Consider the following 115,343-nt stretch of genomic DNA (forward strand, 5'->3'; position numbering starts at 1 on the left):
ACTAACAATTGGCTTTTGTCTTTCTGGTTACGGGCCTGCAAGGCTACCCGTGAAGAATCAGTGAGCACCGGTAACGCGATGGAGAATCTTCCCTGGGCATCGGTCTGGTCAAACAACGCTTTGCCCATGTTCTTCACGTCAAAAAGCGTGACGGTGGCATTGGGTTCCGGTTTCTTGTTGTACCGCGTTACCACACCGCTCACAGAAAGGCCTTGCTCCAACGGAGCCGCCAACGTAGGATATTTGTCCTGCATTATTTCCTTCCAGACAAACCTACGCCAGCCTTGGGTGAGCATAAGGTTATCCAACGCCTGCGCTACTTCGGGCTGGGAAGAAGAAAAGTAATACCCCGGGCTCTCAATATAGCCCTGCAAATCTGAAGAAAGCTGAAGGTAAGAAATGAGGTTACCACTGGTGGGGTCTGCGACAACTGCTTCCCCGTCGGTGACACCCAAAGAGAAATTACCCGCTACCGGGTTGCCCGCCACATCTTTCACCTGTAGCTGCATCGTTACTTTTTCACGGGGCTTGTAGGTAGGCTTATCGGTTGAAAGGGAGACTTGCAGTTGCGGGCCTTGGTTTACAAACAAAAGCCGTTCAGACAAAGGCTCACCTGCCTGGTTGAAAAGCGTAATCTGGGAAATACCGGTTGGAAACTTCTCCTTCGGGATGTCAACCTGAAAGATATCGCGGCTGGCAGGGCTGCTGGCTCCAAAAAACACCGTGCCGCGTGATTGGGCCACCACGTGCAGGCCTGTTGGCTTCCCGGCTCCGTCTGCGTACCCCACGGTATAGCATTTCACCCGTACCTGGTCTGGTTTAGAGTTATCTACCGTCATGACAACGCCTTTATCCTGGGCCTGAGGCAACGGATACACTACCTCTACTCCGTCTGCTCCTTTGATGCGTGCTTCATACCGATTGCCTTTCTGAGGCATGAACCCGGTGCGCCCCATCCCGAATTTAAGCGTGGAAAACTCCGCTACTTTGGTACCTGCTTGGTCATGGATGGTTCCTTTCACGTCTTTGCCCAGCCCTTGCGCATCTACGGCCTTAAACCCGATGTTATTCCAGAAGCCACTAATCAGGTTACCCCCTTCGGGGAAGAACTGCACATCTAGTTTATACTGGGCCAAAGGCACCATCATGCTTTTTATGATGGGGGCTTGCCCCTGCGCCTGTGCGAAAGCCAACTCCAACTGGGTATTTTTACGGGCTGCGCCATCTGGCACGAAGAACGTGAAGCTCGTTTTACCGTTGACATCTGTGGTGAGCTTTCGGCCTTTCGCTTTCTTTTCGCCTTGCTTCACACTATAGGTGAGGGGCAGTTGTTTGGCGGGTTCTGCTTTGGGGTTCAGGAGTTGCAATTGCACAGTCACCGAGTCCCCGTTACCGGCACGGTGGAAAGCAAAGTCGGCGGCAGGCGTTATCTCACTCTCCCGAGGGTTCCATATCTGTACATTCTGATGGAAGAAATAATCCTCCGGAAAATTCTGCATCCAGCTGGTATACGCCCGCAGGCGATAAAGCCCTTCCGGAATAGTGTCAGACAACGTAAAGTCTCCGGCTCCTTTGCCCTCCTTCATCTCCAAAGTCACCCGCTGAAAAATAGAATCCTGTGGAGTTACCAGTTCCACGTATAGCACCTTGCTCAAGGGACTGGGCGCATGGTCAGAGCTGTTCACCAGATACGCACTGAACCAGATATCTTCGCCGGCCGCGTAATACGGTTTGTCCAGGTGCAGGTACGCCTTCTCCTGCGGATAATTGCTTTCAAAATGCGTCACCTTCCCAATCAGCTTTTTCAGCATATCGGTTTCCTGCCACGCTTTGGGCCCGAAGGCTCCTAACCCAACTACTGCCACCAGCAGCAGGGCTACATAAATAAATTTTATTCGATGAAACATCAGAACTGGGGAGAGAAGAGGGTTTAAGACGAAGTTACCTGCCTTAAATATAAGTAATCCCCCTAAGAATTGCGCTACTGATATATAGTAATTCAACCCTCCTAAATCAGCGAAAAGCGACAACCTTCAGAACCTACTGTTCCTGGCAAGAAGATGAGATTGCGTAACAACTTAGCATTCCCAACAAGTCGATTCAAACCCCGGCAGAAGCGAGTTCCCGAAGAACCATGTAGCCATTTTCCGCAAAGCCGGATTTTTTACCGATTTTTGCAAAAACAACCCAAAAACGTACGGCATTTCTTACCCGTACTCTTCGCTATGGCACAACTTCCTTCTATATTATTACACGCAGGCAAAGAACATTCCCTCAAACGTTTCCATCCGTGGGTTTTCTCGGGGGCTATCAAGAAAGTGGAGGGCGATGTGCAGGAAGGCGACATTGTGGCCGTGTACACCAACCGGCGCGAGTTCCTGGGCATCGGGCACTTCCAACCGGGCTCCATAGCCGTCCGCATCTTCTCTTTTGAGGAAATTGAGCCCGATTACGCCTTCTGGAAGAGCCGCGTGCAGCGGGCCGTAGATTACCGCCGCGAGCAGGGCTTTCTTGACACCCCGGACACCAATGTATATCGTTTGGTCTTCGCCGAGGGCGATAACCTGCCCGGCCTCATCATTGACGTGTACGGCAATACCGCCGTGCTACAGGCGCACAACGTAGGAATGTTCCACGTGCGACAACACATTGCTCAGGCGCTCATGGAGGTGTATGCCGGAAAACTGACTGCCGTCTATGATAAAAGCGCCGAGACATTGCCGGGCAAAGGCCCGGAACAAGGTCAGAATGGCTACCTCATTGGCAATACGCCCGTGCCGCATGTGGTCACCGAGAATGGTAACAAGTTCTTAGTAGACTGGGTAACCGGCCAGAAAACCGGCTTCTTCATTGACCAACGCGAAAACCGTCAACTGCTGGCACACTATTCCAAAGGCAAAGCGGTCTTGAACACCTTCTGCTACACCGGCGGATTCTCTATCTACGCCCTTAATGCCGGTGCTACCACCGTTCACTCCGTGGATGTCTCCAAAAAAGCGATTGACCTCACCGACCAGAACGCCGCCCTCAACCACGGTCAGGATCGGCACGAAGCCTTCGCCGCCGATACCTTTGATTTCATGAAAGGCCGCGAAAACCAATATGACTTGATTGTACTGGACCCACCCGCCTTCGCGAAAAGCCAGAAAGTGCGCCACAATGCCCTTATGGGCTACAAACGCCTGAACGCCGAGGCCATCCAAAAGATAAAGCCCGGCGGTATCATTTTTACGTTCTCCTGCTCGGGCGTGGTAGACAAATACCTCTTTCAAAGCACCGTCATGGCCGCCGCCATTGAAGCTGGCCGCAACGTGAAAGTCATGCACCACCTCTCGCAACCCGCTGACCACCCCGTAAGCATCTTCCACCCGGAAGGTGAGTATTTGAAGGGTTTGGTGTTGTATGTGGAATAGGCTTGATAGTATCAGGTAGTGCGTATCAAGTAGCACGAGGTTGATTTTAGTCATTTAAATAAAGGGGAGTTTTGGAGCCATTTTCAGGAAAACAGCTCCAAAACTCCCCTTTATCTATGCAGAATACGTCATGCACTCTCACTCACGAACCGGCAACCGCTCCTCAAAGCTCTTAGTTTGCTCATCCCAGACGTAGACTTTGGGATGGCAGTATAAACAGTCATCATAAAAGCCTGTTGAATCTGGCGGGTTCACAATCAACATTCGGCTATCCACCTTGAAATTATAACCAAGCTCAGCAGTAGGCCCATCGTAGACTTTTCCCGTCCTTACATCTACAACTGCACTGGATTTACAAGGAGAGCCACATCCCCACCAAACAAAATTATAGTGTCCGGCAAAGTTTACTCCCTCTTCTTTGTAAGTCTCTGTGATGCGAGTTCTATACTCTTTAGCAGTAGGATTGCTGTTATAGTCAATTGGCGCAGGTTTATCCGTAAAGAAATCTACCACTTTGAAATCCGAAAAGCCTATGTAAGGCTCAAACTTTATAGCAGCATAGTCTATCCTTGATTTCTCTGATACTGTATCCCCAATTATCAAGACCGTCTCAGTAGAATAGATAGTGTCTGAAATATTACTCCTAGACTTTGTGAGCGAATCGGCTGAGTTGTTGATTACTACAGGAGCAACTTCACTTGCTGGTTTTTCCTCTTTCTTTGCTCCACAAGAAATCAAAAGCACAGCCAATAATACAAATAGCTTCAAAACTATTCTCTCCATCTCGCTCTTTAAGGCTTTTACAAGCTACCCAACGTAAACAGCCCTTCCACATTCTCCGGCTTCAGCGCCTCATCCAAACTCATTCTGATGCGCCATTCTTTGGGATAATGATTGTTCACGCGGTTCTGGAGTTTCTTGCCCCAACCCAAGGCTACTCCCTGGAACTGTACCAGCACCCAACCATTGGCTGAATTCTCCAAGGCAATGTCTTCGCGGTGGAGGTAGCGCAGGGCGGTAGTTAAATCAACTTCGGCGCGGGGGAAAGCATCTGCAGATAAGTGCTGCGACAAAGCGAGGGCAGGCAGTGGTTTGGCGTTGTTCTTCATGACCTCGGCCAGTTCAATGCCGCCGTAAACCACGCGCAGGTTCTCGTAAAGTTGCTCCAGTTCCAGCATCCAAGCGGCGGGTAGGGCACGAAGGATTTCTTTATGCTTCACCAATTCCCAGGCATTCGGTTCTTGCAGCCAATCCTGAACCAGTGCTTTTTCCTGCTTAGAGGCGGAGACTAGGTAGGGGCGTTTGCTTCTCTTGAAAGTGCGGGCGTCATCACCACCGGTTTTCCGGACGGCGGCCAGAAAGAAACCTTCGCCCTGGGTTTGGTGCGGGTAGAAGCGGTAGCCGTGCATGCCTTCCAGTTCGGTTTCGGTAACACCCCAGTCAGGTTGCAGTTGGAGTTGTATCGCTTCGGCGTGTTGTTGGCGGGCTAGCCAGGCCAGGTTCTCTTCGTTTTCCTCCAGGTTATAGGTACAGGTGCTGTAAATGAGCACACCGCCGGGTTTAAGCGCGTCCCACACATCCATCAAGATGCGTCGCTGCCGTTCACTACACAACTTCACGTTGGCCTCAGACCACTCGTTCATGGCATCAGGATCTTTGCGGAACATGCCTTCGCCCGAGCAAGGCGCATCTACCACCAACACGTCAAAGAAACCAGTGAGTTGACCAATATGGCTGGGGTCATTGTTGGAGACTACCACGTTGCCGCTGCCCCATTTCTGGATGTTCTCGGCCAGAATATTGGCTCTGGGTTTGATGACCTCATTGGCGACTAACAAACTTTCCGAGGAGAGGAGCGAGGCAATGTGGGTTGATTTTCCGCCGGGCGCGCCGCACAAATCCAGCACCGCCAAGGGTTGGCTTAAATCTATGCTTTGCCGAAGAGCCTGCTCCAAAAACATGGAACTGGCTTCCTGCACGTAATACGCGCCGCCGTGAAACATGGGGTCCAAAGTAAAGCTGGGCCGCACCGATAGATAAAATCCGGTTCCGGTCCAGGGCACTTGGGGCAAACCAGTGGGCAAGGGCATCTTGGCTTGATTCACCCGCACGCTAGTGGGCGAGGGCTGGGCCAACGCTTCCGCGAACGCGGCATAGGCATCACCTAACTGCGTCTGCATGCGGGTCTGGAAAGAAACGGGGAGTTCTAGGCTCATAACAGGAGTGCCCGGCAAAAGCCGAAGCTTCGGCAAAGATACGACTTCTGTTTGAGGGCTGTTTTCAGAAAAACACGCCTCAGACACATTAAAGTAGCAGAACAAATTAGAAACTACCTTTTGTCATTTTGGAAAGATCTTGTGGGCGAACTAGCAAAGCTTTGTTTAAACGTTACTACCGTTCGCCACCTAGATCCTTTCAGGATGACAGAGAGAGGGTATACTTATTTATGTCCGCTTACTTACTCCGCTGCCAGAATAGGTTCGCGGCGGGTGGTGATTTTAGCGGGCTTGCGCACGGTGCGGGTCTGGTACACCGGATTGTCTATAAAAGCCACCACTTTCAAGGTCAGATCCAGACCAGTAATGGTGCTGGGGTTCTCAAAACCTAAATACAGGTATCCATCGTCGGTTTTGGGGGTTTGGTTAGCCAGTACTTTGCCGTAGTCAGAAAGTACGTCCTGACCTTTGGCTACACCATAGGGTTTCCAGCCATCCTCGTCCTCGGTGAACAGGTAGGCGTTGTTCTTATTGAACAGGTAATAGCTGATGTACCCGCTGGACTTCACCTGCGGCAATTGCGGCAGCAAACCCAGCCCGAACGCCACTAACGGATTGCTTCCGGTCAGCAGGGCAGTGGCGCCTTTGGCCAACGTCTTGCCCGTTTCCTGCAACGCCTGCACTGATTCCTGCCCCACGCCTACCCAGTACACCCAATGTTTGGTATTGGCGGGCAACTTAAAACGTTCAGTACTGCGGTTATTGCTGGTAATGCTAGTGAGCGAAGACAGATGGAAGCTTTTGTCCATGACCGTTTCCGCTTTGAGGTCGTTTTTCACCAGCACTTTCTCGGTGGCGGTGGTCCAGGTGGTGTCTTGCACGGTGCGCCAGGCTACGTGGGTACTGAAATTCTGCGTGGCCGCGCTGCTCGGAATACGGGTAAGCGTGAAATGGCTTCGGGTACTCACCTCAGACAAACTCTGGAGAACAATGGTATACACCGATTTCTGCGGAATAGTGAGCTTCAGGTTGTTCAGCTTCTTGGTTTCTTCTGTGCTGTACAGCGGCGATTTAGAGAAATACTCCTGCACCGTCACTTTATAGTTAGTTTTAGACTTGTTTTCCAAATCCAGCACCAATACGTCGCCGGCCTGAAACGCATATTGCAGTTGGGTAGCCGGTTCTTTGGCGCCCGCTACCTGCACGTCCAAGTCGGCAATTTTGATGGCTTTCCCCGGTTGCGCCGAAACCATGAAAGAGAAACTTAAGAACAGCCCACCAAGAGCCACTGCAAACCTGAAAAGACTACACATACCGCACGTAAAAGCAAAACCTGATTTGGGCGCAATTTACGCAAATCGGCTCATAATCAATACCCTCCCAGCGGTTCTATCCACATTTTACGGGCGGTGGCTTGCGCCGAAAAACCGGTAATAGACTCGCGGTAGCGGCCTCTGAACTGAATAGCCACCTGCTGTCCGTTTTGCAGCTCGCTTAAGCTGATGCTTTTTCCGTTCATTCCTATAATCTGCGTAATGGGTGTCACCAACACCACTGCCCGGTTGAACCGAGAGTTCGCATCTGAAAATCCTTCCACCAGAATCAACATCTGGCCTTGGTTATATTCCCGCTGGGTAATGGTCCCGCGTATGTCTACCCGTTGCGGAGAGTACCGGATGATGGTATCCATCTCGGCAGCTTCACCAGTTCCTGTGGCGTTAGCAGTGGTATCAGTTCCAACAGGAGCCGTGGTCTGGCACGCTGTCATGTAAAATGCAAGTAAGGAAAAAAGCGTACCGGCAACTATGATTCTTATCTTCTTCATGGTCTTTCAGTTAAGGTAAAATCTATGAACGGAAAAGGAACCCGAATGGATGAACCTCAGAAAGCATCGGCTTTATTTTGGGGCTATTCCCATAAAATCAAGCTGTAAACGGACTATTTCTATGCTAAATTTGTTATCTCTGTAACCGCATTATTTACCGCCAAAGCACCATATATTAGCTTTTTCGCGGCGCGGAAATCATTCTTATGGCTAAAATCAGAACTTCATATTTCTGCCAGAGCTGCGGGGCGCAGTCGGCTAAATGGATTGGCCGCTGCCCGGCCTGTGGCGAGTGGAACACTTACGTAGAGGAAGTGGTGTCGCGCGAAGACGTGACGCCTACCACGGCCTGGAAAGTGGGCACCAGCAGCCAGCAGGTAGCCAGCAAACCCAAAGCCATTGGCGAGATCACCTACTCAGAGCAGGCCCGCATCACCACCGATGACGCCGAACTGAATCGTGTCTTGGGCGGCGGCATTGTGCCCGGCTCCATGGTCTTGATTGGCGGCGAACCCGGCATTGGGAAATCTACGCTCATGCTCCAGATTGCCCTGAGCTTGCGCAGCCAGCGCGTGCTCTACATCTCCGGCGAGGAAAGCGAACAACAAATCAAGATGCGCGCTGAACGGCTGGGCACCAAGCACCCTAACTGTTTCATCCTCACTGAAACCGGCACCCAAAACATCTTCAAGCAGATTGAACAACTTCAGCCCGATGTCCTGATTATTGACTCCATTCAGACGCTGCACTCGTCCTTTATTGAGAGCGGCGCGGGCAGCGTGGCGCAGGTGCGCGAGTGTACCGCCGAACTGCTCAAATTCGCGAAGGAGAGCGGCACGCCGGTGTTCCTCATCGGGCACATCACCAAGGAAGGCAACCTGGCCGGGCCGAAGATTCTGGAGCACATGGTAGACACGGTCTTGCAGTTTGAAGGCGACCGCCACATGACCTACCGCATTCTGCGCACCACCAAAAACCGGTTCGGAAGTACGTCTGAGCTGGGCATTTACGAGATGCTGGGCACGGGCCTGCGGGAAGTGAGCAACCCGTCTGAGATTCTGATTTCGCAGCGCGAAGAGGCGTTCAGCGGTATTACCATTGGCGGCACCATGGAAGGCAACCGTCCGTTGCTCATTGAGGTGCAAAGCCTGGTCACGCCTGCCACGTACGGTACGCCGCAACGCAGCACCACCGGCTTTGACGCCAAACGCCTGAACATGCTGTTGGCAGTACTGGAGAAGCGCGGTGGTTTCAAGTTGGGTACCCAAGACGTGTTCCTGAACATCGCCGGAGGCTTGAAAGTAGAAGACCCCGCCTTGGACTTAGCCATTTGCGCTGCGCTGCTTTCTTCCTTTGAAGACGTGGCCATTCCGCATACCACTTGTTTTGCCGCGGAGGTTGGCTTAGGGGGCGAGGTACGAGCCGTACACCGCATTGAACAGCGCATCTCCGAAGCCGAGAAATTGGGTTTTCAGGATATTTACATCTCTAAGTACAACAAGAAAGGAGTAGACTTAAGCCGCTTCAGTATCCGGATTCATGCAGCTAGCCGACTGGAAGAAGTCTTTAGTGGTTTATTTGGATAAAGTTTTTCTTTGAACTATTTTTATAGAATCTGTCGTTACGCAGCAATATTAGACCACAGATTTTATCTTATTCTATGTTCTTCCAGAAATACTCCACTTCTAAAAGCTTATGGGCTTCAGTTGCTTTCTGTCTGGCGCTCTGCTTTAGCACTTTTTCTACTTGCTGGGCACAGGCAAAAGTCACCCTTACCGGTAAAATAGAGAATGCCGTCAGTGACAGCGTACTGCTAGAATTATATACGGTGCCTGCGGCGTACTCCGGTGTTTCTTACACAGTCGCACTGGCCAAAAACGGTGAATTCACCCTTACCGCTTCGGTGGCAGAGCCCATGCTGGGCGAGTTGGTGCATGGTCCTGAGTCAATCATGCTGTTCCTGCAACCCGGCGACCAACTGGATGTACGCGCCGATGCCGAAGACATGGTGAGCAGCGTGAAACTGAAAGGCAAAGGGTTTGATGAGAACAATTTCCTGATTCAGTTTGAGCGTAAGTTTGAAGAAGAGGAAGATTACCAGGTCTTGCCAGAGAACATCCACAAGCGCGAAAAAGAGTTTTTGCTGTTTTTGGAAGAACGGAAACAAGACCAACTCAAGTTTTTGGACAAGTTCCTGAAAAGCACCCAGGTTTCAGAGGCGTTTAAAGGCTACGTGCAGGCCCAGATTGACTTCGGCTATGCCAATGACCGGCTCACCTATGCAGACGTGCGCAAGCGCGTGGGCGATTTGCCTCCCACGCTTTCGGCTAATTACTATGATTTCCTGAAACAGGTAAACCTGAACACTCCCGGCGCTATCAGAAACCAGGCGTACTTAGATTTCCTGAACAACTATTTCCAATACAGAGTCCTGCAGGAAAAGCCCGCCAGCTTGGAGCGTGACTATTACCCTATCATGTACAGCTTGGCCAAAAAAGAGCTGCAGGGCGCCTCGCGTGACATGATGTTGTCCCGTATTGTATCGCAAGCCATGCGGTTTGGGTACGTGCCAGACGCCGATGCCATGTACCTGGATTTTCAGAAAGAAGTGAAAGACGCCAATTACGTGTCTTTTATCAAAAACCAGTACAAACAGTTCAGGCGAGTAGGGTTAGGCAGCCCGGCCCCGGCGTTTACCCTTTTGTCCGCCACCGGCGAGAATGTTTCCCTGAGCAGTTTTAAAGACAAGATGGTGTACCTGGGTTTCTGGCGCACGCACTGCGGTATCTGCACCGTTGACCAGCAAGCCTACAAGTATTTCGCCGAGCAGTTAGCCGACAAAGGCATTGTGTTGGTGCAGGTGTCAGTAGGAGAGGACCTGCAGGCCTGGAAACAGAGCATGGCGCAAAAGAAACTGCCCGGTGTTCAGTTGTACGCGCCAGACTTGTCTGCCCAGATTCTGAAAGACTATGACGTGACCTCGTTCCCGGCGTATTTCCTGATTGCCCCAGACGGCACCATTATCAATACCAATGCCCGTAGGCCCGGCCACGCCGAAGGTGCCCGTGAGGTAGCCGCTTCCGTAGACCTCTACCGCAAGTCTGCCCGTAAGTAGCGCTTTTTGCGTACTTTTGGGAAAACAGGTTTAAATCTGAAGTCTGGGCCGCCCACATAAGCGGCCCAGATTTTACATTCGCGCAGCACCTTGACCCGAGGCACCTTACAAGACGGATTAAATTTGGCATCTAAGCTCACGCCGCGCCGCGCCTGGAACGCGCTGCAGGTGGTGAGCAGTTATGCGTTGGCCCGTCTTACCAAGAAGCCCCGGCACTGGGGCAGCCCGGTCAGTATTTCGTTTGAGCCCACCACGTCCTGCAACCTGCGTTGCCCGGAATGCCCCAGCGGTCTGCGGTCGTTCACGCGGCCTACGGGTATGCTGTCAGACAGCCTTTTCAAGCAGACCATTGACCAGTTGCACAACCGTTTGCTGTACCTGCTGTTCTACTTTCAGGGAGAACCGTACCTGCACCCCTCGTTTCTGGATTTGGTGAAGTATGCCTCTCAAAAAGGCCTGTACACCGCCACCTCTACCAACGCCCATTTCTTAACCGAAGACAATGCTCGCCGCACGGTAGAATCTGGCCTGGACCGGCTCATCATTTCTCTGGACGGTACCACCCAGGACGTGTACAAACAATACCGCGTAGGCGGAAAGTTGGACAAGGTACTGGAAGGCACCAAGCGGCTGGTGAAGTACAAACGCGAACTCAAGTCCAAAACGCCGTACCTTATTTTCCAGTTTCTGGTGGTGCGCCCCAATGAACACCAGATAGACGAAGCCAGACAATTGGCCAAAGAACTAGGCGTGGACGATGTCTGGTTCAAGACCGCGCAAATCTATGACTACGCCAATGGTTCGCCACTTATTCCTACTATAGACTATTATTCCCGTTATCAGGCGCAGCCCAACGGCACCTATTCGTTGAAGAATAAACTGATAGACGGCTGCTGGAAAATGTGGCACTCCTGCGTTATCACGTGGGATGGCCTAGTGGTGCCCTGCTGCTTTGACAAAGACGCGCATTACCGCTTGGGAAACCTGCAACAGCAGAATTTCAAGGAACTCTGGAAAAGCGACTCTTATAAGAAGTTCAGGGGTTCTCTCTTAAAAGGCCGCAGCCAGATAGAGATGTGCCGCAACTGCTCAGAAGGCACCAAGGTCTGGGGCTAACAGTTTCCGTTACTTTCTGTAGCTAGTTTAGCTGATCTTCCGTATGAGGGATTTAGCGTCTGGAACACTGTTCTTTGGCGTTGTTTCTGTGTTCTTCTATTCTCTTACCTGTGACTGATATAAACGAAGCGTTTCAACTCTTATGGCGCAAGCTTGAGATCTGGCTGAAGCAGATTGTGCTCATGCTGCCTAACCTGTTTCTAGCCATGGTGGTATTGGTGGTCACTTTCCTGGCCGCCCGGCTCCTGCGCCGCACCTCAGACAAATTACTCATCCGGTTCACACACAGCAGCGCTCTTAACAATCTGGTGGGTACTACGGTGTATGTGAGTATTCTTACGCTGGGTATTTTCTTCACCCTTAGTATTCTCAAGCTGGACAAGACGGTAACCACGTTATTGGCGGGTGCCGGTATCATCGGTTTGGCCTTAGGTTTTGCCTTTCAGGACATTGCCGCCAACTTCATCTCGGGGGTGATCATCGCATTCCGGAAGCCGTTTGTGGTAGGCGACGTGATAGACACTAATGACCATTTCGGGACCATTGAGCGGATTAACCTGCGCACCGTTGATATCAGAAGGCAAACCGGCGAGCTGGTGAAAGTGCCAAACCGGAAAGTCTTTGAGTCTGCCCTCACCAACTACTCCCACTACGGCATCAGGAGGATTGATTTAAAGGTGGGCGTTTCCTACGCCGAGGATCTGGAGCGCGTGCAGCAGGTGGTGAAGGAAGCCATGGTAGACATTCCCAACATGATCTCGGGGAAAGAGGTAGAGGTGGTGTATGAAGAGTTCGGCGACAGCAGCATCAACTTTCTGGTGCGTTATTGGATCAGTTACAAGCGCCAGACTGATTTTGTGTACGCCAAAAGCCACGCCATCATCAAAATCAAAAAAGCGTTTGACACGCACAACATTGAGATTCCATACCCTATCACCACGCTCAACTTTGGGGTGAAAGGCGGCAAAAACTTAGCTATAGAACTGAAGGAAGACTTGCCGCACCTGGGCAAGGGCAACTCCATGAAATTGGAAATTGCCCCAGACGAGGAAGCTTCCAAAGAAGAGCAAACAAAAGAGGCCGAAGAATAATCTTCGGCCTCTTTTGTTTTACTTGAATGACAGTCTCTAAGACGTTCTTAGCCATCTATCTTTTTGCCACGGTCTTCTACTAGCCGTAGGAAAGCGTCAATGTTTTGATCGGCGTAGGGGCCGTATGAGTTGGAGATAGTGCCTTTGGTGCCGTCGGTGCATTCCAGGGCGTAGAGAATGGCCATGTCGTCTGGGTTGGTTTCTCCTTCAAAACGGTAGAAATCCACTATTTTCACGTCTTCTACGCCGTAGCTTTTATCACCCTTCATGGTGGTGAGCAGGGCATCTTCGCCTACCCTGAAATCTTCGGTATACCCTTCTTTTCTTAGTTTCGCCTCTACTTTTACTTGGCTGGTGAGTTCTTCTTTATCTTGCATAACCTGTATTGTTAGATGGTTCCGGTATCTATTTAATGGTATCTGAACTATACGTAAAAACCGCGCCTGGTTGCCAGCTATATTCACATAAAATAATATTACCCCTTTCTCCAGACTGAGATTCAATTAGAAACAGTTGCCCAAACCCAACGTTTCCCGGCCGTTTTCTTGAAAAGAGGCAGGAAACAAACCGGCTTAAAAGCAAAGAGAGCCGCTTCCAGCAGAAGCGGCTCTCTTTGCTTTTAAGAAACATGACGTATTATTTATAGGCCTTCTTTGCCTCTATCTCGCGCTGAATCTTAGCCAAGTCAATGGTAGAGCAAGCGCCGCCACAACCTTTGTTGCAACCAGCCTCTTTGGTGAAAAAGCTCTTATAGCCCATCCGCAGCATATACCCAGCCGCTAAAAGAAAGACCAAAAAAATGATGATTTCCTGTACCATAACAGAAGCGTAACGCGGGCAAAGGTAGAAATAGTTTACTCTTACCGCAGGTTTTGCTGGTATAGCTTATGAAACTGGTTATTCCGTTTAGAGGCTGGTTTGAAGAAAAACAGCTAAAAACCGCAAGGCTACCTTTCTATTCCTTCCAGAACGGCTCTATGAGTTTCAGCATTTCCTGCTGCACGGTGGGGTTGTTGCTCACGCAGATCTGCCGCCCGAACACGTAGTCTTTGCCGCCTTTGAAGTCTGTTACCTGTCCGCCGGCTTCCTGCACCAGAAGGGCACCACCGGCCACGTCATAGGAGTTGATGTTGAACTCAAAGTACCCTTCACACTTCCCGGCAGCCACGTAGGCCAGGTCCAGGGCAGCGGAACCTAATCGGCGTACGCCGTGGCAGCTTTGCATAAAGGAGCCCATTACTTGCAGGTATTTCTGCATGAGGTCAAAGCTGTAGTAAGGGAAACCGGTAGAAATAAGGGAATCCGCTAAATTAGGCGCCTGGGAAACAGAAATCTTTCTTTCATTGCAGTAAGCGCCTCCGCCTTTGACGGCGTGGTAGCATTCATCGCGGGTAATGTCATAGACTACGCCAATCACCAGCGCATCATGCTGCATCAAAGCAATGCTCACGGAGTACACCGGCAGGCCGTGGATGAAGTTGGTGGTGCCGTCCAGCGGGTCAATGATCCAGTTGAACTCCTCTGCTAGGTCAGATTTGGTTTCTTCTTCGGTAATGAAACCTGCCTGGGGCAAGAACTTCTCCAGACCGGCCACCAACCGCTCTTCGGCTTCTTTGTCTACGTAGGAAACCAGGTTGTTCAGGCCTTTGTGCTCCAGTTTGGAGACATCAAAGTTGGAGGCTTCCTGCAAAATGAACTTGCCTACTTCTTTGGTGAGGGCAACCACCTGGTCGCGGAGAGATGAAAAATCAGTCATAGTTTTATAATAAGTATCCGCTGAGGCGGAACACGTATAGATTATCTTTTAGCGGCACGGCGGGTAAACCCGAGCACAAGGGCCAGCACAGCCAAGGCTATTGCGAGCCACTGGGTGCCATGCCCTATGAATTCGCCGTGGCGTGTATAGAACGTCTGCCCCTGGTTGAACCTCAATTGCCCGCGCAGGGCCGCCGGCACCCACCACCCCGATCTTTGGAGCAATTCGCCCTTCTGGTTAATGAACCCCGAGATACCCGTATTGGCTGAACGCGCCACGTCTCGTCTGGTTTCAATAGCCCGCAAAGAAGCGTAGGCCAAGTGCTGCTTGTACCCCGGGCTATCGCTCCACCAGGCATCATTGGTGATGATGAAGATAGCGTTGGCACCGTTGCGGATGTATTCACTCACGTACTCGCCGTAAATGGATTCATAGCAGACCACTGGCGCACCAGATAGCTGCGGATTCTGACTATGCTTGAAAACGGATCGGGTGTCTTGCGAGCCCATGTTTCCGGCAATGCCGCCCAGGTCAATGGAGAACATCTTCAGGGCTTTGAACATGCCCGGGTACGGGGTTTTCTCTACGCCTGGCACCAGCTTTGACTTATGATAGAACTCGTGCTGACCGGTTGGTTTGAAGTGCAAGGCCGCATTGTACACGTCATAATAGCCCACCTGCTCATGGAAACGCGCGGTACCACTGCGCTGGGTAGAATCTGGATACAAACGCGCCGAAGTGATGCCAGAGACCAGTTCCAGACCGGGATGCCGGGCCAGAAAATCGCGCAGGGCATAGCTCACAGGGCTCATCCCGAAGTTTTCTTCCCAGTTAATGCCGTTGCTGATGGAGGTTTCGGGCCAGAGCAAGAATTTGGTATTGGGCGTGATTTGCTGTTCTGACAGCGTAATCAGGCGGGCCAATTGCTGCTCAAACGGGATGTAGCCTTCGCCGCCCTCAAACTTTTCGCGGTACGGGTCTACGTTGGGTTGCACCACCACCACTTCGGCGGCATCGCCTTGCTCCTGGTACTGGCTGCCAATGAAGAAAGAAATGACCAAGGGCAACAGAAATGTGAGCGCGGGCGCGGCCCATTTACCCCAGTTTTTGGCCGGAGAAGTCAGCGCAAAGAACACCAGCAGGTTCACCACCCACACCCACAGCGAACCGCCCAGGTAGCCCGTGTATTCATACCATTGTACCCAACTGGGCAAAGACGCGAAGCCATTGCCTAACGTAAGCCAGGGCCAGCTTAAATCCCAGTTCAGGTGAAACTGCTCAAACGCAATCCAGTACACGGGCAAACTCAGATACCCAATGGTTTTTCCCGCCGCCCGTTTGGTCAGGAAGAACGCCACCATAGGCACGCTCATGAACAGCGCATTGAACACCACGGCCGCAATACCGCCGCCCAGCGTGGAGTAACTTACCCAATACGTGGTAAAGATGTTCCAGAGCAGCAGCAGCAGGTACGCGTGTTTGAAAAACGTACGGCCGCGCTTTGGTTCGGCTTTCGCCGAAATAGCCTTTTCCATCAACAGGAACGGCACCCAGCCTATAAACAAGAAAATAGCCAGTGGTTTCACCGGCCAACCCAACCACAACAAGAAGGCGCTCAGAAACGCCAACAGCGGGAGGTAAAAACGATTATTTGTTTCCCTGAACAACAATGACAAATTCTCCTTTGATTGCTTTAGTTGTGAACGTCTGCACCATCTCTTCCAGGGTGCCATTCAACGTTTCCTCAAATAGTTTACTTATTTCGCGGCTCACCGAGACCAGGCGCTCCGCCCCGAACACTTCTTTGAACTGCTCCAGCGTCTTGAGCACCCGGTGCGGCGACTCATAGAAGATCATAGTGCGTTCTTCCTGCGCCAGACTCTGCAACCGCGTCTGCCTTCCTTTCTTGATGGGCAGAAAACCTTCAAACGTGAACCTATCGGTACTGAAGCCAGATTTCACCAGCGCGGGCACAAAAGCAGTAGGGCCGGGCAGACACTCAATCTTAATGCCTTCCTGCACGCAGGCGCGCACCAACAGAAAACCGGGGTCAGAGATGCCGGGCGTACCAGCGTCTGAAACCATGGCCATTTTTTCGCCTTTCTTCAGACGCTCCACCAGGTGCGCCACGGCTTTGTGCTCGTTGTGCAGGTGGTGGCTGTGCATGCGCTTGTCAATACCCAGATGGTGCAGGAGTTTGCCGCTGGTGCGGGTATCTTCGGCGAGCACTACGTCTACTTCTTTCAAGATACGAATCGCCCGGAGGGTGATGTCCTCCAGGTTGCCTATGGGCGTAGGCACTAAATACAGTCTGGTTTCTTCTACGGGTTCGGCCATAGGTCAAAGATACTGATTATTTTAGTCCTGAGTTCTGAGTCGTGAGTTCTGAGTTGGTAGAACGTTTTAATGCTGTTTTAGAGAAAACTGGGCTGAATCAATTTTTAAGCCACTGATTGCAGCTTCTCGGAAGTAGGCCGATGTAGTCTTTTCAGGCTGATTTCTGAAAAACGGCTGCTAAACAGACGTCAGGCTTTGTACCGGTCTGCCAAGGCACTAATCCGTTGTGCCAGTACATGGTCTTTTTGGGTGACGGTATTGCCGGCGTCATGCGTGGTGAGCCGTATCTCCACGTTGTTGTAACTGTTGCTCCACCACGGGTGATGGTTCAGTTCCTCGGCCACCACGGCTACCTCGGTCATGAAGGCGAAGGCTTCTTTGAAGTCCCGGAACTGGAAGCGTTGGGTAAGTTGGTTTTCTTGTTCTGTCCACATAAGCAATAGCAGGAGGGAAGGGAAAGAGCAATCCTCCAGGATGCTCCTGGGTTTGCTGCGCCTCCGTGTTTGTACTCTGTTTTTGGTAAAACGATGCTGAAACGTAGCCCTTTCCCAACGCTCCCGTATTTCTTAGTCTTATTTCTCGGCTTTATCACAAGGAATTGCTGAAAATCGAAATAGAACTTAAGACAAACATAAACACCTAAAACTATGGCAACAGAATATCCGCAGGAAGTTCCAGACCAGCACCAAGACCACCAACCTGGCGATGAACATAAAATGAATCAGGAGCCTATTGTGATCAGGGAGAATTACAAAGGCAGCGAGAAACTGAAAGGCAAGAAAGCGCTCATTACCGGCGGCGACAGCGGCATTGGCCGGGCTGTGGCCGTGCATTTCGCCCGGGAGGGTGCCGATGTAGCCATTGTGTACCTGGATGAAGACAAAGACGCGAAAGATACCCAGCAAATGGTGGAGAAAGAAGGCCGCAAATGCGTGCTCATTCCCGGCGACTTGCGCGACGAAGCTTTCTGCAAAGAAGTGGTAGAGCGGGCAGTACAGGAACTAGGCGGCCTCAACATTCTGGTGAACAATGCCGCCGAACAGCACGAGCAGAATGACTTGCGCGCCATTACCTCAGACCAACTGGAGAAGACCTTCCGGACGAACATCTTCGCGTATTTCTTTGTGGCGCAGGCGGCCTTGAACCACTTGAAAGAAGGGGACTGCATCATCAATACCACTTCCATCACGTCGTACCGGGGCTCCAGCCACCTCATGGATTACGCTTCTACCAAAGGGGCCATTACCGCGTTTACGCGCTCGCTTTCGCAAAACCTGGCCGAAGGAGGCATCAGGGTAAACGCGGTCGCGCCTGGGCCTATCTGGACTCCTTTGATTCCAGCTACGTTGGAAAAAGTAGGCGATTTTGGGAAAGACCAGCCCATGGGCCGTTTGGGGCAGCCTTCTGAGGTAGCACCGGCGTATGTGTTTCTGGCTAGTGAAGACGCTTCTTACATTACGGGCCAGACCATTCACGTAAACGGCGGCGAACAGATAGGCGGATAAGGCTCAACCTTTCCACGTGGAAAACAGTAAAAAGGAGACACACAAACTAAACACGACCGCCTATGGCCACTGACAATAAAGACCACCCCAACGGGCACGACCGTCCGGTACGGGTGATAGACGATACCGCCACCAACATGGAAGACATGATGGCCGGACACATCATACCGGGCGCTGATCCGCCCAAGAATGAGGCCCAGCGCGGCGGTTTCGGAAACCGTGACGGCAAAGAAGGCTATGGCTCTGATTCTTCTGACGGACCAACCGGTGTAAGCGTCAACGAAGAGGCAGACAACAATGAGCCGCCCAAAGACAACATGCGCACCGACGGTGAAGGTAGAGGTACCTGATCCTGTTTTCCGCGTATTTTTTTGAATAAGTAGTTTAACCAGAAAAGGAGGAAGTATGCCCTATAAAAGCAAGAATACCAGCCATGACTCCAAATCGCAGAAAGGCCAGCCCACAGACGAAGGCATCAGCAAAGCCGGTATGAAAACCACTGGCGGCCCTGAAGAAATCCAGCGCAGCGAAGAGATAGCGGAAAGATTTCTGGATGCTAACGGCGATCCGGCCCCGGAAGCCATTACCCATCCAAACCGCAACCTCCACAAGCCAGACATCAACAAGCCTGGTTACGGTGGCACTTGATTTGGTTTTTCAACAGAAAAGAAAAAGCACCTTCTTTCCAGAAGGTGCTTTTTTATGTGCGTTTTAGGTAATTTGAGTAAAACTCCCTTCAAACAGACTTGCTTCTCCTTCACGCCTACCTATTTTCGCTTTTATGGCCCGCTACGCAATCTCAGATATACATGGCTGCCTGGTTACTTTCCAGAAAATGGTGGAAGAAATCATTCAGCTAAAGCCCCATGACCATTTATATTTATTAGGAGACTACATCAACAAAGGCCCTCAGAGTAAGGAAGTGCTAGAATACATCTTCTCGCTGCAACGCCAGGGCTTTCGCCTCTCCTGCCTGCGGGGTAACCATGATCAGTTGCTGCTAGACGCCATTGACAAAGGCGAACATACAGTTTGGCTTACCGAAGAAGACAAGCCGAAAACATTGGAAAACTTTGGGGTAACCCGCTTCGCAGACATTCCCACAGAATACATCACCTTTATCAGGTCTTTGCCGCTCCTAATGGTTTTGGAAGACTACGTACTGGTACACGCCGGACTGGATTTTACGCTCTCCAACCCGCTACTCACCAGCAACTACAACCTCCTGAACACAAAGCGCATGCAGCCCTCCCTTGCCAAACTTGGCGAACGAAGACTAGTTCATGGCCACCTTCCGCTTCCCAAAACCTCCATTGAAAAAGCAGTAGCCCAGAAAAGACCCGCCATTAACATTGATGCAGGTTGTGTCTATTATCAAAACCAAGAGTTTGGCAATCTCTGCGCCTTTAACTTAGACACCAGACAGCTTTATTGGCTGCCCAACCAAGACCGGCCGTACCCCATTAAAGTCAAAAACTAAGCCCTTGGCTGGCAACGCCTCCCATTTTCGGCCTCCTTTCCAGAAAACAGCCCTTAACTGTTCATAAAGCTTTCTCCTTGGCTTGCGTTTTTAAACCATTGGTTATTTGCTTCAATGGCAGTACTTTTGGGCACCCACTAACAGAACACAAATGCAACGCGATTCCCACATCTTTGATCTTATCCAGAAAGAGCATCAGCGCCAGCTGCACGGCATAGAACTTATTGCCTCTGAGAACTTCGTTTCTGACCAGGTAATGGAAGCCATGGGCAGTGTGCTCACCAACAAATATGCCGAAGGCCTCCCTTCCAAGCGCTACTACGGTGGCTGCGAAGTGGTGGACCAGTCGGAGCAATTAGCCATTGACCGCGCGAAGCAACTGTTTGGGGCCGAATGGGTGAACGTACAGCCGCACTCCGGTGCACAGGCCAATGCCGCCGTGATGCTGGCCGTCCTGAACCCCGGCGATAAAATTCTGGGATTTGACCTGTCACATGGCGGGCACTTAACGCATGGTTCTTTGGTGAACTTCTCCGGTAAGCTGTACCAGCCATCTTTCTATGGCGTGGAGCCCGAGACCGGCGAGATTGACTGGACCAAAGTACGCGAAGTAGCAGAGCGCGAGAAACCGAAATTGATCATCTGCGGGGCCTCGGCGTATTCCCGTGACTGGAACTACCAGGCCTTGCGCGAAGCTGCTGATGCAGTGGGTGCGTTGCTCTTAGCCGATATCTCACACCCGGCCGGTTTGATCGCCACCGGTCTGTTGAATGATCCTTTTGAGTACTGCCACATCGTGACCACCACTACCCACAAAACCCTGCGCGGGCCACGCGGCGGTATGATCATGATGCGGAAAGACTTCGAAAACCCATTCGGGCTGAAAACTCCTAAGGGCGAGTTGCGCATGATGTCTTCTTTGCTGGACAGCGGCGTTTTTCCGGGTACCCAGGGCGGACCATTGGAGCACGTGATCGCGGCCAAGGCGGTAGCGTTCTTTGAGGCGCTTTCGCCTTCCTATAAAGAATACACAGCCCAGGTGCAGCGTAACGCGCAGGTGTTGGCTAAATCTTTTGTAGACCGCGGATACAAAATCATCTCCTCGGGCACCGATAACCACCTGATGCTGATTGACCTCCGTTCCAAGGACCTTACCGGAAAACTGGCCGAGAACACGTTGATCAAGGCAGACATCACCATCAACAAGAACATGGTGCCGTTTGACGATAAATCTCCTTTTGTGACCTCCGGAATCCGAATCGGCTCCGCCGCCGTAACTACCCGTGGTCTGAAGGAACAGGACATGGACCGCATTGTGGACTACATTGACCGCGTGCTCATGAACCATGACAATGAAACCATCCTTTCTGACACCAGAAAAGAAATCAACAATTGGATGCAACAATTCCCGTTGTTCAGTTACTAAGTAATCAGACACAGGTAGCAAGATAGTAGACACAAGACTTTTCGCGGGGTTTCTGGAAAAACGGCCCATAAACCCCGCGAAATTTAGAGGGTTAACACTCCTGCCTATTTGTAAAACACTAAAATACCAATGGCACAACGTTCCGGAGAGGTGGCAGCGCACAGCGGAGAAGAGCATGAAATGACCTTTTTGGACCACCTGGAGATTCTCAGGTGGCATTTGATCCGTTCGGCCGTGGCCGTGGTGGTATTTACGGGTATTGCCATGGCCAATAAGGAGATTGTCTTCCATGACATTATCCTGGGTCCCTCGCGTACTGATTTTTTCACATACAGGACCCTCTGCGAGGTAGGCGCGGCCATTAATTCGCCGGGGTTATGCATCAATAAGCTGGATTTTACGCTGCAGAGCCGGGAGCTGTCTTCGCAGTTCACCATGCACTTGACCAGTTCCTTTGTGATTGGTTTGTTGCTGGGCTTTCCGTATCTGTTCTGGGAAATCTGGCGTTTTATCAAACCCGGTTTGTACCCCAATGAACGGGAGAACTCGCGCGGCGCGGTGTTCTTTGTGTCATTCCTGTTCCTGTTGGGCTCGCTGTTCGGGTATTTTATTGTATCGCCGCTCTCCATCAACTTTCTGGCCTCTTACCAGGTAGACCCTAGTATTGCCAATGAGTTCGACTTGTCGTCCTACATTTCCACACTGGTCACGCTGGTGTTGTCCTGCGGCATCATGTTTGAGTTGCCCATGATTGTGTACTTCCTGTCACGGGCGGGTATTCTGTCGCCGGAACTCATGCGCATTTATCGCAAGCATGCCATTGTGGTGATCGCCTTTGTAGCGGCCATCTTGTCGCCACCAGATGTGCTGAGTATGACGTTGATGGGCGTTCCGCTGCTATTGCTTTACGAGGTGAGTATCAACATCTCCTGGTGGGTACGCCGCCGCGATTTAGCCAAATTAAACGAACAAGCTACTTCTTAACGCTACTAAGATGAAAATAGCCCTGGGCGGCGACCACGCCGGATACCAATACAAAGGAATAGTCAAAGCACAACTAGAGGCACTGGGCCATGAGGTAAAAGACTTCGGGCCGTTTTCAGAGGCATCCGTTGACTATCCAGATTACGTGCATCCGCTGTCTTCAGCGGTAGAAAGCAAGGAATTTGAACTAGGCATTTTGCTCTGCGGCAGCGGAAATGGCGTCGCTATCACGGCCAACAAACACGCGGGAATCAGAGCGGCGTTGTGCTGGCAGAGAGAGCTGGCCGTATTGGCCCGTTCCCACAACAACGCCAACGTGCTGTGTATTCCGGCTAGGTTTGTGAGCGAAGAAGTAGCCGGAGAAATGGTAGAAGCGTTTCTAACCACTCCGTTTGAAGGTGGTCGTCACCAGACCCGGGTAGACAAGATTGCTTGCGCCTAAAGGCGCGAGTTCTGGGTCCTGAGTTAGGAAGAATGTAGGGGCACCTCTTGTGGGTGCCCTTTCTGTTTTGGGGCAGTTTTCAGAAAGATGGGTTAAAAACGTATTGACAGTTTTCCATTTCTAGTGATTCCCTCAATAACGGCGAGTACGTCTCATTCTGCAAAGGGCAACCATAAGGGATTGCACCTACCTATTGTCGTTGGAACAGGCATCTACAAGGTTTTAAGCCGAACATTAACGGGGATTCTCCTCCTCGGAGGGGTAGGGGTGGGTCACGGTTTCACGGCTATTTTTCAGAAACTACGCACGAATCACGCTTTGCTTTCTAAAGCTCTTTACCGCACCCGGCGGTAATACGGGCCATTCTCTACCTTTTCGTAGCGTTGGAAAACCAGGGGCAGTTTGTATTGCAGCTCGGGCATGAGGTTTTGCTGGTCTACAATGTAGGTGGGCGGGTCTTTGCGGAGGTCTTGCAGGATAGTGAAAAGCGAGTTATAGTGGTTCAACCGGCCAAAGTAAGGCCTGGCCAAATCCCAGCGCAGGTACGGTGAACCCAGGCTATTGTGTTGGTAATAGTTGAGGTCTGGTCCTAACACCAACATCCGCTGGCCTTCTACCTGCCGGTATTTGGGTAGATCCCGCACCTGCACCAATTCGGGCTGGATGCGGAGCGCCGGATACACCAAGTTCAACGGATTGTAGCGCACAGCCACCACCCCGGCAATTACCACCAGAAAAAGAAGCTCGGCAATCCAGAGGCGGCTGCCCCACCAACTGAAGAGGAAAATACCAAAGTAAGCGAGCAAAGGCAGCAGCAGAATTAATCCTTTTGCGGAGGCGTCATGACCGCTGATGAGCACCAGCACCACTACAATGATCCAGATGAGCATGAACTGTAAAAAGCGTGCCTGGTAGTTGGGTCCTAGGTTAACCAGCGGCAGACTCAGGAAGGAGAGCACCAGTATGCCCAAAGGCAGCGCCGCCACCGTAAATACTTGCCTTAGCGGCAGCCCGAACGCAAACGAGAACTGCCACGACCACGTTAAGCCCATTTCCAGAAAAGGCCCCAGTGAATTCTGATACAGAAAGTACGTAAGGACCACGGAAAACGGAAACACAAAACCCGTCAGCATTAACAGGGTACTCCTGAAAGCGCCCGAGGCGAAGTAAATCACGGCAAAGAAACCCAGCACCAGAAACCACACCAACGGCAGGTAACACAGAGCGGCCAGGCCCAGCATGAAACCAGCTTTGAAGAGACGCCCGGCATTGGCCGCTTCTTTGGAGATGGCCGTAAGGCTGGAGACCGCCAACAGCACAAACGTATGGCCCAGCAGCAACTGCGAGAGCACGTCCAGTTCAAAGAAGATACTGCCAAACAGCAGGTACAGCAACGCCGGCACAAACGACCGGAAAGGATGCACCTGATTTCGGTTAAAAATCTGGTTCAGCAGAAAGGCCTGGTAACCTAGCAGGCACATAGCCAGTAAGCGGTGCGCCAGGTAAGACCGGGGAACCAACATTTCCAGCAGCCAATAAACCGCCGCCGAAAGGGGACCAGTGGTATCATACACATCCTGGTAAAGCGTAAAACCCTGGTGCAGGCGTTCGCCCAGCAGCACGTGGTGCAGCTCTGAGAGGGTAGTAGGAAGCCCAAAGATGAGCAATGGAAGCCGAAGGAGGAGAAACAGCAGTACCAACACCACCCACCTGGACGGAAACAAACTGCGGAAGAATCGTATCAAGCAATGCGCGGCTTAGCCTTCGCTCTGACCTTGCGGCAAAGAGGAGGACGGTTTGTGGGGTAAAAATGTGAAATTAATACGATATTTGCGGAACCATGGAAAGTAAACGCCAACAAAAATTCGCCAGACTGATTCAAAAGGAACTTGCTGAAATCTTTCAGCGCGATGTTTCCCACTTGTTTCAGAGCACCTATATATCCGTGAGCGGCGTGGCTGTCTCGCCAGATCTGGGCGTAGCCAAAGTCCATTTAAGCCTGCTGCTCAATCCCAACGGCCGTAATTTACTCAATGAGATAAAAGTACATACCAAGACCATCAGGCATGAACTGGCCAAGCGCATCAAAAACCAGGTACGCGTCATTCCTGAGCTGATCTTTTATTTGGATGATACCGCTGAGTACGCCGCCAAAATGGACAAGATTATCTCGCAGTTGGATATCCCTTCAGAATCAAAGGAAGATCCTACCAACCCGTTCCGTACCGAGGACGACTATTATCTATCTGACGAAGACGGGGAGGATGACGAAGAAGACGCTGAAGACCGTTAATTTAAAAGACGTTCTTTCAATTCCGTTCCGCAGGCCAGCTACTAAACCCACTCATGCAGTACGACCCAATTAAACGCGTTTTAGGCGAGGCGTTCAACAAAACGCCTTTCCTGCGCAAGCTTTTCTACAACCTCTTAGACCTGCTGCTACTGCGTACGTGGCACATCCACAAGGAGCTCAGGGCCTGGGCCAAAACCAAGCGCCAGCAACCCATCCAGATTTTGGATGCCGGCTCGGGCTTTGGGCAGTACAGCTATTACCTTTCGGGCATGAGCCCCAACTGGCGTATTCTGGCCGTAGACGTAAAAGACGAACAGATCGCTGACTGCGCCAACTTCTTCCAAAGAATTGGGAGGCACAACGTCATGTTCCGGAAGGAAGACTTGGTCACGTTCCAGGACCCGCAGGCATTTGACTTGGTGCTGAGCGTAGACGTGATGGAACACATTCTGGAAGATGTAGAGGTGTTCAGAAACTTCCACGCTTCTATGCGCCCCGGCGGCATGCTGCTCATCTCCACGCCCTCTGACCAGGGCGGTTCAGACGTGCACGGCGATGAGGAGAGTTCTTTCATTGAGGAACACGTACGCGACGGCTACAACATACAGGAAATACAGCAGAAACTCAGAAGTGCAGGCTTCAGCCGTACCGAAGCGCACTATTCCTACGGTGCCCCCGGCAAAATCTCGTGGCGCCTGAGCATGAAATACCCCATCCTCATGCTAGGCACCACCAAGCTGTTCTTCCTGCTGCTACCGTTCTACTATTTGGTGGTGTACCCGTTCTGCCTCCTGCTAAACTGGCTGGATACCAACGGAAAACACGCCACCGGCACCGGTCTCATTGTAAAAGCCTGGAAGTAAGTAAAGAGACACAAGTATCAAGATATAAGACACAAGACCATTCACTAATTATGTTTTTCTACTCAAGTCATTCAACTTTCCTTGTCATCCTGAAAGGATCTTGGTAGCAAACAGCAATAGCGTTTATTCACTGCTTTTCTAGTTCGCCCACAAGATCCTTCCAGGATGACAAAATAGATTGTTTAGTTAGTCACGCTACTTAGAAGGATAAAGCAGGCTAGCTATTCTTACAACAAAAAGAAAGCGGCTCTTGTTTCAAGGCTCTTTTCCGAAAAACAGCCCCAAAACAGAGACGGTTTTTCCTGAACTTTGACCATGCCCCAAGAACTACTAACTTCACCATAGATACTTCCGCGTGGCGGATCAACCATACCAAGATGCTAGAGTTAGTCAGGACAGATTCAGCCAATCAGGAGTTTATTGAGTTAGTCTCCCTGTTAGACGCCGACCTGCACGTGCGGGACGGCGACGATCATTCGTTTTACGCCCAGTTCAACAAGATTGACACCATCCGGCAGACAGTAGTAGCCTACTATGACTCATTCCCGGTGGGTTGCGGTGCGATCAAGCCTTATGCTGAGGACACAGCCGAGGTGAAAAGGATGTTTGTGCTGCCGGAGTACAGAGGCCAGGGCATTGCCGGGGTAATCTTAGGCGAATTGGAGAAGTGGGCCGCTGAACTGGGCTTCCAGCACCTCATTCTGGAAACCGGCAAAGCACAGCCTGAAGCCATCCGGCTTTATACCAAAAGCGGGTATACCACTATTCCTAACTACGGCCAATACGAGAACATTGTAAACAGCGTTTGCATGAAAAAAGCCATCAGAACGCAACTGGTGCAGGAGCTGTAGTTTCGCCTTCGGGTTACAGAAATACCTTTAAAACGGACATTGGGCGAGAAGAAAACAGAACCCTTTTGCCGCATAACAGTAAAGGGGACCTGAGTGGTAGAAAAAATCTAACCATTCTCTCCTTCATTCAACCACTCATTCACGCATTTATTCAAAGATGAACGTTGCCCTCTTTATCGCCCGGCGGTACTTTTTCTCCAAGAAGAAGCGCAACATCATCAACATCATCTCCATTATTGCCATGATAGGCGTGGGCGTGGGCACCATGGCTTTAATTGTGGTACTCTCGGTATTCAATGGGCTGGAAGATCTGATCCGGTCGCTGTACGGCAAGTTTGATCCCGAGATCAAAATTACTACCGTAGAGGGCAAATCCTTCGAGACTAACGCCCAACTGCTGGACAGAATCAGGAAGACGCCGGGCGTGGCGCTGCTCACCGAAGTCATAGAAGATAACGCTCTGCTGCGCTACAATGACCGCCAGATGGTGGTGAAGGTGAAAGGCGTGAGCGAGAACTTCTTCCAGCAAAACCAGATTGACTCCGCTATTGTAGACGGCGACTACCACCTGCTGCGCGATGGCAAACAGTTCGCCCTCATTGGCCGTGGCGTGCAGTACCAACTCTCCATCAGGCCAGAGAACCCGTTTTCGCCGTTGCAGTTCATGTACCCCAAAGCGGGTAAGAAAACCATCATCAACCCAGAGAATGCGTTCCGGCAGTTGGGCATTCAGGCCGGGGGCGTGTTCGCCATTGAGCGGCAATATGACGACCAGTACGTGTTTGTACCCCTGGCTTTCGCCGAAGAACTCCTGAGTTATGACGGCAAACGCACTTCGCTGGAAATAAAGACCAAAAGCATCAATGATATTGAGAAAGTGCAGAAAGCCTTGCAGAAACTGTTAGGCGATGGCTTTAACGTGCAGGACAGCGAAGAACAGCACGTGAGTTTGCTGCGCGCCGTGAAGGTAGAGAAGCTGTTCGTATTTGTGACCTTTACCTTTGTGCTGCTCATTGCCTCCATCAATATTTTCTTCTCGCTTTCCATGCTGGTGCTGGACAAGCAGAAAGACATCGCCATTCTGGCCTCCCTGGGTGCTGACCCACGGACCATTCAACGCATTTTCCTGCTGGAAGGCGCTATTGTGGCCTTTAGCGGTGCTTTTGTGGGGCTGGTGGTAGGCGGTACCATCTGCTGGCTGCAACAGACGTTCGGCTGGGTTTCCATGGGCATGAGCACCTCGGTGGTAGAAGCATATCCGGTACTCATGCGCCCCCTGGACTTCCTACTCACCGCCGCTGCCATCATCCTCATCACATTTCTGGTATCTATTCGGCCCGCCCGCCGCGCCGCCGCCCTTTCCATCAGAGAAAACCTGTAAGCTGTTTCTGGCTGATTTTAGGAAAAAGAGACTGAAAATAGTCCCTTTGGTGCTTCTGATTGTGCGGTCTTGTTTCGTGCCTATTCTTAAGGTTTCTATGTACGGATTTACTTCCGTGGCTTACCAAAATCTAAGTACTGAGACATAAAATAAGCCTACATCCTTTTTACTGTCATCCTGGAAGGATCTTGGTGGCGAACGGCAGTAGCGCCAAATAAACGGCTTTCTAGCTTGCCCACAAGTTCCTTTCAGGATGACAAAAGGAGTGTTTACTTTGTCTTTTTTCATTTCTATGGCGCGGATTTACTTCCATGCCTTGCCAAAGTCCAGTAGTCACGGAAGTAACTTCCGCGCCATAGTGCCTTTTTAGCCGATTTTTCAGGAAAACAGACGCGAAACATGCAGACCCAGCCTTCACTGGTGCGCTACTATTTTACCCTCAGTTTTAAGAAAACGGCGGAGAAACAGGCGAATTGGTGCCAAAATAGGGAGCAACTGCTAAATTTTTGTTCTTTGCTTCGGTGAAAAACAGATTTTGTTGTACTTTCAATATTGGGTTAGCGCGTCTTTGCCATGAAAGTATATACCACACAGCCTTTTCAAGTTGTTTATTCTCTTTTTGAGCATGAATATCTGGGCTATTTGTTTGAGTCTTTTGTGGTGCAGGTCAACTCTAAACGCCAACTCACCCTCCAGCACCAGAACATCTCCACCAAAAACGCCGACGAATTTGCTGCTCGCCTGGATAAGACTGACTTTGAGCTGATTGAGCTTATGGACCAGATTCAGCAGGATGCGGTGTTCAAGAAATTCGCGGTAAAGAAAACCACGCTGGCAGATTTCTTCTTCAAGACCTATGACTCCGCCAAAGGCGATAAGCTCCTGCAAGAGAACATAGACCATTACGTGCAGAGCCGCATGTGCAAGATTCTGGATTTGCTGCAAAACAAGATGGTGTTTGTGATGGGCAAAGACGGCGAACCTACCTGGAAGCGCCTGAAAATGGCCCCAGAGAAAGCCACCGTACTCTTCCACTTCCGGCGCAACGACGATAATACCCACTATTTCCCTACCATCAAGTACCAGGGCGAACGGCTGGAGTTCCAGTACAAAGACGCGGTGCTGGTGTGCAAAGAACCCGCCTGGCTGCTGCTCAATGACGTGCTCCACAACTTTGAGAAACAGGTAGACGGCAAGAAACTGCAACCGTTCCTGAACAAGAAGTTCATTGCGGTGCCGCGCAACGTAGAGGAAAGCTATTACCGCAAGTTTGTGGCCCCGCTCATAGAGCAGTTTGATGTCTATGCCAAAGGCTTCGATATAAAATCTGAACGCTACGCGCCCCAACCGCAACTCCAGTTCTCAGAACTGGCGGTGGCGGAGCCTTCACCTGCCTTGTTTGCTACTACCGGCGAAGACGACGAGGAAGAGGAAACTGTCCATACTTCTGACGGCGACAAGATTGTTTTTCAGCTTAATTTCAAATACGGCCCCTATACCGTAGGCACGCAGGAGACCAAGAAAATAAGCGTGAGCGTGGAGAAAACCCCGGAGTCTTACATCTTCCACCGGTTGCACCGCGATGTACCTCAAGAGGCTTCCTTTCTGCAAGAGCTTGCCAGCCGCGGCCTAGACATCAGGAACGGCAAAGCGGTCATGGACAAGCCCCAGGCGTTTGGGTGGTTGAACAACTACGCCAAAACGCTGGAAGAACTGGGCTTCACGTTTAAGCAAAGTCAGTCAGAAAAGAACTACTTCATAGGGGAGACCTCGGTGAACGTGGGCATCAATGAGACCAATGACTGGTTTGACATTTACGGCACCGTACGGTTTGGGCCCTATGAGATTCCGTTCATCAAGCTCCGGAACCACATTTTGACCAAACGGCGCGAGTACAAGCTGCCTAACGGCCAGATTGCCATTATTCCCGAGGAATGGTTTACCCAGTACCTGGAACTGTTCGCCTTTTCTGAGGGCGAGGAGGACCTGAAGCTGCGCAAGCACCATCTCTCGTTGGTGAGCGATTTGCAGAACGGCAACCTGGCGCACGTGACCATGAGCCGCAAATTGGAGAAGCTGCGCGAGTTCGAGGCCGTAGAAGACAGACCGCTGCCCCAGGGGTTTAAAGGCGAATTGCGCCCGTATCAGAAAGCCGGGTACAACTGGCTGCATTTTGTGCAGGAATACCATTTTGGCGGCTGTCTGGCAGATGACATGGGTCTGGGGAAAACCGTGCAGACGCTGGCCATGCTGCAACACCGCAAAGAGAATGGCGCGCAGACGGCTTCCTTGCTGGTGATGCCTACCTCTTTGGTTTATAACTGGCTGGCCGAAGCCCAGAAGTTCACCCCGCAACTGCGCATTCTCACCTATACGGGCACGTACCGCAACAAGAGCGTGGCCCAGTTCAAACACTATGACCTCATTCTCACATCTTACGGCATTGTGCGCCTGGACTCTGAGATTCTGAAGAAGTACATGTTTGACTACGTGATTCTGGACGAAAGCCAAGCCATCAAGAATCCTAATTCCAACACTTCTATGAGCATACGGGAGTTGAAGTCTAAGCATCGGCTTATTCTTACCGGTACGCCCGTAGAAAACAGCACGCTGGACTTGTGGAGCCAGATGTCGTTCATTAACCCCGGCCTGTTGGGTACCCAGAACTTCTTCAAGAAAGAGTTCCTGCGCCCCATTGAGAAGTTGAAGGACGAACACAAAACCAAGCGCCTGCACGCCCTCATCAAACCCTTCATTCTGCGCCGTCACAAAAGCCAGGTAGCCAAAGAACTGCCCGAGAAGATTGAGCACGTCACGTACTGCAAGATGACCGAGGAGCAGGAGCACGCCTACGAGGAAACCAAGTCGTTCTACCGAAACAAAATCCTGAAGAACATTGAGGAGCAGGGGGCAGCCAAATCGCAGTTCATGCTCTTGCAGGGCCTTATGAAGCTTCGCCAGATTGCGAACCACCCCCGCATGGCCGATCCTGCCTCTGAAGCAGAGTCTGGTAAGCTGGGCGAAGTGCTGCGCCTCACCAAAACCGTGGTTAACGAAGGCCACAAGGTGCTTATCTTCAGCCAATTTGTAAAGCACCTTGACCTGGTGCGCGCCGCGCTGGACGAACGAAAAATCAACTACGCCTACCTGGACGGCTCCACCAAAGACCGCCAGGCCCAGGTGGCCCATTTCCAGAATGACCCCAAACTGCCGGTCTTCCTTATTTCCCTTAAAGCCGGGGGCGTAGGCCTCAACCTCACCGCCGCCGACTACGTGTTCATTCTGGACCCCTGGTGGAACCCCGCCGTAGAAGCCCAGGCCATTGACCGTGCGCACCGCATAGGTCAGCAGAACACTGTCTTCACTTACAAGTTCATCACAAAAAACAGCGTGGAAGAAAAAATCCTCGCCCTCCAAGACAAGAAACTCCAGATGGTCTCTGACCTCATCTCCACCGATGAAGCCGTGATTAAGCGGTTGACCAAAGAAGATATTGAGAGTTTGTTGAGCTAGTTGATTTAAGGCTGTTTTCGGTAAAAGAGCTCCTAACCGGGAAACGCTTCATTAAACGATTATAATATAATATATTCGGTAGCGCAGTTACGTTTATCCGCTTACTGTAGGTAGAATAAACGTAGTTTTAGCATTAGATATAGTGCGGATAAACGTAGGTGGTCCGTTTATCCAGTAGTTGGCATACATATAAAATGAAAAGTTTCTTTGAAATAATAATCTGCTCAATTTTGATAATTTTCTTAACAGGTTGTTTATCCCCGTCACCGGCCGGATTTTGGGGTGATTTTCAAGAAGAGTACCAAGTAGAACATTTAAGCGACCAAGGGCCTTGGGGTGGCAAAAGGGTGATACATTGGGAAAAAGATAAAGGCACATTTACAAAGTCTGAAATTAATGGATTAGCCAAGGACAATGGTTGGGTATTAAAGAGCGATACAACATATGAGTCAAATATTACGGAAAAATGGGTTCAAGACAGAAAGCTTATTTTCCCACTTCATTGGAAAGGCTTGACTCCTAAATTCGATTTTTATTATTCAGGTTTTGAGGAATTTCCAAGATGGATTTCTGGTGATATTTCAGTTCTATCATATACAACAGATTATATCACCATTAACCTAGAGACTCAAGAACCAATTCATATAAATGGATTCATTATCCTAAATAAAAAACAAAATAAAATGACTCTCTACCATATGTGGGGAGAATAAAAAAACGAATGCCAACAACAGCTAAAAAGCACTAAAGCACTTTTTAGCTTAGAAACGTTATAAGCAATTTAGAGAATGAAAGAAATTGAAGACAGAGATATAATGCCAGACGAATTAGTTTCTGCTTTCGGCAGCTTGGACTATGAAGAAGAAGGTGGCCTATCTGTGCATTCGATTAAATACTTGGAAGACGAAGTTCACTTTAACTTTTCCCTTTTCATGGGAAAAATTGAGCCGCTTCAAGATGAATTTTGGCAACTAAGGATTCTTAATTATCGTGATTCTAAAATTGACATTGATAATCTAGGGAATTATTTCCGCTTTTATTCCGACCATTATCTGCTTAAAGAGTTCAATAACGTTAGTACAGACTTATATTTTAAAAAACAGGGTTTGAACCCAGAATTACTTTTTGCTGCGATTTACGAAATACACCACACCCGATTTAGGAATCTATTCTCTTTAGAAAAGTATATATATGAAGGCAACTTACTCGGTAGGTGCAGAATGGAAAGCGGTGTATTTGCTCGTGGGCCAAAATATATTTTGAATTACTATTTCAAAGAATTAGAGAAAGCAGGAAAAGAGCCTTATTATTTTGGAGAGTATGCCGCTAAAAAATGGAACGGCGAACAATTAGTTCCTTATGATAACGAGTTTAAATTAGCCTTACTTGGAGACACTTATTTTATAGGGCAAGATTTTGAATTTATACCTATAAAAAATAAAAACAGCTTATAACACTGTATATACAAAACCCTTGCTCCGCTACGGGCTTTGCATATACTAGACGTTACTTGTAATTAAAATGAGAATCCTTAAATCTATTCGACTTATATGGACTTTCTACTCAGCCTTTGCTATCGCTTCAGCGGTGATAACGTTGGCTTGTTTAAATGTATATATTGAGTCTGGTTTCAGGATTTTCCCAATCATCTTCTGGTTCAAGGCAGCGACACTAGGCGTGATGTTCTTATTTGTGAACAGCTACAAAAAGCATGAGTACTTCTATTACCAGAACCTAGGCATCTCCAAGGTTATTCTTTGGGCCTCTACTCTTGCATTTGACTTCTCACTGTTCCTATTCCTTAGCTTTTTGTCGCACAAAATTGTATGACCCACAGACTGGAGGCAGACAGCATTAGGCTAGAACTGGGCGGACGCCGAATTCTATCAGACATCTACCTAAAATGCGAGACAGGCAGAATAACAGGTCTGTTGGGCAGAAACGGATCAGGGAAGTCCTGCCTCATGAAGGTGATCCATGGCAGCATTGAATGCAGCCAATCTGTTCGTTTTGACGGGAAATACCAATCTGCGGCCTTTAAGCGCCCTGACTTACTGCTTTACCTGCCTCAGTTCAATTTCATACCCGCTGGACTTACCTTGAAACGGGTGTTCAGTGATTTTGGCCTTGATTACTCACTCTTTGAGAAGAGGTTCCCAGAGTTTAACTCCAGATACAGATCGAAAATTAAAAGTTTGTCGGGCGGTAGCCGTAGGCTGGTGGAAATATATGTCATAGTGAAATCAAGATCGCAGTTCGCTATGTTGGATGAGCCTTTTACTCACCTTAACCCAATACAGATTGAGAAAGTAAAAGAGTTCTTTATTGAAGAGAAGAACAACAAGGGCCTTCTGCTCACGGACCACATGTACAGGCACATCCTAGAAATAAGCGATAACTTGAATCTGCTTGTGAACGGAAGAATTCATTCTGTAAAATACCTTGAAGAAATAGAATCACTAGGATATGCCAGAATATAACAACTGCTAAAAAGCATTAAAGCGCTTTTTAGCCAAGTATGTTAAAAGCCCATCACTATAAAGCTACCCATAGCCCATATACCTATTCTAGCTATGATGTACTTCATTCAAGGAGAAGAAGATATTCTAGATAACCAGAGCCTATTACAATAAAGTGAAAGCTCCTAAGAAAGAGTTTGTGCTGGTACCGGGCGCTGCACACAGGCATAACCAATCTATCATTGAGGCGCAGTACAAGGTTGTCAGGAAAATTTCAGACCTTCCATGATAAACTTGTAAACCAATGTGTTACCTTGAGGGCACCTTCTGAAATGATGTATCTATCAAAAATATACTACTGTTATCATGAGCGGAAAATTTGAAGCGTCAAAAACCTCGGGTGCCCATTTCCAGCTAAGCAAGCTGGCTGGGGAATGGGAAGGCACGGCCAGGGTCTGGTTTGACCCTGCCAAGCTAGAAGATGAATCTCCTGTAAGCGGAACCATGAAGCCAATTCTAGACGGGAGATTTATCCTGCATGAATACAAGGGAAGCTTCAAAGGAGAACCAATTACGGGTATGGCCATTTACGGGTATCACCTGGAACTGGAAAAATTCCAGTGTGCCTGGGTTGACTCCTTCCATAATGGAACGGCCATCATGTTCTCAGAAAGCCAAAAAGGGGAGAAAGACGTGTCGGTGTTGGGCAGCTATGCGTACGTAACGCCCGAAATGGAACAGCACTGGGGGTGGCGCACCAACCTAGAGTTCCGCAGCGATGATGAACTAGTAATCACCGCTTACAATATCTCCCCGGAAGGTGAAGAATCAAAAGCAACAGAAACCGTTTACCGCAGGGTTCAGTAACGCGTTTTTAAAGAAAATCAGTACCTCTAACTTCAAGCAATATGGGAACCACTCCTTTCTTATTTATTGGCAGCATTGGTCTAGGTGAAATACTAATCCTGCTGGTCATTTTCGTGATTCCCGTGGTCCTCTGGATTTGGGCTACTATTGATTTGCTTACCGGCAAGTTTGCCAACAGCGTAGAAAAACTGATTTGGCTTATTGTCATTGTCTTTATTCCGGTGCTGGGGGCTATTCTGTATTTGATGATCGGCCGAAGGCAGAAACTGAGATCGCCTATTCTATAACAGTACATATCGCTCTTACTTAGGCTTGCAGCCGAAGTAAGATTACCTTACTGCTTCGGGGGTATATTCAAGAAAACAGCTTAAAAACAGCTTCGCCCACTGATGCCAGGAGTATCAGTGGGCGAAGCTGTTTTGAGGGAAGGATATTATGCCTTTATCTTAGAATAAGGGAATTTCTTGGAGGCTTTGCGCATGATGGTGGTAATGATGGTATTGGTATCACTGCCTAAGCCTCTGGAAAGGCTTTTCTCATATTTCCAGAGCAGTTCACCAGAAGTACCGTCATAGATATTGATGGCAGTCTTACCAGAGTTGGTGGCACCATAGAAGCCTACGGCCAGGCCAAGCGCCAGCGATGCACCGTCAGACATGGGTTTATCTGTAGTGAAGGTGCCGGTGATCACGCCGTCTACACCCAGAACTTTAGATAACTCAGCGGGCGTGAAGCTTTTGATGTTCTCGGCGGTGATGTTGTTTTTCAACAGCTTGGCGTTGGTGGTGGCCGCGTCCTGGAAAGAAACGGTGTAGTCGTCTTTGCTGCTTACTTTGAGAAAGTACGTTTGCAGGGCGCTTTGTACGGCCAGGCCTTCGTTCTGCTCCATTTCCTTGATGCGCTCCGGCGTCATGGTTTTCATCTGGTTCGGCCGCAGGCCGATACGCGCCTCAAAAGGCAGAATAGCAATGGTCTTGTGCTGCTTGGCCAGGTTCTCAAAGGCCGGGTTGGTGTAGATTTCCTTTGTTTGGGCCGATGCGCCCAGGCTCAGGAACAGCGCCACTAAAACGAGTAATGCAGAAGTAACTTTCATGGTGTGTAAGATTGAAATGAAGGGTTAAAAAATATGGAATAGATGTTTTACTGTGTACAAATGGAATGCTACGGCTCTACGGCTTGACTTTGGCGTACGGGAGTTGCCGGGTTGCTTTGCGGGTAATAGCCCTAATGATGTGGTGCGTGTCACTCCCAATGCCGCGGGAGAGCACTTTGTCATAACTCCACAGCAGGTCGCCAGAGGCGCCGTCATAGATTTTCATCATGGTGTTGCCCGTGTTGGTAGGCCCGGCGCCGCTCACATAAGGCGTGTAGAAGAACGTGTACAACGCCACTGCGGCGGCCACCGCCGTAGAAACCGGCTTGTCGGTGGTAAGCGAACCCACCAGCACGGCATCTACCCCCAGCAGTTGCGCCAGCTCGGTGGGCGTATAGGTCTGGAGTTCCTCGGGCTGAATGTCATGCTCCTTTAAGATGGAATTGGTCACGTTCACATCCTGCACAGCCACTTGCAGGCCGTTTTTGGTTGCCTTTTTCAGAAAATGGACCTGAAACGCACTCTGCACGGCCCGCCCGTGCCGCAACTCCAGGGCATATAACTGCTCAGGTGTGAAGCGGCGCATTTGCACGGGCCTCAGGCCCACCTGCACATCAAAGGGTAAAATAGCAATGGTTTTATGGTGCTTGGCCGCCGCCTGAAAAGCCGGACTGGTGTAGATGTTTCTGGAGGTGTTGCAACTGCCCAGCCCCACTACCAACAGCACTACCAAGCCCAGAAACACATTTTTCGTTTTCATTGTGTTTTGCTGATTCTTCCTTTTCATAAGGCTTTTCTTCTTTTCCGACTTTCCTGGAATAACTTTCGTCTATAGGAACAGGTTAAGCAAGTGCACCCATTCTGCCCGCATGAAACTCCATCTCCAGATACCCGTCGCCCAGAATTACCGGGCCGTTCTTGAAGGTTTTACAGTAGACCTGTTCAGGGCCCTTTCACCCCCATTCCCCCGGTTAAAAATTTTGCGTTTCGAGGGCAGTTTCCCCGGCAATAGGGTCGAGATTGAGTTACAGGCCGGCCCCCTCAAACGCCGCTGGACCAGCCTCATCACCGAACGGCACGTAACCGACCGTGAAGCCTGGTTTATAGACGAAGGCCAGGAACTACCGGCTCCCCTCACGTTCTGGCGGCACAAGCACCTCATTACCCACGAAGGCTCGCACAGCGTCATCCATGAGCTAATTGAGTATAAGACTGGCTTCCGGGCGTTAGATGTGCTGCTGTACCCCATCTTCTATGCCCAGTTTTCGGCTAGAGGGCCGGTGTACCGGAAGTTCTTCGGGAAAGTAGCCTAGCGATTCAGGGCAGATTTCAGGAAAACCGGATTAAAACAGCCTTCCGGCAGCAAACGGCTTTCAAACTTTTACACGTGGAACAGGTTATCTCCAGAAAAAAGCGGGAAACTGCGTAGATTGGCAGCATGGCAAAAGCAGTAGTGATTGGGTCTGGCATTGGCGGCATAGCGGCGGCGATTAGGCTGGCGGTGAAAGGCTATGCCGTGACGGTTCTGGAAGCGAACGCCTCCTATGGAGGGAAGATGACGCAGTTCACTCTGCCGGGCGGCTATCGCTTTGATGCCGGTCCGTCTTTGTTCACCTTGCCGCAGTTGGTAGATGACCTTTTCATGATAGCCGAAAGAAACCCGCAAGACTATTTCCGCTACCAGCGCCTGCCCATTGTCACGCAGTATTTCTGGCCCGATGGCACGCGCCTCGCCGCCCATGCCGCGGCCGATGATTTCGCCCGGGAAGTGGAAACCAAGCTAGGCGTTCCGCCGGAACGTTTACACCGTCATTTACAGAAAGTAGCCCGTTTATACCACGCCACCGCCAATACGTTCCTGCACAAGTCGCTGCACAAACTTGACACGTACCTGAGTGCTGATGTGCTGAAAACCCTTCCGGCCCTGCCGGAACTGGGCTTAACCACTACCATGCACGCCGCCAATGCCCGCGCTTTCTCAGACCCGCGCCTGGTGCAGTTGCTGGACCGGTACGCCACCTACAACGGCTCAGACCCTTACCAAGCCCCCGGCACCCTCAACCTGATTCCGCACCTGGAGTTTAACATTGGCGCGTTTTACCCCGAGGGCGGCATTTACGCCATTGCCCAAAGTCTGGTAAAGCTAGGGGAGGAGTTGGGCGTGGCCTTCCGCTACAACGAACCCGTGCAGGAAATCATCACCCAAGGCAGCCGAGCTACCGGCGTACGAACCGGAAAAGAAACGTACCTGGCAGACGTGGTAGTCAGCAACATGGACGTAGTGCCCACTTACCGGAAACTGCTGCCCAAACAACCTGCCCCTGAGCGGACTTTGAAACAACCGCGCAGCAGTTCGGCCCTTATTTACTACTGGGGCATCTCGCGCACCTTCCCCGAACTGGACTTGCACAACATCTTTTTCAGCCAGAACTACCGGCAGGAATTTGAGCACATCTTCCAGAAAGGCACCGTGGCTGAAGACCCTACCGTGTACGTGAATATCACCTCTAAATACACGCCAGAAGATGCCCCCGCCGGGCACGAAAACTGGTTTGTGATGGTAAACGTGCCGCACAACGCCGGGCAGAACTGGGAAGAACTCATTCAGCAAACCCGACAAAGTGTGCTCCGGAAAGTAAGTCAGGCCTTGGGAACCGATATCGCCTCGCTTATTACCACCGAGAAAGTCTGGGACCCGCGCGGCATTGAAGCAGACACGTCTTCCTTTGCGGGGGCCTTGTACGGCAGTTCTTCCAACAACAGGATGGCGGCTTTCCTGCGGCACCCTAACTTCACCAGCAAACTTAAGGGCCTGTACTTTGTAGGTGGCAGCGTACATCCGGGTGGTGGCATTCCGCTTTGCCTGCTTTCTGCCAAAATCGCCGCAGATTTGGTGCCGGTTGCTGCTTCTGATGCGCAGGCGTAGGTTCTGCTTTAAGGGTTGTTTCCTGAAAAGAGGGTTGCAAACGGCATTGGCGCAGACGCTCGCAGGAGCTGCGCACACTACGAGGTCTTTTGAGTGGGCGTTCTTGCGGAAAACAGACTGAAAACGTGAAAACCTGTGAGGTCTTCGAGACCTCACAGGTTAGAATCGGCTGGCGCGAGACTCCAGTCTCGTGTCAAGGGATGAAGCGAGTCTCCATACTCGCCGGGAGCCACTAGCACCAGGGCCTACCATCAGTACGCTAGTTACGGAACCCAAAAAAACCGGATATACATCAGGAATGGAGAGTTCTTTGCCGCAAAGGCAATACCGCTTAACAGAAGCCTGTCTAATCTGCCCACAAGATCCTTCCAGGATGACAATGGAGGAATGACGCAGAACAAGAATGCAGCACTATTTTTACCTTTACTTCGTCGCTCTCCATTGCTCATCAGAAAAACCTGAGAATGCCCCACGCTAATTCCATTCGTAACGCTTTGCCGGTGGTGCTTCCTTTTGCGGGGTTGCTGGTGGCGCTGACGTGGTATGTGCGGGCCAATGGCTTTTTTTGGGATAGCATTCTGCTGGCCTCTAAATACGGCCAGTGGTATTATCAGACCCGCTTCACTACCTTGTTTGTGCCTGAGGCATTGGCGGGCTATCCGCCGTTGTTTGGGATGTATCTGGCGGCGGGGTGGCATCTGTTTGGGAAGACAGTGCAAGTGAGTCACTTTCTCATGTTGCCTTTTCTGCTGGGCATTGTCTGGCAAGTGTATTTATTGGGGAAGCGTTACTTGTCCCCAGCCTGGGTGTTTGGAGGCATGCTGCTCATCTTCCTGGATCCTACTTTGCTGGCCCAAAGCGCACAAGTGGCACCAGACATTGTGCTGCTGTTTCTCTATCTGGCCTGCTTGAATGCCATTTTGCAACATCGGGATTGGCTCCTGGCGGCGGCGTTGGTCTTTATGGCAATCCACACACCCCGAAGCCAGATCTTGTTAGTAGCTGTATTTCTCACGCATCTGCCTTTACGCTGGCCGCAAAGCAGAAAACCGTCTCTTGCGGAAGGGTTGAAATTGCTACACCCGTGTGTGCCCGCCGGGCTGCTGCTCGTTCTGTGGCTGGTACTCCATTACCAGCACTTCGGGTGGATTGGGTATGCGCCTGCTTCAGACTGGAGCGCGTATGCAGCAGTTGTCACTGCGCAAGGATTTGTGCGTAATCTGTTCTTGATTGGGTGGCGCTTGGTAGATTTCGGACGTATTGCGCTTTGGGTAACGGCGGTTATTCTATGCTGGCGGTTTAGAGGCTATTTTCCCGAAAAGACCCGAGAATTGCAGTTGTTACTGCTGGTTCCTTTGCTCACGTTAAGTTTGGTGTTAGGCTGGTTTACCAATCCCATTGGGCACCGGTACTGGCTGGTGGTGTACGTTCTTCTAGGGCTGTTCACCACGCATTTGGTAGCTCAGCTTCGGGCACAGAAAGTCCGGTTAACGGTGTATGTGGCGCTTGTGGTAAGTTTACTGAGTGGCCACTTCTGGGTATACCCCGAGGGAATTGCCAAAGGCTGGGATGCTTCCTTGGCCCACTTGCCTTATTTTACCCTTCGGCAGCAAATGATGGCCTATCTGGACCAGCAACAGATTCCGTGGGAGGAGGTGGGCAGTGATTTCCCCAACTTGGCTTCCCCGGCAGAGACAGATTTAAACAAAGACCAAAGGCGGTTTCAACCCAAGAATCTCTCTACGCAAGCCTACATTCTCTACTCCAACGTGTTCAATGGTTTCTCTGATCAGGAATTGGCAGAGCTTAACCGCCATTGGCTGGTGGTGCATGAACTACAGAAGGGGCAGGTGTTCCTGCGCTTGTACCAGAAAAAAACCTCAACTTCGCCGTCTCTTCCTTAAGCACAACATCTTTCACTCCCTGTTTCCTGTTTTAAACCAATTTTCAGGAAAGTGGGCCATATACACGTTTGCCTTGGCTCAAGTTTTAACGCTGCTTTGCCTTTTTCAGCAGAAAATGTAAATAAAGCGGAGCAGGAGGTAAAATATGCAGTTATTCTTCAACTTATAGGCCAATGACAGGAGAGAACCTGCTTGGCGCACTAGGTTCTTATCTAGAAAGTGCTATATTTGTTTAAGCCAAATCATGTAATTCTAAACTGTACCATGACCAAGGATGAGCTCTTGCGCACTGCCATGCGCTCCTTCTCTGCCAAAGGGGTGAAAGACCTGACAGAGCGGCGCCTCATGCAGGAGTTTGGTTTATCTGTAGAAGAGTTTAACCAGTCTTTTACAGATAAAGAAGACTTTTTGCGTCAGGCCGTAGAGCTATACCTGGCAGAGCAGAAGGAAGTGCAGAGCACCTTTCTGGTGGAGGGAGGCCATTCCATTGCAAAGCTCATGCAGGTCATCAAACACCACATTAACCTGCTGCTGCAAATTAATCCAGATTTCTTTATCCAGATTCAGTACCTGTATCCGCGCATCTGGACCCTGTACCTGCGGCACGCGCAAATGCATTCCTATTACGTGTTTTATGATTTGCTGAACACCGGCATTCAGGAACAGCTTTTCAGGCCAGGCCTTAACATTGAAGTAGTCACCAAAGTACTGTTGGAGCAGATAAACATTCTTTTGAACCACGCGCTTTTTCCGCCGCACCGCTACAACATGGCCGAAGTCTTCAGAGGCATTTTCCTGTATTACCTCAAGGGCATTTCCACAGAGAAAGGGAACAAAGAGCTGGAGAACTTTTTCTCCACCTTCTCTCTGTAATTCTACCTCAACCTACTTATTTTGTGTCTTAAGAACCTAATTCTGTTTTCCTTTACAGAAAAAGGTATCTTCGCAGCCCGCAATTTCTTTTGCGCGTAAAACCTCGTTCCAATCTGAATTCGTACTAATAAATGACTTTCAAGCAAACCGTTTTGCAGGAATTGCTCAACCTGATCAAGCAAGAAGGACTTGCTCATTTAAATGAACAGATCATCATTGACCGCGTTGATATCTCTTCGGCCACGTTCAGAGAATTCTTCAAAGGCATGGAGGATCTGGTAACCCAAGTGATACAATATGATTTGGAAGTCCGGAAGCAGGACCATGCACGTTTATTTGCGGCCCAACCCAGTCCGTTGAACCGGCTGCTGCTGATTGTGCAACTAGGTCTGGAGAGCCTACGCACGGCCCAGCCCACGCTGTTGATGGAGTTACAGCAAAACTACCCTGCCGCCTGGCAACTCTACTGGAGTCACTCCAATGAGTACACCACGCATCTGGTACATGATCTTCTGAACGAGGGCGTGCTCCAGAAAGAATTCCGCCGGGACCTGAACATTCAACTGGTCACTAAAATCATGCTGGAGCAGCTTTCCCTTATTGTGAATCCTGCTGTTTTCCCACCAGACCGCTTTAACCCGGCAGAAGTATTCCGAAGTATTTTCCTGTATTACATCAGAGGAATCTGTACCGAGGACAGCATGAAAAAGGCTGAGGATTTCTTCGCCAATTTAAAGTAACAACAAGCCACAACTTCTTACAAAAAAGAAAGCCTGCCCCTTGAGAGGAGCAGGCTTTCTTTTTAAACAACATAATTGGTCTATAGCTGATTAGCTAATAGAAACCCGTACCTTTTGGGTGAACTCGCGCAAAGCGGTTTTGAAATCCACGTTGTGGTCGCCCATGTGGTTCAAGATCCAGATGGCGCCAAATACGTGGGTCAGTTTCTCGCCTTCGTCAGAACCTTCAATTTCAAAGGCAGGCGTTTCTTCGTTGAGGAGTTGCTCTTCGGCTTCGCGCAGGCTGTCAATGGTCTGCGTTTCTACCAGTTTCTTGATAGCAGGTATTTTCATGGGTGTGTTACGCTAATTTACGAACCATTTCAATCACGAAATCTTCTTTGCTGGTAGCGGCACCTTCCACCAACTCACCGTTCTTGAAAACCGCAAAGTAAGGCAGATTGGTCACGCCGGCCAGTTTACGGGCTTCGGGGCTGGTTTCAGCATTTACGTCCAAAAACGCTACGTTCGCAAACTCTTCGTTAGCGGCCATCCGCTTGAACTTAGGAGAGAATAGACGGCAGTTGCCGCACCAGTCCGCAAAATATTTCACTACCACTCGCTCATTGCTTTTCAGCACCTCCTGGAAATCTGTATCTGTTGCTTGAATAATAGCCATGGTATTATATGTAGGTACATTTAAAAAAATGAATCAAGCGCAAAATTAGCGTTTTAGATTTATTTTCAGAAATAAAGGCCAAAAACAGGCGGTTCCTTTTTATTATGTAAAGACTGGGGTAAATTACCTTGTCTCCTGAAAGCGCCGCTTCTTGCTTAATTTTGTGCTTTCTACCGGCTTTACTTATTCCTTCGGCATGTTTTTTCACCGTTTTCCCAAAAGTATCTTCTTTCTGTTAGTGGCCTTAACGGGTCTGCTGGCAGCTTTCACCTCACCCGCCTGGCAGCAGAATGGCGTCATTGACAAAGTGATCTCCAAACTCACCACGCTGCACACCAAATACTCCCAAGAGAAGGTGTACTTGCACCTGGATAAACCGTATTACGCGGCGGGCGAAGACATCTGGTTCAAGGCCTATCTGGTTAACGCACACAACCACGTACCCAGCGAACTAAGCAAAGTATTGTATGTAGAGCTAATCACCCCAGAGAACACGTTCTACAAAACCACCGTGATTAGGCTGGACAAAGGCAAGGGCAACGGCGATTTCGCGTTACCAGATGACATTCCGGAGGGTACGTACCGCCTGCGGGCCTACACCAGCTGGATGCAGAACTTTGACGAGGCGTATTTTTTCCACCAGAACATCACCATCTGGAGCCCTCGTAAAACCGATGTGGTTACGTCCACCGCTTTCACGTTCAAACCGCAATCGGCCGGTGATTCAGTGTTGGTGAACCTGCGCCTGCTCAACTATCAGCAAAAGCCCATGGGGCAGACGTCCTTTACTTATTCCACCAACTTTGACAAAAAAGGAGACGCCAAGAAGATCACCACCTCCGCTGAGGGCAAATCTTTTCTGCGGCTGTTCCTGCCGCACAATGAAACCGCAAGCCCCAAGATCTTTCTGGCCATTGAGCAGCAGACGGGCAACCTGAACCGGACCATTACCGTTCCCGCGCCCAAAGAGAAGCTAGACGTGCAGTTCTTCCCCGAAGGCGGTAATCTGGTAGGCGGTCTCTGGAATGTGGTCGGTTTTAAGGCCGTAGACGCCAACGGGCTAGGGAAAGACGTGCAAGGCGCTATCTACAACAAGCAGGGCCAGAAAGTCATTGATTTCAAAAGCCTGAAGTTCGGGATGGGCCGCCTGGGCTTTATCCCTGAAGTCGGCCAACAATACACCGCCCGCATCACCTCGGCCAAAGGGGTTGCGCAGGAATATCCATTACCGGTTCCGCAGAAAAAAGGCTTTATTCTGTCAGTGGAAAACAAAACGGCGCCTACCATGCGCGTCAAATTCTACACGTTGGGCTTTAACCAGGACAGCGTGGGCAAACCCCAAGCCCTGCATTTAGTGGCCCAGGTGCGGGGCGAAGTGCTGTACGCGGCCTCCAGCCCTACGGCCCGCGAAGTTTTTCAGGTTGAGGTTCCTAAAAACAAGTTTCCGTCTGGCCTGGTGCAGTTCACGGTGTTCTCTGAGAAAGGCGAGCCGCTGGCCGAACGGCTGGTGTTTGTGAACCATGGTCCGCAGGTACAGATGAGCATCACGCCAGACAAGCCCGCCTACAAACCCCGCGAAAAAGTGACCTTGCAGGTACAGGCCAAAGACGAGACCGGCGCACCCGTAGCCGGAAACTTCTCCCTGGCCATCACCGACCAGAAAACGGTCACTCCCTCGCCCCACGCGGCTAATCTGGTGTCTTACCTGCTCCTGAGTTCAGATCTGAAAGGCCACGTAGAAGAACCTTCCTATTACTTTAGTTCAGCTTCGCCCGAAGTGGCCCTAGCCTTGGATAACCTTTTGCTCACCCAGGGCTGGCGGCGGTTTGTCTGGAAAGGCATTCTACAAGACAAATTCCCATCGTTGAACTATCTGGCCGAACGGGATCTATACGTGAGCGGCACCTTGACCAAAATTACCGGCCAGCCAGACGCCTACGCTGATATCACGCTCACGAACGGGAACAACCCTTTGAGCACCATCAAACTGCAGACCGATGACCGGGGTAAATTCCAGTTCAGTTTGGCCAGTTTTCCAGACACATCCTCCATTACCGTACAAGCTGCCAAGGCAGTAGCTATGCTGGAACTAGACAATAACTTACCGCAGATACAGGCTTTTCCGCAAGTACCGTATGAGCCTGTTCCGGCGCCGTATTCCAATGAAGTATGGGCGTATCTGCAACGCAACCGCGAGCAGTTGAAATTGGACCAGTTCTCTGGCAAAAGTGGTATCATGCTCCAGCAGGTGAACGTACGCGGCAGGAAACAGGAAGAATTCAAACCTGCCGCCGGCAGCCTCCACACCACCGCCGACCGGGTACTGAGAGGTTCAGAGCTCCCCAGAGGCGTGGACATCCTGCAAGGTTTGCAGGGAAGGGTAGCCGGTTTGCAGGTCACCAACGGACAGATAAGCATGCGGGGTGGGGGACAACCCTTGTTTCTAATGGATGGAATGCAAACAGATGCCTCCTTTATCCAGTCCTTGAACCCCAATGATGTAGAAGCAGTAGAAATCCTGAAACCGGGTGCTTCCTCGGCCATGTATGGCTCACAGGGTGGCAATGGGGTGATAGCTATTACCACCAAGAAAGGAGAGAAAAAAGACGGGAAATCTGGCCCTTCGGGGAAAATACCCGGCATGGCTACCTACCAGGGGCTGTATTTTCAGAAAGCGCGTGAGTTCTACCTGCCCCGGTATGACAAGCCAGATACCAGCAACGTGGTGATGCCAGACCTGCGCACCACGCTCTACTGGAACCCCAGAATACAGACAGACGCAACCGGCAAAGCCGAAGTCACCTTCTACACCGCCGACCAGAAAACCACTTACCGGGCTGTTCTGGAAGGCATGACCACCACCGGGAAATTAGGTCATTTCACGTCCACGTTCCAGGTGAGATAAGAGCATGTTTGAATTTTGGATTTGTAAGCGAAAACGGTTAGAGAAGGGTTCTGCGAAAGTAGTTTTTGAGCCTCGTAGCAGCGCTACGAAGGCGAGGAAAGCGGGAATGCAGGTTCTTGCTATAGCCGTTTGCAGCACGAAAGACAAATTTTAAACATGCTCTAAGAAGCTTTTTACTTTTTGGCAGCAGAATCTGGTTTGCTGCCAAACAACCCTCCCCGGCCTCGTCTGGAGACCTTGGTTTTAAGCGTAATCTGCTCAATGACTTTCTGCCGGGGAAAGGAAATGAGCCATACGCCCCGTACCTGCCCTTCCACAAAGCCATCGGGCTTGCCCTGCGCCGAGAACACCCTTAATTGCTCTAAGGTAGTGCCCGTGTAGTCCAGCAGGCTAGGTTCATCACAGCTGGCGCAGTTCCGCCGCCTGATGGCTATAGGACGCTGGTACTTAAAAAGACCTTCCAGCACCTCTAATTCTACCTTGGCAGTTGGTTCTCCCGAACCGGAGAGAAGCTTCTCCTGCGTTAAGAACTGCTTAACTTCGGCTTCAGTTTCGTTAGCAAAGTTCTGGCGTTTGAGTGTGGCGTTGTACCGTTGCAAGATGCTGCTCACGGTAGGCAGTTTGTCTGGCTGCGCCACGAACAATTCCTGCTCCTTGGGTTGTCCTTCGGCTAACTGCAGGAAAGCGCCTTCTATGAGTCTGATAATGGTGTCACCGGCCAGCAGCGCCTGTTTCTCCATGTCTCCCTGGGTAATGCGCTTCACCTTGTGGCGTTCGGCTTCTACGGCCATTTCTTTGCCTCGCTCTAGCTTCTCCGGCTCACAGGAACTAATGGTGAACAAGCTACAAATCAGGCAAACACAGTATAGGGTATGTTTTATCATGTGATCAGTTTCAACAATGGCACCACGTGCGCTCTTGTACAACAAAGATGGGGCTTGGGTTGGTCTTTCACAACGTAAACCTGCCAACTGCCTTTGAAGGTGGTGTACCCGGAATCAACATTCCCCGCCTTGGTTTCTTGTTTCTGGCCTTCTTTCCGGAAAACGGGCCTGAAATATGTAAGTGAACAGAAATAACTATATCTTCTCTCTTTGTCATCTTGGAAAGATCTTGTGAGCGAACTAGAAAAGCTGTAAGAAAACGCTTTTGCCGTTCGCCACCGAGATCCTTCCAGGATGACAAAATGTATATTTGTTCTGCTAAAAGAATGTTCTGCCAAAAAGAAGAGCCCGTTGCTTGGGCAACGGGCTCTTGAAAAGAAGAAAGCTTTTGGTACTCTCTGCTTATTTGTTTTGTAGTACTACTGGCTCGCCTAAACCTAAATCTTTTAAACCGGCCAACTGCGTTTTAGCATCACCTACTACTAAATACACCATTTTATTGGGATCAATGTAATTGTTGATGAGATTTTTGGCCTGTGCGTAGCTCAGGTTCTGGATGGCTTGCTCATCGCGTTGCAGGTAGTCGGTTGGCAGGTTGTAGGTGTTGATGGTTTCCAACAGACCTACCAGACTTCCCAAGGTTTCATAACCTAGCGCTGTTTGGCGCATGATAGCTCCTTTAGAGGTGTTCAGGTCTTCCTCGGTGTAGCTGGTGCCGTAGGTCTTCAGGATTTCATCCAGGGTTTGCAATGACTCCTTGGTCACATTGGTCCGCACGCTGGACGAAGCCATAAAGGCACCCGGGGCGGTTGGTCTTCGGGTGAAGGCCGAATAAGCGCCATAGGTATAGCCTTTCTGCAGGCGCAACACATTAAACAGGGTAGAGGCAGAACCGGCACCTAGTTTATGGTTGATGGCCTGCATCACCGGATACTCCGCAGAACCTACGGGTACGGCCAGGTAGCCCGCGTAAATCACGGATTGCTTCGCGTCTGGTTGGTCAATGAAGTACAGGCGGGCAGCCGGTTTGGTGGTAGCTGCCACTGGCGCAGGCAACGTTACGTTTTTAGGCGTCCATCTCTGCTCCAGGCTAGCCAATGCTTTGGTGACATCGGCTTGTTTCACGTTACCAGCCACCTGGAAACTGGCGACACTAGGCGAGAAGTTTTTCTGATAGTAGTCTTTCAGGTCTTGCAAGGTGATGCCTTGTACCGTCTGCATGGTGCCGTTGGTGGGGTAAGCGAAGCGGCTGTTTTCCCCGTACAACACTTTGTTGAACGCCAGGGACGCAACCGCCGATGGATTCGCCTGCATCTGTCTGATTTGGCTCATGGTCGCTTGCTTGGCCTTCGTGAACTCAGCTTCGTCCCAACGTGGTTCCAGCAGGATTTCTTCTACCAGTTTCATGACCTGCGGGAAATTGCGGGCCAGCGTGTTACCTGAGATGGTGATGTTCTCAGAAGAAGAACTCACGTTGATGAACGCGCCCAACTGCCCAATGGCTTCCTCCAACTGCTGCGGCGTCTTGTTTTTGGTGCCTTCCATGAGCATGGCGTCTACCAGAGCCGCCGTTCCAATTTTGGCAGGGTCATCCAGTTGCATCCCGCCTTTGATCTGAATACTGAACTGCACCAGCGGTAACTCGTTCTGCTCAATCCCAGAGACTTTCATGCCGTTCTTCAGTTGGGCCGTCCAGATAGGAGGAGCGGTGAACTTGAAGTTGTTGCTCAGCTCGGGCATCTTGCTGCGGTCAAATTTAGAGGCAGTTTTAGGGAAAGAAGTAGGCTCCTGACCGGTGTTGGCCCCTTCGGCCCCGGCCACTACTTTCTCTTCCACTACATCGGCTTTCACGGCACCTTTCACGGCCAGTTCTTCCTGTCCTTTGGGCACGAAGCTGGTCATGACGTAGGGCTTGCCTTTGATGTACTTGCGGTACACGTTCATGATGTCCTGCGCCGTCACGGCCTGGGTCATGGCAATTTCTTTCTGGGCATACCCTGGGTCTTTGGCAAACTCATTGTACTGGGCCAGTTGGAAGGCTTTGTTCAGGAGGCTCGCAATGCCGTTGTACAAGGCGGTTTCCTGCTTAATCTTGAGGCGATCCAGTTCTTTCTCATTCACGCCTTCTTTCTCAAACTTGTCCAGAGCCGCAAATACAGCCGCTTGTACATCATCCAGGTCTTTTTTGTCGAAGGCTCGTACGCGCATTCTGAAGGTACCGGCAATCTCGTTGGAGTTCTGGCTGGCCGAGGCTCCCGGCGCTAGTTTTCGGTCTTCCACAATGACTTTCTCAAACGGCGAGTTCTTGCCGTCAGATAATAAACTGCCCAGCATATCCAGCGCATAGGAGTCTTTGTGGTACTGCTCTACTGTGGGAAACACCAGGTTCAGCTCCGGCAGATTAGCGAAGTTATCCACGTGGAAAAGTGACTTGGTAGCCGTCAGTTTAGCGGGCATGGCAGGAAGCGCTTTGGGCTCAGGCTTGGTTTTCAGCTCGCCAAAGTATTTCTCAATCAGCTTCTTGGCCTCAGCCGATTCAAAGTCACCGGTCAACACCAAGGTAGCGTTGCTGGCGCCGTACCACTGGTTGTAGAATTCCTTCACATCTGCCAACGTAGCGTTCTGCAAATCTTCCAGCGACCCTATGACCTGCCAATGGTACGGGTGGTCTTTAGGGTACAAGTTTTGGTTAATTACGTACGAGGTGTGGCCGTAAGGAGCGTTGTCATAGCTCTGGCGTTTCTCGTTCTTCACTACCTGTTTCTCGTTCTCCAGGCCCCACTCACTCACGGTATTCACGAAGAAGCCCATGCGGTCAGACTCCAGCCAGAGCACGCGCTCCAAGGCATCTTTGGGGACCACCTCATAGTACACGGTTCCGTCTTCAAAGGTACCGCCGTTGAAGCTACCACCCACCTGGTTAATGGCTTTGATGAAGTTGCCCTTGCCCACGTTCTCTGAATTCTGGAACAGCATGTGCTCAAAGAAGTGCGCAAACCCGGTACGGCCCGGCTTCTCACGGTTAGAACCCACGTGGTACATGATGGCTACGGCCACTTTAGGGTCAGATTTGTCCTGGTGCAGCACTACATCCAGTCCGTTGGCCAGCTTGTACTTTTCAAACGGGAGTTTAAACTGCGGAGTAGCCGCCGAAGATTTGGCTGTGGTTTTGGCGATAGGCTTTTTTGTCGCCTGCGCCCACACGCTCGGCGATGCGCTTACCGCCATACTGCCCACCAGCACGGATAGGCAAGCGACTTTCAATCTTCTGTTCATGGTAAAATAAGGGTTTGGATTGTCTTAAGGCTTGTTTGAAAAAGTTGGCACTCTTATGTTAAATTAGTAGCGCTCACAGCTTAATTATTACAAGAACTACACCGCTTTTTCCGGCTTTACTTCGTTTAAGATTAGGTTAGTTTTCCTAAAATCAAGGCATAAACATCCTTGCCTGTAAACCCCGGCAAATTAGCCTTTCTTCCGGTTCTTTTCAGGAGAAAGTGTATATTACACTTTTCATATGCTTCAAACAGGTCTTCTCCTTTTAGGCTTTCTTTCCTAAAAGTAGGACTAAAAGGAAGTCTTTTCAAGAGAATAGTTGTTAGAAGAATGTTAAAATCCACTTAAGAGTAAGTGCCTTCGGGCTAGCTGTTACTGTACTTGCATGAAAAATAGAAAGCTTATCTTGTTCCTCTTCTGCCTGGGGACTTTGTTAGCCTGGACCGCCCTTTGCCTCACGTATTTTACCACCGGCCGCATAGAGTGGCTTCGGTTGCTAACCTTCTTGGTGTCGGGTATATTGGCGTATATTGTGTATCAACGTAAATGAAAAAGTCCATCTTTCTTCTCTTTCTTTGGTGGATAAGTGTTACCTCTGCCTGGGCGCAGACCCATATTCCTAAAAACCAGTATGGATTACCGGTAGTGACTACCACCGCCTTGTACCAGAAACTGGTGGCGCAAGACCCCGCACAGGAATTAGTAGAGCTGAAGTCTTATATACCCGGGCTGGTGCTGGATATCAAATATGCCACGGCAGATAATCTGGTAAAAGAGCCGGTGTATAAAATTGCCGCAGCGTACGCCCGTAAACCCGTGGCAGATGCCCTGAAGAAAGTTCAGGCCGACCTGAAGCCCTTGGGCTTGGGCCTCAAGATTTATGATGGGTACCGCCCGTACCAGGTCACGGTGCTTTTCTTTAAAAAAGTGAAGGAGAAAGACTACGTGGCTAACCCGAAAGACGGCTCACGGCATAACCGTGGTTGCGCCATTGACTTGACCATTATTCGGCTTAAAGACGGAAAGGAGTTGGAAATGCCTACTCCGTATGATGCCACAGTGGTACAGTCCCACCCAGATTATCCACATGTGTCTGCGCAGGTGAAGAAAAACCGGGCCTTGCTTATCAACACCATGCAACGGCACGGTTTTACGGTTTTCCACAATGAGTGGTGGCATTATGATTTTAAAGACTGGCCCAAGTACCCGCTCATGGATATCAGGTTTGAAGACCTGAAAGCCCTAAAAAAGTAAGGAAACGCTGCGGTTTTAACTCTATTTTCCGGAAAACAACCCAAAAAAGGAGGAGAGCCGGAAAAAACTTGTAGAATATAGCGAAAGGACGTTATTTGCTGATTCAGACCTGCAAACCCTTTCTCTTTGCTATGAAAGCACCTTTCCTCCTGAAGCAATTCGCCTTGTCAGCGGTCTTGCTTTTCCTTTTCATTTCTTCGGGCTACGCCCAGCCTTCTCCTAAACGGGAGTTCAGGGGCGTCTGGATTGCCACCGTCGCGAACATTGACTGGCCTAGCCAGCAGGGCCTTTCCCCGGCCACCCAGATGCAGGAATTCCGCTATATTCTGGACGAGCACCAGAAAACCGGCATCAATGCCGTAGTGGTGCAGGTGCGCCCTACCACCGATGCCCTGTACCGCAGCAGCAAAGAACTATGGTCGCACTGGCTGACGGGCAAGCAGGGCCAGGCACCTAATCCGCCGTATGATCCTTTGACATTTCAGATTGCCGAAGCGCACCAGCGGGGCATGGAGTTTCACGCCTGGTTTAACCCGTACCGAGCCACGCATGATACCATCAGCGCCAATATTTCTCCACAACATATCACCAAGACCAAGCCTGAATGGTTTATCACCTACGGTGGCAAAAAGTACTTCAAACCGGGTTTGCCCGAGGTGCGGGCCTACATTATCAACATCATCATGGACGTGGTGCGCAACTATGACATAGACGCGGTGCATTTTGATGATTATTTTTACCCGTATCCAACCAAAGACCCGTACCCAGATGACGAGGACTTTGCCAAATACGGCTCCGGTTTCGCCAACAAAGCCGACTGGCGGCGCTACAATGTGGACGAGGTCATCAGGGTTTTGTCTGACAGCATCAAGAAAGAGAAGCCGTACGTGAAATTCGGGATTAGTCCGTTTGGCATCTGGCGCAATGTTTCCCAGGACCCACGCGGTTCAGACACCAAAGGCGGCATCAACAACTATGACGATTTGTACTCAGATGTGCGCGGCTGGCTGGAGAAAGGCTGGATAGACTATAACGTACCACAAATCTACTTCCACATAGGCTACCCTATTGCAGATTATGCCAAGATCCTGGACTGGTGGACGAAGAACAGCTTCGGGAAGCACACCTATATTGGGGTGGGCACTTACAAGGTGAACAGCGAACCCAAGTTTAAAGAATGGCAAGACCCGCTGGAAGCCGGGCGCCAATTGCGTTTGGGCCGCGCCACGCCCAATGCGCAAGGGCAGGTGTATTTCAGCTCTAAATCAGTAATGAACAACCCCTTGGGTGTGCAGGACAGTTTGCGCCAGCATTTCTATAAAAACCTGGCTCTGTTGCCCACCATGTCGTGGCTGGACAGCATTCCGCCAATGGCTCCCTCAGATTTAAAAATACACAACTCTCTGGAAGGAGTTTCCTTGCGGTGGAAAGCGCCGGCCGCAGCTTCAGACGGGAATACGGCCCGCTACTACGTGGTGTATCGGGTGCTGAAAGGGCAAAAGATCAATCTAGAGAACCCAGCCCACATGCTAGCCATTCATAACGGAGAGCCTACTTATACAGACACCTCGGCGAAAGCCGGAGAGCGCTATACCTATGCTGTAACGGCCGTTGACCGCCTGCACAATGAAAGCAGCCTTTCTAATGCTGTAGGAGGGAAGCGAAAGAAGTAATAATTAATGTGCTAATGGATTAATGTGCTGATGTGCTAATTTTATGAAGGGCAAACATCTTATATAAATATTACTTGATTGTTATGCTTTAGCATCTATGGCGCGGAAGTTACTTCCGTGACTTTCCTTTGATTCATTCACAAGTCACAGAAGTAACTTCCGCACCATAGTATGCAGATTTTAATTGATATTGGTCTAAACACTTCATTAACCTATAATTCCCTCTTGGGAGGATTTGGGATGGGTTCCCTTCCTAAAATCATCTCTAATTTGACAAAGTAGTTTTGGCGGTCTTTCCTGTAAAACAACCGTAAAATGGGAGTCAGCATCGGCTCCCGTTTTTTATGAATAATTGCGTAGTTTTGAGGCATCTAACCTATTAACCATTTCTAACAGACATGAGCGTACGCATAGAGAAAGATACCATGGGCCCGGTAGAGGTGCCCGCCGATAAATACTGGGGTGCTCAAACCCAACGTTCCAAAGAAAATTTTACCATTGGTGGCCAACTGATGCCCCGCGAGGTGGTAGAGGCCTTCGCTATCCTGAAGAAAGCCGCCGCTTACACCAATACCGAACTAGGCGTTCTTTCCCAGGACAAAGCCGAAATCATTGGCCGTGTTTGTGATGAGATTCTGGCCGGAGAATTAGCCGATCAGTTCCCACTAGTGGTATGGCAGACCGGTTCCGGTACCCAAAGCAACATGAACGTGAACGAAGTGGTAGCCAACCGTGCACACGTATTGCTAGGCGGCGATCTAATGGATGAGAAAAAGAAAATCCACCCGAACGACGATGTAAACAAATCACAGTCTTCTAATGACACTTTCCCAACCGCCATGCACATTGCCGGTTACAAGATAGTGTCTGAGCATACGTTGCCTATGGTGCAGAAACTGCGCGATACGCTGCACGCCAAGTCACAGGAGTACATGAACGTAGTGAAGATTGGTCGTACGCACTTAATGGACGCTACGCCTTTGACTTTGGGTCAGGAGTTGTCTGGTTACGTGTCTCAGTTAGACCACGGCATGCGTGCCCTCCGCAACACCTTAGATCACCTCAGCGAGCTTGCCTTAGGTGGTTCTGCCGTAGGAACCGGTCTGAATACCCCACAAGGCTACGCCGAATTGGTAGCCCAGAAAATCTCTGAGTTCTCCGGCTTACCCTTGAGAACTGCCGAAAATAAGTTTGAGTCATTAGCCGCCCACGATGCCATTGTGGAGACTTCTGGTGCCCTGAAGCAACTGGCCGTAAGCCTCATGAAGATTGCCAATGACATCCGCTTACTGGCCTCTGGTCCGCGTTCTGGTATCGGTGAGATCATCATCCCAGAGAACGAACCAGGCTCTTCTATTATGCCCGGCAAAGTAAACCCCACCCAGGCTGAAGCCATGACCATGGTATGCGCCCAGGTAATCGGGAATGACGTGGCCATCTCGGTAGGCGGCATGAACGGCCACTTCGAGCTAAACGTGTTCAAACCGATGATGATCTTCAACCTGCTCATGAGCGCCCGCTTACTAGGCGATGCCTGCGATTCGTTTGACAAACACTGCGCCGTAGGTATTGAGCCAAACTATGAAGTGATCAAGCGCCAATTAGAGAATTCTCTCATGCTGGTGACTGCCTTGAACCCACACGTGGGCTATGACAATGCTGCTAAAATCGCCAAAAAAGCCCACAAAGAAGGCACTACCCTGCGCCAGGCTGCCCTTGACTTAGGCTTATTAACTGATGAGCAATTCACCGAGTGGGTACGTCCTGAAGACATGATTGGCAGCTTGAAGAAGTAATCCTTGTTTTCGGTCTATTTTGGCCAAAACGTGTTTAGAACAAGAAAGGCCCTTTGCTGATGCAGAGGGCCTTTCTGTTTTATACCTTGGCGGTGTTCAGCTATTCGGCGGAGCCATAAACAAGTGTGGTGTGACTTTCCGTTTTAAAGCTATTTCCCTGAAAACAGACTATATGCGGCTTTCTTTTGGATGAGCCATGAACAGAGACGTTCCATCTGGGCAAGGTAAAGAGCATTCTCTTTTCACCAGTGAAGGTGTATTTCTGGCCAAGGCCACTTCTCCTGTAAAATATGCCTTAAAAAAAGAAGGAGCCGTTTCCTGGCTCCTTCTTTTTTGTAACGGTAAAAGCGGGTATGGCTTATCTTTCTCTTAACAGCTGTCTGTTAATGGTACCAGGAGCCGTGGTGTAGTTTCCTTTGGTATAGAAGGTGTACACTCTACCTGCTGTAATTACGCCGGCCGTCCAGGTAGTGTAGGCAGTGGTTGATCCGTTCAGATATAGGGCAATGTTATAGGTCCCCGGTTTGATAGCGATGTAGCCAGACTCACCTTTGTAAGGGATATTGGCGGCAAGGTCAATGTTCTCCGTGTCTGGCAGTGTGCGGGTAGCTTTGGCGGTGAAGTTGCCCGGGGCTCCGCCGGTGGTGGCTGGCAAACCTGGCATGGCATTCACAAACCGAATGTACGCTACACTGAAGTTAGCCGGCGGAAGATCATCTCTCAAGGTCAATACTTCAAAGCTACCCGGCTGTCCTACCAAATAAGAGGTATAGAAGGAGTTTTCATCCAGTTGCACGTTGGAGGTAGCAATCTTATTCATGGTAAGATTGGCGGTACCCTTTTGTGTGGTGGTATCTACCGCTGACAACGTGTAGCTTCCGGAAGGCACATTCACATAACCATAGGTAGACGGGTGAATAGTATTCGCCAAGGTGGCACTCCAGGCCAGGCCCGTTTGTCTGCCCGTAGTGGTAGGAGACTTGGTGGTGGCTTTGAGGTCATTCAGGTAGAAGTTCACCATGGGTGCCTGCTGGGCAGAATGGGAAAATCTAATGTTGGCCCCAGAGGTTACAAACTCGGTACGCTCAACAATCGCATTTTCTTCACAGGATCCAAACAATAAACCTATTGCCAGGAAAGCCGCTATTTTGCTAAATATCTTTTTCATCTTGGTCAGAGTTAGTCTTTCTTGCTAAACCACATTTCATAGGTGTGATAGTTCTGGTCAAGGCCACCAATCTTCCTCAGGGCCTCCACATTCCAGATGTACTCAGAGTTGTATCTAGGACGAACCCGGTAAGCAGGTTTTCCGGCGTTTACCCCAGCGAAAGTAAGACCATAGTCTGTTGGTAACATGAAGCCCTGGAACACGCGTTGCTCCTGAGGTGTGTCAATCACATCCCAGCTACCGCCATCTTCACCGCCTACATAGTGGAATCTTCTTAAGTCAGTCCACTGCTCAATAAAGCCCCATCCCCATTGTGCAATGTACTTCTGCAGCATGATATGGGAAAGCGTTAAGTCTGCCCCTGTTTTTGGCATCAGCTCAGCATTGGCTAAGTACAGCGTTCTTCTTTGGTCAAAGGCAGCAGCTTCAGTAGTGGAAGCAAGACTCTTCACATAATCCATGTGCTTGGTTACGCCTTCTTTGTAAGCAGCCAAGGCAACATCTTTCTGACCTTCTCTGTAAGCAGCTTCGGCTTTAATGAACTGAAGCTGCGCATACGTCATCAGTGGGAATTTTACTTTGTTCTGGAACAGGTATTTCCCTTGCGCAGTGGTATTGGCCGCATCTGTGGTAGTTCCCCACGGGTTAAGTGGGCGTTGGGTAGCATCTGTGATTTCAGTAACACCTAAGTAACCAATGCCTCTGTATTGCCCGTCTGGGGCCGGAGCCAACATAACTGGCAAACGTGGGTCTTTCAAGTGTTGTCCGGCAAAAGCGGTCACAGGGTCTTTTCCTACCAAAGCAGGGTCACGTAGCACAGGGTTTGTTCCATCTAGCAAGCTTACAATAAATCTAGACTGACGATACGTGGTTAGATTACCACGCATAGGTCCCCAGAAGTTGGCATCGGCAGAAACGGTACCGTTAAAGCTCACTCCCGCATCATCTGCGTTGCTGGTGAAAGACTTGTTCACATACTCAATTACCTTATTGCCGTCATAGCTGCTCTTGTTTGTTAAATGGTGCTCATTTGTGGCAAGCAGGCCATACACGAACTTAGTCCATTTCTCTCTGGCAACATTGACATCAACACCGGTACCGCCATAGATCAGATCAGATTCTGTTAGACGGGAATTAGGGTTCTGGTCTGGACCTTTTGCCTTTTCAAAACTCTCCAGAGCTTTTTCTGCTAGTCTTTTAACCTCGGCATATACTACTTGTTGCTCATCATACTCAAAGTCTGACCTGCTGGGGTCAAAGGCCTGAGACATAATGATCTCACCATGATAGTCTGTAGTGATTTGCCAGTTAAAGGCTTGCAAAGCGTAACCAACTCCCGCGAAATCCCATTTTTTCTGTTCCTCTGCCTTGGCAATCATGTCGCGCAGGTTCAGCCCACTGGAGTAGTAAGTAGAGCGCCAGATCTGTCCGGCGGCATCGCTAGCCGTAGCATAGGCATGACGGTCCCAGGCGGCGTCTGCATCTCTGCCGTGCCAGTTTGCAATGTATTTGCTTATGTAACGGGCATCAAACTGGATACCTAACGCAATTTCTGATTCAATAGGAGCAATGTATAAGTGCGGCTCTACTACTTGGTCGGGGCCATTGGGGTTAGTATTCACATCTAACCAGTTCTCACAACCAGTGGAACCAACTAAGCTAGCCGCTATAAGAGAAGCACAAAGTATTTTTCTCATTTTCATTTCAATTAAAACCCAATATTAATCCCAACATTCAGTCCCATTGGCATTGGCAAGTTACCGTAATCAAAGCCATAGCCACCACTACCACCACTTGCTAAGCTAGTGGCACTTCCCACGGGGTCAAGACCGGAGTAATTTGTGATCAGGAACAAGTCTGTACCAGTTACAAAGATGCTGGCAGATTTAGCCACTCTGGTTCTTTGAAGCAAAGAAGTAGGCAAGTTGTAACGCAGGGTCACATCTCTCAGGCGCAGCCAGTTCACATCTTTCTCAATGTAATCTATCTCGCCGGAAGTGGCAGAGTAGAAGTTAGAATCCCAGGCTGGGTTGATCACGATGTTGTTTCTGGTAGGATTGTCTGTGTTTTCTAAGCCATCTGCAATGATTCCTTCATACACTCTTGGCTGATAACGGTCTAAGGTTCTCATGCTCAAACCACGTACCGTTAAGAAGTGCTCAGTAGCGTTAAATACGTCACCGCCTTTTCTCAACTCAAACAGGAAATCAAGAGACAGGCTTTTGTATCTGAAAGTGTTTCCAATACCCATGGTGAAATCTGGGGTTCTGTCACCAATCACTTTCCACTCTGTAAGGTCTCTCAATGGATAACCAGTGGTTGGGCTAATCAGGATTTCTCCGTCTTTGTTTCTTTGGTAATCATATCCGGTAAAGGAGTTCACTGGTCCGCCTACTCTGGCACCATTCCGCACGTTGTTGTACAACCAGGTATCAGAGTTATAGTATTCAGGGATGGAAGGCGGAAGCTTCACCAATTCTGAGAAGTTATGGCTGAAGTTCACATTGGCATCCCAGGTGAAATCCTGTATTACAAGTGGAGTGGCGTTAATCTGGAACTCAAATCCACCGGTCTCAATTTCACCAGCATTGAAGGTTTTCAGTACGAAACCTGTTCCGTAGCTTAAGCGCATGCCTCTTACAATTTGCTCTTTAGATACTTTGTTGAAGTAGGCGAAGTCAATGCCTAAACGGTCATTGAAAAACTTCACTTCGGCACCCACTTCATAAGAGGTAGTCATTTCAGGTACCAACGCCTCAGCCGGGCCGTTGAACGCGTACCCGAAGCCACCAGCGGTTGTGGTTTTAGGCTCTAACCAAGGACGAATCATGTATGGATCTGCGTCTTTCCCTACCTGTGCGGCAGAGGCTCTCAGTTTACCAAAAGAAAGTACGTTTTTAAGTGGCGCGAATACGGGCAGTTGCGTGAAAACAAAGCTCATACTGGCAGAAGGGTAGAAGAAGGAGTTGTTTGCCTTTGGAAGGGTTGAACTCCAGTCATTACGGCCGGTAAAGTTCAGATACAGAATTCCATCATAGCTTAATCCTAAGCTAGTGAATGCCCCTACCAAACGTCTTTGTGACAATCTGTTTCTACCTCTGTTGGTGGTAGGGTCTGTGTTTTCAATGGAATAAAGATCAGGAGCCAGGAATTTCTGCCCCGTTACCGCCTGTGAGTAATAGTTCTGGTCATTGATGGCACTACCAACTTTGAAGTCAACGCCTAACTTGTCTCCAAAATAGTTCTTGTAGAACTGACCATAGTACTGCACGTTGATATTTCTGCTGGTAATCAAAGCTTGGTCAAATAGACCACCGGTTGAACCCGATAACCTGGACTCTGGATGACGTACGCTAAAAATCTCCTGCGTGAAATAGTCAAACCCGGCATTGGCCACAAACTTTAACCATGGGGTAGGGTCAATCACAATTTTAGCGTTGGTTACATAGCTGTCTCTGTTATTCTCCAGAATGTTCTTGTTTACGTTAAAGAAGGCGTTCTCTAATTCAGAACCAGTGGTGCTGGCAGAGAAGAATCTTCTGTTACCGTTTTCATCCAGATAATTGCGGGCATCGTCATCTGAAGGCCAGGAAAGCAGACCTAGCATTGGACCGCCGTTCACGTTGAACACAGACTGTACATCTGACTTGGTGTATGCAAATGATACATCAGAAGAAATGTACTTGTTGATTTTAGAAGTCAAGGCCGAGGCTAAATTGAATTTCTGTTGGCCGGCATTAGGGATAAAAGATCCCACATCTACGTAAGAGGCCGAGATACGGTAAGTGTTGGCTTCACTACCACCAGACACAGAAAGGTTGTGCCGCATGGTGCTACTGGTTTGGAAGAAGTTTCTAACGTTATCAAAAAGCTCTGTTCCTTCTGGGTACGCTTCTCCAAAATACGTGGTAATGGTAGATCCCTCATCTGTTACTCCTTGCGTTCCTCTACCGTATATGGTCTGGATTTCAGGATATCGCACAATTCTGTCCATTCTGAAAGAATTGCTGTAGTTGATGGTGGCGTTTCCGGCTTTTCCTCGTTTGGTGGTAATCACGATGGCACCAGAGGCGGCATCAATCCCGTAGAGGGCAGAAGCTTCGGGTCCTTTCAGAACCGTGATGCTTTCAATGTCCTCTGGGTTAATGTCTGCCATTCTGTTCCCGTAATCCACGCCTCTGTTTTCTAAACTGGTAGTGGTGTTGGCAGAAGAAGCAAAACCAGAAGTGTTAAAACTGCTGTTACTTACCGGCAAACCGTCTACCACGTACAAGGGCTGGTTACTACCGCTCAAAGAGCTAACCCCTCTAATGGTAACCGAAGCGGAAGCTCCTGGTAAACCAGAGGTAGATTGTACATCAACACCCGCTACGCGGCCGGCTAATGCGTTCACAAAGTTCTCGCGTTGGGTCTGGGCTACTGCCGCTCCTTTTACCTCGGTAATAGCATACCCTAAAGCTGCCTTTCTTTCTTCAATACCCAAGGCTGTTACTACTACCTCGTCTAGTGCTTTGGAGTCTGTTCTCAGTACCACATCAATGGTAGTGCTGGTTCCTACAGCTCTTTCCTGTGCTATAGTTCCTATAAAACTAAACACCAGGGTACCGCCAACCGGAGCCTGAATGGAATACCGGCCATCACCATCTGTAGAAGCGCCTGTGGTTGTTCCCTTCACCACCACACTAACACCGGGCATGGCAGAGCCATCTTCAGAAGAAGTCACTCTCCCGGTAATGGTTTTGCTTTGGGCAAAACCTGCCTGAGCAATACTTAAGCTCAAGACAAATAACATTAGCCGTAACATTATTCTCATATTAAAGGATTTAGGGTATTAAGTAATTTTTTTTGCTGCTCAGCGGAACGTAGAAACACAGGTAATTCACTTCAAGAACTTCAAAAGTGGGGGAGGAAAATTGCGAACGTATACCAGGTGTATCGAAATAGGCCACAAAATTAATGAATTATCAAAAAAGGAGCCCTTCTTAAAGCTAAAATTATTTCTTTTTGAACAAATGCTTAGTTTTAAGTAACATTTATACAAAAGTAATTAAAACTGAGCGACTTGCGAAAGACGTTCAATGGGGATTGCCAGCTATTATGCTTTGATGCTGAAAATATAAAAAAGCTTTTTATGCCTTACAAGAAATATTAAGTAATATTATTTTTATTCTTCGGTGAGTTAAAATTTATACTAAAATATATAATAGTTATTAAAATTATTTACGAACTAACAACTTCTATTTTAATAAGTAGGGAAGCAGAAAGCTAAACAGGCTACCTTACTTTTTAAAGCTATCCAAGAGTTGAGTTTTAAGAAATATAGTAACTTAATGCTTCAAGCGCTTACATTCCTTCAAATTAACAGAACCTGTTCTTCATCCACCAACTAACACAGCTACAGTGACTTCTATCTCTACCCAGCCCGCAGAAGAAATCATCTTGCCAGACAAATCTGTTGCAACTACCAGAGCAAGGTTAAGGTCACTGGATGTATTCAGGGGCATCACGGTGCTTTCCATGATTCTGGTAAACAATCCCGGCAACTGGGGAAAGATCTATGCGCCGCTCAAGCACGCAGCCTGGCATGGGTGCACGCCTACAGATCTGGTATTCCCGTTCTTTCTCTTTATAGTAGGAGTATCCATCGTCTATGCGCTCTCCGGGGCCAAACTGATGCCGGAAAAACATTCGTCCACAATGGTAAGAATCATCCGGCGCGGTCTCACCTTATTTGCTTTAGGACTGTTTCTGGCCCTATTTCCCCAATTCGACTTTGAAACAGTAAGAATACCAGGGGTTCTCCAGCGCATTGGGGTAGTTTTCATTATTGCCGCTATCATCTTCCTGAAAACCGAACGCCGTACCCAGACAGTAATCTCTATTTTCTTGCTGGTAGGCTATTGGTTACTGATGATGTTTGTACCAGTACCCGGCATAGGTCAGTCCAACTTGTTACCTACTACCAATCTGGCCGCCTGGCTGGACAATACTTTATTGCCGGGCCACCTGTGGAAGTCTACAAAAATCTGGGACCCCGAAGGCATCTTAAGCACAATACCTGCTGTAGTCACCGCGCTCTCTGGGGTATTGGTAGGGCAGTGGCTCAAAAAGAAAGACGATGCCGGAAACAAAATAGCCTGGTTAATGGTATGGGGCGTCATCTGCACCTGCCTGGGATTGGTGTGGGACCTGCAATTCCCCATCAACAAAAGTCTCTGGACCAGCTCCTATGTGTTGTATACCTCGGGTCTGGCCATGCTGGGGTTAGGGCTGTGTTACTGGCTCATAGATGTGAAAGGATATCAGAAATTCACCACGCCGTTTCTGGTCTATGGAGTCAATGCTATCACTGTCTTTTTCCTCTCCGGGCTTATTCCCAGAATAATGGGCATGATCAAGGTCAACACTCCGGCTGGTGAAGTAGACAGCAAGACGTATCTGTATGAGTATTTCTACACGCCCCACCTAAGCCCATATAATGCTTCCCTGGCTTGGGCCCTGACCTGGATCATGTTCTGGATGGTTATTCTCTGGATCATGTACAGAAAAAACATCATCATCAAAGTGTAACGTTGTACTCTATTATATATAGAGTTATGAAGAAGGCCACACTAGAGTGGCCTTTTCTGTATGGTCGTAGGAGAATGATTAAGTTTGGAGTAGCTTTTCCTTTTACATCTCATCTGCTGATGCCTGTACCTTCCCAAGAGTTCATCGTTTCCAACCTGATTTCATAAAAACTACCGTAAAACCAGAACTACAGAAAACCAGCTTGGGAAGAAGTTCGAGGTAACAGAACGTGCACCTGCTGCCTTGGTATTTCGTAAGCCCAGAAGATGGAAAGACAACGCCCCACGTTTATAAGAAGCCGGTTGAACAGCTTTGGCTATGCCATGAAAGGGATCTCGGCGGCTTTCAGGTCTGAGGTAAACATGCGGTGGCACGTGCTTTCAGCGGGAGCGGTAGTAGCGGCGGGCTTTTACCTGGGACTGACGAACATGGAATGGGTGGTCATCTGCTTCGCGATTGGGCTGGTCTGGATGGCCGAACTCTTCAACACGGCTCTGGAGGTAGTGGTTAACCTAGTTTCGCCAGAACGGCATCCTTTGGCGGGTAAAGCGAAAGACATTGCCGCCGGGGCAGTCTTGATTGCCTCTCTAACCGCCTCTGTGGCCGGGCTGCTGATATTTTTGCCGTATGTCTGGACATTGCTGCAAAAGTACACGTAAACATTCTTTCTGAACGCCACGTTTACTACTTTTGCCCGATTCCAAACCGCAGAAGCATCTTCTGTACTTCAACTTACCTGACCAATGACTACAAACGACGTTCTTAGAAACCTGGCCGAATATAACGTATGGGCTAACTGGCGTATCCTCAAAAGCCTGGACCGCATTGAAGGAGATCTCCCAGATTATGCCCAGCTCATGTTCAGCCACGTGCTAAATGCCCAAGCCATCTGGATTGCCCGCATCACCGGCACTAAAAGCCCGGTAACGGTGCTACAGCGACACACGTTGCAGGAATTGCATCAACTGCATGAGCAGACCTCGGCCAAACTGGTAGAGCTGTACGCCAACGCAGATGAGACCGAGCTGAACCGCACCATTGAATACACCAACACCCAAGGCAAGGCCTACTCCACCAAAGTACAGGATATTTTGACCCACGCCATCAACCACGCCACCTACCACAGAGGCCAGGTAGCCCGTGAACTTCGTTTAGCTGGCCATGAGCCCATCAACTCAGATTACGTTACCTACGTTCGTATTCAGTACGGCCAGGATCTAGAGCTTTAATTTTACCTACTTGTTTTTAGATCGATTTCTGAAAAGAAGCTTAAAAAGGCATTTATAAAAAGAGGGGGGAAGGCTACTACGGTCTTCCCCCTCTTTTTATATGTTGATATAAATCCTTTGAGCTGAAGTAATAGAACCTGCCTCTCTGAGGAGGGAAATGCGCCTTTGAGGCAAGATAAGGCCAGGCCATCTTTGGAGCAGATTTACTATGTGACTTACTGGATCAAGTAACCACACGTGATTAAAGATTAGCAATGCGAGGTTTCGCTGCGGTGCAGCGAGGGTAGTCTGGAGACTACCCATCATCTATAGGCACGAGTCAGAGACTCGCGCCAGCGGGGAAGAAAAACACACATTCCCAATTCCAGCCTTTCGCTTGAGCGCCTAGAGTTCGACCGTCCCTGAGCGCTAGCGAAGTGGGCGAGGAGAAATCACAGCGCGAGGGCGGAAGGCGGGGCCTCGCGGCCGTGAGCGCTTACCGGAAAATATGAAATAACTCAGCTCCTGCACCCACGCAATAGGCAAACAAGCCAAGGGAACAGCAAACGGCATGCACCTTCCAAGACAACCAAGCTAAACCTTACCAATTTCCCCTACAAAAAAGGAAGAAGCCGTTCTAACCCTACTTCAAAGAAAACAAGCAAAAAACAACTCCCTTTCTACTGCTGCTTAGTAGTATCCGCCGACGGAGCAGCCACTGGCTTTTTAGGGGTAAGCAATTTGTTCAATCTGGATTTAGCCTCGGCTCTGATTTTCTGTTCTGCCTCTAGCCGCTTCTTCTCCAGTTCCTGACGAGCCTTCAATTCAACCTCCTGCTGCCGCTTCGCTAATTCGACTTTGATGCTGTCTGTGTTGGTGGGCACGTTCACGTTCAGTTTGTCTTTGACACCTTCCAGTTTGCTGGTCACTACCTGTTTCACCAGAGAAGAAGCCTCGGCCTTTAGGCTGCTGCCTTTCAAGGCGACGGCGGGATCATTGTAATTACCGGTTACGCCTAACTGCAAAGTTACCCGGTCCAGTCCGTTCAGGTTTTGCACACCGGTTAAGCTGGTAATCTTGCCTGCCAAGGCATTTCCAACTTTTCCCGAGGGTACATCCATGGCTACCACGTAGTCTACTTTTCCACTGACGTTGTTGGTCCCGCCCACGGTCATTTTGATATCGCCCACGGAGAAGTCAAAAGGTTTTACCACCAGGTTTCCGCCTATGATCTCGGCAGCGAAGCCCCGGTTTTTCAACGAGAAGTTCTGCACTTCCTTCAGATTGGTCACCTGGCTTATTTTGGCCAATGCTTTCACGTTGGTTACCACGGCTTCTACCACTTCTACCATGCCCTTTCCTGTTAAGGAGCTTAGCACGGGCATCATGTCATTGCCCAGTTCTCCACTGAAATTAAATTTAGAAGAGAACTCGCCCTGCAACAGTTTGGCAATAGGGGCTAGCTTTTGAATGGTGTTGAAGGAGTTAAAGGACTGTTGAAAATCGAGGTTTTTGATGTCTAGCCCGAAGGAGAATTTAGGGTGGATAAGGTCTCTTGAGTCATAAGAACCAGTTGTGGAAAACTGACCTCCCAAGGTATTAAAGGAAACATCTTCCAGTCTGGCTATCTGATCTTTAAGCGTTACTTTCCCTTGTAGATTCTGGAGCTTCAGGTTATCATAAATAACGGTTCCAGCTTGGGTTGCCAACACCACATCCAGGTTAGCCGGAATCTGTACTACGCCTTGGGCTTCCTGGGTAGAAGAAGGTACCGTTTGGCCGGTATGTTCATCTACCATCCACTCGTTTACATTGAAGCTGTTGGAACGCAGGGTGAAGTTTCCGCGCAGCGGTTGGTTTTCAGAGAACAGGTAGCCCATGTAGTTAGAGACGGTGCCATTCATCTGGACATCGCTCTTGCCTAAAAAGCCATTCAATTGTTGAAGCGCCACCTGCTCATTGTTGAACGTCGCCTTCGCCGAGTTAATGCGCATGCCTTGTGGCAGATCTGTGCTCTTATAATTGAGTTGAGCAATCTGTACCGTTCCGCTGGCCTGCACGTTGCCGTAACGGCCGGCATCTACATCGGTCATTTTCCCTTTGGCCAGAATGTTCCCGTTCAGACGGCCACTGAGGGTAGTACCTTCAATAGGAAAAATCTTGGTGAGCTTGGTTAAGTCCAGTATGCCTTTGATGTCTACGTCAAACTGCGGCTGAGCCAGGTTTTGGATGGCTACCCGGCCTTCCAGCGGCTCTTTGTCCAGCAACATCCGGAAGCGGGATATCTGGATATCGGTATCGGCGGCATTACCGGTTCGGTTGGAAACAGTTGATACGACGGTTACCTGTTCCAACGGAGCCGGAAACGAGGAGGACTTCACGTAGCCATTCGTTAAGTTAAGGGCAGCGGTGACTACCGGCATGTGGTTCTCAAAGTACACACCTTTGGCTTGGGCGTTCACATCCAGTAATCCGCGCAGCGTAGTACCTTCTAAAGGGAACACTCTCGTGACTTCCGCCAAATCTAATTTCGCCCGCAGGTTCCCGTCAATGTTCATCGGGTCCAGACCATCTACCACCACGCGGCCATCTATTGGGTTTTTGCCCAAGTCCAGGTGCAGTTTGCGTACATCAATTAAGGTGTGATCTATATTGCCATCAGTGTTTTTCACGCTCATGTCAATGTTGATGTTTTTGGCCGCCTGCGGAAGGTCTGGGTATTGGAAGGTACCGTTGTTCACGTTCAGGTCTACCCCAAAGCCGGGCAGGGTGGTCTCATTGAAGACGCCTTTCACGTAGCCGTTGAATGCCACTTTGCCATCGGTCTTCACGTCTTTGAACTTATCGGTAAATACACCGGGCACCAGCGAGAAGATATTCTTGAAATCTGTCTCTAAGGCTTTGAAGGTTAAATCAAGATTGATGTCATCTGTGGGCATGGCAATTGAACCGGCCATACCTAAGGCGAAATCGTTCAGGCGGAAGTTGTTGTCTTTGAAGGTGTATTTGGCATTAGCCAGGTCCATGGCCATGGTTACATCAGCGTCCAGCTTCTTGTTCTCAATGTAGTTGATTCCGGCGTACGTCATGGTGAAGCGCTCGGCTTGGGTGCTGGTTTCCATGTCAAAGACATCCTGGGCCAGATCGCCGCTGCCGGTATGCTGCACGTTATAGGCGTTTACCGCAAACGGTATGCTGAGGTCTTGGTACACAATCTGCCCGTTGGAGATCTTCCACTCGTCAATGGCCATCTTAAAGTTGGTGGTGTCCTGTGCTTCGGGGGTGGCGGCAAAGTCTGGAATGAAAATGTCCCAGTTGGCTTTTCCGCTTTTAAGGACCAACAGTTTCAGGCGGGGCTGATCTAACTGCACAGAATTAATCTTTATCTGATCGCCGGTGAGCACACTCATCAGGTCAAGACCCAGGTTAAAATCTGGCAGATAAGCGAGGGTGTCTCTCTGGAAAGAGTCTTTTCCTACAATAGTCAATTCTTTCACGCTTAATCCCAAGTCTGGGAATGTGCGAAAAAGGGACAGACTTACGTTATTTGTTTCGTATAAAACGCGGGCATTAACACTCTTGGCAATTTCTTTATCCAGGCGCTCTTTAATTTTATCTTTGAAGAAGACTGGTATAAGCGCCATGGCGGCCAGCAGTACTACTAGAAATACCGCCAGACCTATAAATATTTTCCTCATGTTGGTAATGATCTGTTTTCAGCTTGTAAGTTTAGGTATTTTCAAATGAATAACCTCTCAGGTGGGTTCCTGCAAATTATGTGCCGTGGGTTCATGAAAAACCAAGCGGGTAGGGGAAGGCTACTTTTAACAGGTACCCTCTTTCTATTGTTTTCCCTGGAAGCTATGGCGCAGGAAAGTACCAGTACCTTGCCGTATGCCCACCGTCTTTTTCTTAACCCCGCTTTCACCGGATTATTGTCTGACTACAGCGTAACGGCCGGGCACCGGGCGCAATGGACCGGGGTGAATGGTGGGTACAGCACCCAATGGGCCAGCGGCGAATACCGGTTCCAAGAAAACAAGAATGCGGTTGGAGCTACCTTTATGGCAGACAAGGCACCCGCAGGCGGATACCAGAAAATACAGGCGGGTCTTCTATATGCGTACCATACCAAGCTGCGGGCCAATTTGGATCTGAGCGCGGGCATGCAGGTAGGCTACGGTTCTCAGAAACCCTCTGTTAACGGGCTTATTTTTGAAGATCAGCTAACCCCTAACGGAGGCGCCTTGAACCCTACCGCCGAGACTTTCGGGCTGGATAGAACCTCTTACTTAACCGTGTCTGGCGGACTGTTACTTTTCACAAGGCAGTTCTGGCTGGGTGTTTCGGGGAACCATTTGAATAATCCTACTGTAGGGGAAATGTCGCAGAGTACGGCGGCACCCGTTTTCCAACTGCAGACCGGGTATAAGTTTTACGTGAAAAGCTATTTCCAAAAAAATCACTTTGAAGAGGTCAGCTTTATTCCTACTCTTTCGTATACGCACCAACGCACCTTTAACCGGTTAGATGCAACTATTTATGCGAACATTACACCAGTTATCATGGGATTAGGAGTTACAATGCTACCAGGCACAAAAAATACTTCGCTCGCAAGCACTATTCAGGGGATTGTGGGCGTTACCCATAAAGGATTGAAAATAGGATATGGATACCGGCATCCGCTGGCAGTAAGCCCCGTGGCCATAGGCCCCACCCATGAGCTCGTTCTTTCTTTAGAGAAAGTGGATTACTTGAAGATTTTTAAAAGATCAGGCACAAACAAAAAATACAATCGGATTGCTTGTCCAGCATTCTAATTTTCGATAATATTGTATGTTAAAAGCCACATTTGACCAAAAGAATACAATTTTACTGGTATTTACCAATTTTATGAAAGTTTCTAAACATTTTATGTACGTGTTGGCAGCGGGAGCGGTAATTCTCTCGTCCTGCTCCAGAAACAACCGTCCTACCAGCCTGGATCCAGGTAAGGAAAGTACAGCAACCGGTATTTCTTACGAAGATGAAGAAGGTGGTTTTGCTGTAGCTGACTACAGCGACGTACCTGAAGGACCCGGTTTGGTATTTATCGAAGGTGGTAGAACTACCCTAGGGTCTTCTGAGGAAGATGTGGCCATGACCCGCGACAACATTGAGCGCACGGTAACCATTGCTTCTTTCTACATGGATGAAGCCGAGGTAGCCAACATTCACTGGTTGGAGTATCTGCACTACATCAGAAAAGACTCTTCTGAAGAAATCTACGCAAAAGCGCTGCCAGACACTACTGTATGGGAACGTGAGTTGTCTTTCAATGACCCTTACGTAAGCTATTACCTGCGTTACCCTGGTTTCCGCTACTACCCGGTAGTAGGCGTGAGCTGGTTACAAGCACAGGATTATTGTACCTGGCGTACGGCCATGGTAAACAAAAACATGGCTGCCAACTATGATGGCGAACTGGCCGAAGGGGCTACGCCTCCGGTTGAATCTGGCGCTGTTCTGCCTAACTACCGTCTCCCAACAGAAGCTGAGTGGGAATACGCGGCCCAGGCTTTAATTGGAACTCAGTTGAGCGAAGAAGAAAACCAAACCAACAAGCGTATCTATCCTTGGGATGGACACCAGGTGCGTAACCCGTACGGAAAAGGTCAAGGACAATTCTTGGCTAACTTCAAACGTGGCCGTGGTGACTACGCTGGTATTGCCGGTTCCCTGAACGATGGAGCTATGATTACTGAATACATCTACGCTTACCCACCAAACGACTTCGGTCTATATAACATGGCTGGTAACGTGAACGAGTGGGTACAAGACGTATACCGTCCGCTTTCCTTCCAAGACGTGGAAGATTTGAACCCGGTTCGCCGTAATGGAGCAATGGATGATTCCTCTATGTATGACGTAGCTGGCTTCCAGTCTCTGATCACCAATACCGTACGTGTATTTAAAGGTGGTTCCTGGAAAGACGTAGCGTATTGGTTATCTCCTGGTACCCGTCGTTTCATGGAGCAGGATTCTGCTACTTCTACCATCGGTTTCCGTTGCGCCATGATCAACACTGGTTCTAACAGATAAGTAGAAACAATCTCAACCATAAAAAAAGGAAGGCTAGTTTAACTAGCCTTCCTTTTTTTATGGGGTATTACACCACACAGTATAAACCAGCTTCCATTCCGTAAGTAACAAAACTCCAATACCTCTCCTTGGTCTATCCCTTGATAGACCAAGGAGAGGTATTGGAGTTTTCAGCTTGTAGTAGATGGTTTAAGCAGCCAAGTAGCAAAGGTTACAGAGTGTAAGCAATAGAAGCGACGCTTACGGCACTAGCTCCATGTTGTAAAAGAATCTGGCTACATGCTTCTATAGTTGCTCCAGTGGTAATCACATCATCCACCAATAGTACATGTTTTCCTGCTACTTTCTGGGCGTGGTGAATTGCATATAATTGCTGCATGGCCTCCCATCTGCTCTGCCGGTTCTTTGTTGTTTGAGTGGCCGTAACCCGGTTCTTCTTCAGCGCATCTGTTGCCATGGGAACGTTCAAATCTTCGGCAATGGCTAGGGCAAATCCTTCTACTTGGTTATAGCCCCGCTGCCTAAGCTTGCTCTTATGTAAAGGAACCGGCACCACTACGTCAATGGCCTTGAAATCTTCCTGTTCCCGCACCTGTGCCCCGAACCATTTCCCCAGTACGGTCCCTACTTCTTCCTGTCCTTTGTATTTCAACTGATGCAACAATCGTTGAACGCGTCCTTTCTCCTGGAACTTAAGGTAAGCCGTGGCTAACTGAAGCGGAACTCTGCCCCAGAAAACTTTATGCAGGGCGTTCTCAGTAGGGGAGAAGTGAAAGTCGGTGTAAGGGAGTTTGATGCGACAATGGCTGCAAATCACTTCTTCCCCCATCGCCAACTCGCCGGCACATGCCCGGCAATCTTCGGGGAAAAGCAACGCCATGAAATCATGGTAAAACGTTCGGAGACCCAACTGCAGCTGCGGCATAGACTACTTGCGTATTTTGATGTAACTTTACAGTAGCGGCGCAGAATGCCGCCATTAATGACGCACAACAATGAGCCAAGTAAAAGAATTCAATGACTACCGCACCCGCATGAACGAGAAGATCATGGAAGCGGATAATAAAGTAATCAAACGCTTTTTCAACCTGGACACCAACGCCTACGCCGAAGGTGCGGTTGACGTAAAAACCAAAGAGATGCTGGGTCTGGCCTGCTCCATGGTTCTGCGTTGCGACGACTGCATCAAGTACCACCTGGGCAAATGCTTCGAGTGCGGCCTCTCTGATGAGGAAGTATACGAAGTGTTCGCCATCGCCAATTTAATTGGTGGTTCCATCGTGATCCCGCACTTCAGAAGAGCCGTGGAGTACTGGGAAGAACTGAAAACCGAAGCGCAACCACAGGCTTAAGCAATTTCTGTTTTCAGTCTGTTTACAGAAAATCAGCCCTGAAACTGCCTGGCATCTTCTGTGGATTACTCCCCTTTGCATCATCTCTGAACGGTAAAAGCAAAAAGGCATAATTTTTCATAACCAGCGTTTCAGGGCTGATTTCATCAAATTAAGCCGAAAATAAACTTGAAAGAACGGTGGATAGCGCAGAGAAATCCACTTACGCGCTTTGCCACTTATGCACAAAGAATTTCTATGGAGAACGAAGAAGATTTTGATGTTAGGTGGGCTGCGCTACGCCAGGACATCAAGAAACAGTTTGGAAAAAAGCCCGACCTGAATGCCATCTTATTTTTGATTGGCGTGCAGGAACTAGGACAGGGGATACGGGAGTTCACCAAAGAAGAGAAGCAGGATCTGATGCACATTGCCACCTGCAAGCTCCTGAGTTTATCTGGCTACTATGAGTTAGAAGGTCTGGACCAAGAGGGATGGCCGCATTGGAAATCGGTGAAGCCGCTACCCGCCTGTAACCTGAAAGAGCAGGAGCGCATGCTCAAGTGGCACGCCCTGGAGTACTTTGACGAAATGAATTCATGAAGATTATCAGCTACAACGTAAACGGCATTAGGTCTGCCATCTCCAAAGGCTTTCTGGATTGGGTGAAAGCCGCCAACCCAGACGTGCTTTGCCTGCAGGAAATAAAAGCCGACGAGACTAAATTTGACAAAGCCTGCTTTGAGGAAATAGGATACCATGTGTACCTGCATCCGGCCATTAAGAAGGGTTACAGCGGTGTGGCTATCCTTTCCAAAAAAGAGCCTAAAAACGTGTGCATCGGCTGTGGCATTGAACAGTACGATCAAGAGGGAAGAGTTATCCGGGCTGATTATGAGGGGTACTCGGTGTTGAATGTGTACATGCCTTCGGGCTCCAGCGGCGAGCACCGCCAAGGATTCAAGATGGAGTGGCTCCACGATTTTCAACAGTATATTCAGGGTTTAAAGGACACAGTGCCTGGTTTGGTTATCTGCGGCGATTACAACATCTGCCACCAGCCCATTGATATCCACAACCCGAAATCTAACGCAAAGTCCTCGGGCTTCCTGCCGGAGGAACGCAATTGGTTCTCCGGTTTCCTGCAGGACGGCTATATTGACTCCTTCCGGCATTTCAACCAGGAGCCGCACCAATACACCTGGTGGAGCTACCGGGCCAATGTGCGGGCCAAGAACCTGGGCTGGCGTATAGATTACCTGTTGGTTTCTGAGCACTTGAAGCCATTGATGAAGCGGGCGGCCATCTTACCGGAGGCCAAACACTCAGACCACTGCCCGGTGCTTTTGGAAATGCACCCCGTGGAAAACTAAGTTTTATCCTTCTATCTTGAGAATGCGTTTGTAGCCTGTTTATGGGAAAACAGGCTACAAACGCATTTTTGTTTTACTTCTTCTGTGGACAGCTCCACTTCATAATAATATATGGTAAGGCAAACCATCTGTCACCTATCCACAGGAACCATTTTCCTGCGCCATCTCGTTTTTCTCCCGATTTGAGGAATATAGCCCAAAAACCCTGCGGAATGCTCCCAAATCAGAGAATTAACAATAAATTAGTAAGCAAAAGAGTTAATACTCTGCTGATTAAATACGTATGACAATAAAAGGAAACGGCTGGTACTCTTTTCTCCCGTACCGTTGTTTCAGGCTACTCTAATCTTATCTCACTTATGCGGGCTGCCGGTTCTTTGAATACAGTTTTACAGCAGCTTCAGGCGTTTAAACGCAAATTCTACCTGAACCTGCTTTTTAAAGGTGCTTTACTCTCGTTGGGGTTGGTGCTTTCTTCTTATCTGCTCATCACCGTTCTGGAGTATTTCTTTTATTTCCAGCCGGAGGTACGGGCCTTTCTGCTGTTCTCATTCCTGGCCATCAGTGCCTTTGCTGTGATCAGGTGGCTTTGGGCACCCATTATTGGATTGACCAACCTGAAGAAACTCCTCACCGATGAGCAGGCCGCCCAACAGGTTTCCCATTACTTCCCCGAGATCCAGGACCACCTTCTTAATTTGCTGCAGCTGAAAAACGTAGCCATGAGCAATGACCTGGTGGCTGCCAGTGTGGAGCAACGTTCAGAGGAATTGGTGGGGTACCGCTTTCCGGAACGGATTAAATTCACCCAGAACCGATCTTACTTTAAATACCTGCTGCTGCCGCTCACCTTGGTAGTGGTCTTGGCTTTTATTTACCCGACTTTGTTTGTGCAGGGAACGGAGCGCATTATCCATTTTAAGCGGCATTATGCCCCCAAAGCTCCTTTCCAGTTTGAAATACAGAACGCCTCTTTGCAGGCATTCAAAGGAGAGGACTTTCAGTTGAAAGTGAATATTGAAGGGAAATCGGTACCGGAGGAAGTGTTCCTGGTGATTGATGGGCGCCAGATGCCGCTCAAGAAGCAGAAAGACCAAACCTACGTGTATGAGTTTGAGCAGGTGCAGGAGTCTGTGGATTTCCAGTTAACCGGTGCCGGGTTCTTCTCCGAGGAAAACCGCTTAACGGTAGTAGCCAGACCCATGCTTCGGCAACTGAAAGCGCAACTGAGATACCCCGCTTACACAAAACGCCCTTCTGAAACGCTTGACAACACCGGAGACCTTACCATTCCCGAGGGAACCCAAGTGATCTGGCGTCTGGCCGCGGATAACGCCGATTCGCTTTGGCTGCAGTTTGATGCGCCGGCCCAGAAAGTAAAAGCCCAATCTGAAGACACGGAATACGTGGTGCGTAAAACGTTTATGCAGAGCCAACGCTACAGCATGCACCTCAAGAACCGCTACTCAGAGAACAAAGAGCAGATCTCGCACCAGATCACCGTCATCCCAGACCGCAACCCCGAGATTACCCTAGAGCAGTTCCGCGACTCGGTGCTGTACTCGTATCTAGTAGTGGGAGGGACTATCTCAGATGATTATGGTTTCAGCAGTTTGGCGTTGCATTACCGTGTATTGAAAGGCAACCAAGCCGGTACGGGCTACCGAGTTGTTTCTATTCCGTTCAGCGGTTCTCTGGCCACGCAATCGTATTTCCGGCAGATGAACCTTAAGCCGCTTAACCTGCAGCCTGGCGACAGACTGGAGTACTTCGTGCAGGTAACGGATAACGACCAGGTGCCCCAGCCGAAGAGCGCCCGCACTTCTACTTTCATCTTCAAGTACCCAGACCCGTCTGAGGTGCAGAAATCCATTGAAGAGTCTTCGCAGCAAGTGCAGTCCCAGATGAAGTCTTCGCTCACCAAGGCTGAGGAACTGAAGAAATCGCTGGAGCAGAACGAAGAGAAGACCAAGCTAAAGAAAGAACTTTCTTACCAAGACAAAAAAGCCCTGCAGGAACTCGCCGATAAGAAGAAGGCCCTGCAGGAAGAACTGGCCCAGTTGCAGAAGATGAACGAGCAGCTGAATCAGCAGCAGGAGCGTTTCTCGCCCCAAAACGAGAAACTAGCCGAAAAACGCGACCAGCTCAAGAAGATGATGGACCAGCTGCTGGACGACGAGACCAAGAAGCTGTATGAGCAACTAGAGAAATTGCTGGAACAGAAGCAGCCTCGGCCAGAACAGATTCAGCCGCTCCTGGACAAGCTCAACAACAAAGAAGAGAACCTTCAGAAAGAGTTGGACCGGTTGCTGGAGATGTTCAAGCAGCTACAGGTAGAGCAGAAGCTAGACAATGCCCAGCAGAAGCTGGATGACCTAGCCAAGAAGCAGGAGGATCTGGCGAACAAAACCGGGGAGCAAAACAACAAGCCTGACCAAGGCCTGCAGCAGGAACAGAAGCAGCTTCAAGAGGAATTCAAGCAGATGCAGGAAGAACTCAAAGAGGCCGAGAAGATGAACGAGCAACTGGAGAACCCTGAAGATATTCCTGACACTGAGAAGATGGAGGAGCAGATAGAGCAGGAGCAGGAGAATGCCCAAGAGTCTATGCAGAAAGGCCAGAACAAGAAAGCGAGCCAGCAGCAGAAATCGGCGGCTCAGAAGATGAAGCAGATGTCGCAGCAGATGCAGAGCCAGGAAATGGAAAGCGACTCTGAGCAAGCACAGCAGAATCTGGACCATCTACGTGATATCCTGGAGAACCTGGTGACCCTTTCCTTTGATCAGGAGAAACTCATGAAGGACTTCCGGAACGTGCAACAGAGCGACCCAAGGTTCATTGGCCTGGCCCAGCAGCAAATTAAACTCTCAGATGATGCCAAGATTATTGAAGACAGTCTGCTTTCCCTGGCTAAACGCGTACCACAGATACAGTCTTTTGTCACCCGTGAAGTAGGCGCCATGGAAGGGGAGATGCAGAACAGCTCTGAGGCAATTAAAGACCGCAACCTGCCTAAAACTGGCAACCACCAGCAACTGGCTATGACTTCCATGAACAACCTGGCTTTAATGTTGAGCGATGTGCAGCAGCAAATGCAGCAGGCTATGATGGCCATGCAGCAGAGCGGACCAGGCAAAAAGAAAGGCAAAGGCAAGAACGGCAAGAACCAACCTGGAGCCTTAGGACAGATGCAGCAGCAGTTGAACGAACAGATTCAGCAGTTGCAGAAAAGCGGCCAAAGCGGTCAGCAGCTTTCAGAGCAACTGGCCCGTTTGGCGGCTCAGCAGGAAATGCTGCGCAACGCCATGAAAGAACTGGCACCTTCTCCCACCTCGCCAGGCGGCAAGGAAGGAGGGGAGAAACTCAGTAATTTGGGCAAGCTCATGGAACAAACCGAAACTGATCTCGTTAATAAACGTCTTACAGAGCAGACCATGATGCGGCAGAAGGAGATCTTGACTCGTTTGCTGCAAGCTGAGAAAGCCGCCAATGAACGCGACCTGGATGAGAAACGAGAGGCCAATACCGCTAAGGAATTGCCCGCCCGTATTCCTCCATCGCTTCAGAAGTACCAGGAACGGCAGAAACAGCAGACAGAATCGCTCCGTCAGAACCTACCTGCTTTGACACCTTATTATAAAAAGCAAGTAGATGCTTATTTTAAGCGATTAGGTTATTAGATTTGCAGACATTTCAGATATAGTAAACATATTATGAATCAAGTAAAAATTCAGATTCCTTCTATCATTGAGAATATCCGTATCGTGGAGAGCTTCATTGACAACTCACGGGAGAAATTTCAGATTGAAGATGACATCTATGGTAATATCATGGTTGCCGTGACGGAATCTGTGAACAACGCCATCAGACACGGCAACAAGTTTGATAAAGATAAGAACGTCTATCTTTCTCTTTTTGTAGAGCCCAACCAATTGCGCTTTGAAGTACAGGATGAAGGAAACGGATTTGACCCAGAGACCTTATCTGACCCAACTGCCCCAGAGAACCTGGAGAACCCCGGCGGGAGAGGTATTTTCTTAATGCGTAACCTCTGCGACGATGTCTCTTTCAGCAATGACGGCCGTACGGTTTCTTTAACTTTCAATATTGAGAATGCAGGAGCTACCCATTGAGTTCTTTACCGAGGAGGTAGAATTTGAGGTTAAAAACGAAGGGAAAGTCAAAACGTGGCTTTTGGAAATAATTTCGAAATATGACTTCGAATTAGAATCTTTGAACTACATTTTTTGTTCCGATGAATATCTTCATCAGATGAATGTAGAATACTTAGAGCATGATACGCTCACTGATGTCATCACCTTTGATAATTCCGACTTTGAGGGAGTTATTGAAGGTGATGTTTTCATTAGTATAGACCGCATTGTGGACAATGCCGCCACTTTCAACATTTCCCCAGAAGAAGAGCTTCATAGGGTAATGGCGCATGGCTTACTCCACCTACTCGGTTTTGACGATAAAACGCCAGAAAAGAAGGCTATAATGCGAACCAAAGAAAATGAGTGTTTAGATCTGCTTAAGTTGTAAACACCTGTTTCCTGAGTTTTCCTCACTTATCAACAATGTTTCACGTGAAACATAACACTAATCCACACTATGTTCACAAGTTATGATGTAATAGTAGTTGGGGCGGGACATGCCGGGTGCGAAGCTGCACATGCGGCCGCCACCATGGGGTCGAAGGTATTGCTCGTAACCATGAACATGAACACTATTGCGCAAATGTCCTGCAACCCAGCCATGGGGGGCGTGGCCAAAGGCCAGATTGTAAGAGAAGTTGACGCCTTGGGCGGCATGAGCGGAATCATTACGGATAAGACCATGATCCAGTTCCGGATGTTGAACATGTCTAAAGGCCCAGCCATGTGGAGTCCACGTGCCCAAAGCGATAGAATGCGTTTCGCCGAAGAATGGAGAATGGCTTTGGAGCAAACACCCAACATTGATTTCTGGCAGGAGATGGTCTCTGAAATTCTGGTGGAAGATGGCCAGGCAGTAGGAGTGAAGACCAGCCTGGGAATTGAGATCAGGGCCAAAGCCGTAGTTTTAACCAACGGAACCTTCCTAAACGGCATCATCCATATTGGAGAGAAAAAATTGGGAGGCGGCAGAGCCGCCGAGAAATCCGCAAAAGGTATCACCGAGCAGTTAGTGTCATTAGGCTTTGAAGCCGGCCGAATGAAAACCGGAACGCCACCACGGGTAGACGGACGCAGCCTGAACTATGAGGTCATGGAAGAGCAGAAAGGCGATGAGAATCCTTCCAAGTTCTCTTACACCGATACGCCGGCACTTACAAACCAACGCAGCTGCTACATTACGTACACCAATTCCAAAGTACACGAGATCCTGAAAACCGGGTTTGAGAAATCACCCATGTTCCAGGGAAGAATTCAGGGATTAGGCCCACGTTACTGTCCATCCATTGAAGACAAGATCAACCGTTTCGCGGAACGTGACCGGCACCAGATCTTCGTGGAACCGGAAGGATGGAGCACCGTGGAAGTGTACGTGAACGGTTTCTCCAGTTCCTTGCCTGAGGATGTGCAGTTGAAAGCGCTGCGGGAAATCCCAGGATTTGAGAACGCGAAGATGTTCCGGCCTGGTTATGCCATTGAATACGACTTCTTCCCGCCTACCCAATTGAACCTGACCCTGGAGACGAAGCTGGTGGATAACCTCTACTTCGCAGGGCAGATTAACGGTACCACCGGATACGAGGAAGCGGCCTGCCAAGGCCTTATGGCGGGAATTAACGCCCATAATAAGGTGCATAACTCAGAACCGTTCGTCTTGAAAAGATCAGAGGCGTACATAGGTGTTTTGATTGATGATCTGGTAAACAAGGGCACAAACGAACCTTACCGCATGTTCACCTCGCGGGCCGAGCACCGCATCTTGCTGCGCCAGGACAACGCTGATCTTCGTCTTACTGAGAAAGGCTATCAACTGGGGCTTGCCTCTGAGGAACGTCTGCAAAAGGTGAACCGCAAGAAGAAGGAGACGCAGGAAGTACTCACGTATCTGCAGCAGAAAGGAATTGAGCCGGAAGAAGTAAACGCCATGCTGCTTTCCCTGGATTCCGCGCCTATCAGTGAAAGAGCCAAAGCGGGCAATTTGCTGAAACGTCCTAATGTGGAGTTAGAGCATTTGATGCAATCTTCAGAAAGCCTGAACCTGTTCCTGAGCAAATATTTACCTGATAGCTTGGAGCAGGCGGTTATTCTTTTGAAATATGCGAGCTATATTGACAAAGAAAACCAGATGGCCTCTAAAATGGAGGAACTGGAAAACTACCGCATCAAAGACCGGCTAGACTACAAAGCCATCACGGCGCTCTCAAACGAAGCCCGCGAGAAGCTCTTGAAAGTACAGCCAGAAACCTTAGGACAAGCATCCCGCATCAGTGGCGTATCTCCCGCAGATATCTCCATCCTGATGGTATACTTAGGAAAATAGAATGAGCTACGAACGGCTAGACCATTGCCCCATTTGTTCCAAAACAGAGTTTAAGAATTTTCTAGTAGTACAAGACAAGAGTGTTAGCCAGGAGAGTTTCGTGATTGTGCAGTGTCTCAATTGCCAGCTCAAATTCACGAACCCGCGTCCGCCCGAAGAAAGTATTGCGCCCTACTATGCTTCTGAGGAATACATTTCCCACTCAGACACCAGCAAAGGTTTGCTGAACAAAACCTACCGCTTGGTACGGTCCATGGCCATCAAGAACAAGGTGGAGTTGGTGAACCGCTTGGGAAACAAAGGCAGGATTCTGGATTATGGCTGCGGCGTTGGGTACTTTTTGCAAGCCTGCCAAAAACAAGGCTGGGAAGTGGAAGGAGTAGAACCCAATGAAACTGCCCGGAAACAAACCGAGGAGAAAATAGGCAAGCCGCTGTTTCAAGGCTCTTTGGAGAATTTGGGCCAGGAAACGTTTGAAGTGGTGACCATGTGGCACGTATTGGAACACATTCACCAACTAAACGAAACGCTCAAAGCCTTGGTGAACGCCACTAAAAAAGGAGGGTACCTGGTCATCGCCGTTCCGAACGCAGATTCTTACGACGCCAAAAAATACGGGGCAGATTGGGCGGCGTATGATGTGCCTCGGCACTTGTACCACTTCAACAAACCCAGCATGCAGAAACTTCTCAGGAAGCATAAACTGGATTTGAAAGAAGTATTGCCCATGAAGTGGGACGCCTACTACGTGAGCATCCTCAGTGAAAAGTTCAAGCATGGGCAAACCAAGATGCTGGATTCGTTCTTCACCGGTTTCAGGTCTAACCTGCACGGCGCCAAGAACGGCAATTCGTACTCCAGCCAAATCTTCATCGCCCAGAAAAAATAACCACATACACTAAGAATAATGACCTTGCAGTTCTCACTGTAAGGTCATTTCCATTTTAAAGCCAAAAATGAAAAAACAGCTTATATACGCCGTAACTGTTATTGCTTTCTTCTTAAAAGGATGCGCCAGCATCAGTAGCCCAGAAGGGGGAGCCAGAGATGTAACTGCTCCAAAATTGGTCATGAGCTACCCTAAAGACGGACAAACCAACGTGAAACCAGAGGAGATTATCCTGGAATTTGATGAGGCCATTCAGACCGTTGACCTGACCCGCCAACTTATCATCGCGCCGCTCACAGACAATACTTACAAGAGCCGGGTGAAGGACGGAAGGGTGGAACTCACCTTTTCCAAGCCGTGGGAAGAGAACACCACCTACAGCCTGAACTTCAGAAACAGCCTGGCTGACATCACAGAGAAAAATCCGGCCAGAGACGTAGTGATCACTTTCAGTACAGGGCCTTTGCTGGACTCAGGACGGGTAAGCGGAAAGGCTAACCTCGTTTTCAGTAATACGCTGCCTAAGGAAGTAAACGTGCTGCTTTATCCGGTAACAGACACTTCGCAGGTAACTAAAGGCCGGCCGTTGTACGTGACCAACGCAGACTCCACGGGGAACTTCACGTTCAGAAACATCAAAGAGGGCGACTACTTTATCTATGGTCTTACTGAAACCAACAACAACTTGCGGTATGACAACGAGAAAGAGTACATAGCTTATACCACAGATACGATCAGAGTAAGGCCGGCCGTAGAAGACGTTCAGCTGAGGCTGCACACCCAGGATGTGACCAGGCCCAACGTCATTTCCAGAAGAAGTTTCTTGAACGTGTTTGAGGTGGAGTACAATGAGGGCATTTCCAAAGCCACGGTTACGGCACCAGATAAGGACACCAACATCAAATGGCTCATCGGGAATAATGGGAAAACTTTGCGCCTGTTTCCGGGTAGCCCCGATGAAAAACAATGGCTGGTAGAAGTGCAGGACAGCGCCAGCAACAGCCGGTTAGATACCGTGGCCGTTCGGCTCAGCGGCAAAGCGGCTCCCAGAAGAAACAACAGTTTTGCGGTGGCCAACGGAAGCAGCATTAAACCCGGGGAGCAGATCAGACTGCAGTTTGAAGTGCCCACCAAAATCCTGAACCCGGCCGGGGCCTTTACTTTTCTGCTGGATTCTGCCACCACTGTCACCACCAAAGACACCGCAGATTTCCGCTTCAACCAGGAAACCACCGAGCTGGTCTTGCGACTTCCTCTGCCGGCCAAGCGCGATATTTCTATCACCATGGACACCACCAAAGTGGTACCTTTTATAGGAGACCGGTATGCCAATTCGCCCCAGAAAATACAGGTAAGTGATAAAGTGGTCACCGGCAGCCTGAAAGTAGTACTGGCCACCACTCAGAAGAATTTCATTGTGCAGCTCCTGCGCCAGAACGCAGTAGTGAAAGAAGCCGTGAGCCAGAAAACCGTTGTTTGGGATGATCTAACCCCCGGTGCTTACCAAATCAGGATTCTGGTAGACGAAAACGGCAACGGCAAATGGGACAACGGTCTCCTGAAAGAACGCCGATTACCTGAACCCGTGATCCTTCCTAAAGACATTTGGGAGATAAGGGCCAACTGGGAAATTGAGACGCAGACCATCGAATTCTAGCGTGGAAACGGGGTGGATAACTGTGGACAAGAATCTGGATAAAGTAAGACCAAGTCTGATAAACCGAAAACCCAAAACTTGTAAAACCTCGTTCTTAAGGTCAAATGTGAGTGGCCGTGCATAAAAACAGAAATTCCCAGAAGTTATGCACCTGCGTATAAACGTTAGCGGTTTTCCCCGCCTTTTCCTGTGCAGAAGTGGAAAGCTGAGATAACTGCTTGATAGAGAAACAAAATGAATCCACAGCGGCTGGGGAATAAGTGGGACTACTGAGAGGATATTTCAGAACGCCGGGGAAAACGTGGGGACAAGGAATCTTATCCACTTCTGCACAGCCCTAATGACGAACAAGATTCTTTTTAGAAAAAATCATTTTATAATAGATATCAAGTTGACTCCGTGGAAAAGTGGGAAAAGCCCGCAGACCGGGAATGAGAAGGGGGAGCTGGGGCGCGGCCGGCTTTTTGAAAGGAAGGGCTTCAGCCGCCAGAATTGTGGAAGAACCGCTATTTTTGAGTAGTTTTAGAAAAATCAGCCGGAAACGGCACCCACCATATAACCAATAGAAACTATGGAACAGGATAAAGAGCAATTTGACCACGAGATAAAATTAGGATACGGCATAGGCGACCTGCGCTTCGGACTGAGTATGGACGACGTGGAGGAGATCATGGGTGAGCCCGAAGAAGTAGAAGAGTCTGACGACGAAGACGAATTTGAGCACAAAGCCTGGAACTACTGGGACAGCGGCTTCTCGTTCTACTTTGACAAAGAAGACGACTATCGCCTGAGCTGCATTGAAACCGCCAACCCCAACGTGACACTGTTTGGGCAGAAGATCTTTGAAATGAGTCAACAGGAAGTAGAAGATCTGTTCAAGCAGAACGGCGTGCAGAACGTAGAGAAAGAAAAAATTGAAAATAACGTGACCTGCCTTTCTTACGAGCAGCAAATGATTGACCTGTACTTTGAAGAAGGCAAACTGCTGGCCGTGAACTTCGGCGTACACATGGACGATAACCTGGAAGTTCTCTGGCCCAAAGAAGGCTAAGAAGCCCAATACAACATTTGCTACATACCTCCTCAAACAGAAAGAACCGCCCAGCGCGGTTCTTTCTGTTTTCAACCATTCCCCAACCAAGCATTTTGCCCCTTATTTCCTTAAAACATACCCGAAACGCCGGCAATATTTCCAGCCAGACACGTGCCTCGCTCCAAATTCCTGATTCCTGCGCGCTTCATTTTACAGGTTCCACGGAAAAGCCCGTGGAACAGCTATCAGGAAGGCCCGTACAGAGGCCATTTTTAGCGCCATTAAGCCATTGGTCCAGAAATAACGAACACTTGGACGCTAACATCTGCTGCAGCCTGTTAGAACGCCTGTATTCACGAAATGCTTTTTAGCAGAATTAGGTATCTAGGTAGAGTGCTTCCAGTAAGAATTTGGAGGAACATCAGAAGTAAGAAGAACATCTGGAAGAAGTTAAGCCAATAAAGCAGGAGCTGGTAGGCTGAAGCAAGCGTTTAAGAGACGTTTTTCAGAAATCAGCCTTAAAACAGCTTTTAAGTCAACCATCATAACTTGAAATCTTGCCGCCGTTCTTGGTGAAAATACCAGGGAGAGGAAAGGCCCCTTTCCCTTGCACGCGTACTTCCTCGTTACAGGGTAACGAGGCTACATTATTTTGTAGCGACGTTACCCTGTAACGAGGAAGTACGCATTCCTTCTCAGCCTAACTAGCAACAATTAAAGTCCACTAAAATGCCCATAAAGCAAAAGAGCCGCCTCATTTCTGAAGCGGCTCTTTTTTATATTATATAAACTACGTTCTAAGCGAACATCCAGCGGAACAGGAGAAACAACGTACCAGACAAGAACATGGAAACCGGTAAGGTTAACACCCAAGCCAAGGCAATGTTCCGGATGGTGCCGGCATTCAGGTTTTTGATACCGCGATTGGCCACCATACTACCCGCAATACCAGAAGAAAGGATGTGGGTGGTACTCACTGGCAACTTGAACACAAACGTAGAGAACCCGATTACACTGGCAGCCATAAACTCAGCCGAAGCGCCTTGGGCGTAGGTCAGGTGTTCTTTCCCAATCTTTTCGCCAATGGTTTTCACAATGCGTTTCCAGCCAATCATGGTACCCACGCCTAAAGAGAGCGCAATCATCATAATTACCCAATCTGGTGCATAATCGGTGTAAGAACGCATGCTGGTTACGCCGGCCTTCAGTTGGTCGCGGTCCCGTTGGCTCAAGGTAATATCCTGGCTATCCATCAGCTTATCGGTGCCTTTGGTGATAAGCAAAATATCGCGACGGAGCATGAAACGGGTGTCTTTGGGCAGATTGTGGGTAGAAGGATTGGCGGCAAATACACCGTTCATTTCTTTTACCTCGGCGTTGAGCATACTTAATTCTTTGGCATCTGAAGCGGAAAGTACGGTACTGTCTACTTTAGATAAAACCTGCTCTACCTGTACAATGGAAGATCTGAGGCCAGCCGGGTCTTTGTCATTGTCTAGGGCATAATAGGTAGGCACAATCGCGATCAAAATGAGCATGACCAAGCCCACACCTTTCTGGCCGTCATTGGAACCGTGGAAGAAAGAAACCAGCGTACAAGTAATAATTAAGATAATCCGGATCCAGAGCGGGGGAGCTTTGCGTTTGTGCGGCTCTTTGAAGATCGTCTTATTTTTTACAAACCGCTTCAAAATGAACATCAGGAAAACGGTTAAGGTGAATCCCAGGAACGGAGAAACCAGCAGAGACATTCCGGTTTTGGTGGCCTCGTCCCAGGAGAAACTAGCCTCAGTGGTGGAAGGCAGCAAAGAATAAGCAATTCCCAAACCCAGAATTGACCCTATGAGCGTATGGGAACTGGAAGAAGGCAGGCCGTAGTACCAGGTGCCCAGGTTCCAGATGATGGCACTCAATAATAAAGCCCCAATCATGGCAATGCCGTGCCAAATGTCTTGGTCAATGAGCGTTTCAATGGGCAACAGGTACACAATTCCCATAGCCACCCCAATTCCGCCGGCAAAAACCCCAATGAAGTTCCAGAAACCCGACCAAACCACCGCCGCCCAGGGCCGAAGCGTATTGGTGTAAATAACAGTAGCCACGGCGTTGGCCGTATCATGGAAACCGTTCACAAATTCAAAAGCACACGCGGCCAGTAAGCAGATTACCAGCAAGATCAGTAAATGTGTCTCTAATCCGAACATAAGTAAGTATTGGTGATAAAAAGGAGCCAAAAGTAAAGTAATAAATTCCTCTCAATGTTACCGAATTGTTAAGGAATAGTTCGGGTCCCCGAATTATTATGCCGTAAAAGTACGAACGAAGCCGGTAGTCTTCTCATGCTCAGCCTTTTTCATAGAACATTTATCGCGCAAAGCGGGTATTCCCATAACCAAAGGAAAAGCGCACTTTAGAAAAAGTGCCAACGAAACCTCTATATTTGCGCCCATGAGCACAACTGAGAAACCTACAGAAAACGCACAGCTGAAAGATATCATCTCGCATGCCAAAGAATACGGCTTCGTATTCCCGTCCAGCGAAATTTATGACGGTCTGCAAGCCGTGTATGATTACGGGCAAAATGGGGTGGAGTTGAAAAACAACCTCAAAACGCTTTGGTGGAAATGCATGACCCAACTGCACCAGAACGTGGTAGGCATTGACGCCGCCATCTTCATGCATCCCAACACCTGGAAAGCATCGGGGCACGTAGATTCCTTCAACGATCCTATGATTGACAACCTGGATTCCAAGAAGCGCTACCGCGCCGATGTTCTGATTGAGGAAAAAGCCGCCGAGTATGAGAAAGCTGGTGATGTGGAGAAAGCCCAATCATTACTGCAGGAAATGGGCCGTTTGCTAGGGGCCGAAGATCTGAAAGGCGTACAGCAATTGATTATCTCAGAAAACATAAAGTGCCCTATCTCAGGTACTTCTAACTGGACCGAGGTGCGCCAATTCAACCTAATGTTCTCCACACAGGTTGGTTCCGTGGCCGAAGACTCCAGCACCATTTATCTACGCCCCGAAACCGCCCAGGGAATCTTCGTGAACTTCCTGAACGTGCAAAAATCTGGCCGTATGAAAGTGCCCTTCGGGATTGCCCAAATAGGAAAAGCGTTCCGGAACGAGATTGTGGCCCGCCAGTTCATTTTTAGAATGCGCGAGTTTGAGCAGATGGAGATGCAGTTCTTCGTACGTCCTGGCACTGAGATGGAGTGGTACCAGCACTGGAGAACCATGCGCCGCAACTGGCACGAGGCGTTAGGGGTTCCTACTGAAAAGCTCCGTTTCCACGACCACGAGAAACTGGCCCACTACGCCAACGCCGCCGTTGACATTGAATTTGAATTCCCGTTCGGTTTCAAAGAAGTAGAAGGAATCCACTCCCGCACTGACTTTGACTTGACGCAGCACCAGAACTTGAGCCGTAAAAAGCAGCAGTACTTTGACAACGACCTGAACGAAGACGGCAAACCATTCGGAAATTACGTGCCTTACGTGGTGGAGACCTCTGTAGGCGCTGACCGTCTGTTCCTGATGACACTCTGCAATGCTTACCAGGAGGAGGAAATCACCGAAGGCGAGAACACCAAGACCCGTACCTTCCTGAAATTCCATCCAGCCATTGCCCCAGTGAAAGCCGCCGTGTTCCCGCTCGTGAAGAAAGATGGCCTACCAGAGAAAGCCATGCAAATCTTCGATGACCTGAAATTCGATTTCAACATGATCTACGAAGAGCGTGATGCCATCGGAAAACGCTACACCCGTCAAGATTTAATAGGAACCCCATTCTGTATCGCCGTAGATTACGAAACCCTGGAGAACGATACCGTCACCGTCCGTGACCGCGACAGCCGCGAACAGAAGCGTATGCACATCTCTGAGCTTCGCCAGTACATAGGCGACGCTGTCAGCTTCAAACGCATTTTCGAAAAAATCTAACTCGTGGATATCTGCTGATTTTAGAAAAACAGCCTCTTACATCATTCACACGAAAAAGGCCTCTGCAGAAATGTAGAGGCCTTTTTGTATTTAATAAGCTAAGATTAAGAAAACACCTGAAAGAAGGTTTTCCACGTGGGTACAAAAGTAATACATCCAAAAATCTTCATGGTTCAAGTCTGTGACTTGGACCTACCATGGTTTGCAGTTTGTAACTGCAGTGAAGCGTTAGCTTCAAAAGATGTCCAATATTATATATTGAGGTACACGTTGGCACGAGCCGCAAGCTCACGCCAGCGAGAATGAAAGCTTTGCTTTAGCTGCAGTTACAAACTGCAGGTCATAGTAGGTCCAAGTCACAGACTTGAACCATATAAATTTTGGGTGGAGTCCAGCTATAAATCAAAAAGCGTTTCGGTAATGCTTTTACCTAAACATGCCCGAAAAGCTTTTCAATTCTTGAACGGATTACCTAAGGAAAGGAGAGAGGTAAGGCATACTCCATGCCCGGCTACTTCAGAACTCAACGTCAGGTTCTCGCCTTCTTGGTGGAACCCGCCGCTGAACGGATGCTCTGCTATAAATAAAGGAGTATCCAGATCTATGAAGTCAAATCCACCAATGCCTGCAGCAAAATGAGCCGAGAAGGTCATGGCCAGAATAGATTCTACCATGCCGCCTATCATTAACCCCAACCCGTGCACCTGTGCCAGAGCCGCCATCTGCAAGGCTTCCAACACGCCGCACTTCATCAATTTTATGTTGACAACGGAGGCGCTTCTGTCTTGAACTAACCGTGCTACGTCGCTGGCGCTACGTGCAGATTCATCGGCGGCGATGGGGAAAGGGCAGGTAGTTGCTAACACACCCAAGTCTTCCCAAGATTCACGCGGAAGTGGCTGTTCTAGTAGAATAATCGGGATTTTGGCTTCGGCAGCTCTGTTGACAAAGGCTTGAGCACGTGCCAAGTCATAACCGCAATTTCCGTCTACAATGAGTCTTGCCTCCGGCGCGGCGTTGTGGATTGCCTGGATCCGACGGAGATCGTAATCCACATTGGTTCCTTCGGTCTTCACTTTAATAATAGAGAACCCACGTTCCACGATGGACTTGGCTGAAGCGGCAGCATGCGCCTCATCGCCAGCAGTAATGGTGAGGTCTGTCACCAACTGCGTCTGCACTCCCCCGAAGAAAACATACAATGGCATCTGGTAGTGTTTGCAGAGGGCATCCAGAATGGCCATCTCTAAACCACATCGGGCAGTGGGTGCATCATGGGCGAGTTTATCTACTTCTTGTGCCAGGGTGCGCCAGTTCTTGACATCTTTTCCGATGAGGTATTTTTCCAAATTCTGCAGAACCACTAAGGTGCTTTCCTGTGTCTCGCCGCTCACCGCCGGGAACGGAGCCGCCTCGCCCAAACCAGTGGTTCCATCTACCAACTGTACCTGCACCACCACATTCTCCACCCGGTATTGCGTGCCGGTGGCAATGGCGAAAGGTTCTATCAGAGGCAAATTCAATGGTTGATAACTCACCGAGGCGATTTGGGTAGAATTCATAGTTTTTTGTTTATAGGTGTGCCGTTTGAGAAACAAAGAAAGGAAATGTAAGCGATAAGAAAACTGCGAATAAAATTAGGCAAGGCCAAAAGCTGTGAAGTTATCCTGTGAAAAAGTGGTTTTTCTGTTTAGGAGCCTTTTTTGAAAAAGAAGGCCTAAAATGAGGAGTTGTCCACGGGTATTTTTCTCATCAAGGACCATCAATGGCGCAGACGCTCGCAGGACCTCCGGACGCTGCGAGGTCTTTTGAGCAGGCGGTACAGAGTGAGCAACCAGAAACTCCCCTCCTGACTCAGGAGGGGTGCCCAAAGGGCGGGGTGGTGAAAAGCCTTGAAGGTACCTTCCCGTTTCCAACCTTTTTCAGAAAATCAGCCCTAAAGCGGAAAAAAGCATTGGAATCCTAACAGAAGTTATTTATTGTTTAACTTTGCTTAATTATGGCTTGCGAGAGAGATGCTATTTATTTCATCACGTAAAGCTTTAGCTAGTATCGGCTTTGACGGAATACCTTCTTCAAGACCGATATTCTAGAAATGAAGAACACCTAACACATCCTACAGACAAAAAGGTGAAGTACAACGAGTATAAGCAACTAGACTATGCGGGTCTGGCCGAAGAGGTGAGAGCCTACTGGAAAGAGAACCGCATCTTTGAGAAATCGGTGGAGACCCGCGCGGGTCAGCCTACGTTCGTGTTTTATGAGGGACCACCCTCGGCCAACGGCGCACCGGGTATTCACCACGTGATGGCCCGTGCCGTGAAAGACATTTTTTGCCGCTACAAAACTTTGCAAGGTTTCCAAGTAGTCCGCAAAGGCGGATGGGATACCCACGGGTTACCTATTGAGCTGCAGGTAGAAAAAGAACTGGGCATCATCAAAGACGACATCGGGAAGACTATCTCGGTGGAGGAGTACAATGCCCGTTGCCGTGAGACCGTAATGCGTTTCAAACATCAGTGGGATGACCTCACTGAGCGCATGGGGTACTGGGTGGACCTTGACAAACCGTACATCACCTTTGACAACCAATACATAGAATCCAATTGGGCGCTGCTCAAAAAACTGTATGACAAAGGCTACCTCTACAAAGGCTACACCATTCAGCCGTACTCGCCTTCAGACGGTACCGGACTCAGCTCCCACGAACTGAACCAGCCAGGTTGCTACAAAGAAGTGAAGGATACGTCCATCGTGGCGCAGTTCAAGGTCATCAAAGATTCTAAATCTGATTTCCTATTCTCTGGGTCTAATGATGGTGTCTACATCCTGGCCTGGACCACCACGCCCTGGACCTTGCCTTCCAACACCTCTTTGGCGGTTGGCGACAAGATTACCTATGTGCAGGTAAATACCTTCAACCCGTATACCCATAAACCTTTAAGTGTGGTACTGGCAAAGGCATTGGTTGGAAAGTATTTTTCAGACAAGAACAAAGACTTACAGCTTACCGACTACAAACCCGGAGACAAAGCAATTCCTTTTGAGATTGTGCAGGAGTTCACCGGTAAGCAATTAGTAGGACTTCGGTATGAGCAACTGATGCCGTATCTGCAGCCGTTCTATGATGCTGACAAAGCGTTTCAGGTAGTGGCTGGAGATTTCGTGACCACTGAAGATGGTACCGGCGTGGTGCATACGTCGCCAACCTTCGGGGCCGATGACTTTAGAGTAGCCAAACAACACGGTATCCCAGCCCTGACCATCAAAGATGAGTTGGGCAATGAACTCCCCACTGTTGACCGGAGAGGAAAGTTCATTGACGAGATTGGGGTAAGGCTGCAGGAAGGCGTTGCCAAGTACAACATCAAAACCCATAAACCGCTTGGGCCCGATAACTTCTACGTGAAGAATTACACCAATGAAGATGAGAGCCATCCGGATTATAAAACCACGGATGTCATCATCTCCATCATCCTGAAGGAAGAGAACAAGGCCTTCAAGGTGGAGAAGTACGAGCACACGTACCCGCACTCTTGGCGTACCGATAAACCGATTCTCTATTATCCGTTGGATGCCTGGTTCATCAAAACCACCGCGGTAAAGCAGCGGTTGATTGACCTGAACAAGACCATCAACTGGAAACCGGAGTCCACTGGCTCGGGTCGTTTCGGGAACTGGCTGGAGAACCTGGTGGACTGGAACCTGTCGCGCTCGCGCTACTGGGGAACGCCGCTACCTATCTGGCGCACCGAAGAAGGCGATGAGGAAATCTGCATCGGCTCGGTAGCTGAGTTAGACCGCGAGATTGAGCGCAGCATCAAGGCTGGGGTAATGACCGAGAACCCGCTGCGTCAAGCTAAGAAGACAACCGAGAAACCAACCGGAACTCCGGAGGAACATCAAACCAACACCCTGCTGGAATTTGCTGGTGAGTTCGCCTTGAGCCCAACCGGTACCGAGGAGCCTCGGTCAGAGTTAGGAATCACTGATTTCAACTACGAAGGCTTCGACCTGCACCGTCCGTACGTAGACAACATCATCCTGGTAAGCCCAAGCGGCAAAGCCATGAAGCGTGAGACCGACCTCATTGACGTTTGGTTTGACTCCGGCGCTATGCCGTACGCGCAGTGGCACTACCCGTTTGAAAACAAAGATAAATTTGACGCCAACTTCCCGGCAGACTTCATCGCCGAGGGCGTGGACCAAACCCGTGGTTGGTTCTTCACCCTGCACGCCTTGGCCGTGATGCTGGAAGACAGCGTGGCGTTCAAGAACGTCATCGCGAACGGCCTGGTGCTGGACAAGAACGGAAACAAGATGAGCAAGCGACTCGGCAACGCCGTGGATCCGTTTGCGACCATCGGCCGCTTCGGACCAGATGCCACCCGCTGGTACATGATTGTGAACGCGCCACCTTGGGATAACCTCAAGTTCAACCTGGACGGGGTGACCGAGGTACAGCGCCGTTTCTTCGGGACGTTGCAGAACACGTACTCGTTCTTCGCGCTGTACGCCAACCTGGATGGCTTCACCTTTGAGGGAGCAGAAATCCCGGTAGCGCAACGCACCGAGAGTGACCGCTGGATTATCTCCCGCCTGAACACGCTGGTGAAAGAAGTGGGCGCGTACTTTGATGACTACGACCCAACCAAAGCCGCGCGCGCCATCCAGGACTTCGTGGCCGATGAGCTGAGCAATTGGTATGTGCGCCTGAACCGCAAACGTTTCTGGAAAGGCGAACTGAACCAAGACAAGCAGGCGGCCTACCAAACGCTGTATACCTGCCTTGAGACGGTGGCAAAACTGGCTTCGCCGATTGCGCCGTTCTACATGGACCGTCTGTTCCTGGACCTGAACCTTGTAAGTGGCCGCAGCACTGCTGAGTCAATTCACTTAGAGGCGTTCCCGCAAGTACAGGAAGACCTGATAGATGTAGACCTGGAGCAACGCATGCAGTTGGCGCAGAGTGTTTCTTCTTTGGTGCACTCGCTCCGGAAGAAGCATATGATTAAAGTGCGTCAGCCGCTGGGCCGTATCTTGATTCCGATTCTGGATGAGAAAATGAAGACCCAGCTGCAAGCAGTGGAAGATCTGATTCTCTCTGAGGTGAACGTGAAGAGCCTGGAGTATTTGGAAGACACCACCGGCATTCTGGTGAAGAAAATCAAGCCTAACTTCAAACGTCTGGGCCAAGTGTTCGGACCGAAGCTGAAGTTAGTGGCCGCCCAGATCCAGCAGATGAGCCAGGAAGACATCGCCAAGATGGAGCGCGAAGGTTTCTTTGAAATTCCGGTGGAGGATGACACCACGGTGCTTAGCCGCGAAGACGTGGAGATCATGTCTGAGGATATACCTGGTTGGTTGGTTGCTTCGGAAGGAGCGTTGACCGTAGCCCTGGATATCACCATCACCGAGGAACTCCGTCTGGAAGGCATGGCCCGTGAATTGGTAAACCGCCTGCAAAACCTGCGCAAAGACAGCGGTCTGGATGTACAGGATAAAATCAGAGTGTTCCTGCAGGATGGCAATGAAGAAGTGGCCGCTGCCGTTCAAGCTTTTGGAGGGTACATCTCTGAGGAAGTACAAGCGGTAGAACTGACCGTGGTGCCAAGTCTGGCAGACTCCGAGGCCGCCGTACTGGACATGGAAGGCTTCAGCCTGCCGGTGAGACTGGAAGTAGTCAGATAAGAGTACGCTTACAGGAATTTAAAAGAAGATTGAACGCTGGCCGTTTTAGGGCTCTTTTAAGAAAAAGAAGCTTATAACGGTCGGTTAAACCTTACTCATGAAGTACGCAAAATACTATCTGGTTGCCTTGCTGGTGATCGCCGTGGACCAGACCGTGAAAATGCTGGTGCATAATAACATGCAAATGGGCCTGCCTGGGCAGATTCCTGTCTTCGGGGACTGGTTTAAGTTGCATTACACGTTGAACCCAGGCATGGCGTTCGGGGTGGAGTTGGGGTCTGACTATGGTAAGATCATCTTAACCGTTTTCAGGATGGTGGCCATGGTAGCCATTGGCTATTTGGTGTACTATCTGGTGCAGAACCGGTACCACAAAGGGTTGATCTGGTGTGTGGGTTTGATTCTGGGCGGGGCCATCGGGAACCTGATTGATAGTGTTTTCTACGGCGTGCTGCTAGATAACGCGCCTTATGGCGTATCTACCCCGTGGCTGCACGGGCAGGTAATTGATATGTTCTACCTGGATATCTGGGAAGGCATTTTGCCGCAGTGGATTCCTATTATCGGCGGCACGCCGATGTCTTTGTGGCCCATTTTCAACGTGGCAGATGCGGCTATCTTTATGGGAGTTCTGATTATCATCTTCAACCAGAATAGATTCCTGAACCAGCCGCCGGTCAAAGAAAAGCACGAGATCAATATCGTAGAGGCATAAAAAGAGGGCTGTCTGGAAAGACAGCCCTCTTTTTATATAGGCCGGTGTAGACCTAAAAGGAATATCCCATGTTCACTTGCACGGCAAAAATGGAAGTCCCTTGGTCATACACGTAACCAGCAGCCCTTAACCCGAAGAAAAGACGGTTATCATTAAAGAAGTCGGTTTCAACCATTACTTTTCCGCCTATATCCTTTTCCCTAAGATGCACAAACACATCGCCAGGAGTTAAGCCCGGCGTTGTGACAGACCCTTCAGGAACACCGCCTCTTACCAAATCCAGTTCTGATCGTCTTCTCACGGCAGGACCCGCGCCTAGTTTAAGGGTGTACCTACCCGTTTCATACAGATCATAGAAAAAGGAAGCATCAAACATGACAAATGCCTTTCTAGAGGTAAAAAGCAGAATTTGTTTATCGTAGCGGGAAGAACTGAGGTACTCCCCGGAAACAGAAAAGTGTAAATGGTCCGTCAGTTCACGCGTGTATTGTTGAGAGAACAAGGCACCGCTGTTATCCCCTTCCAGAATATAGGCAAAGCCTACGCCCGTCCTGAAATGGTTGGGGTACCGATGTTGGGCCGTGGCGTCTGGCAGCAAAAAGAGAGAGAAGAACCAAAGCAAAGCTGTCTTCAGAAGAAGGGAACTTAGTTTGTGAAGGTGTTTCATAAAGGAGAATAAAATCAGAAAAGGGACAAATACGGCAAATGGTAATGTGAATACTTAGGTTTAATTATTTAAGTTGTGTCTCAAAATGAAATTTGGCTTTTCAGATGTCCTGGAAAGACCCCCGGTTTTATCAGATCATGCGTTTATCAGAACCCTTACTCCAAGTAGAAAACCTGAACCTTTCTTTCCAGACCAGGGGAGGAGAAGTGCAGGCGGTAAAAGGGGTTTCTTTTGAAATAAGGAAAGGCGAAGCGGTAGCCCTTGTGGGCGAATCTGGTTCAGGCAAGACGGTAACCGCCCTGTCTATGATGCAGCTATTACCCTCTGAAGGAGTCCTTACCACTGGAACAGCATTCTTCCACTCTTCCCACTTAGGGCCGATAGATTTACTGACGCTTTCAGAAAAGCAACGGCAGCAGATGCGGGGCCAGGAGATTTCCATGGTTTTTCAAGACCCCATGTCTTCACTGAACCCCGTTATTTCCTGTGGAAAACAGGTAGCCGAAGCCTTGCTGATTCACCTCCAAATTTCCAAAAAAGAGGCATATTCGCGCGCAATTGAACTTTTTACGTTAGTGAAGCTGCCTAACCCCGAGCGAATTTTCAAGAGTTACCCACACGAACTTTCCGGCGGACAGAAACAGCGGATCATGATTGCCATGGCCATGGCTTGCGCGCCTTCTTTGCTGATTGCCGATGAACCCACCACTGCTCTGGATGTAACCGTACAAGCCGGTATTCTCCAATTACTTCAGGAACTGCGAGTGCAGAAACAGATGGCTATGCTGTTCATCTCGCATGATCTAGGGGTAGTGGCCGAGATAGCCGACCGCATTCTGGTCATGTACCAAGGAAAAGTAGTGGAAGAAGGCTCCGTGACCCAAATTTTCGGGAATCCGCAGCACCCGTACACCCAAGCGTTGCTCGCCTGTAGACCTACTTTGCAGCACATTGCCACGGTCTTGCCCACCATCTCAGATTTCATGCCTACTCCGTTTCAGGACCAGTTTCAGGAAAACAGCCTTAAAATGGATGTGCCTCTGAAAGCCGTGGAAAAACCGGGAAGAACAGCCCCTAATACTACTCATCTGGCCATGACTGAAATCACACTTGAACCACTTTTGCAGGTACAAGATATCCACGTGGAATTTACCAGGGGAAGAACGTTTATCTGGCAGAAAAAAGAGACCGTAAAAGCAGTAGATGGCATTTCCTTCGAGGTTTTCCCCGGCGAAACACTGGGCATTGTAGGCGAGTCTGGCTGTGGAAAGTCTACGTTGGGAAGGACCTTGTTGCGGTTGATAGAGCCTACACAAGGAAAGATAGTTTTCAACAGAAAAGAATGGGCCGCTTTGCCCAAAGAAGCGTTAAGAAAAAGCCGAAAAGACTTCCAGATGATCTTTCAAGATCCCTTGGCTTCGCTCAATCCTATGATGAAAATAGGCGAATCCCTGATGGAACCCATGCAGGTACATCAGGTGTTATCTACCCAGAAGGAAAGAAAACAGCGGGTGCTGGAATTGCTGGAAACCGTTGGCTTACTTCCCGATCATTTTCACCGTTATCCCCATGAATTTTCCGGTGGTCAGCTGCAGCGCATTTGCATTGCCAGAGCCCTGGCCCTGGAACCCACGTGTATCATCTGTGATGAGATTGTTTCGTCTTTAGACGTGTCTGTGCAAGCACAAGTCTTGAACCTGCTCAACCAACTTAAACGCGACCTCAATCTCACGCTCCTCTTTATCACCCATGACCTGTCTGTGGCTAAATTTATGTCTGATCGCCTGTTGGTGATGGACAAAGGCCAGATTGTGGAACAGGGTTCTGCCCAACAAATATTCGCTTCTCCGCAGCAGCCGTATACTAAAGCATTGCTTCAGGCAATACCGGCCAGCGACCTGAAAGATATTTTAGCGGCTCAAGAGAAACGAAAAGCGTACAAAGCAAGTATAGACGAATAGATATATTTGCAGATGCTTTCTTCGTAGCAGCGTTTTTACTTCGTTTTCCTGAAATCAGGCAGAGAACAGCAATTGGCAAATGCTTTCCGTAATGTTGAAAAGAAAGCAAACATAAAATAATTAAGGCCGCAGTACATGCGGCCGCGTAGGTTCTGCGCTTAACACAGGACTTATGAATAATTGAAATGAATTAATGGAAAGAAAAAGAAGAGGCCCGGGTGCCGGCAGAGATTCTGCCCCCAGGTCTGGTAATAGCAGAAAAGACAAAGACGCTCCTCGCCGTGAAAGAGGAGGTGCTTCGGGTAGACGCAGCGGCGGCGGTTCAAACGTTGGTGATGTGTCCAGAGAAGTGCTGTTGAATATTTTCGGGCAAGAGCCTAAAAAAGTATTTACGTACCGGCAGTTGCACCGCCGCTTGGGCGTCACAGACAAAGAAGGCCGTGAGCAAGTATCTGGGCTCCTGAAGAAGATGAGCAAAAACGGTGAACTGATTTTCCTGCCGGATGACTCCTATATCCTGAACCCCGAGTTCAGAGGAAGTCTGGAAAGAACCTTTGACCGTCCTGAACGCGGAAGCCGCAGAGACAGAGATGCCGAGCGAGGAAGCACCGTTTCCAGAAGAGGCGGTCCCACCCTGGTAGGTAAAGTTGACTTGGCCAATGGCCGTCATGCCTACGTGGTGAGCGAAGAAAGCGAGCAGGACATACGGGTACCCGTAGAACGCCTCATGTTTGCCATGGACGGTGACACCGTGCGGGTACAACTTCGGCGTAGCCGCCGGGCAAATGAACGCCCTGAAGGAGAAGTGGTAGAAGTGATTCAGCGCCAGCGTGAGGAAATTGTGGGCCGACTAGAGATGTCCAAAGGCTACGGTTTCATTGTGCCTGACCAGAAACGCATGTACTTTGACGTATTTGTGGGCGAGCGCGGCCTAGCTGATGCCAAGCACGGCGACAAAGTACTGGTGAAAGTGACCGATTGGCCGGAAGACCCAGAGAAGAAACCTACGGGTGAAATCATCCGGGTATTCGGCCCGGCCGGAGAGCACAACGCTGAGATTCACGCCATCATGGCGGAGTTCGGTTTACCGTTTGAATTTCCGGAATCAGTTGAAAAAGAGGCCGAAGCAATTCCGGAGGGTATTACGCCAGAGGAAATTGCTAAACGCCGCGACTTTAGAGATATCACTACGTTCACCATTGACCCCGCAGATGCCAAAGACTTTGATGATGCGCTCAGCGTGCGTCAGCTGGAGAATGGTAACTGGGAGATTGGCGTGCATATAGCCGATGTGACGCATTACGTGCAGCCTAACACTAAACTGGAGAAAGAAGCGTACCGTCGGGCTACTTCGGTGTATTTGGTAGACCGTACCATTCCTATGTTGCCAGAGCGCTTGTCTAACGGCTTGTGTTCTTTACGTCCGCATGAAGACAAACTCACGTTCTCTGTGGTTTTTGAGATAGATGACAACGCCAAAATCCATGACTATTGGATTGGCCGTACCATCATTCACTCAGACCGCCGCTTTGCCTATGAAGAAGCCCAGCAGGTAATTGAAACCGGCGAAGGTGACTTTGCCCAGGAAATCCTAAAGCTGAACGAACTGGCCAAGAAATTCAAGGACATCCGCTTTAAGAACGGAGCCGTGAACTTTGAGACCATCGAGGTGAAATTCAAGCTGGATGAGAACGGCAAGCCGCTGCACCTGTACGTGAAAGAACGCAAAGACGCGCACAAGCTCATTGAAGAGTTCATGTTGCTGGCCAACAAATACGTAGCCGAGCACGTGTTCAAACAAAGAAAAGGCAAGAACAAACTCCCGATGGTGTACCGTACGCACGGCGCCCCAGACCCGGAGAAGCTCATGAACTTCTCTTTGTTCGCGCGTAAGTTTGGCTATTCAGTAGATTTAGAGGAAGGCCGTGATATTTCCAAAGAGCTGAACAAACTGGCAGACCAGACGTTAGGCAAGCCCGAACAAAGCGTACTGCAAAGCTTGGCTATCAGAACCATGGCCAAAGCGAAGTATAGCACTGAGGAGGAAGGCCACTTTGGTCTGGCGTTCGCGCACTACTCGCACTTTACGTCGCCCATTAGACGTTACCCAGATATGATGGCGCACCGGCTCATTTACCAGTATAGCCAGAAAGACTTCACCGCCGAGAAGGAGGAATTTGAAGAGCGTAGCCTGCACTCCTCAGACATGGAGAAACGTGCGGCAGATGCCGAGCGGGCTTCCATCAAGTTCAAGCAGGTAGAGTACATCAGTAGCTTTATTGGGCAGCAGTTCAAGGGCATTGTCTCTGGTTTAACAGACTGGGGCATGTACGTAGAGATTGAGGAGAACAAGTGCGAAGGCATGGTTCGCCTGGCAGATTTGCAGGACGATTTCTACGAGTTGGATGCTGCGAACTACCGTATCATTGGTCAGAACAACAAACGCATTATCTCGTTCGGCGATGAGGTGATTGTAGAGGTGAAAGCCGCCAACGTACTGGAACGTACCATTGACCTCACGCTGGTGGACACCGTGAAAAAGTAAGTGATTTTCTAAAAGCGTTTTAGGGCTCTTTTCCCAAGAAAGGGCTCTGAACGCTTTTTTTACATACCCATAATAAACTAGAATGCGGTTTCTTTATTTCCTGTAGCTTTGAGAGCAGGTAAAGAAGCCGCATTTTCATCTCACATTAAAGTTAGCTTAAAAAATATTCCTGTGGATATCGCACAATTCTCGGAACGCATTAACCAGACCCTGTCCACGCTCCAATACGGGCAGAACCCAGACGAGCTGTACGCGCCAATCCGCTATATGATGGAACTGGGCGGGAAAAGAGTGCGTCCGCTATTGACCGTACTGGGAGCTTATCTCTTCCATGACGATGTGGAAAAAGCCCTTTTGCCCGCCGTAGGGGTAGAGGTTTTCCACAACTTCACGCTCATGCATGATGACATTATGGACAACGCTCCGTTGAGAAGAGGCCAGGCCACCGTGCACGAAAAATGGAACCACAGCACTGCTATTCTAAGCGGTGACGTGATGCTGGTGCGGGCGTATGAGTGTTTCTTTGGAATTGAGCCGCAGAAATTGCCTACTGTCTTAAAGTTGTTCAGCACCTGCGCCGCCGAAGTTTGCGAAGGCCAGCAATTGGACATGAACTTTGAAACCCGACAAGACGTGCAGATTCAGGAATACCTGCACATGATTAAGCTGAAAACAGCGGTTCTGCTGGGCTTCAGCCTGGAACTGGGTGCGCTGCTGAACAATGCCGCCCCTGAAGATGCCAGACATCTCAAAGAATTCGGTATTAACATGGGTATTGCCTTTCAGCTCCGCGATGACCTGCTAGATGTGTACGGCGACCAGGCCAAATTCGGGAAACGCGTGGGCGGAGACATTGTCTCAGACAAGAAAACTTATCTGCTGCTCACCGCCATGGAACGCGCTTCGGCTACACAACGCAAAGAGTTGAAGAAGTGGCAAGGCCAGGCACCAGAAGGGCAGGAAGCCCAGAAAGTACAGGCCGTGAAGTCTATTTATGACGAGTTGGACATTCAAGCCACCACCCATAGCCAGATAAACCATTACTTCCAGAAAGCGCTGCACCATTTAAACGAAGTCAATGCCCTGAACAGCAAAAAAGAACTGCTCCGGCAATTGGCCCTGCAACTGATTGAGCGCGACAACTAGAACTAACTGCATATTCTCAGAAAAAGTAGTTAAGCGATGAGTATTTGGGTTTGTTTTTGAAAACGAGCCCAAATACTCATCGTTCCCTTGCCTTCTTTTTAGCTGAGTTACTTTATACTATCTCTCTTAAAACATTCCTGACCATTATGGCCATTAGTATCACGTTCATTATTATTGCGGTTACTGTTCTCATCTCGCTGTTTGCGTGGCAGAACAAAAACCTAATGGAGAATTGGGTGCATCATCCGGTATCTGTCACGCAAAACAATGAGTGGTGGCGCTTGCTGACCTCTGGCTTTCTGCACGCCGATTTCATGCACCTTTTCTTCAATATGTTCTCCCTTTACATTTTTGGGGGAGTAGTAGAACAGCAGTTCATGGCTATTTATGGTTTCACTACCGGGGCAATTCTCTACATGGCGCTGTATTTGGTGGCTATTATCGTCTCAGACTTGCCTACTTTCTTCAAGCATAAGAATGACAGCCGGTACTATTCTCTGGGCGCATCGGGCGGGGTGGCAGCTATTATCTTTGCCAGTATCTACTTCAATCCGCTTACGGAGCTTATCATTTTCCCTATTCCTATTCCCATCAAAGGCTACATTTTTGGGGCGCTCTATCTTTTCTACTCATATTACCTGAGCAAAAGAGGGAACGATGGCATTAACCACAGCGCCCACTTTTACGGGGCAGCCTTCGGGTTTGTGCTGAGCGTGATTCTGGTGCCGGGTCAGATCCAGAATTTCATTGGTGATATTATTGGCTAACGCGTTTTGTATTTCCTGTAGAAGTTGAGCTTTACCTTTTATTCCTGAAATACGTATACTCTTGTATAACAGCGTTTTTAAGGAGGTGGGGTATGAAAGCAGCGTTGAATTATACGAAGTTGTGGATGGTGTTGTGTTTTTGTCTGGGTTTGCAGGCAAGTGGTAACGCCCAATCATTACTGGCCCAAATGGCCTCTGCCTCAAAAGTGGCGCAGGTAAATCTGGGTGAAGGCATTGCGCAAAGAGACCAGTTGCTCCTGGATTTGGTGACCAAAGCCGGGCTAATGCCCCTCTTATCCAACGATGAAGAACACACCTTCTTCGCTCCATCGGCGCAAGCCCTGGCCCAACACCAAAACGACTCACCCGAACAGTTGAGGGCTTTTCTGGAACAACATATTGTCAAAGGCAACCTCACTACCCTTGACCTTAAAGACGGGGCCGATCTAAAGTCCCTGAGCGGAGACAACCTCCGCATCTGCCGAAAAAAAGGAAGTATTCTGGTGAGTGGTGTACGTTTACTCAAATCAGATCAACTTTATATGAACGGGGTGTGGCACCAACTGAACGGAGCCATTCAGCCCAATGCCTCTTCTTTGTAAGTTAAGTTGTTGTAATGTAAGGTATGTGAATGCAAAGAAGGTCTGTCTCTCACGGCAGACCTTCTTTGTTTAGAATAGTTTTCAAGGTTATTTCCTGAAAGCAGGCTTAGAATATCTTGTTCTCACTTTGGATATTCACTCACCACCTGTGCCATTCACCATTCTGTCACCCTCCATCCGTACCATGTGCCACCTGTGCCATTGTTGGTGTTATCACCAGCAATCCTTTTATCTGCTTCCTTCTCAAAACTGTCATCAAACTGAACTTGGTAGAAGTTGTTGGTGATAACACCAACAACGGCAGAAACACTAACAACTTCCTTGGTGAAGTACATGGTTTTCAGCTACCTGAAATAAATATTTCTCCAGATGCAACCATGATTGATGTCTTTTCATCTTTAGAATGAAACGAAATTCTACTCCCATGAAAAAACTGAACATCTTCTCTTTTCTAACAGTGTTAGCCCTGTTTGCTTCGCTGTCTTCGTTCCGGGCAACCTCCAAGACGGCCGTAGTGGAAGAAGAAACCCGTAGTGTAGGTCCCTTCAGGAAAATAGGCTTGGCGTACCCGGCCAACGTCATTCTGCGGCAGGGAAACACCCAAAGCGTGAAAGTAGAGGGAGATGCAGAGCAATTGGCGCAGCTTATTACCGAAGTAGAAGACGGAAGACTCACCATTAAGCGAAAAGACCGGGAGTACAACAACAACTGGTCTTCAGATAAAAAACGGGTGAACATTTACATTACCGTACCCCAGATTGAAGGACTGGCCGTGAGCGGCTCAGGAAGAATTAAAGGCGAAAACACGTTCAAAAGTTCTTCACTAGATCTGGCGGTCAGCGGGTCTGGTAATATCCAATTGACCGCTAACGCCGAGAAAGTGTCTAGCCGTATCTCTGGGTCCGGGAGCATTGAACTGAAGGGCGAAGGCAAGCAAAGTACCATTGCGGTAAGCGGGTCGGGGTCCATGAAAGGCTACGAGTTCAAGACCACAGATGCCACTGTAAGCATCAGCGGTTCGGGTTCTTGTGAGATCACCGCTACCTCATCCTTGAAATCCAGCATCAGCGGTAGCGGCCGGGTTTTCTATGAAGGTTCGCCTAGCGTAGACAGCCGCGTAAGCGGAAGCGGTTCCGTTAAAAAACGCAGCTAGTTCTGCTTCTTAGGTGGTTTCAGGAAAATAGCCTTGAAACGATTCGGCTTTAAGCCTCTGCAGACTAAATAGCGTTGGCAGAGGCTTTTTTGTGCTTTTATGTTAAATATTAAAAATAGGGTATGTAATTTGTGGGAGCACAAAGAAAAAGATATACCCCTATGAAATCTATTCTATACTCCGCTGTACTGGCCCTACTTCTGCTGAATACCGGCTGCATGAAGACGTACTTTTCTGACGGTACCCAAAGCCGGTTGTCTCCGCTTCCTACGCCTTTTCAGGACAAAGAAGTGGAAGTGTTTTTTCCGGGCGAGCGGCCCACCGATACCGCCTACGTGAAGGTGGCTATTCTGGAGCAGAGAACCGAAGGGAACGCAGTTGCCTACGGCAAGTTGGTAGACGCCGTAAAGCTGAAGGCCAAGGAGCAGGGCATGGACGCGGTATTGCTCTTAGGCAAAAACCAAAGCACCCGCCTGCAAAGAGAAGGAATTCTTTCCAATATGATTGTTGAGATCATCACCGGAGAGGAACAGGAGCAGGAATATTACTCAGTAACCACCCATGAGTTGGCGGGCATCGGCATTAAATACAAAAAGAACCTACAGTACCTGCCCGACTTTGTGAAGTCAAAAAACATTTTCCTGCTCAAAGAAGGACAGGAAACCCTTTTAGGATCTGTGCCCATAGACCAGGAAGGCGTACCCGGTAAACCGTCCATTGCTTCTTTAGATGACCAGCAACTGTATGAACAATACGTACAGCGCTATGACCTAAACCACCTGCTGAAGGAAAAAGGACCTCAGTGGAGATACAGCGATGTACAGGGAAGGGTACTGAAGCGCAAGCTCATAGCTCCCAAAGGCGGTCATGTACTAAAAACAGTAAAAATTACCTACAATGCCCTATTACTCCCCGAAAAACTAGACCTGCGTACCAGTACAGAGCTTCTGCCTGAAACGGTAGTACCCGAAACAGTTCTCCTTACTTACAATGACCAACGGAAACTAACCGAAAAGAAAGTACTCCGGAACAAAGAGCTGTATGTGCGGGAAGTGAACACCTATACCGCCAACGGTAAACTGGAAAGCGTCCTGCACTATACCGTACAAAACGGGAAAGAAGTGCCGTTCCTCAAGACCGTATATGAGTACTATCAACCCCTGGCCACAGCGAATTAGAAGTTTCTGCTTTAGCTCTCAGAAAGAGTCTCTGTTTCCAAGCTGTTCCATGAAAAACTGCTTCAAAACGAAAACCTTCTTCTAATGAGTAAAGAAAATCTGACCCGCCACCAGATAGCTAAAACTCTCTTTCAGATTTAAATAGGGGAAAAGAATCCATCTGTTGTCAATAGGAAAGAACACGTTGAGAACCTAGGAACCAGCCCCAGTAACGCTTCTGGCAAACCCATGCACCCAAGCGATATGGAACGCTATTCCCATTCTCAAAATGTACTAACACTGCTCAGCCCTTTCTGTAAACTAACAAACACCTGCCGTTTAGAGGTTGTTTTCTGAAGAACAGCCTCTAAACAGGTTAAGGGGCTCCCGTTTGGAATTGATAAATCCGAAAGGCAATGTGAGAGAATGCTTCACTTACAATGTACAAAGGCACGGAAGTAAATCTGCGCCATAGAGGAACCTACAATGCGAGGTTTCGCTGCGGTGCAGCGAGGGTAGTCTGGAGACTACCCGTCATCAGTAGGCACGAGTCAGAGACTCGCGCCAGCTGGAAAGGAAAACACGCATATCCAATTCCAGCCTTTCGCTTGAGCGCCTAGAGTTCGACCGTCCCTGAGCGAGAGCGAAGTGGACGAGGAGAAATCACAGCGCGAGGGCGGAAGGCGGGGCCTCGCGGCCGTGAGCGCTTACCGCTAACGATGAAACAACAAAGCACCTGCACCCACGCAGAAAGCGATTAAGCCAAGGCAACAACATAAGGCATGCACCCACGCAAAAAGCAAACAAAATAAGTTTACTGCAACGTACGGCTCCTGAACAAGAGAAAACCTACATGCCCAAACACACTCCATCGGCTCTCCTCATTGTCATAATGGATGAAGTGTAAAGCGGCAGGGCCGATGGGCAACTGCATGACCAGGCCCGTGCTGGCCGTAAGCCGAGGCCTGTCAAACCCATTAGTTCTAATAGCCTGCTGTAGACTTCCCTCCTCCAATGGCCGGTGAATGAGGTGCACGAATGTCTCAGTACGCCATTCAAATTTGGTGAGGAGGTTTTGGGAGAAACGCAGGCCGGCGGCACCGTAGCGGGCCGCCCGGTACGTGTCCAGAAACAGCGTGCGGGAATCTGGCAGGGGCGCAAACACCGGTGCCGAGGTAAGCGAAGACCTATAGTTAGAGAACAAGCCCTGCGTACTCACCATACCTTCAAAAAAGTAACCCCAACTGTTCTTGTCATTGTTGAAAGGATAATACCCTTCATACGTAGCCGAGAATTGCAGCCATTTATGATCTGTGGTTCTGCCATCTGGCATCAAAGAGGTGGAGCCGGGTTTATAGTCTTCTTTTCCCATTACAGCTCGAAAGCCCAATACAGCCCTATGCCCTCTGGTAGAGTACATTTTACGGTTAAGGGAATTGCGCTCAAAGCGTAAAGCCGCAGTGAGGCCTACAAAATCGGTTTCGTCCAGCACATCATCTGAAGAGACGTTTTCCACGTTGGCGTATTCGTCTTCATTGGAGAAATACGCGCCCTCCAGCACAAATCTACTCCTGAAATTATGGCTGAAACCGGTTTGCAGCCCCACTTTGAAATCACGTTGGCGTACCTGGGTACTGGCCGCATCTCTATCCAGAAATGTTTTGGTACCCTGGTAGTTAAGGCTGCTGTATAGGACGGAGGGCTCTACGTAGAAAGGAATGCGCGCTGGAACATTCACCCTAAACCCAAACTGCCCCGCCGAATAAAATCTTCCCAGGTTGGCGTTGATGCCTACCGTGTATAGCAGGCGGTTGAGGTAGCGGTACTCCAGGCCCACGTAGAGGTTATCCACGGGACGGGTACTGAACACCGCGCCTACTTCGGCGGTAGCGTTGTTGCTTTGTTGGGCGTCAATGTTGAGTACGTAGCCGCTGGTGGTACTGTCAAACTGAATGCGGGGGTAAATGCCCCTGAAAAAATCATTCGCCGCCAGACGGTAGTAGCCTTCCTCTATTTCATCAATGGTGTAGTGGTTTCCTTTGCGCAGAAAAAATTTGCTCACGTAGGCATTCTGATTCTCTTTGAGACCCTTCACCTGCACCCGGTCAAAGCGCGGAGGTGGTGCCTGCTTCTGGAAGGCGGCTCGGCGTTGCGCTAGCCCTGCGGAGTCTACTTCCCGGGTAATGCGCTGTTTCAGGATAGGCAATCTCGCCTCGGCAGATTTTACTCCTATGTCAATGAGGTCTTTCACCTTGGCGAAGTCGGTGGTGGCATATCCTTCCAGATCGGGCTGGATCAGGACACCGTTGGGACCTAGAGCCAAGGTATCGGCTACGTCAAAACTCAGGAAAATGAGGGAACTACCCAGGAGCTCATCGTCTTTGTCAGCGGGGTATTTTTTATAAGAAACATCGCCCACGTTTACGCCAATCATAATATCTGGCTTGAACTCGGATCGCATGACATCGGTAGGGAAGTTGTTGAAAAGCCCGCCATCAAACAAATAACGGCCATCTGGCTGACGAATGGGCCGGAACGCCAGCGGCACCGCCATGGAATTCCTAACGGCATCGGCTAACGAGCCTTTACGCTGTACAATCTGCTGGCGGGTAAATATTTCGGCGGTCAAGGCCCTGAAAGGCACGAAGAGCTTGTTGAAATCATATTCAGAGATGGCCCCGGCGGGGGCTAGGGTAGAAGCCAGGGCATAGTTGAGGTTCACGTCACTGATGAGGCCCCCGGTGGTTTGTACTTTCAGGGTAGATTTAAGGGTAAGCGGCAAGCGCAAAGCAGCCGGCGAGGGGTCTAAGCTGAAATAGTTAAACGCCCGGTCTTCCAATTGCCTCCCAGATACCCAGTACTGGAACTTGGGCGACAATACCAGGTCTTCAATGTCCTGAGGCGAATAGCCTGCTGCGTACAGAGAGCCCACCACGGCCCCCATGCTGGTGCCTACAATGTAGTCTATGGGAATATGGTTTTTCTCCAGCACTTTTAATACACCCACGTGCGCCAACCCTTTGGCCCCGCCGCCGCTCAAGACCAACCCAACTTTCTGCGCCGAGGCGTCCACAGAAATAAACGCCAGCAGAATCACTACTACCCTTAAATGCTGTAAGAGTTTATACATATATTCTGTTCTGGAAAATGGTTTGATAAAGGGCTTCTAGTAGCTGCTTTGGTACCTTCTGGCAGAAGTGAGGGGTTTTTCTGGGAATGAAGAAGGGCTATAAAGTACTCTAAAAGCCGTAGGTAACGCCAATTAGCTGCACTTACTACAAGTAGTAAGAAAAGGTTAGTATTATAAACGTGAAACGAACCTGATTTGATTTTGTCTTCCTGTAAAGTAGGGGAACAGCTTGAACTCTGCCTTGTGCTACGTTCCTTTTTAAGGATTTCTCGCTCGCGTCCCGCGAGTGTGGGCTACCTGCGGCCTCTGGCCGCTTATCTGCTCGTTTTAATAGAAATGTATATAAAGCGGCGGGACGCCGCAGGTAGCTCACACTCGCGGGACGCAAGCGAGTGGAATCATGTTAATATTAACGCATTTCTGCGCCTTTGAGTAAATCTGCACCATAGATGCTAAAGCGCAACAATCAAATAATAAACTTAAGTTGCGAATTACCTAAGCTGAACAAATCTGTAGCTTCCATTTACCCACCCCTACCCCTCCGAGGAGGGGAATACCAACTAATGTAGAATGCACGCCAAGGCTTTCCCAAATACGCTAGTAGAGAATCCCCTCCGAGGACTAATCTTGTAGGGAAAAAGGGACTAGTTTGGGTGTTTTCTTGTTGTGGGCCAAACAATGAGGGGAATATGTGGGCATCAGCGGAGTTCGGGTCATCACTTAGCGGGATTCACGGTCGGAACGTAAGCAGCCTGAGAAGGGCGGCGGAGATGGCGTTCAACACTGTAGGCTCTTCCTTCTCCAGGGCTCTGGGCAATACGTTCCGCCAGGCCGTGGCCGCTATTTTCGCAAAGAAAGAGATGGATACGGACAAGATGCTGAAGGGGCATGTGGAGGCGACAGTTGCCCGCTGCGCCGCCTCGGGCGGGGAAGTGATCGTGGTCAGCCAGGACTCCACCTACTATAACCTCAACGGGCACCACGGCCTTAGGGGCCTTGGCCTGATCCAGGGGAAGCTGAAAGGCACGCTGCAGCACAACGTGCTTGCCATGGACGGGGCAGGCACCCCGCTGGGGCTTGTCTACCAGCGCAACTGGGCCAGGGGCGGGCTCCATGCCTTCGGCAACGAGGCCGATAAGTGGCAGGAGGGGCTGGAGGCGGTCAGTAACACCCTTGGCGGCATAGCCAGGAAAGTGGTGCTGGTGCAGGACAGGGAGGCCGACATCTTCCGCTTCTTCACCGCCCCCAGGAGCGGCAACATGGAGCTAGTGGTGCGGGTTTGCCAGCCTCGCCATGTCGAGGTGATGGGCACGGGCCAGACCCTTGTGCTGCACAAGGCCGCCGGGCTGCTGGCCGAGCAGGGGGAAATGGAGGCAGCGGTAAGGCGGAGGAACCACCCGGTAAGGCTGCGTCTGCAGGTGAAGGCCGGAAAGGTGGCCGTCCTGCCCCCCAAAGGCACGGACCCGGGGAAAGCCCAGGGCCTGTACCTGGTGGAGGCCAGGGAGGTAGCCGCCTTCGACGAGAAAGGCGACTCCGTCTTCGACCCCGCGGAGGCAGCCTGCTGGCTGCTGCTCACCACCTGCCCCGTGGAGGAGGCCGGACAGGCCTTCGAGGCAGTCAGGTGGTATGCGCTGCGCTGGAGGGTGGAGCAGTTCCACTACGTGCTCAAGTCAGGGGGCTTCAAGGTGGAGAGGCTGCAGTTCGACGACGTGCACACTTTCTTCAACGCCCTCTCCTTCTACAGCATCCTAGCCTGGCGGGTGCTCTTCCTCACCTACCTGGTGCGCCAGGAGCCGCAGGCCCCGGCAGGGGACCATTTCGGGCCAGGGGAGGTGAAGGTATTGCAGGCGAATGCAAAAAAGCCGGTCACAACGCTGGAGCAGGCAGTGGTGGAATTGGGGAGGCTGGCAGGTTTCCAGAAGACCAAGAGGCAACCGATGCCCGGGGCAAGGCTGCTGGGGGAGGCGCTGGTCAAACTCCACTTATATGATAGAAGGATACAAGCTCTTTGAGGCCCAGCAAAAGGACTAGGACTTTTCCCTACAAGATTAGCTTCAAAGGGGTAGGGGTGGGTTGATTTTCACAGTCGTGAATGAATCGCAACTTGAGTTAATAAATATTAGTATCATTATTTTGTAGTACTACCCTTCAAAATTCGCCCCCGCATTTCTTATCCTCCTAAAAGCATATCCAGGCCAGTAGATAGGCAATGAATAGTTTACTTTTCTTCCTGCAACGGCACCACCCATGGAGACGACGTATGCGGTTGCCACGGAACAGCCGCCAGGTTCACCATTGAATCTACCAGCAACTGAAAAGGACGTTTGTTTAGGCTCACATTGGTATGCGCAAACACTTTTACCTCTTTGTACCCCAGCTTTTGGTATTTACGAGCCAGAAATTGGCTGTACTGCCAGATTAAGTCGGGGCGGGTAGCTACCATATTGGTTTGTTTGGGGGTAAGGTGGTTTTCGGGGTATTCCCAGAAGAGCTTGCCGTCTGCTAAGACCTTGTATTTTGCATACCCGCTTTTGGAGCGCAGCATCATGTGCCAGGACATACGGTGGCCTTCTTCGGTCCAGTTGGTATTACCCGGAAACCACCACTGGCGCATGGGCAGTGCCACTTGTAAGATGAAATGTAAGGCTAAAAGCGAAAACAGTAGTTGCTCTCCCAAAGGCAAACCCGAAGAGGAATCCTGGACTTCTGTGAAAGGAGGCTTCCGGCGTAAAAACGTTCTTCTAATAGTCTCCGGTGGAAAAAAGAACACGCACAATGCCAGCGCCAGATACGGGAAAATACCGATGTGAAAGACCGCCGAGTTGAACCCGTGAAAGAAAATAGCCAGCAGAAATGCCCATTTTCTGGTGCGCGACCACAGCAGTAACGGAGCAATGAGGAGGTCAAAGAAAATACCGCCGTACACCACCAACTTCTGAAACCAGACTTGTTGCAGGAGTTCTCCAATCAGAAAGAAATGGCGCTTCGCCGAAAACCACACGTGCACCGGCGTACCCGCCAGCCAATCTGGGTTTATCTTGGCGATGGCGGCATAGGTATAGACAATCCCCATCTGGACTACAAAAATGAGCAGGCACCAACGCGGGCAACTCAGGGAACGTAGAGACGGAGTACGTTTGGCATCTTGGGAAGCATAAGCGTGCGCGGGCACCAACATCATGAGAAAACAGAGTATCAGCAGCAGATAATAGTGATTGTTATAGCTGGTTTTCTGCATGAGGTACGCGCCCCACCATAAGACCGTAAAGGCGGTAATAGTGGCGCGGTAGTGCCAGCCCACCATCACCAGTAAGCCCAGCAAGGCCATGCCCGCGTAATAAAAATACATGCCATTGCCGGGCAGCGGCCTTAACCACTCAAACCCGATAAAGGGAAAGTACACGGTAGGGTCTACCATGTTCTTCTTCACCCAACCTGTAGCAATGGCCCCCGCCGTTTCCAGAAACAAGAGCAACCCGAACAACCACCGGAAAACAATCAAAGGCGCATTGTCTACCGGCTGGCGCAGCCACGTCAGGAGAGAGGGTTTCACATATACATTAGTAGTAGCTGAACTCATGCGTACTATTACGGAATGGCAACCGGGGAGAGACTTATCTGAGAAGCTGTTTTTGGTCCGTTTTGCAAAAGGTAGCGACGTTACACTGTAACGCCGTGGTCCTATGAAACTGGAACGTCCCTCACCGAACAGGCTTCCTACCTGGCATCATAAACATTTGTTGCAAATGCAAGTGATAGCCAGATGGAGCAGGTATTGCTGCGTAGAGCCACGGCGTTACAGTGTAACGCCGCTACAACTTTTTTTTGGCCTGTTTTCTAGAAATCAAGCCATAACTAAAGAATGCAAAGAAAAAGCCCCCTCTCCAACAGAGAAGGGGCTTGGGGTGAAGTCTTTATCTGATTGGTTTTGGCATCACCGGCAAACTCTCGTGGCCCTCTGCGTCTACTGCCTGTACCGCGAAGAAGTAGTTGTCTTTGGAGTAGGGCAGGGTAGTAGTGGTACCTTCCACGTAGATTTTCTTTTCCCACATAGGCATGGACGTGTCGCGCATGAGCACATAGTACCCGGCGGGCCGTTCGCCTTTGGTGGGGGCTTTCCAGCGTAGTTCGGTTTTGTTGGTAAGGTTGCTGGTGACTACGCCTACTTCTTCTGGAGAATACGGCGCCAGCGCCAGGTTTGACAGGGTAGCCAGGTTCATGGCGGTGTTCTTGCGCACGTACTCAAAATCTACGTGCTCTGGGAAATCGCCGTAGGCGATGTTGTTCTCCGTGCGTACGTTCTGGTGCTGGTATTGGTAGTTCTCGTTCATTTCACACACCCTGATGGCCGTAAAACCAGCCTGGCTGAACGGAGTGTGGTCGCCGCCGCGTAAGAAACGGTCGGTACGGTAGTTGAGCACTACTTCCAGTTGGGGTACGTAGCGGGCGGTCATTTCTTTCATGTAGCGGGCCAGTTGGCGGCTGCGGCTGTCGTTCTCGCCACCGGTGCTTTTGCGTATGGCGGCCATTTCTGGGGTTTCCAGGGCTGGTACGCCTTCAGAGAAAATCCGCACGCGGGTGTTATCCTTCAGGTTGGTTTCATCTGAGAAGGAGTTCCCAATCATGTCATTGTTGAGCATAGCCACCAGATTCCAGTTCTCAGCTTTGGCGCGGTCGGCTAAGTGACGGGCACCAATCAAGCCTTGCTCTTCGCCCTGCACGCACACAAAGATGATAGTAGCCGGGAATTGTTGTTTGGCCATGACGCGGGCCAGTTCTATGACGGCAGCAGTACCGGAACCGTCATCATTGGCACCCGGGGCTTTGCCTTTGGCATCCATCACGTCGGTATTACGGGTATCAATGTGGCCGCTTACAATGAACACGCGGTCATCATTGGGGTCGGTGCCTTTGAGGGTAGCCATGACATTGGCAAACTCGGTGTCTTGCGGTACACGACGGCCATCGGCTTTCACCAGGTATTTGTCCTGGGTTACGGTCATGCGGCCCCCGGAACTAGCGGCAGCTTTCTGCATTTCGGCCTCAGCCCAGTTGCGGGCGGCGCCTATGCCTTTTTTCTTGTCTTTGGTAGAACTGAGCGAATGGCGGGTTTCAAAGCTGACCAGTCCGCGTACCAGACGCTCCAGTTCCTGGGCCGAAACCTGCTCGGTCATGGTTTTGATGACGGGGTCTGTTTTAATGATGTTTTGTGCCGGGGCAAGGCCAGGAAGAAAAAGCAAACCCAGGGCAGCGGCACCTGCGCGGGCGAAGGTAGAAACGGGGAAAAACATAGGTATGTAGTGGCTTTGTTTGAATAATATGACCTGTAATTTCAAGATTATTCGGCAGAAACCAATAGTTAGAAACCAATAGTTAAAAGAAAGCAGGGCCGGGAAAAAGCATTTTAGGCTTGTTTTAAGGAAAGAAGGCAAAAATCGCTTGAGACTAAAATGTTCTCCGTGGAACATTTTCAAAGGAAAGCAACGTGAACTTGTATTAGTACGTTTCTACCTACATCACCAACTGCAGAAACTATGAGCCAAGCCATTACACCCGGCAGAGAATTTCTGGACAGTGTCCATTATTACTTTGACCAGGCAGCCCAGCATTCAAAACTTGATCCAGGTATTATTTCGCAGATTAAAATCTGCAACAGTGTGTACAAGGTTAGCTTCCCTGTAGAGGTAGACGGCAAAATACAGGTGTTTGAGGGAATACGGGCCCAGCACAGCCAACATAAATTACCCACCAAAGGTGGAATCAGGTACAGCATGCAAGTAGACGAGGACGAGGTAGTGGCCCTGGCCAGCCTTATGACCTTTAAATGCGCTGTGGTAGACGTACCGTTTGGGGGAGCCAAAGGCGGCGTAAAAATAAACCCCAGAACTTCTTCGGTAGAAACTTTGGAAAGGGTAACCCGCCGGTTTGCCTCAGAACTCATCAAAAAAAACCTCATAGGCCCCGCCGTTGACGTGCCTGCGCCGGACTACGGAACCAGTGGCCGTGAAATGGCCTGGATAGCTGATACGTACCATGCGTTTAAATTCGGGGAAACTAATGCGCTGGGCTGCGTTACCGGAAAGCCGGTAGGCCAGGGCGGCATCAGGGGCCGGAACGAAGCCACTGGCTTGGGTATTTACTTCGGGTTACGCGAAGCTCTGCAAGATGAGGCGGTGCTCAAGCCCTTGAATCTCTCCAGCGGCGTGGCTGGTAAACGGATCATTATTCAGGGAATTGGAAATGTGGGCTACCACGCCGGTATGTTCCTGCAACAAGACGGCGCCATTATCATAGGCGTGGCCGAGCGTGAAGGCGGTATCTACAATCCAGACGGGCTGGACATTGACAATATCTTCCATTACCGGAAACAGAATTCCAGCTTTGAAGGACATCCCGGGGGCACGTTTATTGAAAACTCCATTGAAATGCTGGAGTATGACTGCGATGTGCTGTTACCGGCGGCCCTGGAAAATCAGATCCACATCGGCAATGCCGAGCGCATCAAAGCCAAAATCATCGCCGAAGGAGCTAACGGACCCGTAACCCAGGAGGCCGAACGCATCTTGCACGCCCGCGGCGTAGTCATTATCCCAGATTTGTACCTGAACGCCGGGGGGGTAACTGTTTCCTACTTTGAGTGGCTCAAAAACCTTTCCAACGTACGGTTCGGCCGCATGGGCAAACGTGCCGAGGAAGCCAGCCTGAAGCGGTTGGTGAACACCATTGAGAAAACCACCGGCAAATCGCTGTCAGCGGAAGAGAAGAAGCTGATCATTCACGGTGCCGATGAGCGCGATCTGGTGTATTCTGGTCTGGAGGACACCATGATCACCGCCTACCAGGAAATGCGCGAGGTCACGCACCAGGTAAAAGCCATCACTGATCTGCGCACCGCCGGTTTCTATGCCGCTATTGAGAAAATAGGCGTAAGCTACCAGTCTTTGGGTATTTTCCCGTGAGGCGAAAAGTATAGCGATTTTAGGGCTGTTTTTATGAAAAGACAGCTAAAGCGGAAAGCCTCTTCAGCGGTGAGTTGGGGAGGCTTTCTGCTTTATATGGATGGGTTGCTGATTTTGGCTGATGCCTTGGCTGTACGGCTTTTGCGTAGGTTTATGGGCTGTGATGTTTCATTTCTGGCGGTAAGCGCTCATGGCCGCGTGGCCCCGCCTTCCGCCCTCGCGCTGTGATTTCTCCTCACCTGCTTCGCTGGCGCTCACAGGTGGTCGAACTCTAGGCGCTCAGGCGAAAGGCTGGAAATAGGAATGCGTGTCTTTCTTCTCTTTCCCGCTGGCGCGAGTCTCTGACTAGTGCCTATGTGATGCAGGGTAGTCTCTGAAACCCTCGCTGCACCGCAGCGAAACCACGCATTGCTGATTTCCTACTGCCTAGATGTACCCAAAACCGAAAGCATGCTTTTCCATTTAAGAGCTGTTTTTCTAAAAGAGGCTTAAAAAACGATTTATAAGAAAGGCTTTTCAGGTTTCCCGTGTAATTTACCGGTAGTCTACGCTACTAATAGTTAAAACCTTTTCGTACCACGTTGGAAAATCCGGCTTTACGCGCAGAATTTGTCAAGCTCATTGCCCAGGATCAAGCCTTGATCCACAAGGTGTGCAGCATGTACTGCCGGGACCCCGAGGAGCGGAAAGATCTTTTTCAGGAGATTGTGCTGCAACTCTGGCGGTCCTATCCTACGTTTAAGCACGAGTCTAAGGTAAGCACCTGGATGTACCGGGTGGCGCTGAACACCGCTGTCTCCAGTTTCCGGAAAGAAAGCAGGCGTCCCTACCACGGCTCTCTCTCAGACATGGACCTCCAGATTCCGGCTGCGCCAGATACCTCCGCCGAGTATGAATTGAAAATAAAATATCTCTATGCCGCTATTGACCAACTCTCGCAGGTAGAGAAGGCCATTGTGATGCTGTACTTAGAAGATAGAAGCTACGATGAGATGGCCGAGATCATTGGGATCACCAAATCGAACGTAGGAGTGAAGTTGAACCGCATCAAAGCGAAACTAGAGAAGCTGTTAACCCCGGTGTATGATGAAATTAGATAGCCTCAAAGATACCTGGAAGGTGTATGCGGCCCAAGCGGCGGCGGCGCACCAGGTAACCGAGCACCAGATTGCCGGCCTGCTCAAGGTCCGTACGGAGAATGCCTTGACCAAACTGAAGCGAAACATCTACTTTGAACTGGTCATACAGGCGTTCACCGTTTTGTTGTTCGGGGCCGGGGCTGTCTTGGCGAAAGATGATCCTGCTTTCCGGATACTGTGCGTGGTAGTCATGGTGGTGTGTCTGCCGTTCCTGGGCTATTTCTGGGCGCGTTTGTCTTATGTGAAAGGGCTGAACGTAACCACCGCCAATCTACGAGCCACCCTGCGCAATCTTATTGAGATGCTCACCGGCCTTACCAAGCTCTACTTCTGGACCAACATGCTGCTGGCTCCCGTTGGCTTGGCAGCCGGACAATTAGCCTATCTGAAACTAGCCAAGGACATCAACATCTCTAACTTGCCCTGGGACCAAATGTACCTTCGCCTTACCATCGGGTTTGTGATTGGAGCCGTGTTAGGCTATTTCTTCCTCAAATGGTACATCCGGCAGATGTTTGGAGGGCATTTGAAAGCGTTGCAGGCGGCATATTGTGAGTTGGAGAGTTTGGAAGTGGCTGCCTAAAGGTTAATTCTTAAGATTACTGCTCTGATGGACGCATTTTGCCTGTTGCTGGCGTGGCGTCTGGTTGATGCGGTGCCCTTATGCTGGATTGTTGCATGGTTTGCCTCCGTGCGCTCACGGCCGCGAGGCCCCGTCTTCCCCTCGCGCACTGCCCTTTCGGCCTGAGAAGTACTTTGCGCTTAGTTTTGTCATTCTAAGGCCAAAAGCGAGGCGCGCTCAGGGAAGACTGGAAAGGGGAAAGTAGCGGAAGACGTTAGCAGGTATCGTAGAGACCAGGCACTGCCTTGTCTCTAGTACGCATTGCTTCCAATGGTTTACAGATCTTACCTTACTTTTGCCCTCTAAAAGCAGAGACTCCCCCTTTGAAGGAGGCGAAGGGGGGATGTTTACATCTGCCGGTCACACGCATTTCTTTCTCCCCTGAACATGGTTCAAGTCTGTGACTTGGACCTATAATGACCAGAAGTTTGCAACTTCCGTG

The 115,343-nt window shown here is 49.7% G+C and carries 91 protein-coding genes (1 of these 91 only partly in view); 61 read left to right on the forward strand and 30 right to left on the reverse strand.

Features of this window, described 5'->3' with window-relative positions; all coding sequences use genetic code 11:
* A protein-coding gene (locus ACY0JR_RS02300; protein ID WP_462632218.1) for a TonB-dependent receptor plug domain-containing protein crosses the window boundary here: on the reverse strand, nt 1-1,907 show its 5' portion. It extends 874 nt beyond the left edge of the window; only the first 1,907 of its 2,781 coding nucleotides appear in the window; it begins with the start codon at nt 1,905-1,907; its stop codon lies beyond the left edge, outside the window.
* Nucleotides 1,908-2,225: 318 nt separating this feature from the next.
* Here ACY0JR_RS02300 and ACY0JR_RS02305 point away from each other — a divergent pair, with 318 nt between their 5' ends.
* On the forward strand, nt 2,226-3,413 hold the full coding sequence (locus tag ACY0JR_RS02305) for a class I SAM-dependent rRNA methyltransferase (RefSeq protein ID WP_462632219.1): 1,188 nt from the start codon (nt 2,226-2,228) through the stop codon (nt 3,411-3,413).
* A gap of 138 nt (nt 3,414-3,551) precedes the next feature.
* Here the strand turns inward: ACY0JR_RS02305 and ACY0JR_RS02310 are convergent, their stop codons facing one another.
* The 4 genes from ACY0JR_RS02310 to ACY0JR_RS02325 form a co-directional block, all read right to left on the reverse strand.
* Nucleotides 3,552-4,196, reverse strand: coding sequence for a hypothetical protein (locus tag ACY0JR_RS02310; protein ID WP_462632221.1), 645 nt, complete (start codon nt 4,194-4,196; stop codon nt 3,552-3,554).
* A 17-nt stretch (nt 4,197-4,213) separates the two neighbouring features.
* Complete coding sequence (locus ACY0JR_RS02315) at nt 4,214-5,629, reverse strand: methyltransferase RsmF C-terminal domain-like protein (RefSeq protein ID WP_462632223.1); 1,416 nt, start codon at nt 5,627-5,629, stop codon at nt 4,214-4,216.
* A 242-nt stretch (nt 5,630-5,871) separates the two neighbouring features.
* The gene (locus ACY0JR_RS02320; RefSeq protein ID WP_462632224.1) at nt 5,872-6,882 is read right to left on the reverse strand and encodes a hypothetical protein; all 1,011 of its coding nucleotides are present in this window, start codon (nt 6,880-6,882) and stop codon (nt 5,872-5,874) included.
* 116 nt (nt 6,883-6,998) lie between these two features.
* Nucleotides 6,999-7,454: a hypothetical protein gene (locus ACY0JR_RS02325; protein WP_462632225.1), complete on the reverse strand. Its 456-nt coding sequence runs from the start codon at nt 7,452-7,454 to the stop codon at nt 6,999-7,001.
* A 206-nt stretch (nt 7,455-7,660) separates the two neighbouring features.
* Between ACY0JR_RS02325 and radA the strand changes: the two genes are divergently transcribed.
* The 4 genes from radA (at nt 7,661) to ACY0JR_RS02345 (ending at nt 12,776) form a co-directional block, all read left to right on the forward strand.
* A complete protein-coding gene (gene radA / locus ACY0JR_RS02330) occupies nt 7,661-9,040 on the forward strand; it encodes a DNA repair protein RadA (RefSeq protein WP_462632226.1) in 1,380 nt (459 codons plus the stop codon).
* A 74-nt stretch (nt 9,041-9,114) separates the two neighbouring features.
* Complete coding sequence (locus tag ACY0JR_RS02335; protein WP_462632227.1) at nt 9,115-10,569, forward strand: redoxin family protein; 1,455 nt, start codon at nt 9,115-9,117, stop codon at nt 10,567-10,569.
* A gap of 123 nt (nt 10,570-10,692) precedes the next feature.
* Nucleotides 10,693-11,685, forward strand: coding sequence for an SPASM domain-containing protein (locus ACY0JR_RS02340; protein WP_462632228.1), 993 nt, complete (start codon nt 10,693-10,695; stop codon nt 11,683-11,685).
* Nucleotides 11,686-11,795: 110 nt separating this feature from the next.
* Nucleotides 11,796-12,776 carry a mechanosensitive ion channel family protein gene (locus tag ACY0JR_RS02345; RefSeq protein WP_462632229.1) on the forward strand — a complete coding sequence of 327 codons (981 nt, stop codon included), beginning with the start codon at nt 11,796-11,798 and terminating at the stop codon, nt 12,774-12,776.
* 47 nt (nt 12,777-12,823) lie between these two features.
* Here the strand turns inward: ACY0JR_RS02345 and ACY0JR_RS02350 are convergent, their stop codons facing one another.
* The 6 genes from ACY0JR_RS02350 to ACY0JR_RS02375 form a co-directional block, all read right to left on the reverse strand.
* The gene (locus ACY0JR_RS02350; RefSeq protein WP_462632230.1) at nt 12,824-13,153 is read right to left on the reverse strand and encodes a hypothetical protein; all 330 of its coding nucleotides are present in this window, start codon (nt 13,151-13,153) and stop codon (nt 12,824-12,826) included.
* Nucleotides 13,154-13,412: 259 nt separating this feature from the next.
* Nucleotides 13,413-13,595 (reverse strand): FeoB-associated Cys-rich membrane protein, encoded by a 183-nt coding sequence (locus ACY0JR_RS02355; RefSeq protein WP_462632231.1) that lies wholly within the window; start codon nt 13,593-13,595, stop codon nt 13,413-13,415.
* Between the two features lie 136 nt (nt 13,596-13,731).
* Nucleotides 13,732-14,532: an inositol monophosphatase family protein gene (locus tag ACY0JR_RS02360; protein ID WP_462632232.1), complete on the reverse strand. Its 801-nt coding sequence runs from the start codon at nt 14,530-14,532 to the stop codon at nt 13,732-13,734.
* Between the two features lie 41 nt (nt 14,533-14,573).
* Nucleotides 14,574-16,160: an apolipoprotein N-acyltransferase gene (gene lnt, locus ACY0JR_RS02365; protein ID WP_462632233.1), complete on the reverse strand. Its 1,587-nt coding sequence runs from the start codon at nt 16,158-16,160 to the stop codon at nt 14,574-14,576.
* A 19-nt stretch (nt 16,161-16,179) separates the two neighbouring features.
* Nucleotides 16,180-16,869: a 16S rRNA (cytidine(1402)-2'-O)-methyltransferase gene (gene rsmI / locus ACY0JR_RS02370; protein ID WP_462632234.1), complete on the reverse strand. Its 690-nt coding sequence runs from the start codon at nt 16,867-16,869 to the stop codon at nt 16,180-16,182.
* A 188-nt stretch (nt 16,870-17,057) separates the two neighbouring features.
* The gene (locus tag ACY0JR_RS02375; RefSeq protein ID WP_462632235.1) at nt 17,058-17,303 is read right to left on the reverse strand and encodes a 4a-hydroxytetrahydrobiopterin dehydratase; all 246 of its coding nucleotides are present in this window, start codon (nt 17,301-17,303) and stop codon (nt 17,058-17,060) included.
* Nucleotides 17,304-17,516: 213 nt separating this feature from the next.
* Between ACY0JR_RS02375 and ACY0JR_RS02380 the strand changes: the two genes are divergently transcribed.
* From ACY0JR_RS02380 to rpiB, 7 genes are all read left to right on the forward strand, one after another.
* Entirely contained in the window at nt 17,517-18,374 is an 858-nt protein-coding gene (locus ACY0JR_RS02380) for an SDR family oxidoreductase (protein ID WP_462632236.1), read from the forward strand.
* Nucleotides 18,375-18,436: 62 nt separating this feature from the next.
* Nucleotides 18,437-18,724 (forward strand): hypothetical protein, encoded by a 288-nt coding sequence (locus ACY0JR_RS02385; protein ID WP_462632237.1) that lies wholly within the window; start codon nt 18,437-18,439, stop codon nt 18,722-18,724.
* Nucleotides 18,725-18,779: 55 nt separating this feature from the next.
* Complete coding sequence (locus ACY0JR_RS02390) at nt 18,780-19,022, forward strand: hypothetical protein (RefSeq protein WP_462632238.1); 243 nt, start codon at nt 18,780-18,782, stop codon at nt 19,020-19,022.
* A 133-nt stretch (nt 19,023-19,155) separates the two neighbouring features.
* Nucleotides 19,156-19,854, forward strand: coding sequence for a metallophosphoesterase family protein (locus tag ACY0JR_RS02395; RefSeq protein WP_462632239.1), 699 nt, complete (start codon nt 19,156-19,158; stop codon nt 19,852-19,854).
* Nucleotides 19,855-20,005: 151 nt separating this feature from the next.
* On the forward strand, nt 20,006-21,280 hold the full coding sequence (locus tag ACY0JR_RS02400) for a serine hydroxymethyltransferase (protein WP_462632240.1): 1,275 nt from the start codon (nt 20,006-20,008) through the stop codon (nt 21,278-21,280).
* Nucleotides 21,281-21,409: 129 nt separating this feature from the next.
* A complete protein-coding gene (tatC, locus tag ACY0JR_RS02405) occupies nt 21,410-22,264 on the forward strand; it encodes a twin-arginine translocase subunit TatC (protein WP_462632241.1) in 855 nt (284 codons plus the stop codon).
* Nucleotides 22,265-22,274: 10 nt separating this feature from the next.
* Nucleotides 22,275-22,706, forward strand: coding sequence for a ribose 5-phosphate isomerase B (gene rpiB / locus ACY0JR_RS02410; RefSeq protein WP_462632243.1), 432 nt, complete (start codon nt 22,275-22,277; stop codon nt 22,704-22,706).
* Nucleotides 22,707-23,041: 335 nt separating this feature from the next.
* Here rpiB and ACY0JR_RS02415 read toward each other — a convergent pair whose 3' ends face one another.
* Nucleotides 23,042-24,451 (reverse strand): hypothetical protein, encoded by a 1,410-nt coding sequence (locus ACY0JR_RS02415; protein ID WP_462632244.1) that lies wholly within the window; start codon nt 24,449-24,451, stop codon nt 23,042-23,044.
* A 95-nt stretch (nt 24,452-24,546) separates the two neighbouring features.
* On the opposite strand from ACY0JR_RS02415, the gene rbfA reads away from it, so the two are divergent.
* The 10 genes from rbfA (at nt 24,547) to ACY0JR_RS02465 (ending at nt 35,220) form a co-directional block, all read left to right on the forward strand.
* The gene (gene rbfA / locus ACY0JR_RS02420; protein WP_462632245.1) at nt 24,547-24,999 is read left to right on the forward strand and encodes a 30S ribosome-binding factor RbfA; all 453 of its coding nucleotides are present in this window, start codon (nt 24,547-24,549) and stop codon (nt 24,997-24,999) included.
* Between the two features lie 53 nt (nt 25,000-25,052).
* Nucleotides 25,053-25,862, forward strand: coding sequence for a class I SAM-dependent methyltransferase (locus ACY0JR_RS02425; RefSeq protein ID WP_462632246.1), 810 nt, complete (start codon nt 25,053-25,055; stop codon nt 25,860-25,862).
* Nucleotides 25,863-26,239: 377 nt separating this feature from the next.
* A complete protein-coding gene (locus tag ACY0JR_RS02430) occupies nt 26,240-26,713 on the forward strand; it encodes a GNAT family N-acetyltransferase (RefSeq protein WP_462632247.1) in 474 nt (157 codons plus the stop codon).
* Nucleotides 26,714-26,870: 157 nt separating this feature from the next.
* Nucleotides 26,871-28,094 carry an FtsX-like permease family protein gene (locus ACY0JR_RS02435; RefSeq protein ID WP_462632248.1) on the forward strand — a complete coding sequence of 408 codons (1,224 nt, stop codon included), beginning with the start codon at nt 26,871-26,873 and terminating at the stop codon, nt 28,092-28,094.
* Nucleotides 28,095-28,667: 573 nt separating this feature from the next.
* Nucleotides 28,668-31,607, forward strand: a complete 2,940-nt coding sequence (locus tag ACY0JR_RS02440) for a DEAD/DEAH box helicase (protein ID WP_462632249.1) — start codon at nt 28,668-28,670, stop codon at nt 31,605-31,607.
* A 194-nt stretch (nt 31,608-31,801) separates the two neighbouring features.
* Complete coding sequence (locus ACY0JR_RS02445) at nt 31,802-32,320, forward strand: hypothetical protein (protein WP_462632250.1); 519 nt, start codon at nt 31,802-31,804, stop codon at nt 32,318-32,320.
* Nucleotides 32,321-32,395: 75 nt separating this feature from the next.
* Nucleotides 32,396-33,061, forward strand: coding sequence for a hypothetical protein (locus tag ACY0JR_RS02450; protein WP_462632251.1), 666 nt, complete (start codon nt 32,396-32,398; stop codon nt 33,059-33,061).
* Nucleotides 33,062-33,433: 372 nt separating this feature from the next.
* Nucleotides 33,434-34,087: an ATP-binding cassette domain-containing protein gene (locus ACY0JR_RS02455; protein WP_462632252.1), complete on the forward strand. Its 654-nt coding sequence runs from the start codon at nt 33,434-33,436 to the stop codon at nt 34,085-34,087.
* Nucleotides 34,088-34,432: 345 nt separating this feature from the next.
* Nucleotides 34,433-34,933, forward strand: a complete 501-nt coding sequence (locus ACY0JR_RS02460) for a DUF1579 domain-containing protein (RefSeq protein ID WP_462632253.1) — start codon at nt 34,433-34,435, stop codon at nt 34,931-34,933.
* Nucleotides 34,934-34,974: 41 nt separating this feature from the next.
* Nucleotides 34,975-35,220, forward strand: coding sequence for a PLDc N-terminal domain-containing protein (locus ACY0JR_RS02465; RefSeq protein ID WP_462632254.1), 246 nt, complete (start codon nt 34,975-34,977; stop codon nt 35,218-35,220).
* A gap of 146 nt (nt 35,221-35,366) precedes the next feature.
* Here the strand turns inward: ACY0JR_RS02465 and ACY0JR_RS02470 are convergent, their stop codons facing one another.
* Both ACY0JR_RS02470 and ACY0JR_RS02475 read right to left on the reverse strand, forming a co-directional pair.
* Complete coding sequence (locus ACY0JR_RS02470) at nt 35,367-36,026, reverse strand: hypothetical protein (protein ID WP_462632255.1); 660 nt, start codon at nt 36,024-36,026, stop codon at nt 35,367-35,369.
* 76 nt (nt 36,027-36,102) lie between these two features.
* The gene (locus ACY0JR_RS02475) at nt 36,103-36,786 is read right to left on the reverse strand and encodes a hypothetical protein (protein WP_462632256.1); all 684 of its coding nucleotides are present in this window, start codon (nt 36,784-36,786) and stop codon (nt 36,103-36,105) included.
* Between the two features lie 109 nt (nt 36,787-36,895).
* On the opposite strand from ACY0JR_RS02475, the gene ACY0JR_RS02480 reads away from it, so the two are divergent.
* From ACY0JR_RS02480 to ACY0JR_RS02500, 5 genes are all read left to right on the forward strand, one after another.
* Complete coding sequence (locus tag ACY0JR_RS02480) at nt 36,896-37,339, forward strand: SRPBCC family protein (RefSeq protein WP_462632257.1); 444 nt, start codon at nt 36,896-36,898, stop codon at nt 37,337-37,339.
* Nucleotides 37,340-37,464: 125 nt separating this feature from the next.
* Nucleotides 37,465-38,952: a 1-hydroxycarotenoid 3,4-desaturase CrtD gene (gene crtD, locus ACY0JR_RS02485; protein WP_462632259.1), complete on the forward strand. Its 1,488-nt coding sequence runs from the start codon at nt 37,465-37,467 to the stop codon at nt 38,950-38,952.
* Nucleotides 38,953-39,416: 464 nt separating this feature from the next.
* Nucleotides 39,417-40,856 carry a hypothetical protein gene (locus tag ACY0JR_RS02490; RefSeq protein ID WP_462632260.1) on the forward strand — a complete coding sequence of 480 codons (1,440 nt, stop codon included), beginning with the start codon at nt 39,417-39,419 and terminating at the stop codon, nt 40,854-40,856.
* Between the two features lie 264 nt (nt 40,857-41,120).
* Nucleotides 41,121-41,729 (forward strand): TetR/AcrR family transcriptional regulator, encoded by a 609-nt coding sequence (locus tag ACY0JR_RS02495; RefSeq protein ID WP_462632261.1) that lies wholly within the window; start codon nt 41,121-41,123, stop codon nt 41,727-41,729.
* A 131-nt stretch (nt 41,730-41,860) separates the two neighbouring features.
* A complete protein-coding gene (locus tag ACY0JR_RS02500; RefSeq protein WP_462632262.1) occupies nt 41,861-42,469 on the forward strand; it encodes a TetR/AcrR family transcriptional regulator in 609 nt (202 codons plus the stop codon).
* Between the two features lie 90 nt (nt 42,470-42,559).
* On the opposite strand, the gene ACY0JR_RS02505 is transcribed toward ACY0JR_RS02500, so the two are convergent.
* Complete coding sequence (locus tag ACY0JR_RS02505) at nt 42,560-42,802, reverse strand: DUF6952 family protein (protein WP_462632263.1); 243 nt, start codon at nt 42,800-42,802, stop codon at nt 42,560-42,562.
* Between the two features lie 7 nt (nt 42,803-42,809).
* Nucleotides 42,810-43,127: a thioredoxin family protein gene (locus ACY0JR_RS02510; protein ID WP_462632264.1), complete on the reverse strand. Its 318-nt coding sequence runs from the start codon at nt 43,125-43,127 to the stop codon at nt 42,810-42,812.
* A 151-nt stretch (nt 43,128-43,278) separates the two neighbouring features.
* On the opposite strand from ACY0JR_RS02510, the gene ACY0JR_RS02515 reads away from it, so the two are divergent.
* Nucleotides 43,279-46,032 carry a TonB-dependent receptor plug domain-containing protein gene (locus tag ACY0JR_RS02515; protein ID WP_462632266.1) on the forward strand — a complete coding sequence of 918 codons (2,754 nt, stop codon included), beginning with the start codon at nt 43,279-43,281 and terminating at the stop codon, nt 46,030-46,032.
* A 173-nt stretch (nt 46,033-46,205) separates the two neighbouring features.
* Here the strand turns inward: ACY0JR_RS02515 and ACY0JR_RS02520 are convergent, their stop codons facing one another.
* Nucleotides 46,206-46,916, reverse strand: a complete 711-nt coding sequence (locus tag ACY0JR_RS02520; RefSeq protein WP_462632268.1) for a hypothetical protein — start codon at nt 46,914-46,916, stop codon at nt 46,206-46,208.
* 402 nt (nt 46,917-47,318) lie between these two features.
* Nucleotides 47,319-50,192, reverse strand: a complete 2,874-nt coding sequence (locus tag ACY0JR_RS02525; protein WP_462632269.1) for a M16 family metallopeptidase — start codon at nt 50,190-50,192, stop codon at nt 47,319-47,321.
* 546 nt (nt 50,193-50,738) lie between these two features.
* Between ACY0JR_RS02525 and ACY0JR_RS02530 the strand changes: the two genes are divergently transcribed.
* The 3 genes from ACY0JR_RS02530 to fumC all read left to right on the forward strand — a co-directional run bounded on the left by ACY0JR_RS02530 (nt 50,739) and on the right by fumC (nt 54,915).
* Nucleotides 50,739-51,446, forward strand: coding sequence for a M15 family metallopeptidase (locus ACY0JR_RS02530; protein ID WP_462632270.1), 708 nt, complete (start codon nt 50,739-50,741; stop codon nt 51,444-51,446).
* Nucleotides 51,447-51,577: 131 nt separating this feature from the next.
* Nucleotides 51,578-53,119, forward strand: a complete 1,542-nt coding sequence (locus tag ACY0JR_RS02535) for a glycoside hydrolase family 10 protein (RefSeq protein WP_462632271.1) — start codon at nt 51,578-51,580, stop codon at nt 53,117-53,119.
* Between the two features lie 398 nt (nt 53,120-53,517).
* Nucleotides 53,518-54,915, forward strand: a complete 1,398-nt coding sequence (gene fumC, locus ACY0JR_RS02540; protein WP_462632272.1) for a class II fumarate hydratase — start codon at nt 53,518-53,520, stop codon at nt 54,913-54,915.
* Nucleotides 54,916-55,273: 358 nt separating this feature from the next.
* Here fumC and ACY0JR_RS02545 read toward each other — a convergent pair whose 3' ends face one another.
* Genes ACY0JR_RS02545 through ACY0JR_RS02555 form a run of 3 tightly spaced genes read right to left on the reverse strand, consistent with a single transcriptional unit; the run spans nt 55,274 to nt 60,863 of the window.
* Entirely contained in the window at nt 55,274-56,083 is an 810-nt protein-coding gene (locus tag ACY0JR_RS02545; RefSeq protein ID WP_462632273.1) for a DUF4397 domain-containing protein, read from the reverse strand.
* An 11-nt stretch (nt 56,084-56,094) separates the two neighbouring features.
* Nucleotides 56,095-57,780, reverse strand: coding sequence for a SusD/RagB family nutrient-binding outer membrane lipoprotein (locus ACY0JR_RS02550; protein WP_462632274.1), 1,686 nt, complete (start codon nt 57,778-57,780; stop codon nt 56,095-56,097).
* An 11-nt stretch (nt 57,781-57,791) separates the two neighbouring features.
* Nucleotides 57,792-60,863, reverse strand: a complete 3,072-nt coding sequence (locus ACY0JR_RS02555) for a SusC/RagA family TonB-linked outer membrane protein (protein WP_462632275.1) — start codon at nt 60,861-60,863, stop codon at nt 57,792-57,794.
* Between the two features lie 620 nt (nt 60,864-61,483).
* Here ACY0JR_RS02555 and ACY0JR_RS02560 point away from each other — a divergent pair.
* The 3 genes from ACY0JR_RS02560 (at nt 61,484) to ACY0JR_RS02570 (ending at nt 63,882) form a co-directional block, all read left to right on the forward strand.
* On the forward strand, nt 61,484-62,653 hold the full coding sequence (locus ACY0JR_RS02560) for an acyltransferase family protein (RefSeq protein ID WP_462632276.1): 1,170 nt from the start codon (nt 61,484-61,486) through the stop codon (nt 62,651-62,653).
* Nucleotides 62,654-62,919: 266 nt separating this feature from the next.
* Nucleotides 62,920-63,312, forward strand: a complete 393-nt coding sequence (locus ACY0JR_RS02565; protein WP_462632278.1) for a diacylglycerol kinase family protein — start codon at nt 62,920-62,922, stop codon at nt 63,310-63,312.
* An 84-nt stretch (nt 63,313-63,396) separates the two neighbouring features.
* Entirely contained in the window at nt 63,397-63,882 is a 486-nt protein-coding gene (locus ACY0JR_RS02570; RefSeq protein ID WP_462632279.1) for a DinB family protein, read from the forward strand.
* A 659-nt stretch (nt 63,883-64,541) separates the two neighbouring features.
* On the opposite strand, the gene ACY0JR_RS02575 is transcribed toward ACY0JR_RS02570, so the two are convergent.
* Entirely contained in the window at nt 64,542-67,559 is a 3,018-nt protein-coding gene (locus ACY0JR_RS02575) for an AsmA family protein (protein WP_462632281.1), read from the reverse strand.
* Between the two features lie 93 nt (nt 67,560-67,652).
* Here ACY0JR_RS02575 and ACY0JR_RS02580 point away from each other — a divergent pair, with 93 nt between their 5' ends.
* Both ACY0JR_RS02580 and gldJ read left to right on the forward strand, forming a co-directional pair.
* Nucleotides 67,653-68,681, forward strand: coding sequence for a PorP/SprF family type IX secretion system membrane protein (locus ACY0JR_RS02580; protein ID WP_462632282.1), 1,029 nt, complete (start codon nt 67,653-67,655; stop codon nt 68,679-68,681).
* A gap of 73 nt (nt 68,682-68,754) precedes the next feature.
* Complete coding sequence (gldJ, locus tag ACY0JR_RS02585) at nt 68,755-69,942, forward strand: gliding motility lipoprotein GldJ (protein WP_462632283.1); 1,188 nt, start codon at nt 68,755-68,757, stop codon at nt 69,940-69,942.
* A 211-nt stretch (nt 69,943-70,153) separates the two neighbouring features.
* On the opposite strand, the gene ACY0JR_RS02590 is transcribed toward gldJ, so the two are convergent.
* Nucleotides 70,154-70,867 carry a ComF family protein gene (locus tag ACY0JR_RS02590; RefSeq protein WP_462632284.1) on the reverse strand — a complete coding sequence of 238 codons (714 nt, stop codon included), beginning with the start codon at nt 70,865-70,867 and terminating at the stop codon, nt 70,154-70,156.
* A 70-nt stretch (nt 70,868-70,937) separates the two neighbouring features.
* On the opposite strand from ACY0JR_RS02590, the gene ACY0JR_RS02595 reads away from it, so the two are divergent.
* From ACY0JR_RS02595 to ACY0JR_RS02640, 10 genes are all read left to right on the forward strand, one after another.
* Nucleotides 70,938-71,294, forward strand: a complete 357-nt coding sequence (locus tag ACY0JR_RS02595) for a carboxymuconolactone decarboxylase family protein (RefSeq protein ID WP_462632285.1) — start codon at nt 70,938-70,940, stop codon at nt 71,292-71,294.
* Between the two features lie 237 nt (nt 71,295-71,531).
* Complete coding sequence (locus tag ACY0JR_RS02600) at nt 71,532-71,876, forward strand: hypothetical protein (protein WP_210462574.1); 345 nt, start codon at nt 71,532-71,534, stop codon at nt 71,874-71,876.
* A complete protein-coding gene (locus tag ACY0JR_RS02605; protein WP_462632286.1) occupies nt 71,873-72,646 on the forward strand; it encodes an exodeoxyribonuclease III in 774 nt (257 codons plus the stop codon). Before ACY0JR_RS02600 ends, ACY0JR_RS02605 begins: the two co-directional genes overlap by 4 nt.
* 377 nt (nt 72,647-73,023) lie before the next feature.
* Nucleotides 73,024-76,326: a DUF4175 family protein gene (locus ACY0JR_RS02610; protein ID WP_462632288.1), complete on the forward strand. Its 3,303-nt coding sequence runs from the start codon at nt 73,024-73,026 to the stop codon at nt 76,324-76,326.
* Nucleotides 76,327-76,359: 33 nt separating this feature from the next.
* Nucleotides 76,360-76,779: an ATP-binding protein gene (locus tag ACY0JR_RS02615; protein ID WP_462632289.1), complete on the forward strand. Its 420-nt coding sequence runs from the start codon at nt 76,360-76,362 to the stop codon at nt 76,777-76,779.
* Nucleotides 76,760-77,191, forward strand: a complete 432-nt coding sequence (ybeY, locus tag ACY0JR_RS02620; RefSeq protein WP_462632290.1) for an rRNA maturation RNase YbeY — start codon at nt 76,760-76,762, stop codon at nt 77,189-77,191. Before ACY0JR_RS02615 ends, ybeY begins: the two co-directional genes overlap by 20 nt.
* 69 nt (nt 77,192-77,260) lie before the next feature.
* On the forward strand, nt 77,261-79,123 hold the full coding sequence (gene mnmG, locus ACY0JR_RS02625; protein ID WP_462632291.1) for a tRNA uridine-5-carboxymethylaminomethyl(34) synthesis enzyme MnmG: 1,863 nt from the start codon (nt 77,261-77,263) through the stop codon (nt 79,121-79,123).
* Nucleotide 79,124: 1 nt separating this feature from the next.
* On the forward strand, nt 79,125-80,012 hold the full coding sequence (locus tag ACY0JR_RS02630) for a class I SAM-dependent methyltransferase (protein WP_462632292.1): 888 nt from the start codon (nt 79,125-79,127) through the stop codon (nt 80,010-80,012).
* A 67-nt stretch (nt 80,013-80,079) separates the two neighbouring features.
* Entirely contained in the window at nt 80,080-81,669 is a 1,590-nt protein-coding gene (locus ACY0JR_RS02635) for an Ig-like domain-containing protein (protein WP_462632294.1), read from the forward strand.
* A gap of 571 nt (nt 81,670-82,240) precedes the next feature.
* Nucleotides 82,241-82,720 carry a hypothetical protein gene (locus ACY0JR_RS02640; RefSeq protein WP_462632295.1) on the forward strand — a complete coding sequence of 160 codons (480 nt, stop codon included), beginning with the start codon at nt 82,241-82,243 and terminating at the stop codon, nt 82,718-82,720.
* A 779-nt stretch (nt 82,721-83,499) separates the two neighbouring features.
* Here the strand turns inward: ACY0JR_RS02640 and ACY0JR_RS02645 are convergent.
* The gene (locus tag ACY0JR_RS02645) at nt 83,500-84,906 is read right to left on the reverse strand and encodes an inorganic phosphate transporter (RefSeq protein WP_462632296.1); all 1,407 of its coding nucleotides are present in this window, start codon (nt 84,904-84,906) and stop codon (nt 83,500-83,502) included.
* Between the two features lie 244 nt (nt 84,907-85,150).
* Here ACY0JR_RS02645 and ACY0JR_RS02650 point away from each other — a divergent pair, with 244 nt between their 5' ends.
* On the forward strand, nt 85,151-86,647 hold the full coding sequence (locus ACY0JR_RS02650; protein ID WP_462632297.1) for a glycine--tRNA ligase: 1,497 nt from the start codon (nt 85,151-85,153) through the stop codon (nt 86,645-86,647).
* 452 nt (nt 86,648-87,099) lie between these two features.
* Here the strand turns inward: ACY0JR_RS02650 and ACY0JR_RS02655 are convergent, their stop codons facing one another.
* Nucleotides 87,100-88,209 carry a dipeptide epimerase gene (locus ACY0JR_RS02655; RefSeq protein ID WP_462632298.1) on the reverse strand — a complete coding sequence of 370 codons (1,110 nt, stop codon included), beginning with the start codon at nt 88,207-88,209 and terminating at the stop codon, nt 87,100-87,102.
* Nucleotides 88,210-88,777: 568 nt separating this feature from the next.
* On the opposite strand from ACY0JR_RS02655, the gene ileS reads away from it, so the two are divergent.
* On the forward strand, nt 88,778-92,338 hold the full coding sequence (gene ileS / locus ACY0JR_RS02660) for an isoleucine--tRNA ligase (RefSeq protein ID WP_462632299.1): 3,561 nt from the start codon (nt 88,778-88,780) through the stop codon (nt 92,336-92,338).
* 97 nt (nt 92,339-92,435) lie between these two features.
* The gene (locus ACY0JR_RS02665; protein WP_462632300.1) at nt 92,436-93,053 is read left to right on the forward strand and encodes a lipoprotein signal peptidase; all 618 of its coding nucleotides are present in this window, start codon (nt 92,436-92,438) and stop codon (nt 93,051-93,053) included.
* A 52-nt stretch (nt 93,054-93,105) separates the two neighbouring features.
* Here the strand turns inward: ACY0JR_RS02665 and ACY0JR_RS02670 are convergent, their stop codons facing one another.
* The gene (locus ACY0JR_RS02670) at nt 93,106-93,720 is read right to left on the reverse strand and encodes a hypothetical protein (protein ID WP_462632301.1); all 615 of its coding nucleotides are present in this window, start codon (nt 93,718-93,720) and stop codon (nt 93,106-93,108) included.
* A gap of 137 nt (nt 93,721-93,857) precedes the next feature.
* Here ACY0JR_RS02670 and ACY0JR_RS02675 point away from each other — a divergent pair, with 137 nt between their 5' ends.
* From ACY0JR_RS02675 to ACY0JR_RS02695, 5 genes are all read left to right on the forward strand, one after another.
* Nucleotides 93,858-95,681, forward strand: coding sequence for an ABC transporter ATP-binding protein (locus ACY0JR_RS02675; RefSeq protein WP_462632302.1), 1,824 nt, complete (start codon nt 93,858-93,860; stop codon nt 95,679-95,681).
* A gap of 193 nt (nt 95,682-95,874) precedes the next feature.
* Complete coding sequence (gene rnr / locus ACY0JR_RS02680; protein ID WP_462632303.1) at nt 95,875-98,226, forward strand: ribonuclease R; 2,352 nt, start codon at nt 95,875-95,877, stop codon at nt 98,224-98,226.
* Nucleotides 98,227-98,397: 171 nt separating this feature from the next.
* Nucleotides 98,398-99,372 (forward strand): polyprenyl synthetase family protein, encoded by a 975-nt coding sequence (locus ACY0JR_RS02685; protein WP_462632305.1) that lies wholly within the window; start codon nt 98,398-98,400, stop codon nt 99,370-99,372.
* Between the two features lie 146 nt (nt 99,373-99,518).
* Entirely contained in the window at nt 99,519-100,139 is a 621-nt protein-coding gene (locus ACY0JR_RS02690) for a rhomboid family intramembrane serine protease (protein ID WP_462632306.1), read from the forward strand.
* 92 nt (nt 100,140-100,231) lie between these two features.
* Nucleotides 100,232-100,741 (forward strand): fasciclin domain-containing protein, encoded by a 510-nt coding sequence (locus ACY0JR_RS02695; RefSeq protein ID WP_462632307.1) that lies wholly within the window; start codon nt 100,232-100,234, stop codon nt 100,739-100,741.
* A 155-nt stretch (nt 100,742-100,896) separates the two neighbouring features.
* Here the strand turns inward: ACY0JR_RS02695 and ACY0JR_RS02700 are convergent, their stop codons facing one another.
* On the reverse strand, nt 100,897-101,076 hold the full coding sequence (locus ACY0JR_RS02700; protein ID WP_462632309.1) for a hypothetical protein: 180 nt from the start codon (nt 101,074-101,076) through the stop codon (nt 100,897-100,899).
* An 89-nt stretch (nt 101,077-101,165) separates the two neighbouring features.
* Between ACY0JR_RS02700 and ACY0JR_RS02705 the strand changes: the two genes are divergently transcribed.
* The gene (locus ACY0JR_RS02705; RefSeq protein ID WP_462632310.1) at nt 101,166-101,894 is read left to right on the forward strand and encodes a head GIN domain-containing protein; all 729 of its coding nucleotides are present in this window, start codon (nt 101,166-101,168) and stop codon (nt 101,892-101,894) included.
* Between the two features lie 161 nt (nt 101,895-102,055).
* Nucleotides 102,056-103,072 carry a hypothetical protein gene (locus ACY0JR_RS02710; RefSeq protein WP_462632311.1) on the forward strand — a complete coding sequence of 339 codons (1,017 nt, stop codon included), beginning with the start codon at nt 102,056-102,058 and terminating at the stop codon, nt 103,070-103,072.
* Nucleotides 103,073-103,865: 793 nt separating this feature from the next.
* Here the strand turns inward: ACY0JR_RS02710 and ACY0JR_RS02715 are convergent.
* Nucleotides 103,866-106,181 (reverse strand): patatin-like phospholipase family protein, encoded by a 2,316-nt coding sequence (locus ACY0JR_RS02715; RefSeq protein ID WP_462632312.1) that lies wholly within the window; start codon nt 106,179-106,181, stop codon nt 103,866-103,868.
* 770 nt (nt 106,182-106,951) lie between these two features.
* Between ACY0JR_RS02715 and ACY0JR_RS02720 the strand changes: the two genes are divergently transcribed.
* A complete protein-coding gene (locus ACY0JR_RS02720) occupies nt 106,952-108,193 on the forward strand; it encodes an IS4 family transposase (RefSeq protein ID WP_462632313.1) in 1,242 nt (413 codons plus the stop codon).
* Between the two features lie 206 nt (nt 108,194-108,399).
* On the opposite strand, the gene ACY0JR_RS02725 is transcribed toward ACY0JR_RS02720, so the two are convergent.
* Both ACY0JR_RS02725 and ACY0JR_RS02730 read right to left on the reverse strand, forming a co-directional pair.
* Entirely contained in the window at nt 108,400-109,761 is a 1,362-nt protein-coding gene (locus ACY0JR_RS02725) for an HTTM domain-containing protein (protein WP_462632315.1), read from the reverse strand.
* Between the two features lie 334 nt (nt 109,762-110,095).
* Nucleotides 110,096-111,472 (reverse strand): M20/M25/M40 family metallo-hydrolase, encoded by a 1,377-nt coding sequence (locus ACY0JR_RS02730; RefSeq protein ID WP_462632316.1) that lies wholly within the window; start codon nt 111,470-111,472, stop codon nt 110,096-110,098.
* A gap of 243 nt (nt 111,473-111,715) precedes the next feature.
* Here ACY0JR_RS02730 and ACY0JR_RS02735 point away from each other — a divergent pair, with 243 nt between their 5' ends.
* The 4 genes from ACY0JR_RS02735 to ACY0JR_RS02750 all read left to right on the forward strand — a co-directional run bounded on the left by ACY0JR_RS02735 (nt 111,716) and on the right by ACY0JR_RS02750 (nt 114,862).
* A complete protein-coding gene (locus tag ACY0JR_RS02735) occupies nt 111,716-113,140 on the forward strand; it encodes a Glu/Leu/Phe/Val family dehydrogenase (RefSeq protein ID WP_462632318.1) in 1,425 nt (474 codons plus the stop codon).
* A 33-nt stretch (nt 113,141-113,173) separates the two neighbouring features.
* A complete protein-coding gene (locus tag ACY0JR_RS02740; protein ID WP_462632320.1) occupies nt 113,174-113,368 on the forward strand; it encodes a hypothetical protein in 195 nt (64 codons plus the stop codon).
* Nucleotides 113,369-113,721: 353 nt separating this feature from the next.
* Nucleotides 113,722-114,240: an RNA polymerase sigma factor gene (locus ACY0JR_RS02745; protein WP_462632321.1), complete on the forward strand. Its 519-nt coding sequence runs from the start codon at nt 113,722-113,724 to the stop codon at nt 114,238-114,240.
* On the forward strand, nt 114,224-114,862 hold the full coding sequence (locus ACY0JR_RS02750; protein ID WP_462632322.1) for a hypothetical protein: 639 nt from the start codon (nt 114,224-114,226) through the stop codon (nt 114,860-114,862). The genes ACY0JR_RS02745 and ACY0JR_RS02750 overlap by 17 nt, the downstream gene beginning before the upstream one ends.
* Nucleotides 114,863-115,343 lie beyond the last annotated feature (481 nt).

Source organism: Rufibacter sp. JT3400010 (assembly GCF_054956755.1).

What these genes read in the sequence shown, in the direction of transcription:
- ACY0JR_RS02335 (WP_462632227.1), top strand. Translation starts at nt 9,115, where the DNA reads ATGTTCTTCCAGAAATACTCCACTTCTAAAAGCTTATGGGCTTCAGTT.
- ACY0JR_RS02520 (WP_462632268.1), bottom strand. Translation starts at nt 46,916, where the DNA reads ATGATAAAACATACCCTATACTGTGTTTGCCTGATTTGTAGCTTGTTC.
- mnmG (WP_462632291.1), top strand. Translation starts at nt 77,261, where the DNA reads ATGTTCACAAGTTATGATGTAATAGTAGTTGGGGCGGGACATGCCGGG.
- ACY0JR_RS02385 (WP_462632237.1), top strand. Translation starts at nt 18,437, where the DNA reads ATGGCCACTGACAATAAAGACCACCCCAACGGGCACGACCGTCCGGTA.
- ACY0JR_RS02575 (WP_462632281.1), bottom strand. Translation starts at nt 67,559, where the DNA reads ATGAGGAAAATATTTATAGGTCTGGCGGTATTTCTAGTAGTACTGCTG.
- ACY0JR_RS02305 (WP_462632219.1), top strand. Translation starts at nt 2,226, where the DNA reads ATGGCACAACTTCCTTCTATATTATTACACGCAGGCAAAGAACATTCC.
- ACY0JR_RS02315 (WP_462632223.1), bottom strand. Translation starts at nt 5,629, where the DNA reads ATGAGCCTAGAACTCCCCGTTTCTTTCCAGACCCGCATGCAGACGCAG.
- radA (WP_462632226.1), top strand. Translation starts at nt 7,661, where the DNA reads ATGGCTAAAATCAGAACTTCATATTTCTGCCAGAGCTGCGGGGCGCAG.
- ACY0JR_RS02690 (WP_462632306.1), top strand. Translation starts at nt 99,519, where the DNA reads ATGGCCATTAGTATCACGTTCATTATTATTGCGGTTACTGTTCTCATC.
- ACY0JR_RS02505 (WP_462632263.1), bottom strand. Translation starts at nt 42,802, where the DNA reads ATGAAAATACCTGCTATCAAGAAACTGGTAGAAACGCAGACCATTGAC.
- ACY0JR_RS02605 (WP_462632286.1), top strand. Translation starts at nt 71,873, where the DNA reads ATGAAGATTATCAGCTACAACGTAAACGGCATTAGGTCTGCCATCTCC.
- rnr (WP_462632303.1), top strand. Translation starts at nt 95,875, where the DNA reads ATGGAAAGAAAAAGAAGAGGCCCGGGTGCCGGCAGAGATTCTGCCCCC.
- ACY0JR_RS02545 (WP_462632273.1), bottom strand. Translation starts at nt 56,083, where the DNA reads ATGAAAAAGATATTTAGCAAAATAGCGGCTTTCCTGGCAATAGGTTTA.
- ACY0JR_RS02525 (WP_462632269.1), bottom strand. Translation starts at nt 50,192, where the DNA reads ATGAACAGAAGATTGAAAGTCGCTTGCCTATCCGTGCTGGTGGGCAGT.
- ACY0JR_RS02375 (WP_462632235.1), bottom strand. Translation starts at nt 17,303, where the DNA reads ATGTGGACAGAACAAGAAAACCAACTTACCCAACGCTTCCAGTTCCGG.
- ACY0JR_RS02350 (WP_462632230.1), bottom strand. Translation starts at nt 13,153, where the DNA reads ATGCAAGATAAAGAAGAACTCACCAGCCAAGTAAAAGTAGAGGCGAAA.
- ACY0JR_RS02450 (WP_462632251.1), top strand. Translation starts at nt 32,396, where the DNA reads ATGAAAGAAATTGAAGACAGAGATATAATGCCAGACGAATTAGTTTCT.
- ACY0JR_RS02400 (WP_462632240.1), top strand. Translation starts at nt 20,006, where the DNA reads ATGCAACGCGATTCCCACATCTTTGATCTTATCCAGAAAGAGCATCAG.
- ACY0JR_RS02700 (WP_462632309.1), bottom strand. Translation starts at nt 101,076, where the DNA reads ATGTACTTCACCAAGGAAGTTGTTAGTGTTTCTGCCGTTGTTGGTGTT.
- ACY0JR_RS02430 (WP_462632247.1), top strand. Translation starts at nt 26,240, where the DNA reads ATGCTAGAGTTAGTCAGGACAGATTCAGCCAATCAGGAGTTTATTGAG.
- ACY0JR_RS02580 (WP_462632282.1), top strand. Translation starts at nt 67,653, where the DNA reads ATGAAAAACCAAGCGGGTAGGGGAAGGCTACTTTTAACAGGTACCCTC.
- rpiB (WP_462632243.1), top strand. Translation starts at nt 22,275, where the DNA reads ATGAAAATAGCCCTGGGCGGCGACCACGCCGGATACCAATACAAAGGA.
- ACY0JR_RS02695 (WP_462632307.1), top strand. Translation starts at nt 100,232, where the DNA reads ATGAAAGCAGCGTTGAATTATACGAAGTTGTGGATGGTGTTGTGTTTT.
- ybeY (WP_462632290.1), top strand. Translation starts at nt 76,760, where the DNA reads ATGCAGGAGCTACCCATTGAGTTCTTTACCGAGGAGGTAGAATTTGAG.
- crtD (WP_462632259.1), top strand. Translation starts at nt 37,465, where the DNA reads ATGGCAAAAGCAGTAGTGATTGGGTCTGGCATTGGCGGCATAGCGGCG.
- ACY0JR_RS02465 (WP_462632254.1), top strand. Translation starts at nt 34,975, where the DNA reads ATGGGAACCACTCCTTTCTTATTTATTGGCAGCATTGGTCTAGGTGAA.
- ACY0JR_RS02640 (WP_462632295.1), top strand. Translation starts at nt 82,241, where the DNA reads ATGGAACAGGATAAAGAGCAATTTGACCACGAGATAAAATTAGGATAC.
- ACY0JR_RS02590 (WP_462632284.1), bottom strand. Translation starts at nt 70,867, where the DNA reads ATGCCGCAGCTGCAGTTGGGTCTCCGAACGTTTTACCATGATTTCATG.
- ACY0JR_RS02650 (WP_462632297.1), top strand. Translation starts at nt 85,151, where the DNA reads ATGAGCACAACTGAGAAACCTACAGAAAACGCACAGCTGAAAGATATC.
- ACY0JR_RS02455 (WP_462632252.1), top strand. Translation starts at nt 33,434, where the DNA reads ATGACCCACAGACTGGAGGCAGACAGCATTAGGCTAGAACTGGGCGGA.
- ACY0JR_RS02730 (WP_462632316.1), bottom strand. Translation starts at nt 111,472, where the DNA reads ATGTTTTTCCCCGTTTCTACCTTCGCCCGCGCAGGTGCCGCTGCCCTG.
- ACY0JR_RS02570 (WP_462632279.1), top strand. Translation starts at nt 63,397, where the DNA reads ATGACTACAAACGACGTTCTTAGAAACCTGGCCGAATATAACGTATGG.
- ACY0JR_RS02460 (WP_462632253.1), top strand. Translation starts at nt 34,433, where the DNA reads ATGAGCGGAAAATTTGAAGCGTCAAAAACCTCGGGTGCCCATTTCCAG.
- ACY0JR_RS02550 (WP_462632274.1), bottom strand. Translation starts at nt 57,780, where the DNA reads ATGAGAAAAATACTTTGTGCTTCTCTTATAGCGGCTAGCTTAGTTGGT.
- ACY0JR_RS02360 (WP_462632232.1), bottom strand. Translation starts at nt 14,532, where the DNA reads ATGACTGATTTTTCATCTCTCCGCGACCAGGTGGTTGCCCTCACCAAA.
- ACY0JR_RS02645 (WP_462632296.1), bottom strand. Translation starts at nt 84,906, where the DNA reads ATGTTCGGATTAGAGACACATTTACTGATCTTGCTGGTAATCTGCTTA.
- ACY0JR_RS02390 (WP_462632238.1), top strand. Translation starts at nt 18,780, where the DNA reads ATGCCCTATAAAAGCAAGAATACCAGCCATGACTCCAAATCGCAGAAA.
- ACY0JR_RS02675 (WP_462632302.1), top strand. Translation starts at nt 93,858, where the DNA reads ATGCGTTTATCAGAACCCTTACTCCAAGTAGAAAACCTGAACCTTTCT.
- ACY0JR_RS02665 (WP_462632300.1), top strand. Translation starts at nt 92,436, where the DNA reads ATGAAGTACGCAAAATACTATCTGGTTGCCTTGCTGGTGATCGCCGTG.
- ACY0JR_RS02600 (WP_210462574.1), top strand. Translation starts at nt 71,532, where the DNA reads ATGGAGAACGAAGAAGATTTTGATGTTAGGTGGGCTGCGCTACGCCAG.
- ACY0JR_RS02435 (WP_462632248.1), top strand. Translation starts at nt 26,871, where the DNA reads ATGAACGTTGCCCTCTTTATCGCCCGGCGGTACTTTTTCTCCAAGAAG.
- ACY0JR_RS02595 (WP_462632285.1), top strand. Translation starts at nt 70,938, where the DNA reads ATGAGCCAAGTAAAAGAATTCAATGACTACCGCACCCGCATGAACGAG.
- ACY0JR_RS02630 (WP_462632292.1), top strand. Translation starts at nt 79,125, where the DNA reads ATGAGCTACGAACGGCTAGACCATTGCCCCATTTGTTCCAAAACAGAG.
- ACY0JR_RS02725 (WP_462632315.1), bottom strand. Translation starts at nt 109,761, where the DNA reads ATGAGTTCAGCTACTACTAATGTATATGTGAAACCCTCTCTCCTGACG.
- ACY0JR_RS02480 (WP_462632257.1), top strand. Translation starts at nt 36,896, where the DNA reads ATGAAACTCCATCTCCAGATACCCGTCGCCCAGAATTACCGGGCCGTT.
- ACY0JR_RS02475 (WP_462632256.1), bottom strand. Translation starts at nt 36,786, where the DNA reads ATGAAAACGAAAAATGTGTTTCTGGGCTTGGTAGTGCTGTTGGTAGTG.
- ACY0JR_RS02500 (WP_462632262.1), top strand. Translation starts at nt 41,861, where the DNA reads ATGACTTTCAAGCAAACCGTTTTGCAGGAATTGCTCAACCTGATCAAG.
- ACY0JR_RS02720 (WP_462632313.1), top strand. Translation starts at nt 106,952, where the DNA reads ATGGCGTTCAACACTGTAGGCTCTTCCTTCTCCAGGGCTCTGGGCAAT.
- fumC (WP_462632272.1), top strand. Translation starts at nt 53,518, where the DNA reads ATGAGCGTACGCATAGAGAAAGATACCATGGGCCCGGTAGAGGTGCCC.
- ACY0JR_RS02670 (WP_462632301.1), bottom strand. Translation starts at nt 93,720, where the DNA reads ATGAAACACCTTCACAAACTAAGTTCCCTTCTTCTGAAGACAGCTTTG.
- ACY0JR_RS02395 (WP_462632239.1), top strand. Translation starts at nt 19,156, where the DNA reads ATGGCCCGCTACGCAATCTCAGATATACATGGCTGCCTGGTTACTTTC.
- ACY0JR_RS02490 (WP_462632260.1), top strand. Translation starts at nt 39,417, where the DNA reads ATGCCCCACGCTAATTCCATTCGTAACGCTTTGCCGGTGGTGCTTCCT.
- gldJ (WP_462632283.1), top strand. Translation starts at nt 68,755, where the DNA reads ATGAAAGTTTCTAAACATTTTATGTACGTGTTGGCAGCGGGAGCGGTA.
- ACY0JR_RS02635 (WP_462632294.1), top strand. Translation starts at nt 80,080, where the DNA reads ATGAAAAAACAGCTTATATACGCCGTAACTGTTATTGCTTTCTTCTTA.
- ACY0JR_RS02530 (WP_462632270.1), top strand. Translation starts at nt 50,739, where the DNA reads ATGAAAAAGTCCATCTTTCTTCTCTTTCTTTGGTGGATAAGTGTTACC.
- ACY0JR_RS02495 (WP_462632261.1), top strand. Translation starts at nt 41,121, where the DNA reads ATGACCAAGGATGAGCTCTTGCGCACTGCCATGCGCTCCTTCTCTGCC.
- ACY0JR_RS02470 (WP_462632255.1), bottom strand. Translation starts at nt 36,026, where the DNA reads ATGAAAGTTACTTCTGCATTACTCGTTTTAGTGGCGCTGTTCCTGAGC.
- ACY0JR_RS02740 (WP_462632320.1), top strand. Translation starts at nt 113,174, where the DNA reads ATGAAAAGACAGCTAAAGCGGAAAGCCTCTTCAGCGGTGAGTTGGGGA.
- ACY0JR_RS02615 (WP_462632289.1), top strand. Translation starts at nt 76,360, where the DNA reads ATGAATCAAGTAAAAATTCAGATTCCTTCTATCATTGAGAATATCCGT.
- ACY0JR_RS02510 (WP_462632264.1), bottom strand. Translation starts at nt 43,127, where the DNA reads ATGGCTATTATTCAAGCAACAGATACAGATTTCCAGGAGGTGCTGAAA.
- rbfA (WP_462632245.1), top strand. Translation starts at nt 24,547, where the DNA reads ATGGAAAGTAAACGCCAACAAAAATTCGCCAGACTGATTCAAAAGGAA.
- ACY0JR_RS02425 (WP_462632246.1), top strand. Translation starts at nt 25,053, where the DNA reads ATGCAGTACGACCCAATTAAACGCGTTTTAGGCGAGGCGTTCAACAAA.
- ACY0JR_RS02735 (WP_462632318.1), top strand. Translation starts at nt 111,716, where the DNA reads ATGAGCCAAGCCATTACACCCGGCAGAGAATTTCTGGACAGTGTCCAT.
- ACY0JR_RS02535 (WP_462632271.1), top strand. Translation starts at nt 51,578, where the DNA reads ATGAAAGCACCTTTCCTCCTGAAGCAATTCGCCTTGTCAGCGGTCTTG.
- ACY0JR_RS02325 (WP_462632225.1), bottom strand. Translation starts at nt 7,454, where the DNA reads ATGAAGAAGATAAGAATCATAGTTGCCGGTACGCTTTTTTCCTTACTT.
- ACY0JR_RS02750 (WP_462632322.1), top strand. Translation starts at nt 114,224, where the DNA reads ATGATGAAATTAGATAGCCTCAAAGATACCTGGAAGGTGTATGCGGCC.
- ACY0JR_RS02715 (WP_462632312.1), bottom strand. Translation starts at nt 106,181, where the DNA reads ATGTATAAACTCTTACAGCATTTAAGGGTAGTAGTGATTCTGCTGGCG.
- ACY0JR_RS02710 (WP_462632311.1), top strand. Translation starts at nt 102,056, where the DNA reads ATGAAATCTATTCTATACTCCGCTGTACTGGCCCTACTTCTGCTGAAT.
- ACY0JR_RS02310 (WP_462632221.1), bottom strand. Translation starts at nt 4,196, where the DNA reads ATGGAGAGAATAGTTTTGAAGCTATTTGTATTATTGGCTGTGCTTTTG.
- ACY0JR_RS02655 (WP_462632298.1), bottom strand. Translation starts at nt 88,209, where the DNA reads ATGAATTCTACCCAAATCGCCTCGGTGAGTTATCAACCATTGAATTTG.
- tatC (WP_462632241.1), top strand. Translation starts at nt 21,410, where the DNA reads ATGGCACAACGTTCCGGAGAGGTGGCAGCGCACAGCGGAGAAGAGCAT.
- ACY0JR_RS02380 (WP_462632236.1), top strand. Translation starts at nt 17,517, where the DNA reads ATGGCAACAGAATATCCGCAGGAAGTTCCAGACCAGCACCAAGACCAC.
- rsmI (WP_462632234.1), bottom strand. Translation starts at nt 16,869, where the DNA reads ATGGCCGAACCCGTAGAAGAAACCAGACTGTATTTAGTGCCTACGCCC.
- ACY0JR_RS02440 (WP_462632249.1), top strand. Translation starts at nt 28,668, where the DNA reads ATGAAAGTATATACCACACAGCCTTTTCAAGTTGTTTATTCTCTTTTT.
- ACY0JR_RS02705 (WP_462632310.1), top strand. Translation starts at nt 101,166, where the DNA reads ATGAAAAAACTGAACATCTTCTCTTTTCTAACAGTGTTAGCCCTGTTT.
- ACY0JR_RS02320 (WP_462632224.1), bottom strand. Translation starts at nt 6,882, where the DNA reads ATGGTTTCGGCGCAACCGGGGAAAGCCATCAAAATTGCCGACTTGGAC.
- ACY0JR_RS02565 (WP_462632278.1), top strand. Translation starts at nt 62,920, where the DNA reads ATGGAAAGACAACGCCCCACGTTTATAAGAAGCCGGTTGAACAGCTTT.
- ACY0JR_RS02355 (WP_462632231.1), bottom strand. Translation starts at nt 13,595, where the DNA reads ATGGTACAGGAAATCATCATTTTTTTGGTCTTTCTTTTAGCGGCTGGG.
- ACY0JR_RS02445 (WP_462632250.1), top strand. Translation starts at nt 31,802, where the DNA reads ATGAAAAGTTTCTTTGAAATAATAATCTGCTCAATTTTGATAATTTTC.